This window comes from Streptomyces sp. NBC_01012, from assembly GCF_045162755.1.
Taxonomy (GTDB): Bacteria; Actinomycetota; Actinomycetes; order Streptomycetales; family Streptomycetaceae; genus Streptomyces.
On the sequence record NZ_CP108688.1, the window covers coordinates 2,633,189 to 2,747,092 of the forward strand.

A 113,904-nucleotide genomic window follows, 5' to 3' on the forward strand; every position below is an offset into this window, starting at 1 on the left:
CCCTTTCAGCCAGGTCCTGAGGGCCTCCGGTGATCGTCTCCGCGTCCCCTCCCACTCCTAACCAGGCAGAGCGAGCTCGAACCACACGGTCTTGCCGCTCTTTCCGCGCCGGGTGCCCCAGCTACGCGCGGAACAAGCCACGAGCTGCAGTCCACGCCCGCTCTCGTCCTCGGGTCCGGTCGTACGTTCGGTGGGCGGATCCGGAAGCGGATCGGAGACTTCCACCAGCAGACCCCGTCCGTCGGCGCCCCTGTCGGGCTTCTCACCGTCGGGATGCGGCCACCTCACCCGGACGCCGATGGGTCCGGAGGCATAGCGCAAGGAATTGGTCACCAGCTCGCTGACGAGCAGTACGGCGACGTCACCCACCGCCACGTCGAACGCCCATTGATGCAGTGCGTCACGGACCGCGTGCCTGGCGCTGCGCACGGAGCCCGGCACCGCCGGAAAGCTCCACTCGGCACAATCACCTTCGGTCTCGGTCACGCCGATCACTTCCCGGGGACGGCAGCGGGGGCGCACCCTGCCCGAAGGGCCTGATCAGCACAGACTCGATACAGGGCGCGAATTACCGCAGACAGTACTTCTTCGGGCGTACGTGTGTACAACACTCAGGGGTGCGACGCCCCGTCGTGGCCCGTGGTGCGCGGGCACCAGGACGGGTGCGCGGCTGGTGCGGTCGCACCGGGCGAGGACGGCGACAGCGGACGGTGTACGGCGGGGCGCCGCCATCGCCGCCACCGCCGCCACCGCCGCCGTCCCGCTCGCGTCCTGCCACGGGAGGCCTCCGGACAGGAGAGAAGGAGGCGCCCAGCAGCATCACGGCGGTGAGGGTCGCGGTCAGCCGCCCGTGCCCACGCTCAGTCCAGCTCGCCCGATGCCTTGAGGTCGTCGAAGAGCAGCTGGTCGACCGGCGGGACCAGAGGCCGGTCGGCGTAGGAGAACCAGGCCGTCTCCTCGATCTCGCTGCTGGCGGCCAATGTGCCCCGGTAGTCCCCGGTGTAGCAGCTCATCCGCACGACTGCGACGTCCGGCAGACCCGCGTCCTGGGCCTCGTACGTCCCCACATGCACCACGGTGGCGGGCAGGAGAGCCACCGTCAGCTCCTCCTCGACCTCGCGCAGCAGGGTCTCCAGGTCGCTCTCAGCGCCCTCCCGCTTTCCGCCGGGGATGTAGAAGACGCTCTTGCCCCGGGGCCGCGCGCAGAGGATCTTCCCGCCTTCCACCCGCACCCACGCCACCGTGTCGATCAATGCCGGCATGTCCTGCTCTCACTCGCTCGCTCCGGAGGGGCGCCGCGGCGGCCGCACGGGGCCGCCCGCCCACACGGACGACCCGGACTGCCGACCCGGGACCGAACAACGGCCCAGGACCGAACACGATCTAGGACCGCGCGCTCCGGCTCGTTCGCTCCACCCAGTAGAGCTGCTTGTGCCCATGACGGTCCAGACCGTCCGCGATCTTCTGTGCCTCGGCCTGCGTCGCATAGCGCCCGACGCGATATCTGTTGCCGTTGTCGTCCTGTCTGATGACCAGCCAGGGGAGCACGGCGCCACTGTCCGTCATGACGCCCCTCCCCAGCATTTCGCCCCTCTTCCCACCGGCGTGCACGTCTCTAAGGATCCCCAGGAAACCGCAGTACGCATATGCCCGAGCGTACGCCTGACCTTCACTCAGCGGATGCATGTTTGCACAAAGAGACACGCATCCGGCCATAACAAAGGGGGCGCACTCCCTCGAATGCGCCCCCTTCCGGCCATCGGACGGCCCTGCCAGGACCTCAGCCGGAGTGGCTCCGCACGACCGGCATCGGCATCAGCACCGGTCCGGCCGCGATGAAGGTGGAGAAGACCTCGGCACGCTTGAACTCGATGTAGCGGGGGGGGTCAGCCCGATCCGCTTGTTGATGACCAGGTCGGCGACGACGGCAGCGACGGCGTCAACTCCGCGTCAACGAGGGCGGACAAGGTGTCGCTCCCAGCGGTCACCACAGGCGCCCCGCCTGCCACCACGACCGCCCCGGCGGCTACTTGACCGGCAGATGGTAGGCGATCCGGTAGCGATCGGCAGGGACGACCACATCGGCGGTCTCCACCGCGAGTCCCGAGGCGTAGTACGTACGCCCGATCACCATCACGACATGGCCGGGGACCCCGCCGAGCGCGAGGAGCTCCTCCGCGAGCCCCGGGCGCGCGCCGATCTCCTCCACCACGTTGTCCACGACGAGGTCGATCGCCGCCATGCGCTCGACGACCCCGCAGCCACCCAGCGGACCCTCCTCGGGCAGCATCACCGGCGTACGCCCCGTGACGGCCAGGGGCTCCCAGGACGTGGACAGCATCATCGGCTCGCCGGCCTCCCGGAAGACGTACCGCGTGCGCATCACCCGGTCGTCCGGCTCGACCCCGAGGCGCTCGGCGATCTCGGCGCTCGCGCCCTCCTGCTCGCTGCGTGACTCCCAGGTCCCCTGCGTCCCGTCCGCCGTCTGTTCCTGACGGAACGGACTGGCCCCCGCCTCCGGCCGGTAGCCGGAGCGTGCGATCGGGCGCAGGACCGGTCGCGCCCGCACATAGGTCCCCGAGCCGGACCGGCCCTCGACGAGCCCCTCGGCCATCAGCACCTTGCGTGCCTCCAGCGCGACGGTGTCCGAGACCCCGTACTCCTCACGGATGCGGGCCTGCGACGGCAGCCGCGTATGGGGCGGCAGCGCACCGTTGACGATCTTCTCCCTGAGATCGCTCGCCACGCGCAGATAGGCGGGCTGCTCACCGAAAGCCACAGGCCACTCCCAACAGGTTGACAGACAGCAACAGAGTCGCAACCGTCGGTTGAGTACCGCAAGCACAGGCCAAGGTTTCACTCGAAGTGATGATTCCCCGTCCACCAGCGCATACCTGATGGGGTGCCGCGCGCCGTTACCGGACCGGCGCCACTCCCTTCCCTACCTTCGGGGAGTGAGAACCAAGCGCATCTCTCTTCTCGCGCCGTTGATCGCGGGCGCGTTGACCCTCCCCCTGCCGCCCCTCTCCTACGCCGCCGGGCCCGCGCCGTCCTCCCTGTGCGGCGGGTCGGACGCCCGCTCCGACGCCTCGTGGGCACCGGCCTCCACCACCTTCGGCGAGGCCGCGGGATACGACCCGTACATCGGCAACGGCTACCTGGGGCACCGCGTGCCCGCCGCCGGCGCCGGATACGCCGCCACCGGTGAGAAGACGGGCTGGCCCCTCTACACCCCGCGCTACGACGGCGCGTTCGTCTCCGGGCTCTACGCCCGGGACAAGGACCTCGCCGAAGGCCGCGAGGTGATCGCCGCGCTCCCGTCCTGGACCACCCTCGATGTGCGCGTCGGCTCCGAGACGTACGGCTCCGACACCCCCGCAGGCCGCGTCTCCCACTACCGCCAGACCCTCCACCTGCGCTGCGGCACCGTCGTCACCTCCCTGCGCTGGACCACCGCCGACGGCCGTGCGACCGACCTCACCTACGAGGTGCTGGCCGACCGCTCCGACGCCCACACCGGCGCCGTACGCCTGCGGATGACCCCGCACTGGAGCGGCACCGCGACGGTGACGGGCCGGCTGGACGAGCGCGGGGCACGCCGGGTCACGGTCGCCGACGACGGCACGTTCCGGGCCCTCGGTACGGGCACCGAGGGGGCGATCGTCCAGCGCGGCACCGACGGCGCCCGCACCACCCGGGTCAGGGCGGGCCGCTCGTACACCTTCGAGAAGTACGTGGGCGTCGACACCTCGCTGACCTCCCACGACCCGCTCGCCTCCGCCACGGCCGCCGCCGAACGCGCCGCCGGGCGCGGCTGGTCCGGGGTCGCCGCCGACAACGCGGCGGCCTGGCGCGGGGACTGGGCCGCCGACGTGAGGACGCCGGGCAGCCCGGACCTGCAGGCCTGGCTGCGGGCCACGCAGTACGGGCTGCTCGCCAACACCAGGACCGGATCGTCGGACAGCATCGCCCCGGCCGGGCTGACCAGCGACAACTACGCGGGCATGATCTTCTGGGACGCCGAGACCTGGATGTACCCGGGTCTGCTCGCCACCCGCCCCGAGCTGGCACGCTCCGTCGTCGAGTACCGCTACCGCACCCGCGCCGCCGCTCGCGCGAACGCCGAAAAGCTGGGCTACCAGGGGCTGTTCTACCCCTGGACGAGCGCGAGCGAAGGGCGCCTGGACTCCGAGTGCCAGAGCTGGGACCCGCCGCACTGCCTCACTCAGAACCACCTCCAGGGCGACATCGCGCTCGCCGTCTGGCAGTACTACCTGGCCACCGGTGACCGCACCTGGCTGGCCGACCGGGGCTGGCCGCTGCTCAAGGGCATCGCCGACTTCTGGCAGTCGCGCGCCACGGCCAACGCCGACGGCAGCTACTCGGTGAAGAACGTCGCGGGCCCCGACGAGTACAGCAACGGCGTCGACGACGGCGTCTTCACCAACGCGGTCGCCGCCACCGCCCTGCGCAACGCCACCCGCGCAGCCGCGCTCCTCGGCCACCCCGCACCCGCCGGCTGGACCCGGGTCGCCGACAAGCTGCGGATCCCGTACGACGCCGAGCGCAAGGTGTTCCTCCAGTACGCCGGCTACAACGACTCCACCATCAAGCAGGCCGACACGGTGCTCCTGGTCTACCCGCTGGAGTGGCCGATGGAGGAGGGCGCCGCCGCCGCGACCCTCGATCACTACGCCGCGCTCACCGACCCCGACGGCCCCGCGATGACCGACTCGGTGCATGCGATCGACGCCGCCACGACCGGGGAGCCGGGCTGCGCCACGTACACGTATCTCCAGCGGGCCGTACGCCCGTTCGTCCGCGGCCCGTACCACCTCTTCTCCGAGGCCAAAGGGGAGAAGTCCGGCGCCGAGGACCCGCTCTCGGGCTTCCCTGCCGAGGACTTCCTCACCGGGAAGGGCGGCTTCCTCCAGGTCTTCACGCACGGCCTGACGGGTCTCAGGCTGCGCGAGGACGGCGTACGCCTCGACCCGCTCCTGCCACCGCAACTCCGGGAGGGCGTGGAGCTGACGGGGCTGCGTTACCAGGGGCGTACGTACGACATCGCCGTCGGCCCGCGCACGACCACGGTCCGGCTGACGGACGGCGCGCCCTTCACCGTCCACACCCCGGCCGGCCCGCGCCGCCTCTCCGGCACCCTCACGCTCCCCACCCGCCGCCCCGACCTCACCCCGACGTCCGACGCGGCCCGCTGCCGCCCCGCCACGGCCGACTCCGAGGCCCCCGGGCTGTACGCCGAGGCCGCGGTGGACGGCAGCCCGGCGACGTCCTGGTCACCGGACGGCGCGACGGGCACGCTGACGGTGCCCCTGCGCCACGTCACCCGCATCGCCTCGCTCACCCCCCGCTGGACGGACATCGCACCGGCCTCCCACACCCTGGAGACCTCCCTGGACGGCCGCACCTGGCGCCCGTACGAACCGGGCGCCGTGGCCCGCCGGATCAGGCTGACGGTGCACTCGGCGGACGCGGAGAAGCCGACGGGGGTGAGCGAACTGACCGTCACCGAAGGCGAGTAGGTGAGGGCGATGGGCTAACATCGCGGGCCGGGCGGAGCCGTAGCGCAGAGGTCGTCGCGCGCGGTCTCCAAAACCGCGAGGACGCCGGTTCAAATCCGGCCGGCTCCGCTCGGCAGCCACGCTTCTGAGGTTACGGTCAGCGCGGTGCCGTCCATCGCCCGGACGGTGGTCGCGAAACGGCACGGAAGAAGAGGCACGGAAGAAGAGGCACGGAAGAAGAGGCACGGAAACAGACGCGGGCGGAGCCGTTGCCCGGCCCCACCCGCGTTCCATGCGCACCGTGTCACATCAGCCGCGCGCGGCCATCCGCACGAATGTCGCCCACTGGCCCGCACCGACGCGCAGGACGGGGCTTTCGGCCTGCTTGGAGTCGCGTACGAACACGGACGTGTCCTCAGCCGCCACCTCCACGCACTGCCCGCCGTCCCCGGCACTGTGACTGCTCTTCATCCAGGGCAGCTCCGCTGCCCCGACGGCATTTTCGTTCACAGCTCTCCCAAGAGTTTCTCGATCCGCGCCAACGACTCCTTCGGAGTCAGAGCCTGGGCACGCAGTACGCCGTACGTGGATTCCAGCGCCTGAACCTTCGCGGGCTCAGAGCGCACGACCCCTTGGCTCTGCGCTTCCACGTAGCTCATCCTCCGCCGGTCCTTGGTGAGGAGCAATGTGAACGGCCCCGACAAGCCCGCGTGTTCGTCTCTGCCTGTCGGCATGATCTGGATCTCGACGTGTCGCTGATGACCGACGGTCAACAGCTGTTCGAGCTGGCTGTGCAGGACGGCGGCGCCACCGAGCGGCCGCCGTACGACCGATTCCTCGATGACGAAGCTGAGCAGCGGGGCCGGGCGCCTGGAGAGCATCTTCTGGCGGTCCAGCCTGGCGGCCAGCCGCTGCTCGATGGTTTCCTCGTCGAGCAGGGGGCGCCACATGGCGAAGACAGCTCGGGCGTACTCCTCGCTCTGGAGAAGCCCGTTCACCAGCTGCGCGTCGTACGCGTGGAGTTCGCGAGCCTCGGCTTCGAGCCGCACGAACTCCCGGAAGAACGACGGATACCGCGCCCGCTCCACCTCCCCCTTCATGGCGACCAGCACCCCGTGCCCGCTCAGGACCCGGTCCACCGCGTCCACCATCTCCGGCTTGGGGATGCGGCGCCCCTGCTCGACCGAGGCGATGTGTGCCTCGCCGTATCCGACGCTGGCGCCGAGCTCCGCCTGGGTGAGCCCCGCGGCCTCGCGCAGGAGCTTCACCTGTTGGCCGAAGCAGCGCAGGAACCCGCTCCCCGGGTCAGCCGAGCCTTCGACGGCCCCGGCCACGGCGACGTCCATGCTTCCTCACTCCCTGGGTCAGCACACAGTGACAGCACGCTATGACCGGGCGCGGCTCCGGGAGGCGTTTCGGCCCGGATGTCCGCCCCACGGGTGACGGCGCGCGTCCGTACCACCCCGCCAGAATCCGGCAGAGCCCCGACAGACCGTCTCTGTACGGCCGTTGGTGCTGGTGAGAGCGGCGCTCGGGAGGGATCTTCGATCCATGACGACCTCAGGCCGTACCGCGCCGCACCCCACGGACGCCTTCGAGCTCCGCTTCTCCTCCACCCCACGCGGCGCCCGCCTCGCCCGGCGGCTGGCCTCCCACCGCGTCCACGGGTGGGGGCACCGCTACGGCTCCGAGGTGAACGACGCGGTGAGCCTGGTCGTCGGGGAGCTGGCGGCCAACGCGGTGACGCACGGGCTGGTACCCGGCCGGGACGCACTGCTCCGGCTGAGCCGGGCGCGAGGGGGACGGCTGCGGGTGGAGGTCAGCGACACCCGGGGCGAGCGGTTGCCTGTCGCCTCCACCGGCCTGTCCGCGGACGAGGAGACGGGACGAGGGCTGGTCCTGGTCGCCGCCCTCGCCGAGGAGTGGGGCGTCACCGCACGGGAGGGCGCCCCGGGCAAGACCGTGTGGGCCGTACTGGGCACGGCACGTGTATGACCTCTCACCGATCCGCCCCGAGACACGGCATGATGTCACCGTGTAACGGCATGCACTTCTGAACCCCATGAACTCGGGCTCTTGGCCCGGCAGTTGGAAGGTGGAGCAGCGTTGAACAGGATCCGGAACGTACGCACCAGATCAGCCATGACCGTGGGGGCCCTGCTGGCAGGCCTCATCGGCGGCGCCTTCGCCGTCGCACCGTCCGCGTCCGCCGCGACCGGCCCGTGCACCCGCGCGGCGACCCTCCACAACAAGGTCACCAACCCCACCTCCTACAAGTACGTGCCCTATGCCGCCGCCAACACCAGCGACTGCTGGCTGGACCGCGGGATGAGCAACTCGGCGGTCACCGCCCTGCAGAAGAACCTCAACGCCTGCTACGGATACAAGCTGGCGACGGACGGGGTCTACGGGCAGCTCACCGAGTCGGCGCTCGTCTCCGTGCAGAAGAAGGTGGGCGTCAAGGCGGACGGCGATTACGGCCCCAACACCCGTAAGGCGATGGTGTGGGCGAACTACAGCGTGGAGACCGGGGCACGGATCAACTGCAACTGACGCCCTGACACTCTGCCACCCTGCCGCCCTCGACAAGCCGACGAGGGTGACCGAATTGTCCGCCGTCCGCGCATAGGGTGCGGCAGTACGAGCCGGCCCCTCGGGTGCCCCGGGAGCCTGAACACCTGCGCGGAAGGCGTGACGACATGGCGGGACCGATTCTCATCACCGGTGCGGGCAGCGGCTTCGGCAAGGAAGTGGCGCTGCGGCTCGCCGCGGCCGGGCACGAGGTGATCGCGGGCGTGGAGATCATCGCCCAGGTCAGCTCGGTACGCGCCGCCGCCCGCGAACGAGGTGTCGAGGTACGGGTCGAGAAGCTGGACGTGACCGACCCGGGCGACCGGGAGAGCGCCTGGTCCTGGGACGTGGAGGTCCTCCTCAACAACGCCGGCGTCTCCGAGGGCGGTGCGACCGCCGACATCCCCGAGGACCGGCTGCGCCGCCAGTTCGAGGTGAACGTGCTCGGACCCGTCCTGCTCACCCAGGGGATCGCGCGCCGGATGGCGGCCCGCCGCAGCGGGCGGATCGTGTTCATGTCCTCGGTCGCCGGTCTCACCGTCGACCCGTTCACCGGCGCGTACGCGGCCTCCAAGCACGCGGTGGAGGCGTTCGCCGACGCACTCGACCAGGAACTCGCGGAGTTCGGGATCACGGTGGCGACGATCAACCCGGGGCCCTTCCTCACCGGTTTCAACGACACGATGTTCGAGACGTGGAAGGAATGGCGCGACGATCCCGCCGACCGCCTCCACGACTACTCCGCACTCGCCTTCCCGCACGAGCAGTACGACCCCGAACCGGTCCACCGACGGACCGTCGAGGTCCTCCTGGGCGAGGACCGCCGCTACCGGCACCTCCTCCCGGCCGAGATGGAACCGCAGGCCCGCGAGCAACTCGACGCCCAGTGGGGCAGGCAGCTCAACGACGGCCGCCGCCCCGCCCTCGTACAGAAGGCCTACGACATCAGCCCCGGCACTCCGGTCCGTCCCTGACCTCCGGAAGCACGACGCCGGGCACCCGACAAACTTTGCGCCCTTGTGTACACAAGGGACACCCGGTACATTTGAGCTCATGACTCAGATGCCCATAGAGACCATTCGCGATGTCCGTGCACACCTGGCGGAAGTGGTGGAGCGCGCTGATCGGGACGACACCCCCACCGTCATCACCCGGCGGGGAAAAGAGGTCGCCGCAGTCGTCTCGATCGAGGTGCTCCGCAAGTACCAGGAATGGGAAGAGCGCGAGATCAACCGACTCATCGACGACCGCATGGCGAGCCGGTCGGCCGGTATCCCCATCGAGGACATCATGGGCGAGACACTGGCACGCAGTGAGTGAGTACCGCACCGTCTTCCACCCGGAGGCCCGCTCGGAGCTCCGCAAGGTCCCACGCGACGCGGCGCTCCGCATCCTGACCAAGCTGACGGAACTGGAATGCGACCCGTTCGGCTTCAACACCACTGCGCTGGTGTCCCAGCCGGAGCGGCGTCGGCTGCGAGTCGGGGACTACCGCGTCATCTACACCGTCGACAACGGCGAACTGGTCGTGTGGGTCATCCGTGTCGGGCATCGCTCCACGGTCTACGGCAACTGAGCCAGGCTCCTGCCGCAGGACCCCGGGGGCGTTCTGCACGCAATGGGCCGTCCCGAAGCGGCAACCGCACGAAGTCCCGGAAACTCTGCCCTGACAAGAAGTACATCGGGGCACCACCGTCACATCATATGGTCGTAACCTCTGGGCACCAGGGCGATCGAGGCAAGGGGACGGCGTGCGGGCGAACGGGGCAAAGAGCGGGGCGTCGAGGGACAACAGGAGTGCTGTGCGGCAGGCGCGCCTGCCCGTCTCGGGGACCCGGGCCGCGGGCGCCGTCGCGGCGCGGCGGGGTGACGTGGTGGCTCCGGGGGACATGCTGGCGCTACAGGGACGCGCCGGGAACGCCGCCGTGTCCTCCGCCCTTGGGCATACGGCTGACGCGCGGCCGGCCCGCACCGGCACCCCGGTGCAGCGGGCGGGTGCCGAGGAGCAGGGGACGGCGTCCGCGAACCCGTCGCGCGGTGCTCAGGCCAGGGGCACCGTGTCAGCCGGCGGCCGGACCGGCGGCGAGACGCTCGCGCTCGGTTCCGAGCTGGCCAACCCGGCCGCAACCGCGACCATCGGCGCAGATTTCATCGATCCGTCCGTCAGCACCACGGACTCCTACAACGTGGGCGTCGCGGGCCCCGCGGCCACCGCTCTGGTGGCGGGCGCCGCACTGCCCGGGAACGTCCGGGACGGCATCGCCGCACGTCAGGGACTCAAGCAGGCGCCGCAGGGCAGCGGACAGCGGCACGCCTTCAAGCGCGATCGGCGCGCCGCCGACGCCGACGGCGCACAGAATGCCGGGACCGTGTTGAGCGGCATGGCCAACGCCGCGGGTGGCGCGATGAATCTCGCCGGTCAGGCACCCGCCACCTACAACGCGGTGCTCTCCGGTGGCGGTGGCGTCGGCCTGCCGGTTGCCGCGCTTCAGACCGGGCGCTACATCCGCAAGGCGGTCAAGGCCCGGAAGCGGGTGAAGGAGCTCGAAGCTCTCATGCTCAGGCAGGACCAGCAGCCGGCGGTGGCGCTGCGGGCCGCCAAGGAGGAGGTGGAGGCGCGCCTCGCATCGGTACACGCGCTGGACAAGGCCTTCGAGGCCGCGCACGCCGAGTACAAGGCCCGGGTCGAGGACCAGTCGCGGCCGGCGGACGAGCGGCTGTACCCGGACACCACGATCGATCTGCTGGGCGACCTCGTGCTCACGTACGAGGATCTTGAGAAGCAGCTCCAGGAAGCCGTCAGCGCACACACGGCCGCCGTCCAGGAGGCCGCCCAGCGCGAACTGGTCCAAGAGGCGATCAAGAACGCCCTGAACGAGGTCGCGGCGGCGGTCGCCCGGAGCGAGAGCGACGGGGACGAGCAGATCACCCTGCGGCAGATCCAGCAGTACGCGACCCGGAAGAACAGCCGGGGCGTCAACAAGAAGATGGTGACCGCCCTCTCGGGGGCCCTGGGTGTGTCCGCCGGAGTCGCCACCCTCATCTCCACCATCGCCATCGCGGCCGGTGCCACCGCCGGTGCCGCGATACTCGTGACCACACCGGTGGGCTGGGGACTGGCCGCCGCGGCCGCGACGGTCGCGCTGTCCCTCGCCTCCTACAAGGCGTGGCAGACGATCGCCAAGCGCTGGGAGCAGACCGCGACCGAAGCGCCCGAGGACTCCACCTTCCGGCACCTGGGCAAGACTCTGGCTTTCTGGCGCAGGACCGGTCGCAGTGAGCGTACGCAGTACGCGACGGCGCTGTACCGGTTCGCGCAGAGCACGGACCCGGTCCAGGGTGAGCTGGCCCGCGACACGGTGGGGACCTTGGGACTCGACTGGGACCGCATCGGCGGTGACGAGGCGAGCGCCATCAAGCTCATCGCCGCCAAGCTGGCCTCCTGACCGGGACGGGAGCTGGGGTGAACGGGTGTCTCAGGCGCTGTCCACGCGCATCCGCTCGGTGCCCATGACGCGCAGGACGTCGAGCGCCGACGCCTCACGCGTGCCGGCCGCCGCCGAGTAGACGATCAACGACTGGTCGGTGTCCGGCAGCAGCAGGGTGTCGCAGTCCAGGACGAGTGGTCCGAGGTCGGGGTGGTCGACCGTCTTGTGCATCGACCGCCGCACCACCGAGCCGCCCTCCTCCCACAGCTGCCGGAACCGCTCGCTGCCGGCGAGCAGTTCATCGACCAGCGCGCGCAGATCCGGGTCGTCCGGGTAGCGGGAGAGCGCGGTACGCAGCGACCCGACGGCGTGCCGCGCCGTCGCCTCGTCCTCATCGGGGCCGGGCGCCACGCGGGTGCCGACGGTGCCGAGGAACCGCTGCCAGATGATGTTGCGCCGCCGCTCGGGCCAGCGGCTCAGGTCGCCGAGGAGCGCGTCGGCCATCGAGTTGTGCGCCAGCACATCGCCCCTGGCCGACAGCACGAGGGCCGGCAGGTCGTTCAGCCGCTGGAGCAGCCGCAGCACGCTCGGCCTGACCGACATCTCGACCCGGCCTGCGAGCGGCGGGGCGCTGCCCGCGAGGCGGAAGACCTGGTCGCGCTCGTCGGTCTCCAGCCGAAGCGCCCTGGTCAGTGCCGTGAGCACCTGGACGGACGGCCTCGGCCCCCGGCCCTGCTCCAGGCGGACGACGTAGTCGACGCTCAGCCCGGCCAGCTGGGCCACCTCTTCGCGCCGCAGGCCTGCCACCCGTCGTCGCGGGCCCGCCGGAAGACCGACCTCATCGGGCGCGATGCGTGCCCGCGCGGCCTTGAGGACGCGGGCGAGTTCGAGACGGTCCATGAGCCGATTGTCTCCCCGCCCCGAAGGGGTATCCAGGGACGGCCGCTCCCAGTCTCGGGCCTCTCTGGATAGCTTCCCGATCAGGGCCCATGGTCGGGGCATGAGCGAATCACACAGCCACTCCAGCACCACCACCGTCCTGATCACCGGAGGCAACAAGGGGCTCGGCAAGGAGGCGGCCCGTCGTCTGGGCGCACTGGGCTGGCGGGTCTTCCTCGGGGCACGTGACGAGGCCAGGGGCCGCCGGGCGGGCGAGGAGCTCGCCGCCGAAGGCGCCGACGTCACCTTCGTCCCGCTGGACGTCACCTCCGACGAATCGGTCGCCGCCGCCGTACGCACCGTGGGCGCGAGCACCGACCGGCTGGACGTCCTGATCAACAACGCCGGGATCACCGGCCCGCTCGTCGGCCCGGAGGACACCACGGCGCAGCACCTCGTCCCGGTCCTGGACGTCAATGTCCTCGGCCCGGTCCGCGTGACACACGCGTTCCTGCCGCTGCTGCGCGCAGGACACGACCCACGGGTGGTGATGGTCTCCAGCGGCTCCGGGTCGCTGACCGTCATGACGAACCCCGAGCGGAAGGAGTCGTCCTTCCCTCACCTGATGTACCCGCCGTCCAAGGCCGCCCTCAACATGATCACCACCCAGTACGCCAAGGCCATCCCCGGGATCCGCTTCAACCTCGCCGACCCAGGCTTCACCGCCACCGACCTCAACCGCCACCAGGGCACCCAGACCGTCACGGAAGGCACCGACGCCATCATCGAGCTGGCGACCACCTCACCCGGGCCGACCGGCCGGTACCGCGACCGCGAGGGCTCCGTCCCCTGGTGATGACGGGCCCTGGCGGGACGGGGCAGAGCGGGTCCCGCCACCACTCGGGGCGCCGCGGTGATCGCGGTGGTGGCGGAGGACAGACCGAGCGCGGCGCCGAACTGGAAGGACGTGTACAGCAGACCGCCGGCGACGCCCTGTTCCTCCTCCGCGACGCCCTCGGTGGCGACGATGGTCAACGGGCCGTAGGCGAGCGTGGAATACCTTCGGACAGACGAAGGAGCGCGGCGATTGAGCCAAGGGCTGCCCCCATTACCTAATGGCTGCGCCGGTGCCGCCGTTCACCCGCATACCTTCACGCTGCATACGGTCACAGTCATGGCGCACGGGTCACCGGCCGAGGTCAGGGAGAGGCGGGGCGCCTCTGGAGGATTCCCTCGACGGCCTGGAGGAAGGTTTCGCAGACGAGTTCCGGGTCGAAGAGGCAGCCGGCCGCCATGGCACCGTCCCGCAGCATGACGAAGTGCCGGCCGGCCGCGTCGGCGGGCGAGTGGCCCGCCTGTGCGAGCAGCTCGGTCATGGTGTCCAGGAACCACTGCCGGTGGGCCAGCACGGCCTGGTGGACCGGGTGCTCGGGGTCGGGATACTCGGCCACCGCGTTGAGGAAGGCGCACCCCCGGAACCCGGGCGAGCTGATGCCGTCCGCCAGGGCCCGGCCTACGGCACGGATCTTGTCGGCCGCCGACGCCTCGCTCGTGCGCGCGGCCGCGACCTGCGCCCTGATCCCCTGGTCGGCCTGGTCGAGATAGGCGAGAACGAGCTCCTCCTTGCCGGAGAAGTGCCGGTACAGCGTCGCCCGGGTGACCTGCGCCTCCGCGATGATCCGGTCGACGCCGACGGAGTGGATGCCCTCCGCGTAGAAGACCCGTGTCGCCGTACCGAGCAGCCTGGCTCGCGCCTCGGACGTGCTGCCGCCTCCTGTGCCCCGACTCATGGGTCCAAGACTACCAAACCCATGAGGGAGAACGTTCGGTCTTGACAGACGCACGCCCGACCCTTTGGATAGGGGTAGACCGAACGTTCTCCCTCACGTTTCGTCGACACACACCACCGACCGAAGGGCACCCCATGAACGCCACCGACACCACCTCCGCCACCCGCATCGCCCCCCTCCCCACGGCCGCCCCCGACGCCCTGCGGAAGCTGTACTTCCTGCGCTTCGCGTTCGCCGCCGTATGGGCCGCCCTGCTGTTCGCGACCGCCGACACGCTGGGCCCGCTGAGCACGGCACTGCTGGTGATCTACCCGCTGTTCGACGTGGCCTGCGCCGTCGTCGACGCCAGGTCCGCCCGCGCGAACGGCGGTCCGGTGCGCGGCCTGTACGTGAACATCGCGCTCAGCACCCTCACCGCCATCGGTCTCGCGGTCGCCGCCACCTCCGGCATCCCCGCGGTCCTGCGCGTCTGGGGCGCCTGGGCCGTCACCGCGGGCCTCGTACAGCTCGTCGTCGGGTCGCTCCGGCGCCGGCTCGGCGGCCAGTGGGCGATGATCGCCAGTGGCGCCATCTCCACCCTCGCCGGCTCGTCCTTCGTCGCGCAGGCGGGCGCGGACGACGCCACCCTGAGCAATCTGGCCGGTTACGCCTTCCTCGGCGGCGTCTTCTTCCTCGTGTCCGCCCTCCGCATCAAGCGCACAGCCGGGAACTGAGCGCTCCGCGCCGGTCACCCGGCGCGGAGCGGACGGAGCTCAGGACTTTCGAGAACTCCGCTCAGCACAAGCGCCGTTTCAGCACAAGCCACTTCGGCGCACGCTGTTTCAGCGCAATCCCCTCTTCAGCACGCGCCGTTGAAGAACGTCGCCCCGCCGTAGACCGCGTCGGATCCCAGCTCTTCCTCGATCCGGATCAGCTGGTTGTACTTGGCCGTACGGTCCGACCGCGACAGCGAACCGGTCTTGATCTGGCCGCAGTTGAGAGCGACCGCCAGATCCGCGATGGTCGTGTCCTCGGTCTCGCCCGACCGGTGCGACATCACCACGGCGTATCCGGCGCGGAAAGCCGTGTTCGCGGCGTCCAGCATTTCCGTCAGGGTACCGATCTGATTCACCTTGACGAGAATGGAATTCGCGATGCCCCGCCCGATCCCGTCCTCGAGGAGCCGGACATTGGTGCAGAAGACATCGTCGCCGACCAGCTGACACCGTGCGCCGATGGCGTCGGTGAGGTACTTCCAGCCCTCGAAGTCATCCTGGGCCATTCCGTCCTCGATGGACACGATCGGGAATCGCGACACCAGATCGGCCAGGTAATCGGCGTGTTCGGTCACCGAGCGGACACGGTTCTCGCCCGCGTAGTGGTAGGCGCCGTCGCGGTAGAACTCGGAGGAGGCCGGGTCCAGCAGCAGGGCGACATCCGTGCCCGGCTGGTAACCGGCCTTCTCGATCGCCTCGACGATGAAGGAAAGCGCCTCGTCCGCGGTGGAAAGGTTGGGCGCGAAGCCGCCCTCGTCGCCGACATTGGTGTTGTGCCCGGCATCACGGAGCAGGTCACGCAGGGTGTGGAACACCTCGGACCCGATACGAACGGCCTCGGCCATGGAAGCCGCGCCCACCGGCGCGATCATGAACTCCTGGAAGTCCAGGGCGTTGTCGGCGTGGGCACCGCCGTTGATGATGTTGATCATCGGCGTGGGCAGGACATGCGAGAAGGTGCCGCCCACATAGCGGTACAGCGGCAGCCCGTGGGACGCGGCCGCGGCCTTCGCGACCGCCAGCGACACACCGAGCGTCGCGTTGGCGCCGAGCCGCCCCTTGTTCACCGTACCGTCGAGCTCGATCATTCGACGGTCGACGGCCGACTGCGACTCGGCCGGCAGCCCCTTCACCGCGTCGGCGATCTCACCGTTCACCGCGGCGACCGCGCGGGTGACACCCTTGCCGCGGAAACGGTCCGGGTCGGAGTCCCGGAGTTCGACGGCCTCCCGGGTTCCCGTCGACGCGCCGGACGGTACCGCGGCCCTTCCGAGGGAACCGTCGGCCAGGCGCACATCCACCTCGACCGTGGGGTTCCCACGGCTGTCGACGATTTCACGTGCGAACACTGAGGTAATCTCTGACATTCACTCCACCTTCGCCATGTCCCGCATTCTCATACGGGATCAGTCACCGAACGACATCGCCGCGGTGGCACGCTAGGGGGACTCCACGCTGAGTTCCGCCTGATAAATGCGCACAGAACCTGCGATGGTCACGTCATGCGCTCATCACGAACGGCTGTTGATCCGAAGGGCTTCGGAACCGGCCCGAAGTACGTCCCGAATTACCGGGTGCCCGCAGCCGAAGCGGGAAGTCAAGAGCTCGGCATATCCGAATGCCGGACGCCGACGACCGATATGCAACACCGACCGCCGCACTCAAGACCATGCCCCCAGCCCCCGTTCAGTGGCGACCGGAGTCGCCGCGCAGGCGCCATCTAACCACACGGCACACAGAAGCCATATGGGCGGGGCATTTACGCTCAATTGTTTAGCCGGGCTCTCGATCGAGCCCTTCGGCGCAGTTCTCCTGGGCTTTATGAGCGGTGCCGTACCGATACACGGCCCTTTGGTGAGCCATACCGAAACGACGGTTATCGGCCCCGGGAGACAACGACGGCCGGGCGGGATCAGCGGGGCTTGCGGCCCCGGGACGACAGCGGTGCCCAGGTGTACCGGAGGCGCACACCCTGGTCGTGGAGCCAGTCGGCCTCGCGGAGGCGGAGTTCACGCGCGGACTCCGGGGCGATGGCACTGGGCCAGCGGACGAGCACCTCGGTGACATGGCCGGTCTGCGCCAGCTGTCGCACGCGCCGCCACCCCGTGCGCCGGGCCGGGTCGGGTTCGCCGTACGTATCGGTGACGACCTCGGCGATCGTCAGCCCGCGCTCCCGGGCGAACGCATGGCCTTCCGCCTGTGCGCGCTGCGCGGCTCCCCCGGACACGGCCCTGGCCCGATCGGCGCACACGTACAGCACGACGGAGGCATCGGCGTCCCCGCGCGGAGTCATGGGCATCTCGGGCACCTCAAGCACCGGCCGTCAACTCCGCCCATACGACCTTGCCCTGGCACCGCGTCGAACGCGCGGAGCCCCAGCTGTGGGCGAGTTGGGAGACGAGGAACAGTCCGCGCCCACACTCCTCGTCGAGGCCCGCACGGCGCTCGGACGGAGGGATCGGATCGCTGCCCTCGTCGTGGACCTCGATACGCAGCCGCCGCTCGTCGCCGGTCAGCGTGAGGCCGCACAGGACGTGACCCGTGCCGGTGTGCAGCACGGCGTTCGTCGTCAACTCCGAGACGAGCAGCGCCGCGTCACCGCAGGTGTCGCCGGACAGCTTCCACGCGCGGAGCCGGTCACGCACGGTGTCCCGGGCCGATCTCGCGCTTGTACGCAGGGCGGGCAGCACGAACCAGTGCTCCCGTCGCGGCACGGTCCTGACTAAGGCGGGGGGAGGGGCCGGGGTCGAGTGCGCGGACAGAGTCACGGATGTCGCCTTCCAGCGCCTCCCGGGGCGCGGTGGGGGGATGCGGTGCTGCAACGCGAGCGGTGAGAGGCGCGCGCCGGGGCAACCGGCCGGCAGTGGGAGTCGACGACGGCATCGTCCATCACCCACCCGCTCCCGGGCCGGATCCTGCGCCATAGCTGTGACGTGACCACTCACCCCTCCACTATGCGCGTGATCGGGCACACGCTGCAACCGACTCCCTGATAATTTCAGCAGCTCGGGTATCAGTCTGGCGTATACATCAATTGGCTGTAAGAATGGCGGTATTGACGGTCCTTCAGGAGGGTTGGGCGTGAGCGAGGCCCGTTCGAGCACGAGCGCGCCGACAGTCCTGCGCATGATCCTCGGCCGTCGGCTTCAGGAGATGCGGCAAGACGCCGGTGCCTCGCTGGAGGACGCGGCCAAGGCCCTGCGCGTGACCACTTTGACGATCCGACGGCTGGAGAAGGCCGAGGTCGCTCTGAAGCCTCTCTACGCGGAGAAGCTGCTGGAGACCTTCGGCGCCGAGCGCCAGGAGATCGACGAGTTCGTCGATATGGCCGAGCAGGCCAACAAGCCGGGCTGGTGGCACTCCTACCGCGACGCCGTCCCCAGCTGGTTCACCGCCTATGTCAGCCTCGAAGCGGGCGCCCGAACTCTTCGCACGTACGAACCCCAGTACGTCACGGGCCTCCTCCAGACCCACGACTACGCACACGCGACGCTGCGCGGCGGGCTCCCGAACGGCAGCGACGAGGAGCTGGCGCGCCGTGTCGAACTGCGGCTGCGCCGCCAGAGCCTGCTGGAGCGCGAGGACGCCCCCACGCTGTGGGTGGTCATGGAGGAAGCTGTCCTGCACCGGGTGGTGGGCAGTCCTCAGGTGATGCGGGAGCAGATCGAGCGGCTCCTGGACGTCCTTGAGCTCGCGCACGTCAGTCTCGACATCGTGCCCTTCACCGCGGGTGCGCACATCGGAGCGTGCGCCCCGTTCACATATTTCCGGTTCGAGGAACCCGAACTGCCGGACGTCGTCTACAGCGAACTCCTGTCCGCCTCGGTCTATTTCGACCAGCGCGCGGACGTCGTCTCCCATCTGGAGGCACATACCCGCATGTCGCTGCTGACGTCGTCCGCGGACAGCAAGGCGCTCCTGAACCGCATGCGCAAGGAGTACTCATGACGGTGACCGACGAGGGCGTCTACAACGGCATGCCGGCGCGCAATCTCGGGGAACAGGGCTGGGAGCGTCCCTGGAGCGGCCCGAACGGCGGTCAGTGCGTCGAGACGAAGCAGCTCGCCGACGGCCGGGTGGCCGTACGGCAGTCCACCGACCCGGCCGGGCCGGCGCTGATCTACACGCCGGAGGAGATGGCCGCGTTCGTCCGCGGGGTCAAAGAAGGCCTGGCCGATCACTTGGCCGCCGGGTGAACCGACGGCGGGGAAGGGACGACGGCATCGGTCCCGTCCCTGGCCTGCGGGCCGACACACAGATATGAAGGGAAGCACATGACCACCAGGCAGGCCGGCCAGGATCTCGACACGAGCAAGGCGCACTCGGCTCGGATGTACGACTACTTCCTCGGCGGCAAGGACCACTTCGAGATCGACAAGGACGCGGCCCTGGTCGCGGCCCAGGCCCACCCCGGCATCTACGTGACCGCGCGCGAGAACCGCGCGTTCATGCACCGGGCCACCCGGGCCCTGGCGCAGGAGCACGGCATCCGCCAGTGGCTCGACATCGGCACGGGCATCCCGACCGAGCCGAATCTGCACCAGGTCGCCCAGTCCGTGGCGAGCGACGCGCGCGTGGTGTACGCGGACAACGACCCGCTCGTCCTCAAGTACGCCGAGCGCCTGATGCGCAGCACGACCCAGGGACGCACGGCCTACGTCCAGGCCGATGCCACCGACGCCGACGCGCTGATGAGCGCCGTGGAGGACGCGGGGGTCCTGGACTTCGACCAGCCCATCGCCCTCTCCCTCAACGCGCTCATGCACTTCATCACCGACCCGCACGACCCTTACGCCATCGTCCGCCGGCTGCTCGACCCGCTCCCGGCCGGCAGCGCCCTCGCGATGACGCACTGCACGCCCGACTTCGACCCCGTCACCTGGAACAAGGTCGCGGAGGTCTACACGAAGTCCGGCTCGCCGGTGAAGTTCCGCTCGCACAGCGACGTAAGCCGCTTCTTCGACGGCCTCGACCTGATCGAGCCCCTCTGCTGCTGCCACCGCTGGCGGGCCCCCGAACCGGCCGCAGGCGAGCCGGAGATCACGGACGCCATGATCAGTCTGCTGGCAGGCGTGGCCATCAAGCGCTGACGGTACGGCGGCGGCGTACGGTCCACAGCCACACCGCGCCGAGACGGGCGGCACCGCGACCACAATGTTCGTGGCAGTGACCGAGGACCAGCGCTCCCCGCCGACGCTGCGATGACAGGCCCTCCGACCGTCGGCGGCGCAACGACCTCGGATGCCCTCTGTTCATGCGCCAGGACGGCATCGTGGCCTGGGCGGACGACCGCTCCGACCCCGAAGCGTTCCGCAGGCCGCAACCCGCTGGCTCGACGGCCGGTGGCCGGTGGCCGGTGGCCGGTGGCCGGTGGCCGGTGGCCGGGCCGTGCTCGTCGAGGCAGAAGTGAGAGAGACGACCACCGCGAAGGCCTTCATGCCCGCACTGCCCGCAGGATGTGACGAGTCGTCCCCTGCTGTGTGACCGAGCGATGACAAGAGGCCTGGCCAGCGGTTTCGTGCGTTCTGGTAGAGCACATGAAGAACAACGAAACGAGCGTTCCCGCAGGGCGCCGACAGAAGGCCACGGTTGCCGCGCACATTGCAGTGGTCACTCTTCTCGGTGCGTTCGGACTCACCGCCTGCCAGGGCGCCGAGGCCACCAAGAGTGCGGGTGGCCTGGGCGAGGGGCCACCCGCCGTGTCCGGCTCTACCGCAGAGAACAGCGTGAAGCCCTCCAAGCTGCTGTGGATGGGCGACTCCATCAGCGCGGCCCAGGCTCCGGCGATGGGTGCGGCGATGAAGGCCGACGGCGTGGAGTTCAAGTCGATGGCCGCTGTCGGCGGCGGCGGTGTCATCGGTGAGATCGCCGCTCCCACCTGGGAGAGCCTTCCCAAGGAGCTGAGCTCCTTCAAGCCCGACGTGGTCGCCTACCAGATCACCACGTACGACTGGGGCACCCCCGCCGAGCAGAAGGCCGGCTACAAGAAGCTGGCCAGGACGGTGAACGGCACGGGCGCCGAACTCGTCCTCGTCTCCGCGCCTCCCTTCAAGATCGACGACTTCTACAAGGCGAACGAGGCGGCGATCAGGACCGCCCCGGATTCGGCCCAGGACGTCGCCTCCCGGAACCCGGACAAGATTCACTTCCTCGACGCCTCCGCTCTGTGGGGCACCGACAGCGCCGCGGCGAAGGCCCAGCGGAGCAAGGACGGCATCCACTCCTGCCAGCAGGGGTCGGCCGCGTTCGCCCAGTGGTTCGACGAGGAGCTGGGCAAGCAGTATTCCTACACGCCCGCACCCGCCGACCAGTGGGCCACCGGCCCCTGGACGGGCGACAAGGTCTACGGACCGCTCCACTGCAAGTAACCCTGAGCGGCCTGCCATCCGTGTCCTGGGCACGCCGCGACCCGGGCCCGAGCCGCCTGGGCACGCCGCCTGCCGTCCGCGACCGCCGGGCCCACCCTCCAGAAAGAATCCGGATGTCCACCGTTCCGTCCTCCTCGCGTACGTCCTCGTCCGGCGTCCCCCCGTCCACCAGTCGGCGTGCCCGTACCGCTGTGGCGACAGCGACGGCGCCCGCTACGGCCAAGCGGCACATCGCACCCCTCGACGGCCTGCGAGGCCTCGCCGTCCTCGGCGTCCTGTTCTTCCACGCCGGCCACTTCGGCGGCGGCTTCCTGGGCGTCGACCTGTTCTTCGTGCTGTCCGGGTTCCTGATCACCGGGCTCCTGCTGAAGGAGACGGCCGCCCGGGACGGGCGCATCGATCCCCTCGCCTTCTGGGGGCGGCGGGCCCGACGTCTGCTGCCCGCCCTCGCCGTCACCATCGCCGGGACCCTCGTTCTGGCGTGGGCCTTCGGACCGCCCGCGCTCCTGGGCCACGCCCGCGACGACACCCCCTGGGTACTCGCCAACCTCGCCAACTGGCACTTCATCGCCGACCAGCTCGGCTACTGGGACGCAGCCGATACCCGCGTCTTCAGCCACCTGTGGAGCATCGCGGTCGAGGAGCAGTTCTACCTCCTGTGGCCGGCGGCCCTGTGCCTGGTTGCCCGGGGCCGCCACGCAGGGCGCAACGTCGCGGCGGTGGCCGCCGCCGGTGCCCTCGCCTCCCTGCTGCTCATGATCATCCTGGCCGACCCGGTGGACACCACCCGCGTCTACGAAGGCACCGACACCCGGGCCTTCTCTCTCCTCCTGGGCGCCCTGGCGGCCACGCCGCCCGCCACCCGTCCGGTCGCCCGCCTCGGCACCAAGGCTGCGGGACGGGCCGCCCTGGCCCTGGCGTGCGGGATCGGCGCGTACTGGGTGCTGGCCGACGGACAGAAGTCGCCTTCGCTCTTCCACGGAGGCCTGTTCGCCCACGCCTTGGCCGCCGCTCTGCTCGTCGGCTTCCTGGCCCATGCCCCGGCCACCCCCCTCGGGCGTGTACTGGGGGCCCGTCCGCTGCGCTGGGCGGGCCTGATCTCCTACAGCCTCTACCTGTGGCACTGGCCGGTGTTCCTGTTGCTGAGCGAGGACCGCCTCGGGCTGACGGGCTGGAGTCGTACCGCCACCGTCATCGCGGTGTCCGTGGCAGCCGCGGTGCTCTCCAAGTCTCTGGTGGAAGATCCGATACGGTTCCACGCCCCCTGGGCCAAGGGCATGACCGGAGCCGCGGCTCTCGTCGCAACGCTCGTCGCGCTGGTGGCCCTCTGGGCCGTCATCCCCCAGCCCCGGGCGGGCGCCGGGTCCGTGGACATCACCCGGCTCACCGACGGCTGACCTCCATGGGCCGGCGAGAGCGACCCGCGGACGGTGGTCGGCTGGGAGCGGCGGCCCCGAGCCGGTGAACGGATCGCAGGACGGCCCCAGTCGGCCCAGGGCCGTCATCGTTCCATCGCCGTACGGGAGAAGCCGCGTCGTATGCTTCGTGCACCCTGGTGGCAGGAGCGCCCAAGCGCCAGTCCGTCCCGCCCCGTTCAACCGTGTTCCGCCGGAAGGGCCACCACCATGGCACGAGTCCTGCTCATCGAAGATGATCACGCCGTACAGAAGGGCGTCGCCCTCGCCCTGAAGCGGCGCGGCCACGACACCGAGATCGCGGGCAGCGGCGAGACGGGCCTGCTCGCCCTGGAGCGCTACCGACCCGACCTGGTCCTCCTCGATCTGATGCTGCCGCAGATGAGCGGGCTCGAAGTGTGCCGCCGCATCCGTGAGTCCAAGCAGGTCCCCATCATCATCCTGTCCGCGCGCGGCGACGAACTCGACATGGTCGTCGGCCTGGAAGCGGGCGCGGACGACTACGTGGTGAAGCCCGCCGGCGGAGAGATACTCGAAGCCCGCATGAAGGCGGTACTGCGCCGCGTCGCACCCGCGCAGGACACGGGTGTCGCTCCCCTGGGGGCCGAGGAGTTCGCGGGTCTCGCCGTGGACCGAGCCTCCCTGCTCGTCACCAAGAACGGCAAGGATCTTGCCCTCGCTCCCTCCGAGCTGAAGCTGCTGCTGTTCCTGAGCGCCGCTTCGGGTCAGGTCTACAGCCGCCAGCAGCTCCTGGAACAGGTCTGGGAGCACTCCTTCTACGGGGATGTACGCCTCGTCGACGCCTGCGTGAAGCGACTGCGCTCCAAGATCGAGGACGACCCCCGCCGTCCCGTCTACGTCCAGACGGTTCGAGGCTTCGGGTACCGCTTCGGGCCCCTGTCGTGACGTCCCGCACGTCTCCCGGAGCCGCGGTTTCCCTACCTCGCGGCCTCCGGGCCCCGCGCGGCCTCCGCGCACGTCTGGTGGTGGCCTTCCTGCTGGCCGCCGCTTTCGGCGCGCTGCTGACTGCCGGGCTCACCTTCCGCGAGGCCCGCTCAGCGATCCTGCAACGTACTCAGGACACTGCCGTGGCCGATCTGCGCAGCCAGCTCGACTCCCTCGCCCCCGATCTCGTCCTCCCCCCGACGACGCAGGCCATGCGCGGTCTCACCCTCCAGCTCGACCGGGCCGGCGGCTCTCGTCCCTGGCACGCGTCCGCCGCGTACCGGAAGGGCGAAATGGTCTCGGCCTCCGCGGCGCCGGCGGTGCCGGACGGCCTGCGCCGCGAGGTCGAGAGCAGTGGCAGAGCGACGTACCAGCGCTTCGAGCGTGGCGCCCGGGCCTGGCTGGCGGTCGGCATGCCCGTCGCCTACGCCCCGGATCCGGGCCGTGAAGACGCCTCACAGCAGAGCCCCGGAGGGCTCTCAGGCCTCACCGTGTACGTCTCCTTCTCTCTCGACGACGACCAGGCCGACATCGACGCCCTGGTCACTGCCGCACAGGCCGGCGCCGTCCCCGCCCTCGCCCTCGCCCTGCTCCCCGCCCTGTACGCCGCCGCCCGCGTGCTGCGCCCCGTGCGCCGGCTACAGGAGGGTGCCGAGCGCATCGCCTCGGGAGAGCTGGCCACTCGCCTCGATGTCAAGGGGCGCGACGAACTCGCCTCCCTCACGCGCTCCTTCAACACCATGGCCACGACGCTGGAGAGCGACGACTCCGAACTGCGCCGCATGGAGGCCGGCGCCCGCCGGTTCGCCTCCGACGTCGCCCACGAACTGCGTACCCCCCTCGCAGCGATGACAGCCGTCACCGGGGTCCTCGACGAGGACGCCGACTCGGGGATCCTGCCCGAGGACACCGCCGATGCCGTACGCCTGATCAGCACGGAGACCCGCACCCTGGCCCGCATGGTCGACGACCTCATGGAGGTGTCCCGCTTCGAAGCCAAGGCGGCCCCCCTGCACCTGGAGAACACGGACCTGCGCACCCTCGTCGCCAAGACCCTCCAGGTCCGCGGCTGGGCCGATGACCCCCGCGTGTGCACCGAGCTCGACGGTCCGCTTCCCGTACGGGTCGATCCCCGCCGCATCGATGTCATCCTGGGCAATCTGATCGGCAACGCGCTGCGCCACGGACGGCCCCCGGTCACTCTCGCCGCCCGCGTCCGAGACGGTCACACGGTCGTCACCGTCACCGATCAAGGACCCGGCATTCCCGACGACGTCCTCCCGCACGTCTTCGAGCGCTTCTACAAGGCGGACCGCGCCCGCACCCGCTCGGAGGGCAGCGGCCTCGGCCTCGCCATCGCACACGAGAACGCCTTCCTCCACGGCGCCACCCTCACTGCCGCCAACGCCCCTCACGGGGGCGCCGTCTTCACCCTCACCCTGACCCCGGCCCCGCTGGAACAGCCATGACAGGCTCCTGCCGTCAGACCTCCCCCCGCCCCGCCGTGCGGTCCCACTCGGTCCGTGGCGGCCTGGGCTACTCCGCCGTCGTCGTCCTGCTCACAGCCGCCGCCGTGGGCTGCGGCATCCGCCCGACCGGGCCCGTCGACGCCGGCGCTCCTGCCTCCGGCGTTCCGCGAGCGGGCACCGAAGCCCGCTCCGCACGCCTCTACTTCTCCGGCCCGTACGGCATTCAGTCCGTGCCCCGGCTCACGGGCCGCCCGCTCAGCCCGCAGCACGCGCTGGACCTCCTCCTGAAGGGCCCCGACGCCGCCGAGCGCAAACGCGGGCTCGTCAGCCAGGTCCCTCCCATGGGTGGACAGCTCACCGCGAATGCCACGACCGACGCCGTGGATGTCCTCGTCCCCGTGTCCGTCAGCTCCGGTGACCTCGACGTCACCGCCATCAGCCAGATCGCGTGCACGGCCGCTCACGCAGAGGTACCCGGCGCGGAGGGGCCCGCGCAGATCGACATTCGCATCCATGAGAATCTCGTCCGCTCCGACAGCCCGTGGACCGTTCGCTGCGGCCCGGACAACATCGCGGTGCCCGTCACCGACTGACCGGACGACGCCCCCCAGAAGGCGGGCGCCACGCCCCGGCCACTGCCCGGCCATCACGAGCAACCGATGACCGAGTACGACCCGTCGCCCGTCCAGGAGCCGGTGGCCCACTGTTCGGCCGGAGCGAGAGAGAACCCGTACTGCTCGCCGAGCTGTTTGCCGAACCATTGCGCGAAGGTGGCCGCGGCCTGCTGACAGTTGTGGATGCCGTCCTTGCTCCGCTGCGCCTTCCCGGCACCGGGATCGTCGCCCCAGAGCCGGGACGAGTCGACGAAGCGCACCTGGCCTGGATGCTTGCGGCTGACTTCCCGCGCCGCGTCCGGCGCCGTCCTCAACTCCGCCTTGTGGGGCGTCTGGAACTCGTTGTGCCTGATCGGTGGCGTGGAGACAATGACGAGCCTGCCGCCCACGTCCCCGACCGCCTTCGCCAGCCTCTCGTACGCGGCGCGCTGCTCAGCGGGCGTGCCCCAGTCGAAGGCTGTGATCTGGTACGCGAACACCTGCGGCCTGACGGACTTGAGCTTTCCGGGGAGCATGTTCCAGGTCTTCGCGGCGTCGTTCCCGACCACGTTCCCGCCGGCGGTGGCCGCCAGCGACAGGAAGTCGCCGCCGCTCGCCCTGAGAGCCGCGCCGAGCGCGGGGGCTTGGGCCTCCGCGATGGAGTCACCCATCCACATGACCTCGGGAGCCTTGCCACTGCCACCGCCACCGCTACCGCCACCGCTACCGTGCGGCGAAGCGGCGCGCGCGGGCTCCTCAACGCCGTCGTGAACAACCTGATCACCGGACGCGGCGGCGCCGCCGCAGGCCACGAGGCCGAGTACGCCCACGGAGGCGAGAGCGAGGGCGGAGGCCGTCCGGAGGCCGGGGCCGGGTCTGCGGGAGTACGCACAGGGGTTCATGCCGCCCAGGGAACAGGGAAAACCGACGGCCGCCCCGCCTCGTCACGAAGCGGTCATCAGACGGGAGGGAGACGGCCATACCCAGGGAGCGGTCGCCATCGGCTTCTCCGGTTCGAGGGAATTCCCGGCGGGGATGTGACCGCAGCCCGACGGTGCCCTGTCGCCGTCGAACCGGTCGTCGAGCCAGGAGACAGCTCCGGGTGCCCAGGCAACGGCTGCCGGGAAGTGGCCGAGGAGGTCGTACTGCCGGTACGTGATCGAGTCGTTGCCGGTGGCGCAGTACTGGCGGGCGAAGGCCCGCACGTCGCCGGCGACCATGACTCCGTCACCACCGCCACCCCCGCGGTCCCCGGGTACATCGCCCAGGGCAACGGCGGAGTTCTCGAAGGCACCTCCGCCGCCCCGCCGGGGATCGGAACCGGTCCTCCTGCCTCCTACCATGTCGTGCATGGGGCCCATGATCCGTGCCGCCAGCCTGCGGGGCTTCGTACCGCTGGTCCGGGAGCTGGGCGGTGACGCCGACGCGCTGCTCACCCGTTTCGGCATCCCTCGTGAGCCGCTGGAGTCCGACGAGGGGCTCGTGTCCATCACCGCCCACGACCGGATGCTCGACGCGGCGGCCGAGCAGTTGGCCTGCCCCGACCTCGGACTGAGGCTGGCCGAGCGTCAGGACCTGAGCGTCCTGGGACCGCTGGCGGTGGCGATCGAGTCCTCCTCGACGGTCGCCGAGGCCCTGGACTGCGCGTCGCGGTTCATGTTCGTGCACAGTCCGGCGCTGAGTATCGACGTCGCGCCCGATCCGCGGGGCCGCCGCGGGGTGGTCGCCCTGACGTACCGCAAGGATCTGCGCGAGTCCGTCTACTCGCCGCAGGCCATGGAGCTGGGACTGGGCCTGTTTCACCACGTCTCCTCCCTGCTGCTCGGCGGGCTCACCGGTCTGCGCTCGATCGAACTGCCCCACGCACCCGTGTCGCCCGTGCGGCGCTACGTCGACTTCTTCGGCCGCGACGTGCGGTTCGGAGCAGCCACCGGGGCCCTGTGCGTTGAGCGACACCTCCTCGACGAGCACTTCGTCAGCGCGGACGAGACGATCCGCCGGATCGCCCTCGACCACTTGACCCTGGACTTCCGCGCCCCGGGCAATACCGTCGCCACCAAGGTCAGGCTCGCGCTGGCGGAAACGCTCGGCACGGTCCCGCCCCGCCTGGACAACGTGGCCCGCCTGCTGCGCACCCACCCCCGCACTCTCCAGCGCCGGCTGGCCGAGGAGGGGACCTCGTTCGACGCGCTCCTGTGCGGTGTGCGGCGGGAGGCCGCGCACCGGTGGATCACGTGCACGGAACTGCCCCTCGGCCAGGTCGCCGCACTGACGGGATTCGCGGAGCAGTCCTCGCTGGCCCACGCCGTCCGCCGCTGGTACGGGGTCAGTCCGCGCGAGCTCCGGCGAGCGGGTGGCACCTGATCCGTACGGAGCCCGGCGCGCCGCACCCGGAACTTGTCGTACTGAGACAAGTTCCGCGCGCCGTCGAGGGGCATGCTGACCGGCCTGAGCCCCCGACTCGACGAGGAGTGACGGATCGTGCAGCACAAGCAGGCGCCCGATGGGCTGGCCGGGACCGGAGCCCGCCCGATACCCGAGTTCGACGGTGTTCACGACGTGTGGCCGCGCGGGGACCGGTTGCGCGCGGTCCGCGAGGCCGCGGCAGCATACAAGGTGCGGTTCAAGGCGCAGGGCCAGGTCAGAGCGGTGAAGTCCGTGGACATCGCGGCGGCGCCGTACCCGGTCGCCTACGCCTTCCACGGTGCGGTCTCGGTGCCGACGCTGCCTCTGATCTCCATGATCAACCGGATGATCGTCGTGCAGTACGACGACTTCGACGGCACCCCCCGCACGCTGGTCTTCGAGCCCACCGTCCCCGACGGGTCCGCCGAGGCGCCCTTCTACCGCAACCTGCAGGCGCTGATGAACCGGATCCCCGGCGGCCGGCTGGCCGAGCGGGTGGTGCTGAAGTACTACAACGAACCGGGCGACGTCCTGTCCAAGGTCGGCCTGAGCGCCGACGACATCGACTTCTGCACCTTCGACCACCTCCACGTGCAGGACCCGAGGATGATCCTCGGGTCGTCACAGACCATCGACGGGGAGAACGGTCCGCGCCGGGCCCTGTTCGGCGACGCGCGGATGCTCGTGCACAGCCGCGAACTGGCCACCCTGCAGTCGCTGCACCCGATGCAGTGGGCCTGGTACGTCGACGGCGGCCTGGACGGCGTCGACCCCGACAAGTTCGCGACCTTCGACGGCGACATCGAACTCGGCCCCGGCATCGCCCTGCTCTGGACCCCCGGACACACCGACGGCAACCACTCGCTGGTGGTCAACACCCCGGACGGCGTCTGGGTTTCGTCGGAGAACGGCATCTCCCTGGACAACTGGCAGCCCGAGCTGTCCCGGATCCCCGGCGTGCGCAAGTACCACCGCAACTTCGGCCGGGAGATCGTCCCCAACGCCAACACCCTTGAGGACTCCCTGGACCAGTACGACTCCATGGTCAAGGAGAAGACGCTGGCCGACCCCTGCCGACACGACCCACGCTGGCTGCAGATTCTGCCCTCCACCGAACTCGCGCGGTGGAAACGTTTCTGGCCGGTCGTGCCCACTTACACCCACGGCGGCATCGCCTACGGTCAGATCAGGGCGGGCCTCCGATGAGCCCGCGCACCCGCATCGGCGCCACGGAGAATCCCGCCGGAGCCGTCGTCACCGGTGCGGGGCGCGGCCTCGGCCGACTGATCGCCCGACTCCTGGTCGAGCGCGGCCACACTGTCCTGGTCACCGATGTCGACGAAGCCGCCGCCCACAGGACCGCAGCCGAACTCGGCGAGGGCGCCGTAGCCCGCGTACTGGATGTGCGCGACCACGCCGCTGTCGACGCGGCTCGCGACGACATCCTCGAACGGACCGGCCGCCTGGACGTCTGGGTCAACAACGCCGGCGTCCTGACCACCGGACCCGCCTGGGACCAGTCCCCCGAGACACGCCGGCTGATGCTGGAGGTCAACGCGCTGGGCACCCTCAACGGCACCGTCGCCGCCATCGACGCCATGCGACGCCACGGCGGCGGACACGTCGTGAACATCGTCTCTCTGGCGGGCATCACCCTCGTGCCCGGTGAGGCGGTGTACGCGGCATCGAAGCACGCGGCGATCGGCTTCAGCCTGAGCACCCTCGCCGACCTCCGCCTCGCGGGAATCAAGAACATCGACATCTCCTGCGTCTGTCCGGACGGCATCTGGACCCCGATGCTCCACGACAAACTCGACGACCCTGCCTCCGCGCTGTCCTTCTCCGGAAAGCTGCTACAGCCCGAGGACGTCGCCGCCACGGTGGCCGCCGTCCTCGACGCACCCAGGCCGGTCACCACCATCCCGCGCTGGCGGGGGCTCCAGAGCCGGATCGCCGACGCCCTCCCCCGACTCGCCCTCCGCGCCGTTCCCCTGGCCGTTTCCCAGGGACTCCGTGCGCAGCGAAGGCTCAAGAGGAGCAGTGACCTCCGCAGGGCGGAACGCGGGAGGTGATCCGCCCGCCGGGGCCGGACGCTCGTGTGAACACCCGCGCCCTGGCCGCCGAACAGACGTCCGCGGAGCGGCTGCGGGGCTCAAGCGGGCCCGCGTCCTGATCCCACCTGCGGTGGTGGCGCGAACGAGCGGTGCGCCTGGATCAGCGACGCGGTGAGCCTGCCCAGCAGGACCACATGTTGCTCCCGATGCGCCTCGGGGTCATGGATCCCGCGGTGGGCCAGGTCCGCTGCCACCGACTACAACAAGCGCGCCGAACCGGCTGACATCATCGCCGCGCTCGACGCCCTGCACTGAGACACCGTCCGTCAGGCAGCCGCCCTGGTCTGGCTGAAGGTGCGCCGGTAAGCACCCGGCGTGGTGCCCAGATGCGCCCGGAAGCGGCGGCGCAGGTTGACAGCCGAGGTGAGGCCGACGCGAGTGGCGACGGCCTCGACCGGCAGGTCGCTCTGCTCCAGCAAGGCCCGGGCTGCATCAAGGCGTTGGCCGAGCAGCCACTGCCCGGGGCTGACGCCGAGTTGTTCGGTGAAGCGCCGGGCGAGGGTCCGGCTGGAAAGACCGGCTCGTTCGGCGAGCCGGTCCAGGGTCAGCGGAGAATCGAGGCGGGCCGCGACCCACTCAAGGAGTGGCGCCAGTGACTCGTCCGCCCGCGCAGGGGCGGGCTGTGCGGCGTACTGGAGTTGGCTGCCCTCCCGGTGTGGGGGCAGGACCATGTTCCGGGCGATCTGTGCGGCGTAGGCGGCGCCGTGGTCGCGGCGCACCAGGTGGAGGCACAGGTCGATGCCCGCGCCGGTTCCGGCGCTGGTGGCCACGTCGCCGTGGTCCACGTAGAGGACGTCAGGGTCGACCTCGATGTGGGGGAAGGTGGCGGCGAGCCGGTCCGCGTGGCGCCAGTGGGTGCTGGCGCGGCGGCCGTCGAGCAGTCCTGCCCCGGCGAGGACGAACGCCCCCGTGCAGATGGCGACGATCCTGGCCCCGCGCCGGTGGACGGCCCGCAGCGCCGCGATGACGGTCGGCGGCACCGGCGCACCGGGCGGCTGCCAGCCGGGGACGACCACGGTGTCCGCCTCCTCCAGGGCCGAAAGCCCCGCGTCGACGAGCATCGAGTAACCGATGGTGGTCCGCAGCGGTCCGGCGCGCTCGGCGCAGATCTGGACGGTGTAGCGGGCAGGCACATCCGGCAGGACGGTGCCGAAGACCTCGGCAGCGCAGCCGAGTTCGAAGGGCGACTGCGGCGGATTGAGCAGGGCCACCACCCGGTGAAGACTCATGGCAAGAATGTACCCTCAGATGTCTTTTCAGACTCTCGGCGGGAGAGATCCGCTCCGGCCACAGTGGCCCCATGAGTGAAACCACCGAAACGGCAGTGGTCAGGAGCGCGGTCCAGGTCGACGGCGAAACCGCCAGCTACCTGACCGCCGGGCGGCAGGACGGCCGACCCGTGCTGATGCTGCACGGAACGTACTGGAGCCGGGTCTGGCTCCCGGTGCTGGGCCACCTCGCCGAGGCAGGGCTACGGCCAATCGCGGTCGACCTCCCCGGACTCGGGCGCTCGGGCGGCGAGCTCACCCCGGAAACAGCCACGGTCCCGGCCCTCGCGGACTGGGTGGCGCGCTTCGCGTCCGCGCTGGAGCTCTCCGGGTCGATCGCCGTGGCGGGCCATGACATCGGCGGCGCCGTCGCCCAGCACCTCCTCGCCCACGACCGGCTGGACATCTCCCGATTCGCCTTGGTCAACTCTGTGCTCTACGACTCCTGGCCCGCGCCTCACGTGGGCCGGTTCCGGGGCGGGGACGCCACCGAGGACGTCCTCGCCAACCGCCGGCAGGCCGTGACGAGGGTGCTGGCCCGTGTCGCCACCGAGCCGCTGATCGCGGACTACGTGGACCCATGGACCGATGCGCGGGTTCGCCGCTCCTGGACGGCCCTGGCGGGCGCGGCCGACAACCGCTACACCCTGGACCTCGTCCCCGCGCTGCGGCGGTCCACCACACCCAAATTGCTCATCTGGGGCGAGGACGACCTCCACGAGACGGTGGACTTCGCCGAGCGGTTCAACTCGGAGATCCCGAACACCGCGCTCATCCGTATCTCCGATGCGGATCACATCCCCACCGAGAATGCTCCTGCCCAGATCGGCCGCGCGCTCGCCGACTTCTTCACGGCGTAGCCTTTGGACCGCGCGCGAGCGACGCATCCGCTGGTTCCAGGCGGGAGCCCCGAAGGGGCCACCAGAGTGGGCGAGATGCCATCCCCCATGCGCTCGCTTCCCGGCCGACTGGGAGCCATCTCCTCATCACCGCCACTGAAGCACAAGGCCACAAGGCAGCACTCGGAACCACGCAAGGCGCGCCCGCCCCATCGGCGCCGTAAGGCGTCACCGCACTTCACCGCCACCGCCCACGGCGAAAGCGTCGGATTCCCCGTCCTTCAAGAACAGGACCGCAGCGAACATCCCCACGGACAAGGAACTCGCCGACGCCAAGAAGTCTTCATGGATGCGCATCGCCCGCTTCGACTACACCCCCTCCAGCCGACTGCGTTTCATGCCCCGCGGGGCCTCAGCACCGAAACCGGTGATCCGCCGAATGCTGGTAGCTCCACCGCCACTCGCTGATCAACCGTCGAGGCAGAAGCCGGACCAGGGGAAATCACACCGCCACGAGCCGGACCCGCTCGCCGCACAGCTTGGCCATGTCGTCAATATCGGAAGTCAGCATGACCACGGGGCGGTGCTGTCGCAGCGCGGCCTCGGCAACGGCCGCATCGATCGCGCACTTGTGTCCGTGCAACCCTGCGTTCATCAGCAACTTCGAGGCCGCCCTCGCCTCCTCGTCACCGACCGGGACGACCCGCATCCCGGAAAGCACCCAGTTCAGGCGGGACTTGTTCGTACGGGCGTGGACGGCTTCGATGATGGTGAGCGCGCTGATCACGACCTCCATGCCGCGCGAGCGCGCCTCAGCGATCAGAGCCACCACCTGCTCGTCGTCGGCGAATAGCTTCGAGAGTCCCTCGCTGTCGAGGACCAGCGTCCCCTCGTGACTCAACCTGCGGCGGGCCACCCGGCCTCCTCGGTGAACACCTCGTCGAAGACCTGCCGCGCCCGCTGGCGAGCCGGCTCGGAAACCGGCCCCTTGCGACTCTCGTAGTCCGCCAGGTACTCGTCCAGGACCTGCCCGCGCAGCTCACGCTCGACCGCCTCGGCGACGAACGCGGAGAACTCCCGCTTGCCCACCCGCGCCCGGATCGCCTCCGCGGTCCCCTCCGGCAGCGACAGGCTCACCCGCGTCGCCGGGCCTTCCCCGATGCTGTACGTCGCCTCAGCCATGCCCCCGATTGTGTCAAACGAGTAGGAAAAGCGCCACGTCCGCACTACCTTCACAGCTCGGTCAGCGCCCCGCTCACACAAATCCCAGCACGGGCGCCCTCATCCCATCCCAGCACCATCCCAGCACAGGCGCTCCATCCCAGCACCATGCAGGCCGGGCGCCCCTCATGCACTCCCACGCAGCTTGCATGTCACCACTCGGGCTCGCACCCTTTGAGGGGTGGGACGCTTCGTCGAGAGGGTGGCCGCATGGCGTGACGCACTTGCCTGCAACGGCTCCACGCGCTGGGCAGCAGGTGCCCCTCGATGGACCCGCAAGAAGGGGTCCGCCTGACCCTTGACGCTCAGGATCCACCACTCACGAATATCCCGGTGGCCAAGCACACCACGGGAGGTTCGGCTTCCCGCAGACAGGACGCCGGCGTGTCGCTGCGAGATCAATCGAGCTTCTCGAACGACGGTCTCGGCGCAATGATGGGCGTGCGCTGTTCGTTGATATTGAGCCACATAGGCGCTTCCACCGACATGAGCTTTCGATCGATGGAAATTAGGTTCTGCTGCGCCGCTTCGTTCAGGGAATCAAGAATGTCGACCACCTTCACCTTCCCATACTTCTCAAGTTGCGCCTGAATCCTCTGCGCCTTGGCACTCGGCTTGTAATAATAGGGTGCACGATCGTGCCTACCAACCGTCAGAACCGCTTCGGCAACCGCCTCGTATGCATCGTTAAACAAGCCCATAAAGCCATCCGGGTCTGGTAGCGCGACCAGGTGTAGACTCTGCCACCTCTGATAACCCGCCGGAAGGTCTATCGCCTGGGGGACAATCGCGACTCGGAGCCCGTTACCGTCTTCGAGTTGATGCCAATTACTCTTGATGGTAGCGGCGGCAAACCGCGCCTTCTCAGCACTACTCAAGAACAGATCAGTCTTCCACACCTTTTTGATCCGGTCCCGAAGCTGAGCCTCGGCGGCGACGCCACGAGCAGCGATCGGCACCCAGGATCCAAATGCGAATGGGCGACCTGAGCCGTCAGGCAGCAACACCGCGTCACCACTCGCATTGTTGACAACAGCATCAGTGAACCCGAGATGGCGTGCACGCTCGTGCCCGAACATCAGGGAAGTTGGTCTGTCCAAGTCGGCGAATGACCTAGGACTCACCTTCCTGAGAGCTTCGCTGACCAGATCGACAACGCGTGGCTCACCGCCGACAATCGCCTCGTGAACGGCCCACTCAAACCCATCTCCGCGCGATCCCTTGTCACGGTGCAGGCGAGCGAGCTTAGCGAGCTGCCGAAACGTGACGTCCACCCGATCGCAATTGAGGTCTTCGAGATCCGCTTGCGACAACTCATCGAAGTGGGCCCTCAGAATCGATCGCGACACCGCATAAAGAGCGCGACCGTACTCATCGACTGGTTCAGCCTGACTCAGAAAGGTGACATCAGCCATTCAGCATCTCCCTATTTCTTCGCACCAGAGGTTAGACTGGAAATCGACTACACATCGAAGTGGAACTTCTAACCTGCGGAAATGCAGACCATCGAGGCACTCACTGGCACAGCATGCGGCGTTCCCGGTCAGTCGGCGGTGCCGGGCTCCACGACCCACTCGGCTTGCACCCCGCTCACCGAGGCGATCATGTCGAAGTCGCCGTCGTAGTGGAGGACCGTGGCCCCATGCCGTTCTGCGGTTGCCGCGATGAGGACGTCGGCCAGCGACAACGCCCGGTGAAAGCCAGCGTTCAGCGCCAGCGCCTGGATCGCGAGCGCCTGCTCGAACTCCTCGTCGTTGCAGGGCAAGTAGTCGAAACCACGGAGCAGTGTACGCAGGCGCAGCGCCTCGGGCTTTCCACGCGCCGAGTACAGAACCTCATACTCGGTCGGGGCACACACTGCTAGGAGTCCATCGCGGTCCAGCACATCCAGCCGCGCCCGCACTGCCGGTTTGCCCCGGCGGGCCAGCGCGGACTTGTCGACGAGGTAGCGCCCTTTCACGCCGCCGAAGCCCCGTCTTCGCGCTTAAGCGAGCCGTCCGGGTTCCGCGGCCCCGTCTGCGACCGGATCTCCGCAAACACGTCATCAAACTCGCCATCGTCAATGGCATCGAACAGCTCCCGGCGCAGCCGCAGCCTCACCCCCTCCTCCATGGCCGCCCGCACTGCGGCGGCCTTCGTCCTCGCCCCATACACACGCATCGCCTGCTCGACGATCTCCTCGTCCAGATCGATCACGGTCCTGGCCATCAGTTGTCTCCTTCACAGCTCGGCGCCCCAACAACGATATCAATTGGGAGTAAGAAATGGTATCAAAATGCTGGAGCGCGTCGAGGGTGCATCGATCGGAGCCGGGAGCACGACCTGGACTGGTTGATCAGCTTTCCGATCGGCGAGCAACCCTGGACGAGACCCTGTACGTACTCCCTGACCTGGTACTCGGCGAACGAATCAAGGCCTTGTTGCAGGAGCGGCCACTCTGCAAGACATTGGAAGCTTGCAAGAACGAACCCGGGCACGGCAGGCTGCGCTCCCTGCGACGATCGGCTCGTAGTCTCGGGACGCCCCATCAGAGTGGAACCTGGCACCGGCGGCGCATCCGCGTCCCGGCGCAAACCCAGCACGGTACGGATGACCAGGGGTGACGACAGGTGACGAGAGGTCAGTCATCCCAGCACGGGCGTTCCATCCCAACACCACGCAGGCCAGCCAGCTCTCGTGCGCCTACACAGCTCGGTTGGCGGCACTCGGGCTCGCCTCCCCTGACGGCAGGGACGTTAGGTCCGGGGCCACGTGCCGCATGGAGCGCTGCAAGACTTCCCGGCAGCGCCCCCACGCGCTGGGCAGCAGATGCCTGTAGATATCGACCGTCGTCTTGACCGAACGGTGCCCCAATCAGCGCGAGACCTCGTAGATCGTCACGCCGTTGGCCAGGGCGCTGGAGGCAAAGATGTGGCGCAGGCTACGAGGCGTGTACTTGGCCTTGCCGTCCAGATCGATCAGGCCGGCCAGGAGGCATGCCTTCTTGAACTGGTAGCCGTAGGACGCGATGGACGGCATGACCCCGGCGCCAGGCTGACGCGGGGCGAAGAAGGCCTCAAGTCGAATCCGTCTACCCTTCTGGCCGGTGAAGACCACGCGCACTGGCTTCCACCTGTGGAGATGAGCCTCGATCTCCTGCTCGACGAACAAGGCAGTGGGGATGTCTCGGCACCCCTTCTCCAGCCGATGCTTCAGGGGGACGAAGGGTGTCTGGCAGTCTTCGTGGTGCGCCTTGGCACTGACCTGCCATCGGATCCTGACGAAGCCAGGTCGCCTGCACTCGGTGGAGAAGGCCAGGACCTCGCTTGGTCGCTGCCCAGTGCCGGCCTGAAGGTAGACGGCGAGGCGGAACTGTGGCGTGATGTGTTCAGCGATCAGATCCACCTCTGCTGGTGTCGGCACCAAGGCTTCAACGTAGTCGGCTGACGTCCGGTTGCTGACGTCTCGTGGTGTTGGGCAGGGTCCGATACAGAGCAGGCACGGACGTCCGTGATCATGGAGTTTTCTACGCTCTGTGACCTTGGACTGCCCGTGCCTGCCGACGCATCATCTCTGATCTCCCCTGTCTTCGACCAGCTCAGACCGCATCCGGAAGTGTCCGGGAGCGAGCTTGTGGATCTGCTGGAACGTCTCGCGCAGGTCCCCGGACCTGCGTGATCCGCGGGAGGGGCGTCATCCACTCGTGACGCTCCTTGCCCTGACGGCCTGCGCGGTCCTCGCCGGAGCGAGGTCCCTGCTCGCGGTGGGTGAATGGGTGGCCGACGCGCCGTCGGCCCTGCTCGAACGGCTCGGCACGGTCGTCGACCCGCTGGTACCGAAACGATCCTGGCCCGCGGAATCCACGATCCGGCGCCTGCTGGCCAGAATCGACGCGGACGCCCTGGACCGTACGGTCGGAGCCTGGCTCGCGGACCGGCAGAGCAGTGGGCAAGGGCTGCGAGGGCTTGCGGTCGACGGATAGTCGCTGCGGGGTGCTGCCCGCGCGCAGAGACGGAAGATCCACCTCCTGGCCGCCTGCGACCACGTGAACGCGCTGGTCCTGGCCCAGATGGACGTCGGTGAGAAGACCAATGAGATCACCCGCTTCCGGCCTCTGCTCGACACCCTCGAGGACCGGGCCGGCACGGTCGTCACCAGCGACGCGATGCATACCCAGCACGACCACGCCGTCTACCTGCTCGACCGGCGGGCCCACTACATCGTGATCGTGAAGCGCAACACGAAGAAACTCCGCCAGCAGCTCAAGTCCCTTCCCTGGACACAGATCCCACTGCAGGACAGGACCCGTGCGACCGGTCACGGCCGCCATGAGATCCGCCGGTTGAAGGTCTGCACGGTGAGCAACCTGCTCTTCCCCGGAGCCCGCCAGGCCGTCCAGGTAGTCCGCCGCCGCGTGGACCGCAGGACCGGGAAGACCAGCCTCAAGACCGTCTACGCGGTCACCAGCCTCACCGCCGAGCAGGCCGGCCCGGCTCAACAACTCACCCGACTGATCCGAGGACACTGGACCGTCGAGGCCCTGCACCACGTCAGGGACGTCACCTTCACCGAGGACGCCTCCAGTTGCGGACCGGAAACGCACCCCGAGCAATGGCCACCTGCAGAAACCTCGCGATCGGAGCCCTCCGCCTCGCCGGCATCCGCAACATCGCCGCTGGCCTCCGCCGGACAGCCAGAGACCGCACCCGACCCCTCGCCCTCCTCGGCCTCACATGATCAAAACGGACGACACCGAACTACGCCGAAGCCCTGGTCTTCCGTCCCAGGCGCGGCCCGAGATGGTTACGGATGAGCCCTTCGTAGTTGCGGCGTGTGGACTCACCGACGACCTGTCTCTCCAGCCACTCCTGAGCCCAGACTCGCAACGCCACAAGCCCTCGCCCGGGATCAAAGCGAATGCTGGTCTTCTTGTCGTTCTCGACCCTTGTCGGCGAAAGCGTCCGCACCATCCGCGCCCACCCGACGGCAAAACGACCTCTCCCGCTGACGCCCGCGCCTACCGCCCGGCTCCCCGGTACCTCACCGTCCACCCATACCGATACCGCGGACGATCACAGGGAAAATTCCGGTCCCGGACGTCCTTCTTGCACCTCTGAAAGACGCTCGCCACCTCAAGCCCCCGCGACCCCCTGCCCGACCCGTGCTCGAAAACCGTGCACCGCCACCTCACGGACGGGCGAGGACTTCACCGCCAAGCCCCTCTTTCCGTCGAATGAGGACCCAGCCTCCCCACGGTCCTGCGGGCCGTCGGATTGGCGAGACCCTCCTCGCTGGATGCGCTCACGCCCTCCACGCTTGTCGGCATGCGATCCGTGCACCAGCCCTCGAAGGCCATACCGCGCTATGGTTGATGTATGGCTACCAAGAAGGTGACTATCACTCTCGACGAATCTCTGGTCGAAGCCCTGGCCGGAGCCGCCGAGGAAGAAGGGATCCCGCTCTCTCGCCTCGTCGCCGGAGCAGCCGAACGCGAGCTGCGCCTGCGGGCCGGACGGGCCGTCATTCAGGAGTGGCAGGCCGAGCACGGCGCCTTCACCCCGGAAGAGCTCGCCGCCGCCCGCGCGGATCTGTCCGCCGCCGACGCCGAATACCTCAGCAATCCGGGAGCCTCGGCCGCGTGAACATCCCCTACCTGTACGACGCCGGGGTACTCATCGCCATCGACAACGACGACCGACGCATGTGGGCCCGACACAGCCTGGCCCTCGACGACGGACGGGACATCCACGTCCCCTCCGTCGTCGTCAGCCAGGCATGGCGGGACTCCCGCCGCCAGGTCAGACTCGGCAAGTTCCTCGCCGGCTGCCACGTCCTACCCGTCGGCCTCGAAACCGCCAAAACCGCAGGCATCCTCTGCGGCAAGGCCGGCACCTCCGACATCGTCGACGCCACCGTCGTGACCATGGCAGCCAGCCTCGGCGCCATCATCTGGACCTCAGACCCGGACGTCATCCGCACCCTCATCGACGCCCAGGACATCAAACCCGCCCTGGTCATCCGCACCGTCTAGCAACCATTGAGCTCCTACGACCGGCCTGCGAGGGGATCCGGCAAGGCAAGGGCTCATGCCCGCCAGATCGGCCTTGCGTATCAGCCACTCGACCCGTGGGGGCTCAGAGCGCGCACCTTCGCAGCTGAGGCACCCGAAAACGAATTCGCAGGGGATCGAGATCGCGATTATTCGTTCAACGCCTGGTTGATCTCCACCTGCGCTTCCGAATTCTCGGTCTGAGCCGGGGCCGGAATCGGATCTGCTGGGGGCTTGGACGCGTCCCCCTCCAGCGCATATGCGAGCGCAAGCGCGATCCGCTCGATCCAGTTCAGCGCATCCGTGACATCAGCCTCGCCAATCGGGCGGCGCTGCTTGAGGTCCCCGTCGATCAGATCCGCGTCGTGTGCGATCTGGTTTCGGCGGCGGAGCAGCAGGACGTACTGACCGCGCAGCCGTTTGTCGTCGTATGAAGTCCGGTACTGGCTCCACCGATTGACCCACTTGGCCGCCTCCCGCCACACCTTGACATCGGTGACGAGCGCCATCACCTTCGCGATGGCGTCCGGGTTCTGCAGGGTCTGGTGGGCGATGTCCTGGCGCACCCGCTCCGCGACCACCTCGGCTGTGGTCGTCTCGCCCCGCTGCACCTGCTCCACGCAGTGCAGCGGCAACGGGTAGTCACGGAGCTTGCGAGGCATGTCCGGGTGGTCCTTGGCAGCTTCCTCGGCGACGCGGCGCAGCACCTCTTCCTGTACCCAGTGTTCGAGGGCAGCGATGGACTGCGCCCAGGCGGCTCGGTAGAAATCAGCAGTGTCGATGCCCTTGGGGCTGAGCACCTCCAGCGCCTGCCCAGCTCGCACCATCTTGCGCGCGTACGACAAGTTCGTGACGAACGATTCGAACTGACGGGTCTGGGGGTGCGCGATGGCCATGCATACCTCTGTAAGGCGTAGGGAGAACGGAGAACTCCGGAACGTGGACTCCTCATGTTCTCTGTACTGCGCAGAGGTCGGTCAAGCGGCTTTTCGGAACACGGTCGGTTTGTGGCTCAATCCGATCGGTTCAGCTCGGGATCCGGCGCTTCACTCCCGTTCTGGGCGATCAGCACAGAGGCCAGGCCACTACCGGAGCCAGAGACGGCGTAGGAGGCTTCGCCGCTGGCACTGGCCCAAAGAGGTGGCTGGGTCGGCCCAGAGATGTCTGCCGTGGTGGCTGTCGCGACTGCTCCATCATCGAGCCAGTGCATCGTAGGGACTTCGGCATCGCCACCTCTGATGGAATGCCGACAGTAACCGTGCGACAAAGCCGAGGGCTGCAAGGCACTCGGCACTGCAGCCCTCCAGCGCGGTGACGCCAGCCTTCCAGTCACCGTCAGACGTCTTCGGCCTCCGGTGTATCAACATCCGCGCCCAAGGACTTCGCGATGGCCGTGAACTCGGCCAGGGCGGACTGAAGATCGCGCACGATCTCCTCAGCGATGACCTCCGGCTCCAGATCGCTGTCCGCGTCCTCCAGGGCCGGGTCCTTCATCCACGTGATGTCGAGGTTGACCTTGTCGCGCCCGACCAAGTCCTCGTAGGAGTACCGTTTCCAGCTACCGTTCTCGTCCTCATCCGCGACGCGGGCAGTCAGGGGCTCACCTGCCTTGTAGCGGGCGACGAAGTCATCCAGGTGTGCCCGGGTCAGCGGGCGCTGCTTCATGGTGAAGTGCTGGCCTGTGCGGAAGTCGTAGACCCAGGTGACGGCGGTGTGCGGTTTGCCGTCGGCGCGCGGGGGCCTCTTATCGAAGAACAGGACATTGGCCTTGACACCGCCCGCGTAGAAGATACCGGTGGGCAGGCGCAGGATCGTGTGCAGGTCGAACTCGTCGAGGAGCTTGCGGCGAACCTTCTCACCCGCGCCGCCCTCGAAGAGGACATTGTCCGGCAGGACCACGGCGGCCCGACCGTTGACTGCCGTCAACGACATGATGTGCTGAAGGAAGTTGAGCTGCTTGTTGGTCGTGGTGGCAGTGAAGTCGTCACGGTCATACTGGACGTCCTCCTTCTCCACCTCGCCGTCCTGGCCGATCACGGTGATCGCGGACTTGCGCCCGAAGGGCGGGTTGGCGAGGACGAGGGAGGCGTGTTGTCCGCTCGGCTTCTCAGCGAGCGCGTCGCCGACGTCGATCAGGCTCGGGCCGTCGCTCTTGCCGATGCCGTGCAGGAGCATGTTCATGGCGGCGAGGCGGGCGGTGCCGGTGACCAGCTCGTTGCCCCAGATCTTGGATCCGCTGTCGTACGCCCTGCGGGCGTCGATATCCATGTCCCGGACGTGGTGCCGGGTGACGTAGGCGTGGGCCGCGATCAGGAAGCCGCCGGTACCGCAGGCGGGGTCGGTGATGGTGTCGTCCGGGCCCGGCCGGGTGACGTCCACCATGGCATCGATGAGCGCGCGCGGGGTGAAGTACTGGCCGGCGCCGGTCTTGGTGTCCGAGGCGCCCTTGGCAAGCAGGCCCTCGTAGGCATCGCCCTTGAGGTCGGTGCCGGTGACCGTCCACTCCTCGCGGCCGATCAGCTCGACGACCAGCTTTTCGAGCAGCGCGGGCTTGGTGATCCGGTTCTGAGCGTCGGCGAAGATCGTGCCAATGGTGGTGTGGGGCTTGCGGCCCAAGTGCTCCAGGATGGCGCGGTAGTGCGCTTCGAGCTCGGGACCGCGCCTGCTGACCAGCGACTTCCAGTTGTAGTCAGCGGGCACAAGGTCGCTGAGGTCGCGGCCACCCCACTCGTCGTTCTCGATCTCGTCGACCATCTTCAGGAACAGGAGATACGAGAGCTGCTCGACGTACTCGATGGTGGACATGCCGTTGTCACGGAGGACGTTGCAGTAGTTCCAGAGCTTCGCGACCAGCGTGTTGGTCTGCGCAGCGGCCTTCTTGGACTTCGGAGTCTCGGTGAGAGGGACGCCCTCAGAGGAGGGGCTGCTTACGTCGTCTGGGGTGGAGACGAGGGCGGTCACTTGAAGAGCTCCTGCTGAACGGTGGCGGAGGGGGCGGGGGTTGGAGCGGGAGCCGCGGGAGTGTCGGCGATGGCGCGGGAGGCAGACCGGCTACGCGAAGCGGCCGTCTTACGCGGGGCGGCGGACGCACGCTTGACCTTGCGGGCGGGCTTGGCGGCCTCGCGCTCGGCGGCGATGCGGGCGAGGAGGGTGGCGGCGGGCTCGTCGGCGGGGTCCTGCGGGAGCAGGTTGCCGTTGAATGCCTTACGGAGAAGCGCCGAACGCAACGTCTCAGCCCGACGGCCAGCCTGCTCCATTTCGCGGGCCATGGCTTCAACGCCGGACAGCAACTCGTCGCAGCGCTGCACAAGTTCCTTCTGGGTCTCCAGGGGGGGAACGGAGAACTCCACGGCCTTCAGGCGCTTGGACGACAGGTGGGCGATGTTCGTCGTAATGCGCACTTCACGCATGAACCGTCGGGCGTGGAGATGGCGGCGGAACACCATGAGCGCCCAGTCGGGGAGCACACCAGGACCTGCCTGAAAGCGCAGGAGACTGTTCGTGAAAGCGACGTCCTCTGGTACTCCGCGATACATCGCGGGGCGGCCCACGAGGTGCGGGCTCTGCCCCTCGTTCAGGAGGATGTCACCCTCGTGGAGCTTGTACTTCTCGAAGATTCCCGAAAAGTCCATTTCCATGACACTGGACGTGTCGATCCTGTCCTCGAAGACGTTTGCCACGCGCAGATAAGGGCGCATTTCAGGGCCGTTATGCCAGTCGGGATGCCGAGCTCGACCCAACTCGACGGTTCCGGCTGCCCCGACCGTCGTGACCGTCCAACCCTCGGGTTGCCCTTCGGGAACAAGCGAGGTGAATACAGATTTCCGCAACACCTCGACCCGCTTTTGTGCCACGCGCAGGGTGTGCTCGGCCGCGTCGAGCCGGGAGAGCTGCTCTTCGAGGGCCTCGACGATGCGGTGCTGTTCGGCAAGCGGCGGCAGGTCCAGCTGGACCCGCTTGAGTTTTGCCGTACTCAACGTGTATAGGCCGCTCGATGACTGGGCAACATCCATCAGCTGCGTTTTGATCAGAGGAGAGTTCCAGAGGAGTTCCAGGAACTTGGCATTAACAGCCGCCGTAGGACGAACTCTGATCAGGTGGTTCTGATGCACAGCATCAGAGATGGAACCTTTCCAGGTCGCCGCACGCCCGATCTGATCAGGGCTACCGTTCCCCTCTACGACCAGCAAGTCGCCGACCTTCAGCCGAAATCGATCGATCTCCCCTTTGAACAGTTCAACCTCATGAACCTCGGCAAGATCCAGCGTACCGCGCCCAACATTCGCCACACGCAGGAATGGGAACTTGTTCTCGACCGGCCGCCGCTTCGCCTGCTTCTGGATTCCCCCATTGACATCGCAGACCTGGTCCAGAGTGGTGCTTACCCACCCCTCCGGCAACCCACCCATACCCTTACTCAAGCCAATTCCCGATTCAACTCATCCAATAGTTCCAGCGCCTGGCTCCTGCCGCCGAAGGCATTCGCGAAACCTGGGCCGCCGCCCTTTTCGGAGAACGGCATGTGGCCAAAGTCCTCACGCTCCATGCCCAGGTCGACCACGATCGCGTCCTTGATCCGGCGCAGCCACCACAGCTGGTCATCCGTGAATTCCGCACCCGCCTGGCTCTGGCGCAGCAGCCAGCCTTCGAAACGCTCCTCGACCACCGTACGGTACGGGCGAAGCTGGTCGTCCGCGCCGAGCGTGTAGCGGACGAGGTTCATGAGGTCGCCCAGGCCGGCCGTCTTCGACAACGACTCGGTCGCCTCGCCGACCAGCTCGTAGTGGTCCCAGATGACCTTCGGTGTCCAGGTCCGCTTGGTCGCCTTAATAGAAGCCATCAGCTCCTTCAGGTGGGCCCGCGCCTCTTGCGGCCGGACCCGCGATCCGCTGCCGAGGATCACCTGGAGGGCGATCGCCTCCGCTGCCGCCTCGTCGCGCTTGCGGCTGTCCAGGAGCTGGCGCCATTCCGCCAGCTCCTTCGCCGCCCGCTCCTCCCTCGGGACCTCGTTCACCTTCAGCGTGACCTCGGTCGTCGCGTCGTACGTGAGGTCGTGCTGCTGTTTGATGCCGATGATCAGCTTCCGCAGTTCCGGGTGAGTGGTCAGAGTTTCGACCGAGTCGTGTACCAGCCGCCGTGCACGGTCCGCGCCGCCTTCCCGGTACGCCCGGTCCTGGGTGTCGACGTCCACCGCATTGGTGATCTTCCGGACCATGTCCGTCAGCGGCACTCCACCCGATGCCTGCTCGATCCGCTCCCGTTCCTCCTTGGTGAGCTTGCGGTCGAGCCGGGCCAGCCGGCGCCCGAGCGTCTCGGCCTGCTCGGCCGTCAGCGAGCGGCTGCCCGCCTTGTCCATCAGCTTGGCCAGGCTGAGACTGCCGCCGTCCGGAGGCAGCATCGGACGGGTGTCGACCAGCGGCGAGGCAGTGACGCCCACCGCATCGATCAGGACGAAACGGTCCTTGGCGAGGTCGGCGGCCGGGTCCGGGGTGACCGCCTTCAGGTCGTCGGCGTCGATCGTGCGGGCGCCGCGTCCCTTCATCTGCTCGAAGAGGACGGGGCTGCGAACGGCCCGCAGGAAGATCACACACTCCAGGGCCTTGACGTCCGTACCCGTGGCGATCATGTCGACCGTGACGGCGACTCGCAGCATCGGCGAATTCCGCAGGTCATTGACGAGCTGCTCGGGGTCGTCACCCTTGTCCCGGGAGCGGTAAGTGATCTTCTTGGCAAAAGCGTCTCCGCGTCCGAAGACCTCCTTGACCTGCTTGAGCACTTCGTCCGCGTGGTCGTCGCTCGCCGCGAAGACCAGCGTCTTGGGTAGTTCGGTCCGGTCCGGGAACCAGCGCTGCCAGTTGTTCTTGTACGCGGTGAGAACGGCCCGGATCTCGTCCTCGGCGATCACCGTGCGGCCGATCTGGCCGACCGTGTACGTGAAGTCCTCGTCCAGCTCTTCGTAGCGCTGGGCGCGGGTCTTGCGGTCGCGAATACGGACCGTCGTCCCCTTGTCGATCTTCGCGCCGCCGTCCTCCCGTATCGAGGAGTCCATGGTGACCACGTCGAAGTCGACGTTGACGCCGTCGGCGACGGCCTGTTCGTAGGTGTACTCGGAGACCATGTTGCCGTCGAAGAAACCCTTGGTCTGCCGGGTCGGGGTGGCGGTGAGGCCGACCAGGTGGGCGTCGAAGTAGTCCAGGACGCCGCGCCACAGCCCGTAGATGGAGCGGTGGCACTCGTCGATGACGATCAAGTCGAAGGACTCGATCGGGACGGCCGGGTTGTACTCGACGGTGACAGGGCGATCGGTCATGTAGTTCTCGTCGAGGGTGGAGGAGTCCTCGCGGTCCTCTGCCTCGGTGGTGTCCTCCAGCGGCTCCCCCTTGAGGAGCGCGTACATCCGCTGGATGGTGGAGACGACGACGGAGGACGTCTCCTGGAGACCGGACCGGCCGAGCGAGTCGACGTTGTAGAGGTCGGTGAACTTGCGGTTCTCGTCCGGCGCCTTGTAGCGGTCGAACTCGGCCTTGGCCTGGCGGCCGAGGTTGTTGCGGTCGACGAGGAAGAGGATGCGGCGCGCACGCGCATGCTTGAGCAGTCGGTACGACTCGGTGACCGCGGTGTAGGTCTTACCCGCGCCGGTGGCCATCTGGATCAGTGCGCGCGGCTTGTCCTGGGCGAGTGAACTCTCCAAGCCGACGACCGCCTCTTCCTGCGCGGTGCGCAGGTCGTGCGACTCCAACACCGGCAGCGCGGTGCGCAGTGCGGCCCGGAAGGTGGGGGTGTCCGGGTGCTTGGTGGCGCGCTTCATCCAGGCCGCGAAGGACTCCGGGCGGTGGAAGGCGAAGACCGGGCGGGAGCGGGCGTGCGGGTCGAGGCGGTTGAGGAAGAACGTCTCGGCGCCGGTGGTGGCGTAGCGGAAGGCGAACGGTTCCTGCTCATGCCAGACCGCCATGGAGTGTTCCTTGAGAACGCCGCCCGCATACCGCTCGTTCTGCGCGAGGGCGCCGGCCAGGGCGGTGCCCTCGCGCTTGGCCTCAATGACGCCGACGATCATGCCGTCGACGTAGAGAACGTAGTCGGCCCGGCCGGTGGACAGGGTGAACTCGCGGACCGCGACGCCCTGCGAGGCGAGCGGGTTGAGGTCGCCGTAGTTCTGGACCGTCCAGCCCGCCTGGGTGAGCATCTCGTCGATGCGGACGCGGGCCTGCACCTCGTTGAGCGGCTCGGGCTTCTGAGCGCGCTCGACGATCGCCTCACGGGCATTGGCGGTGACCGGCCGGGGCTTGAGGCGCGCCTGGTCATAACGGTCCTGGTAGGCGCGCCGGAGCCGCTCGATTTCGTCCCGGTGTCGGGCTACCTCCGCCTCGGACTCGGCACGGGCCCGCTCGGCCGCCTCGGACAGCCGCTCGGCCTCCTCCCGGCCACGCCGCTCGGCCTCCAGCCGGTCACCGACCTGGCTGAGGCGGGTTTGAGACTCGGCGAGGGTGCGCTTGTGGTGGCCAAGTGCCTCGCGAAGCTCGGCCAGCTCAGCGGATCCGCCCGGCACCTCGCTCGGCAGCTGGGGCGGTACGAACGCGGCGATCTCTCGTACGTTGTCGATGGCGCGGGAAAAGAACTGGCCGAGTTGGAAGCAGAGTTCGACGGCCTTGAGGGCCTTGCTGGTGTCGAAGAGATGGTTGTGCGCGGCGTCGTTGCGGCCACGGCGGAGGGTGTCGAAGGCATCTCTGGTGCGGCCGGGGAGCAGGCTGGCGCGCTGGAGCCCAGCCAGCCGGTCGATCTGCCGGGTTCCCTCGATGCGCACCCCGGCCCGCTGCACCAGCTCCGCGGCGAGCAACTCGCCGAACTGGCCGGAGGCGACGTACGAGACGTTGGGGTTGGTGAAGACGGACTGCTCGGCCTGCGCGCCGTAGATGGCCAACAAGGGCTGCATCGCATAGAGCCGCCCGAAGTTGGGCGACTTCCGAGCCGCTGCCTTCAGCTGCTCCGGGACTTGCTCACGACGCCGTTCCTGCCCGCTCATCCGCTGCCGCTCCTCGACCAGGCCGCATCCGGCCCTCCCCTGTGACAAGACCTCTCAGCTTATGTCGAACTGAGCCCTCCACACCGGTAAAGGAAGCGATCACGACAAGATCGACAGCGCTCAGGTCACGGGCGGGCGCCCCGGTGTCAGCCGTGGTGTTCGCCGGACCCCATCTACGCAAGAAGCCATCGGGCGACGACGGCCCGAGCGCCGCAGCGCCTGCCGGCAACCGGAGAGCCGGGCGAACCGGCCCTCCCTCGGCAGGTCTCAGACGAGCCCCTTCTCCAGGGCCTCGCGCCTGACCTCGACGAGCGGCAGCTCCAGATCACCGATCCGGGTACGCCAGAAGTTCCATCCCGGACAGGACTTCGTCTGCAGGACGAACTCGCCCGCTGCCGACAAGGACCCGAACGTCTCGCCCGAGCCGACTCGGATGCGGCCGTCGTGAAGGACCTCGGCCCGAAACTCCTCGCCCCGCCGTCGGCCCACAAGCCGTGCCCGCGCGGGCAGCGCGCCCTTGGCAATGAGGTCAGTGACAGCCACGTCGTACCTGGCCCGGGTGCGTGTGCGCGACCGGTCCTGGCTCTGGACCGGCCGCGCCACGCTCCCGAATGTGGCGGACGGATCCCAGATAATTTCGCACAGGCGCTGGTACAGGTCCTGCCGAGCGCGGATCGCCTTCTTGTCGAACTTCGGGAAAGGCCGGAGCAGACGGTCTAGCTTCTGCGCTTTCACGAACTTGTTGAAACTCGAATTCCGTTCCCGGTGGTTGGAGTGCAGTGCTCCGGCAAGGTGGTTCTGCCGCTGGTAATACTCGACCTTTTTCTCATAGGGAAGGTCCTGGTAGCTGGCGTTGTCCGACTTGCGGAGAAGGAGCAGTGCCCCGAGACGATTTCGGTAGGAGTCGAACTCAGCGCGAGTTCCTGTCTCGGGCTGATACCGGTCGAAGTGATTGGCCCAGATGTGCTCGATTTCGAAGGGCCGTCGACTGTCGAGGTAGCTCCTCATCTCGTCACCGCGCTCGCATGCGGTCTCGACGAATCCGGTGAGGCGGGCGAGGAGGTAGCGCACTTGGCGGCTGTTGTTGGAACGCAGGCCGTAGGCCTTCATGCCCGTGAAATCGTAGTCAAGCGCACTGACTTCTCGTGCAAGGATCTCGCGCAGTCTGCTGGCGCTGACGCCGCCGCGAAGGAGACCGACGAGTCTGACGGCCTCACGATCGAGGTGGACTCCGGAGCAGGGAAGGTCGTTGACGAGACGGCGCGCGAAGACGAGGTCCAGGTAACTCGCGACGAGCTTGGCCTTCTCCTTGAACACGACGGAGTCGTCCCGTTGCTCGACGGCGGCGAGGATGGGTGCGGCCTGGATCGACATCCCATTGTATGAGTTGAAGTAAATGCTGCTGAGTTCCGAGTCGTAGCCGCTGACGACTGCGGCCAGTGTGCAGTACCGGGTGGCGCTTTCCGCTAGGTCGACAATAAGCTTTCGGTAATCCGAAGAGCGGCGCAGCCCGATGTTCTGGGCATTTTCCTTGACCCATGCGTGGAAGGGGCCGTTGATCCGTTCGACATCCGGGGAGAGCTCGTCGGTTTCCCCGCTCGCGCCAACGTTCGCGAAGCGACCGATCAGGTAGGTCTTGAGGAAGTCGCTGGGGGCATTCACGTCGATGCCGGCCAGTTCGGACACCATACGGCGCCAGATGACGTCGGCACCTCCGGGATCATTGTCGATTTGGGACAGCAGAAAACTCTTCAGGAGGTCGATGGGACCGAGGCGGACACCTCGATCATTCATCGACTCATAGATCTCCCAGCCCTGTTCCGAGGTGGCGGCCCTGATGCCCACCATGCAGACACCATCAAGGAGCCAGTCGACGAAGTAGGGAAGCGCGTCGCCGCGCAGGTCCTCGGGGAACTCCTCCTGGAAGACCCTGGAGGCGTCCCACAGGCGACGCAGAGCACCCGTGGCGTTCTGAGGGAGGGAGTAGGCGTCGCCGTTGTCCTTGAAGACCTCGTTCAGAAATTGTTGACGTTCCGGGATATCCAGAGTGTGAACCGCCTGTCCGAACCTGCGGGTCTGGATGAGTCCGGCAAGTCGGTCGGCGTCGCCGTCGAGCTCCTGAGCCCGCAGCAGCTCGCGCAGGTAGATCAGCATCAGGTGCAGCGTGGTGATGCGTTGCTGCCCGTCCACAAGATAGGTGACGGGCGCTTCTTCGTGATAAACGTACGGCCCGAGGAAGTATGACTGATATCGAGCGACGTGCTCGCGGTCGTGTTCCAGCTGCCAGTTGCTCACGAACTTCTTGCGCAGGTCCGCGACGAGGCGGCCCACATCGGTACGACTCCAGGTGAAGTCCCTCTGGTATGTATCCAGTTGGTAGCGGCGCCCCGTAAAGACCTCCTCGATGGTCATAGCCCTGCTCTGGATCAAGTTCTCCAGCACGTGCCCTCCCCTGACGGCTGCCCTCACCATGCTGTGCTCATGTCCCAGTAAATACCGCCGCTCCGACATCCGGTGCCCTGACCGCATGACGTCGGGTTTCAAGGGCACGTGCGGCTACCTGCCATGGTTCGGTCGCGGGACTGCCGCGTCAGACGCGGCCTTCGTCCGGCACCGGCCCCTTCTCGGGCTCGCCATCGCCCCCTTCACCACCGTCGCCGTCGCCGTCGCCGTCGCCGTCGCCGTCGCCGGGCAGGGTGATCAGGGTGCGGACCGGGCTGAAGAGCGGCCAGAGCGCCGAGGCCACCAGGCCGACCGAGGCCGTGACCATCACCTCGACCAGGCCGAACCGGGTGCCGAGCCAGCCGCCGAGGAGCGCGCCGACCGGCTGGACGTCCCAGCTGATAAAGCGGGTCGATGCGGTTACCCGGCCGAGTAGGTGGTCCGGTACGAGCGTCTGCTTGACCGTGTCGCTGATGACGAGGTTGACCACCACGGCGAAGGTGTAGACGAAGGTCGAGACGGAGACCAGCACGATGGCGGCCGCCCGGCCGGCGCCCGCCGAGAGCGGAACGAGGACCGCGGCGAGCCCCTGGCCGAGCCTCCGGGTGAGGAGGTGGGGGTGCAGGAGGCCTCAACCAGTCCTGCGCCCCCGCCCGCCATGCTGGTGAGGCCCAGCAGACCGGGGCTGAAGTCGAGGACCTTCAGCAGGAACAGGACGTTCACCGCGAAGAACATGGAGTGGAAGATGTTGAAGTACGCGGCGGCGAGCGCCATCGGCCGCTGGTAGGCGTCGTGGCAGCAGGACACGCAGTCCCCTGACCACCTGCGCCCGGCGGGATTCCCCGGAGCCGGCTCCGGCGCCGTCCTCGTCGGCTGGGTCGGCCGACGGCGGGGCCTTCGGCCGCCGTGCCAGGGTGCACCAGGAACACGACGACGTACAGCACCGCCATGCTGAGCAGGTCGAGCCAGAAGAGCACCGGTATCGCCAGCACCAGCACGCTGCGCGCCAGGTTGGCGACGAGCAGGATGCGCCAGCGCTCGTACCAGTCCGCCCACACCCCGGCCGCCAGCCCCAGGAGCAGTACGGCGGCGGACTCCGCGGCCTCCAGGACGCCCATCTGCCAAGGGGTCGCGGCGAGGGTGGTCACGGCGATGATGCCCATGGCCATGAAGGTGATCTCGGTCCCGGCGAGCGAGATGGTCTCGCCGGTCCAAGGCGCGGGAATCCGGTGCCTTTGAAGGACTGCTTCCCGGTCTTCCGCGGGCTCTGGGCCGGGCCCCCGGCCGGACGTTCGGCCTTCAGGTCATCTGACACGTGCACGTGCTCTCTTCGGTGTGAGCGATGCGCTGTCGCGTGAAGTCCAGTGCCGCTCGACGCCCGGAGGTGGAACACTCCCTGCCCCACAGGTACTGGATCATGTCATGGGCGAGCAGGGCCGCCACGGTGGTGTTGCTCGGGCCGAAGGAGAAGGGCGCCGGTTCCGTCGAGCCGTTCTCGACCTCCCGTTCCACCGCGGTGAGCACCGCCCGCCGGGCCCGTTCGAAGCAGCTCCAGCAGTCTCCCCGGGCGGGGTCTACGAGCGGGCCCCAGAAGCCGCTGCCCACGCCGACGGCCCATGGAGAAGGAAGTTCCAGTCGCGGCTGCCCAGCGCGCCACCGTACCGGGGAGGTCAGTCGGCGAGTCGGCGGCGAGGACCCCGGCGGCCACCAGGTGCTGGGCCACGATCCCGCCCACCCCGCCGAGCCCGAGGATGTCGACCCGGGCAGAGAGGAGCCGGCGCTGCGCGGCAGCCGCACCGGAATGTGCCGTCCGCTGCGAATCACGCGAAGGACTGACCGATCCGTTCGACCTGGAGATTTTTTCAGTGAACGCGTCGCCGTCCTCGGCGCCCGGATCCGGCCCGGCTGGTTCGCCCAGACCCAGTCCGGTCCCGACCTCCACGACCGTACCCTGGTCGAGGTGCTGGGCCGGGGCGACCGCGACCGCGAGGGCCGCGAGCGGGGCGCGGCACTCTCCGCCCTGCGCCGGTACGAACTCCAGCACCACGCCGACCAGAGCTTCGGTTCCCTCTCCGGCGGCCGGCGGGCCCGCTTCCAGATCCCGCTCCTCGCACTCCAGGGCTCCACCCTGCTCCTGCTCGACGAGCCCACGGACAACCTGGACCTGCACAGTGCGGAGGCCCTGGAGATCCCCCTCGAACGCTTCGAGGGCACCGTCCTCGCCGTCACCCACGACCGCTGGTTCGCCCGGGCCTTCGACCGCTACGTGGTCCTGGAAAACGACGGCCGCGTCCGCGAGACGAGCGAACCGTACTGGGGCGGGTGAGCGGAACCGCCCATGGGCACGCAAGAGGGCCGGGGCGAGCTCGTCCCGGCCCCATCAGGCATGTGAACTTCGGCCTGAACTCCACCACATCAGCGACGTGGTGACATGTCACCCTCTACACGTTGAAGCGGAACTCCACCACGTCGCCGTCCTGCATCACATAGTCCTTGCCCTCCATGCGCGCCTTGCCCTTGGCGCGGGCCTCCGCCACCGAGCCGGTTTCGACCAGGTCCTCGAAGGAGACGATCTCCGCCTTGATGAAGCCCTTCTGGAAGTCGGTGTGGATGACACCGGCCGCCTCCGGGGCCGTGGCGCCCTTCTTGATCGTCCAGGCGCGGGCTTCCTTCGGGCCTGCCGTGAGGTAGGTCTGGAGGCCCAGGGTGTCGAAGCCGACGCGGCCGAGGGTGGCCAGGCCGGGCTCTTCCTGGCCCATGGACTGGAGGAGTTCGAGGGCCTCGTCGTCGTCGAGCTCGATCAGCTCGGACTCGATCTTGGCGTTCAGGAAGATGGCCTCGGCCGGGGCGACCAGGGCGCGCTGTGTGTTCTTGAAGTCCTCGTCGACCAGCTCGTCCTCGTCGACGTTGAAGACGTAGAGGAAGGGCTTCGTCGTCAGCAGGTGCAGCTCGTGCAGCAGGCGGCCCGTCTCGGTGCCGGCCGTGATGCCCCGGGAGAAGAGGGTGTCGCCCGCTTCGAGGATCTTCTGGGCCTCCTCGACGGCCGCGAGGACCGCGACCTTCTCCTTCTGGAGGCGGGCCTCCTTCGTCAGGCGCGGGACGGCCTTCTCGACGGACTGGAGGTCGGCCAGGATCAGCTCGGTGTTGATCGTCTCGATGTCGTCCTTGGGCGAGACCTTGCCGTCGACATGGACGACGTTCTCGTCCTTGAAGGCCCGGATGACCTGGCAGATCGCGTCGGACTCGCGGATGTTCGCCAGGAACTTGTTGCCCAGGCCCTCGCCCTCGCTCGCGCCCCGCACGATGCCCGCGATGTCCACGAAGTCGACCGTGGCGGGGAGCAGCTTCTGCGAGCTGAAGATCTCGGCGAGCTTGTCCAGGCGGGGGTCGGGGACGCCAACTACGCCGACGTTCGGCTCGATGGTGGCGAACGGGTAGTTGGCCGCCAGCACGTCGTTCTTGGTCAGGGCGTTGAACAGGGTCGACTTGCCGACATTCGGCAGACCGACGATTCCGATCGTGAGCGACACTTTGGCGACTTCCTGAAGTGAGGAGAGGGGGCTGTGCGGGCGGGCCGGGAGTGGACCGATTCTCCAGTTTACGGGCGGGGGCGGGCGGCCCGTCACGGGTACGGAGCATGCGTACGGAACGCTGTGTGGAGGGGGAGCCGGGCAGGGCCGAACAGTCGTGTTTCACTCCTGCGTGATCGAACGCAACGCCAAGGTCACCCAAAGCGCGTGTCCCACACCCGAAAGAGCGCACCCGGCGACCTAGGTTGTCGGGGTGGAGCAGCACAGGACACGTACCCCGCAGCGGACGCAGCCCCCGCAGGTCAAGCCCACCCCGCCCGGCGGCCTCGGTGAGGTCACGGCTGCGGGTGGCTATCCGGTGGCGGTCGCGGTCGCCCCGGCGCCGACGAAGGCCCCTCGGCCAGGTCCACGGCCGGGCGGCGTCGCGCCCGTGGTTCTGGCGCTGCGCAGATTCCCCAACCCCCGGCTGACCGGGATCGGCGCCGGGCTCTTCGCGGCACTGGCCATGTTCCTGCTGGCCTGCGTGGACCGGTTGCTGTTCGGCGGTTCGGAGGTCGTGTACGGGCTGTTGTTCCTGCCCGTCAGCGCCCTGACCGGCCTCTGGGTACGGCCCGCCGACCTGGTGACCGCCCCGATCATCGTGCCCATCGCCTTCGCGATCGGCGTGGTGCCCGTCGCCGGGGGCACGGGGGGCATCGGCGGGCAGACCATGGCCGTCGTGACCGCGCTCGCCGTCCATGCCGGCTGGCTGTACGGCGGCACGCTCATCGCGGGCCTCATCGCCTCCGTACGCAAGGTCCGGCACATGCGGGAGCGGCAACGGCACCTGCACAGGACCGACCGGGGCGACCGGACGGACCCGCGCGACCGGGCCGAACGGGCCGCCCGCCGCCCCCGCGCGTAGCGGGACCCCTCGCGCTACCTGCCCGCCGCCGCCATGGCCGCGCCGACGATGCCCGCGTTGTTCTGCAGCTGGGCCGGGATCATCTCGGCCCGTACGTGTTCGATGAGCGGCAGGAACTTCTCCGACTTACGGCTCACGCCCCCGCCGATGATGAAGAGCTCGGGCGAGAACAGCATCTCCACGTGGACCAGGTACTTCTGCACCCGGTGCGCCCAGTGCTGCCAGCTCAGGTCCTCGTCCTCCTTGGCCTTCGTGGAGGCTCGCTTCTCCGCATCGTGGCCGTGCAGCTCCAGGTGGCCGAGCTCGGTGTTGGGGACCAGCTGCCCGTCGCTGAAGACCGCGCTGCCGATGCCCGTACCCAGCGTCAGCATGATCACCGTGCCCTTGCGGTCCCGGCCCGCGCCGAAGGTCATCTCGGCGATACCGGCCGCGTCGGCGTCGTTGAGGATCGTGACGGGCTGCCCGATGCGGTCGCTGAGCAGCTCCCTGGCATCCGTGTCGATCCACTTCTTGTCCACGTTCGCCGCGGTCCTGGTGATACCGCCGGTGACGACTCCGGGGAACGTGATGCCGACCGGCCCCTGCCAGTCGAAATGGCCGACGACCTCGGCCACACCGTCGGCCACGCTCTTGGGCGTGGCCGGGTGAGGTGTCAGTACCTTGTGGCGCTCCTGCGCCAGCTCTCCGCGGTCCAGGTCCACGGGCGCACCCTTGATCCCCGAACCGCCGATGTCCACACCGAAGATCTCCATGTCACCCACGGTACGGGCAGGTGGCGAGGATCACTCCCCGGACGGGCGATCCGGTGAGCGACCGGTCACCACCCGGGCGGAATCCGGTGAGCGACCGGCCGCCACCCGGTGACCGGTCACCCGGTGACCGGTCACCCCGTGGCCGGTGTCACTCCGCGGAAAGCGCGGCGGCCTCGGCGCGCAGGTCGCGCCTGAGCTCCTTGGGCAGCGAGAAGGTGATCGACTCGTCCGCGGTCTTCACCGTCTCCACGTCCGCGTAGTCCCGCTCGCCCAGCCACTCCAGCACGCCGTCGACCAGGACGTCTGGCACCGAGGCGCCCGAGGTGAGGCCGACCGTGGTGACGCCCTCCAGCCAGGCCTCGTCGATCTCGTCGGCGGAGTCCACCAGGTGGGCGGCGGGCGCGCCGGCGTCCAGGGCGACCTCGACCATACGGATCGAGTTGGAGGAGTTCTTGGAGCCGACGACGATGACCAGCTCGGCGTCCTCCGCCAGCTTCTTCACCGCGACCTGGCGGTTCTGCGTGGCGTAGCAGATGTCGTCGCTCGGCGGGGAGAGGAGGTTCGGGAACTTCTGCTTGAGCGCGCCGACCGTCTCCATCGTCTCGTCCACGGAGAGCGTGGTCTGGGACAGCCAGACGACCTTCGAGTCATCGCGGACCTCGACGTTCGCCACGTCGTCGGGGCCGTCCACCAGCGTGATGTGCTCGGGCGCCTCACCGCTCGTGCCGATGACTTCCTCGTGGCCCTCGTGGCCGATCAGGAGGATGTCGTAGTCCTCCTTGGCGTAGCGGACGGCTTCCTTGTGGACCTTGGTGACCAGCGGGCAGGTCGCGTCGATCGTGGCGAGCTTGCGCTCGGCGGCCTCCGCGTGGACGGTCGGGGCGACCCCGTGCGCGGAGAACATCACGATGGAGCCCTCGGGCACCTCCGCCGTCACGTCGACGAAGATCGCGCCCTTCTTCTCCAGGGTCTGGACGACGTACTTGTTGTGGACGATCTCGTGCCGCACGTAGACCGGGGCACCGTACTGCTCCAGTGCTTTCTCGACGGCGATCACGGCGCGGTCCACACCCGCGCAGTAGCCACGGGGGGCGGCGAGCAGGACGCGGCGGGTGTTACTGCGGCGCGTAGCGCCCCCACTCGGGGCGGCGGCGGGTGACGGGCTGGGCGTAGCAGTCATGCGTCCCATCGTAAGGCCGTGTCGAACAGGCGCCGGGCCGGTGCGGTCGCGAGACTGATGCCTACGCAAACCAGCGACGGAGGGTTCATGGCGGGCAGCAGCACAGAAGAGGGGAAGCTGCGGCGCACACTCGGGTTCCGGGACCTGGTGGTCTACGGGCTGCTGTTCATCGCACCGATGGCCCCGGTCGGAGTCTTCGGCACGCTGGACGCCAAGTCCGACGGTGCCGTGGCGCTCGTGTATGTCGTGGCAACCGTGGTGATGGCCTTCACCGCGTTCAGTTACGCCCAGATGGTTCATGTGGCGCCGTTCGCCGGATCGGTCTTCGCGTACGCCCGCAAGGGGCTCGGGGAGGGGCCTGGGTTCATCGCCGGCTGGATGGCGATGCTCGACTACCTGCTCATCCCGGCCGTCGCCTATCTCTTCTCCGGGATCGCGATGAACGCGCTGGTCCCCGAGGTGTCGAGGTGGGTGTGGACGGCCATCGCGGTCGTCGTGACGACCCTGCTCAACCTGTGGGGCGTACGGGCCGCGGCCCGGGTGGGCTTCGCGGTGCTCGCGATGGAGATCGTGGTGCTGCTGGTGTTCGTGGTGTCCGCGGTGGTGGTGCTCGCCAGGGACGGGGCGGAGCGCGGCTGGCTGACGCCGCTCACCGGGGACTCCGGGTTCTCGACGACCGCGGTGCTGGGGGCGGTGTCCGTCGCGGTGCTCTCGTATCTGGGCTTCGACGCGATCGCGTCGTTCGCGGAGGAGGTGACGGGGGGCTCGGCGAAGGTGGCACGGGCGGTGCTGTTCTGCCTGGTGCTCGCCGGGGTGCTGTTCGTGGTCCAGTCGTACCTCGCGGCGCTGCTGGAGCCGGTGACTTCGGCGGAGCTGGCGGCGGATCCGGTGAAGCAGGGGTCGGCCTTCTACGACGCGGTGGACTCCTCGGTAGGGACCTGGCTGCACGACCTGGTGGCCGTCAGCAAGGCGATCGGCGCGGCGTTCGCGGCGCTGGCCGGGCAGGCCGCGGCGGGCCGTCTGGTGTTCGCGATGGCCAGGGAGCGGCGGCTGCCGTCGATCCTGTCCCGGGTCGACGCCAAGTCCGGGGTACCGCGCGTGGCCATCGCGGGGGCCGCGGTGCTGTCGCTGGTGGCGGCGGTATGGGCGGCCAGGCGCGACGACGGTCTCGACCATCTGGTGTCGGTGGTGGACGTCGGCGCGCTCACGGCGTTCGTGCTGCTGCACGCGTCGGTGGTGGGGTGGTTCGCCGTACGCCGGATGGAGGGCCCGCCGAGCTGGTGGCGCCATGTGCTGATGCCTGTGGTGGGCGCGGGCGTGCTGATCGCGGTGATCGTGGAGGCGACGGCGAGCGCCCAGCTGGTGGGCGTGTGCTGGCTGGGCGTGGGGCTGGTGGTGCTCGCGGTGCAGTGGGGGCGTCGGGTCAGGTGATCCGGACACCGGGCCGGGGTGGGGCCGGATGGAGCGGGGTAGGGCGGGCCGCGCGACCGGAAGGGGCTGCGGGCCAGCGGGCTCGCAGGTCCACGGGCATACGGGCATACGGGCATACGGGACCGGAACGAAAGGCCCTGATTGTCCTTGGCGGCCGATACGCTCGCCCGTATGGCTCTCACTACGACCCCGGAAGCCCCGCTGCCCGTCGGCGACGTCTCGCGGCTGATCGGCGGGTGGATCGACCGGCTCGGCGCGGTCTGGGTCGAGGGGCAGATCACCCAGCTGTCGCGGCGGCCCGGCGCCGGGGTGGTGTTCCTGACGCTGCGCGACCCGTCGCACGACATCTCGGTGAGCGTGACCTGCTTCCGGCAGGTCTTCGACCGGATCGCCGACGTGGTGACCGAGGGCGCGCGGGTGGTCGTCCTCGCCAAGCCCGAGTGGTACGCCCCGCGCGGGCAGCTGTCCCTGCGGGCCACGGAGATACGGCCGGTGGGCATCGGCGAGCTGCTGGTGCGCCTGGAGCAGCTGAAGAAGTCGCTGGCCGCCGAGGGGCTCTTCGCGCTGGACCGCAAGCGGCCGCTGCCCTTCCTGCCGCAGCTGATCGGCCTGGTCTCGGGGCGGGCGTCGGCCGCGGAGCGCGATGTGCTGGAGAACGCCAGGCGGCGCTGGCCCGCGGTGCGTTTCGAGGTGCGTAACACCGCGGTGCAGGGGGTGCGCGCCGTGAGCCAGGTGGTCGAGGCGGTCCAGGAGCTGGACGGGCTGCCGGAGGTGGACGTGATCGTCGTCGCCCGCGGCGGCGGCAGCGTCGAGGATCTGCTGCCGTTCTCCGACGAGGCGCTGATCCGGGCGGTGGCCGCGTGCCGCACACCGGTGGTCTCCGCCATCGGGCACGAACCGGACTCGCCCCTGCTCGACCTGGTGGCCGATGTGCGGGCCTCGACGCCGACGGACGCGGCGAAGAAGGTCGTGCCGGACGTGGGTGAGGAGCTGGACCGTGTCCAGCAGCTCAGGGACCGGTCGCTGCGGACCGTGCGGGGGCTGATCGACCGCGAGGAGCGCGGGCTGGCGCACGCGCTGGGCAGGTCTTCGATGGAGCGGCCGCAGCGGATGGTGGACGAGCGGGAAGCGGAGGTCGAGGCGCTGGTGGGGCGGAGCCGCAGGGTGCTCGGGCATCTGCTGGACCGCGCCGACTCGGAGCTCTCGCACACCCGGGCCCGGGTCGTGGCGCTGTCGCCCGCCGCGACGCTGGAGCGGGGGTACGCGGTCCTGCAGCGGCCGGACGGTCACGTGGTGCGCTCCCCCGCGGACGCCGGGGCGTCGGGCGAGGAGCTGCGGGCGCGGGTCTCGGAGGGCGAGTTCACGGTACGGGTCGCGGAGTGAGCGGCGGCCCGGTTTGTCGGACCCCGCGCATAGGGTGGTCGGCATGACGGACGACGGGACGACGACGGCTGCCGCGAAGGGCACGCTCGGGTACGAGCAGGCGCGGGACGAGCTGATCGAGGTCGTACGCCGCCTGGAGGCGGGCGGCACGACGCTGGAGGAGTCGCTGGCCCTGTGGGAGCGCGGCGAGGAGCTGGCGAAGGTGTGCCGGCACTGGCTGGAGGGCGCGCGGGCCCGGCTGGACGCGGCGCTGGCGCGCCCCGAAGAGCCCTCCGAGGAGGCCGGCGACACCCCTGAGTAGGGGTCCGCACAGACCACCCCCGGCGGCGACTTCGGGGTGTTTGTGCGGTGGGTCACTCCGGGAGGGATTTAGTTGAAGTTTAATCTATTCCTCGGTTACGGTGATCGTGTCGCTTGACCCGCTCCACCCGGAAGGTATCGCTCCTGATGTCCCTCGTTCTTGACCCCGCCGCCCAGGACCTCCTCTTCCGCGAGGCCCGCACTGCCAACACGTTCACCGACGAGCCGGTGACCGACGAGCAGGTCCAGGCGATCTACGACCTGGTCAAGTACGGCCCCACGGCGTTCAACCAGTCGCCGCTGCGCGTCGTCCTGGTCCGCACGCCGGAGGGCCGCGAGCGCCTCGTGAAGCACATGGCCGAGGGCAACCGGCCCAAGACCTCCACCGCCCCGTTGGTCGCACTCCTCGTCGCGGACAACGAGTTCCACGAGGAGCTCCCGGCGCTCATGCCGCACTTCCCGCAGGCCAAGGACGCGTTCTTCTCCGAGCGCCCGGTCCGCGAGCAGTCCGCCGCCCTGAACGCCGGCCTCCAGGCCGCCTACTTCATCATCGGCGTCCGCGCCGCCGGCCTCGCGGCCGGCCCGATGACCGGCTTCGACGCCGCGGGCATCGAGAAGGAGTTCCTGGACAGCGACCACAAGCTGCTCATGGCCGTCAACATCGGCAAGCCGGGCGAGGACGCCTGGTTCCCGCGTCTGCCGCGCCTGTCCTACGACGAGGTCGTCACGACCGTCTGACCCGCGCCCTCCGGGGATCCCGGAATCGGAAACAGCAGCGAAAGAGCCCCGCGACGCCGAGCGTCGCGGGGCTCTCGCGGTCTCACGCGCGGACGGAACCCACCGTCATCAGGAAGCGGCAGGAGCGCCGGACGCACCAGCAACACCGGCACCAGCACCAGCACCAGGGGCATCCGAGGCGTCATCGTCGGCGGAGGCCGTCTTCAGCGCACCCGCCATCTCCGCCAGCCGGTCCGCGGGCGCCGAGCCCGTGACCACCGTCGTCACACCCTCGGCATGCAGCACCAGAGCGTCGTACTTGGAGCCCTTCCAGACCTCCCAGGCCTGGCCCGAGACCTCGCGGGTGCGCCCGGTGTTCTCGGCGTGCTGGCTGACCTGGGGCACGTACTTCTTCGCCGGAGCAGTCGACTGCTCCACGGCCACGTACTTCTCGTCCGGGTCGAGGAAGCCCAGGTGCCACCCGGAACCGTTACGCCCCTCGTACGAGACGGAGGTCGGCTTCCAGCCCTCCGTCAGCCCGGCAGGGGCAGCCACCGGGTACGGGGCGGCGCGACGGGCCGTCGCGAGCTCGACCCGGTAGTCGACGGCCTTGACCGGGTCGGCCTTGTCGTCGTGCGGGATGAAGATGTAGACGACGCCCGCCACTGCGGTGATCACGAGCATCGACAGGATCATGTCCCGGACGGTCTGCTTGCCTCGCTTGCTTGCCACGGACTCAATGGTGGCATGGGGCATCGGAGGCCCCGCCAGCGGGCACCCGCTCATACGTGCCCCGGTCTGCTCATTTTATCGACCTACCGATAGAGTCACAGCACCCTCTTTCCGGTCGTCGTCGTACAGAAAGGTGCGCTCCGATGTCCGAGCATCATCTGCCGTCCCAGCTCGAGGTCTCGCCCGAAGCCCCCGACCGCAACCTGGCCCTGGAGTTGGTGCGAGTCACCGAGGCCGCCGCCATGGCCGCCGGCCGCTGGGTCGGCCGCGGCGACAAGATCGGCGCCGACGGCGCCGCCGTGAAAGCCATGCGCACGCTCGTCTCCACCGTGTCGATGAACGGCATCGTCGTCATCGGTGAGGGTGAGAAGGACGAAGCCCCCATGCTGTTCAACGGCGAGCGCGTCGGCGACGGCACCGGTGCCGAGGTCGACATCGCCGTCGACCCGATCGACGGCACCACGCTCAACGCCAAGGGCATGCCCAACGCCATCGCCGTACTCGCGGCGGCGGATCACGGCGCGATGTTCGACCCGTCGGCCGTCTTCTACATGGACAAGCTGGTCACCGGCCCCGAGGCCGCCGACTTCGTCGACATCAACGCGCCCGTGTCGGTGAACATCCGGCGGGTGGCGAAGGCCAAGAGCTCGGCCCCGGAGGACGTCACCGTCGTCATCCTGGACCGGCCCCGGCACGACGACGTCGTCCGGGAGATCCGGGAGACCGGGGCCCGGATCAAGTTCATCTCCGACGGCGACGTGGCCGGGTCGATCATGGCGGCCCGCGAGGGCACGGGCGTCGACCTGCTCATGGGCATCGGAGGCACTCCCGAAGGCATCATCTCGGCCTGCGCCATAAAGTGCCTCGGCGGTGTCATCCAGGGCAAGCTCTGGCCCAAGGACGAGGCCGAGCGGCAGCGTGCGCTCGACGCGGGACACGACCTGGACCGGGTCCTCTCCACGGACGACCTCGTCCGCGGCGACAACGTCTTCTTCGTCGCCACCGGGATCACCGACGGCGAACTCCTGCGCGGTGTGCGGTACCGCGGGGAGACGGCGAGCACCGAGTCCCTGGTGATGCGGTCCAAGTCGGGCACGATCCGCAGGATCGACTCGACGCACCGGCTGTCGAAGCTGCGCGCCTACAGCGCGATCGACTTCGACCGCGCCAAGTAGTCCCGGCGCCATACCTGCACAACCACATGACTGCGTAACCGCATGACCGCATGACCGCATGACCGTGGGGGCCGCCCAAGCAGGGCGGCCCCCACCGTCATGCCGCGCGCTCAGGCCTCCAGGGCGAGAGCGGAGTCCAGGGACGACCAGGACCGGCGCAGGAGCGCGGGCAGTTCGCCCGGTACGCAGTCGGGCAGCCACTCGTCCAGCGTGCAGCGCCAGGCGGCCACGAAGAACTCGATGAGGAGCCGCAGTTCGAAGCGGTTCGCCATGTCGAGCCGGTCCGCGATCTCGGCCTGGACCTCGGCGCAGTGCCGCAGCGAGTACCCGTCGAGTGCCGGCGATCCGGCGATCAGCCGGAGGGTGAGCGGGAAGCGCCGGTACCAGTCCTCATCCATCCGCTCCAGCGTGATCAGCATCGCGTCGAGGAAGACATCGGCCAGCGGCCCGGTCCTCTCCATGTCGTCCAGCACGTCCAGATAGACGCCCCAGAGCTCCTTGGCCGCGGTGTGCGCCACATCCTCCTTCGACCGGAAATTACGGAAGAAGGTCCGCCGGGACACCTCCACCTCCTCCAGCAGCGCGTCCAACGGGGTGCTGTCGAATCCGCGTTCACCGAAGAGCGTGACGGCGGTGTCGGCCAACGCGTGACGCGTGCGCAGCTTCTTGCGTTCGCGCAGCGTGGCGGGCTGTTCGGGGCTGCTCACCCGATCGACTCTACCAAGCACGCCGAGAACGCGCATATGCTCTACTGGAGCAAACGCCACACTGTGGCACTTCCATACTTCCATTCGCGCTCCACGAAGGGACCTCCCGTGCGCGCACTCGTCGTCGACCACGCCTCGCCCGGACATCTGTCACTGACGGAGGTCCCCGACCCGCGGCCCGCACCCCACGAGGCGCTCGTGCGGGTCGAGGCGGTCTCGCTGAACTTCGGCGAGGTCCGTACGGCGACCGACCCGGAGTTCCCGGACGGCACCGTGCCCGGCTGGGACGCGGCCGGCGTGGTCGTCCAGGCAGCCGCCGACGGCTCGGGCCCGGCCGAGGGAGAGAGGGTCGTCACCCTCGGCGAGACCGGCTGGGCCGAACTGCGCGCCACACCCACCACCCTGCTCGGCACCGCGCCGAAGGACGCCGACCCCGGGGTCCTGAGCACCGCTCCCGTGGCCGGGCTGAGCGCCCTGCATGTGCTGCGCCGGATGGGGTCGCTGCTCGGCCGGCGCGTGATGATCACCGGCGCTTCCGGCGGGGTGGGACGCTACGCCGTCCAACTGGCCGCCCGCGCGGGCGCGCACTCCGTCGCCATCAGCCGGAACCCCGCACAGGCGGACGGACTGAGGGCCCTCGGCGCCCACGAGGTGCACCCGGATCCGGCCGCCGTGCGGCAGCCGGTGTCAGCCGTCCTGGACAACGTCGGCGGACAGCACCTCGTCGACGCCTTCGCCTCCCTGCTGCCCGGCGGCACCCTGTTCAGCGTGGGCCGCTCCTCCGAGAGCGACGTGGTGCTTCCGCCGGACGCCCTGCTGGGCGCCGAAGGACGGCACGACAGGTCGATCCGTACCTTCTTCCTCCTCGGCGACCCCACGACCGACTTCTCCACGGACCTGACCTGGTTGGCCGGAGAGCTGGCGGCGGGCCGCCTCGATCCGGGCATCAGCTGGCGCGGCCCCTGGACCCGGCACGCCGAGGCCGTACAGCTGCTGCTCGACCGCCGGCTCCACGGCAAAGCCGTCCTCGAAGTCGGATGAAGCCGGATGAAGTCGAGCCAGGTCAGGTGAAGTCGGGGGAACTCGGACCGAGTCAAGCGGAGAAGCAAAGAAGCCAGGAGGACGAGGGCGGCAGCTCAGCCGGCTATGCGCCCCGTCGAGGCCGCGGCCTTGAGCTCCATGTCCCGCCTGCGGCGCCGGGCGAGCACCACGCGGCGCTCGGCGGCGGTGAGGCCACCCCACACCCCGTAGGGCTCGGGCTGCACGAGCGCGTGTTCCCGGCACTCCACCATCACCGGGCACCTCGCGCAGACCTGTTTGGCGGCCTCCTCACGGGACAGCCGGGCAGCAGTCGGCTCCTTCGACGGGGCGAAGAACAGCCCGGCTTCGTCCCGGCGGCACACCGCCTCCGAGTGCCAGGGCCCCGCCTGGTCCTCCCGCGCGGGTGTGCGCTGGGGCGGCACGGCGGCGACCTGCAGGGGCTGATGCGGCATGTGCAGCACGGTCCACTCCTGACGACGGCTTCGGCTTCGTGAGCGAGAGGCGATGCAGCACTCCCTACCCGCTGTACGCACGCCTATGCACTGAGTGGCGTCGCCTTCCGCCCCCTGGACCGCCACCCCGGCGCCCACTGGCCGGAATTCGCCGTGGCCCCGCCCCGCGGGTGTCAGCGGCCGAGGTGTTTGCGCAACTGCTTGTGGAGGTTGGTGATGAGCTTGCCACGCTTGGGTTTCGCCTCGACGTTCCCGAACACGGAGTAGCCGTTCACCACGACCACCGGTGCTTCCGGGTCTGCGGATTCCAGTGTGTCGACCTCGAAATTGCCGAAAATACCTGTCCCGCTGCCCCGCAGCGAGATGTTCTCGGGCACCTTGATCTCGACGCTGCCGAAGATGGACGTCGCGTTGATGACCGTCAGCCGCTGGCCGAACAGCGCCTCGGTCAGGTCGATCTCCACGCTGCCGAAGAGCGCGAACGCGTTCGTACGGCCGCCGACGCGCCAACGGCCCCTGCGCGTCGAGCTGCTGAAGACCGCCACCAGGTTCTCCGCGGGGCCGGCCGCCGGCTCAGGGCCGTAGCTGTAGGGCGAGGCCTCGGGCCGAGGAGCGCCTCCCGCCATCGGCAGATCCTTGATCAGAGGTTCGAGCTCGCCGACGGTCTTGGCCCGGTAGACCAGGTCGACCCGCTCCGCATGCTCGTCCGCGGTCAGCCGACCCTCGGCCATGGCCTCCCGCAGGATGTCCGCGATCCGGTCGCGGTCCGCGTCGGAAGCGCGGATTCCGGCGGGCGCGGGACCGGCCGGAGCGACGGGCTGCTGGGGCTGCTTTTCGAGGTCCACCGCACCAGACTACCCAAACGCGATAGATCGCGACCAGTACCTCACCGGTCTTGCTCGGAATCCACCACACCTGATGCCGCACCTGATCAAGCTCTCGGGGGGTGAGCCTTACCTCACAGGCCCGGCGCGTCGGCGGGGTTCTACCCTGGTGGATGCACTGTCCAAGGGTGGTCAGCCGCTGTCGCCGAGTGAGGAATGGCCGTAATGCCAGAGTTTGCGTACTCCGATCTGCTCCCCCTGGGAGAGGACACCACGCCGTACCGGCTGGTGACCGCCGACGGCGTCTCGACCTTCGAGGCCGACGGCCGTACGTTCCTCAAGGTGGCTCCGGAGGCTCTGCGCACCCTGGCCGCCGAGGCCATGCACGACATCTCGCACTATCTGCGCCCCGCCCACCTGACCCAGCTGCGCCGCATCGTGGACGACCCCGAGGCCTCGTCCAACGACAAGTTCGTCGCGCTCGACCTCCTGAAGAACGCGAACATCGCGGCCGCGGGCGTCCTTCCGATGTGCCAGGACACCGGCACGGCGATCGTCATGGGCAAGCGCGGGCAGAACGTCCTCACCGATGGCGGTGACGAGGAGGCACTGTCGCACGGCATCTTCGACGCCTACACCAAGCTCAATCTGCGCTACTCGCAGATGGCTCCGCTGACCATGTGGGACGAGAAGAACACCGGCTCGAACCTCCCGGCCCAGATCGAGCTGTACGCGACCGACGGCGGCGCGTACAAGTTCCTCTTCATGGCGAAGGGCGGCGGCTCGGCCAACAAGTCCTTCCTCTACCAGGAGACGAAGGCCGTCCTCAACGAGGCCTCCATGATGAAGTTCCTCGAGGAAAAGATCCGTTCGCTGGGTACGGCGGCCTGCCCGCCCTACCACCTGGCGATCGTCGTCGGCGGTACGTCGGCCGAGTTCGCGCTCAAGACCGCGAAGTACGCGTCCGCCCACTACCTGGACGAGCTGCCCGACGAGGGCTCCCCCACCGGCCACGGCTTCCGGGACACGGACCTGGAGCAGAAGGTCTTCGAGCTGACGCAGAAGATCGGCATCGGGGCCCAGTTCGGCGGCAAGTACTTCTGCCACGACGTGCGCGTGGTCCGCCTCCCCCGGCACGGCGCCTCGCTGCCCGTCGCCATCGCCGTGTCCTGCTCGGCCGACCGCCAGGCCACCGCGAAGATCACCGCCGAAGGTGTGTTCCTCGAACAGCTGGAGAAGGACCCGGCGCGCTTCCTCCCCGACACCACCGACGAGCAGCTGGACAGCGAGGGCGACGTCGTACGGGTCGACCTCAACCGGCCCATGGACGAGATCCTCACCGAGCTCACCAAGTACCCGGTCAAGACCCGGCTCTCGCTGACCGGCCCGCTGGTCGTGGCGCGCGACATCGCGCACGCCAAGATCAAGGAGCGGCTGGACGCCGGCGAGGAGATGCCGCAGTACCTGAAGGACCACCCCGTCTACTACGCGGGCCCGGCGAAGACCCCCGAGGGTTACGCCTCCGGTTCCTTCGGCCCGACGACGGCCGGCCGTATGGACAGCTACGTCGAGCAGTTCCAGGCGGCGGGCGGCTCCAAGGTGATGCTCGCCAAGGGCAACCGCTCCAAGCAGGTCACCGACGCCTGTGACGCGCACGGCGGCTTCTACCTCGGCTCGATCGGCGGCCCCGCCGCGCGCCTGGCGCAGGACTGCATCAAGAAGGTCGAGGTCGTCGAGTACGAGGAGCTCGGCATGGAGGCGGTCTGGCGCATCGAGGTCGAGGACTTCCCCGCGTTCATCGTGGTCGACGACAAGGGCAACGACTTCTTCACCGAGCCCGCCCCCGCCCCGACCTTCACCAGCATCCCGGTCCGCGGCCCCGGCCTCGGCTGACCGCGCGCGTCCTGCCCCGGCGGGCCGGGGCAGGACATCTGCCGGAAGTATGCGGGAATAGAGCGGACCCGGACCACGCTCGTTCCAGCAGGAGGTATGAACACCATGGGCGAAGAGGCCGAGGACACGCAGTACCGCGTCGAGTACGACTCGATGGGCGAGGTGAGAGTGCCGGCCCATGCGAAGTGGCGGGCACAGACACAGCGCGCGGTGGAGAACTTCCCCGTCTCCGGGCAGCGCATCGAGCGCGCCCACATCGAGGCGCTGGCGAGGATCAAGGCCGCGGCTGCCAAGGTCAACGCCGAGCTGAAGGTGCTGGACCCCGACATCGCGGACGCGATCCAGGAGGCCGCGGCCGAGGTGGTGGCGGGGCGCTGGGACGAGCACTTCCCCGTAGACGTTTTCCAGACAGGTTCCGGCACTTCGTCCAACATGAACACCAACGAGGTCGTGGCCACGCTCGCCACCGAGCGGCTCGGGCGCGAGGTCCACCCCAACGACCACGTCAACGCGTCCCAGTCGTCGAACGACGTGTTCCCTTCGTCGATCCATATCGCCGCGACCGCGGCGGTCACCGGTGACCTGATCCCGGCACTCGAACACCTGGCCACCGCCCTGGAGCGGAAATCAGCCGAATTCGCGGAGGTCGTGAAGTCGGGCCGTACGCATCTGATGGACGCCACGCCCGTCACCCTGGGCCAGGAGTTCGGCGGCTACGCCGCGCAGATCCGGCACGGCGTCGAGCGGCTGCACGCGTCCCTCCCCCGCCTCGCCGAACTCCCCCTGGGCGGCACCGCGGTGGGCACCGGGATCAACACCCCGCCCGGCTTCTCCGCGGCGGTGATCGCGGAGGTCGCCCGCACGACCGGGCTGCCGCTCACCGAGGCCAGGAACCACTTCGAGGCGCAGGGCGCAAGGGACGGGCTCGTCGAGGCCTCGGGCCAGCTCCGCACCATCGGCGTGTCGCTCACCAAGATCTCCAACGACCTGCGCTGGATGGCCTCGGGGCCCCGCACGGGCCTCGCCGAGATCAGTCTGCCCGACCTGCAGCCCGGGTCCTCGATCATGCCGGGGAAGGTCAATCCGGTCATCCCGGAGGCCGTGCTGATGGTCGCGGCCCAGGTCACGGGCAACGACGCCACCGTCGCCGCCGCGGGAGCCGCCGGAAACTTCGAGCTCAACGTGATGCTTCCGGTCATCGCGAAGAACCTGCTGGAGTCGGTGCGGCTCCTCACCAACGCCTCGCGACTGCTCGCCGACCGGACGGTCGACGGCATCACGGCACATGTGGAGCGGGCCAGGCAGTACGCGGAGTCCTCCCCCTCGGTGGTGACCCCGCTGAACAAGTACATCGGCTACGAGCAGGCCGCGAAGGTCGCCAAGAAGTCCCTGGCCGACGGCACGACGATCCGGGAGACGGTGCTGGCCGGAGGGTACGTCGAGCGCGGCGACCTGACGCTGGAACAGCTCGACGAGGCCCTCGACGTGCTGCGTATGACCCACCCCTGACGCCCCGCCCTCTGACGCCTCGCCCCTGACGCGCCGCCCCTGATGCCCCGCCCGCCCCTCCCGGACATGTGACACCCGGCCGGTGCGGCCTGCAACGCTCGGTCCCCCCGGGCGCCGTCCCTAAGATCTCTTCATGACAGCGACGGAAGCGGGTACGGGAGCAGGCACCGGGGCGGGCGCGGGGGACGGCGTGCACTGGGCGGCTGGTGACCAGGTCCTCTGGCGTTACCGGGACAACCCGAGACCCGGTGACGGCGGGCCCACGGTCCACATCTGCCGGCCGGTCACCGTCGTCCAGGACACCGACGAGCTCCTGGCGGTGTGGATGGCCTCAGGCACCGAGTGCGTGAGACCGGTGCTCGCCGACGGCACGCAGGTGCACGCCGAACCGCTCGCCACCCGCTACACACGCCCGCGCACCACGGTGCGCTCCCGGTGGTTCGGCTCGGGTGTCCTCAAGCTCGCCCGACCGGGTGATCCCTGGTCGGTCTGGCTGTTCTGGGACCGCGGCTGGCTCTTCCGCAACTGGTACGTCAACTTGGAGGAGCCCCTGTCACGCTGGGCGGGCGGGGTCGATTCGCAGGACCACTTCCTCGACATCTCGGTGCGCCCCGACCACAGCTGGGAGTGGCTCGACGAGGACGAGTTCGCCCAGGCGCAGCGCGTCGGGGCGATGGACGCGACCACCGCCCTGCGGGTGCGCGAGGCGGGTCTCGCGGCCGTCGAGGTGATCGAGCGCTGGGGTTCGCCGTTCAGCGACGGCTGGGAGCACTGGCGGCCGGACCCCCGCTGGCAGGTCCCGCCGCTGCCCGATGACTGGGACCGCACCCCTGCCCCCACCCGGCCGTGAGACCCTTGATGCACCCCAGGGGGGCAAACGTAGGATCGCCCTCCACGACCCGCTCCACCGGACCGGTAGGCCACAACCGGGCCGAAGGGCCGGGGGCCTGACCACCAGTCACCGCACGCACCGCATGAGTCACACGGCCCACAGAGCCGGACGGTTCATGCGCACGAACCACTACGAGGGGGTGGAGACATGTTCGCTGTCCGCTGCCCAGCCGCGGGAAGACCCGATACCGGTCATCCTGTCCGCCGTACGGTTTCGGCCCGGTTTCCCGGGGCATCCGGTGACAGCCGTTGTTCTCACCGCTCTTGCCGGGGCACAGTGGCGCCCCACGAGGTGATTGCCTCATACAACCGGCCCGGACGGACGGAATCCCACGCGTGACGGAGCACCCCACCTCCCACGAAGGCCGGCAGCCCCTCGCCGCCCGGCAGCAGGAACGCGCCCGGCCCCGGCAGGAGGAGACGCCGCCGGGCGCCGCTGCCACCGCCGCGATCCCCGGTCCCTCTCCGGCTCCGCACCAGGCGAAGGGCCCGGGGCCGAAAGCCGTACCCAAGCCCACGCCCGGTACGGACGCGCCCGCACCCGTCGTCGACACACAGACGGTCACCCGTCGCGAGGGCGACCGCCTGCGGTTCGTCGGCGCCGCGACCCGCCGGATCGCGCGGGGCATAGACCTGGACGAGATCGTGCTGGGCCTGTGCCGGGCGAGCGTGCCCACGTTCTCCGACGCCATACTCGTCTACCTCCGCGACCCGCTTCCCGTGGGCGACGAGCGGCCCGTCAACCCCTTCGTGCTGCGGCTGCGGCGTACCGACAGGCTGCGGCTGACCGACGAGGAGAGCGAGACCGGTCCCGAGGGCGAGCGGCTGCGGCTGCCCATCACCGACGCGCAGGCCGGACTGCTGCCCGCCGCCGATCTGTGCGAGATCCGGGCGGGCGGCGCGCTCGCCGAGGTGCTGCGCGGGGTGCGGCCCGTCTTCGGGGACTCCGCAGCGGCGCGTGTCGCCCTGCCCGAGCTGCTGGGTACCGGCCGGACCGTGCCGACCGGGCACCGCGCGATCCTGGCTCCGCTGCGCGGGCGCCGCCGGGTGATCGGCGCCGCCGTGTTCCTGCGCGGCACGGACCGCCCCTCGTTCGAGGCGGACGATCTCCTGGTCGCGGCCCAGCTGGCCACGCACACCGCCCTGGGCATCGACAAGGCCGTGCTGTACGGCCGCGAGGCGTACATCGCCGACGAGCTCCAGCGCACCATGCTGCCCGACTCGCTGCCCCAGCCCACGGGGGTACGCCTGGCCTCGCGCTATCTGCCGGCCGCCGAGACGGCCCGGGTCGGCGGCGACTGGTACGACGCGATCCCGCTGCCCGGCAGCAGGGTCGCGCTGGTCGTCGGTGACGTCATGGGGCACTCCATGACGTCCGCCGCGATCATGGGCCAGCTGCGCACCACCGCGCAGACCCTGGCCGGGCTCGATCTGCCGCCGCAGGAGGTCCTGCACCATCTGGACGATCAGGCGCAGCGGCTCGGCAGCGACCGCATGGCGACCTGCCTGTACGCGGTGTACGACCCTGTCGCGCACCGCATCACCATCGCCAACGCCGGCCATCCGCCGCCCGTGCTGCTCCATCTGGGCGGCCGTGCCGAGGTGCTCCGGGTGCCGCCGGGCGCGCCGATCGGGGTCGGCGGGGTCGATTTCGAGGCCGTCGAGCTGGACGCCCCGGCGGGGGCGACGCTCCTGCTGTACACGGACGGCCTGGTGGAGTCCCGGATGCGGGACGTCTGGACGGGCATCGAGATCCTGCGGGAGCGGCTGGCGGCGACCGCCCAGCTGACCGGGCCCGACCACTCGCCGCCGCTGGAAGCCCTCTGCGACGACGTACTGGACATGCTCGGCCCCGGCGACCGGGACGACGACATCGCTCTGCTGGCCGCACGGTTCGACGGGATCGCCCCGAGCGATGTCGCGTACTGGTTCCTCGAGCCGGAGGACGCGGCTCCCGGCCGGGCCCGCAGGCTGGCCCGCAGAGCATTGAGCCGGTGGGGTCTGGAGGACCTGTCGGACGAGATGGAGCTGCTGGTCAGCGAGGTGGTGACCAATGCCGTGCGCTATGCGGAGCGGCCGGTGACGCTGCGGCTGCTGCGTACGGACATCCTGCGCTGCGAGGTCGGCGACGACTCCCCGCAGCTGCCCAGGCAGCGGCGTGCCCGGGAGACGGACGAGGGCGGACGCGGACTGTTCCTGGTGAACCGGCTGGCCCGGCGGTGGGGGGCGACCCGCCTCTCCACGGGCAAAGTGGTCTGGTTCGAGATGTCCACGCCCTGACCCGGGGACACCGATAACCCACCGAAACCACCACATGTTGCCGACCTCCCGTCGGCGGAGTTGACTTCAGTCGTGAACGAAGCGACCTGACCGATACCCCACCCCGACGGGAGGACGCTCGTGACCGAGGAAGCCCAGAAGGTTCCGTACACCACGAACAATGCCGGAATCCCGGTGGAGAGCGACGAACACTCGCTCACCGTCGGATCGGACGGCCCCATCCTGCTCCAGGACCACTACCTCATCGAGAAGATGGCCCAGTTCAACCGTGAACGGGTCCCCGAACGCGTGGTCCACGCCAAGGGCAGCGGTGCTTACGGCACCTTCGAAGTGACGAACGACGTCAGCCAGTTCACCAAGGCGGACCTCTTCCAGCCGGGCAAGCGCACCGAGATGCTCGCCCGCTTCTCCACGGTCGCCGGTGAGCAGGGTTCGCCCGACACCTGGCGCGACCCCCGCGGATTCGCACTGAAGTTCTACACGGAGTACGGGAACTACGACCTGGTCGGCAACAACACGCCGGTCTTCTTCGTGCGCGACCCGATGAAGTTCCAGGACTTCATCCGCTCCCAGAAGCGCCGCCCCGACAACGGGGTGCGCGACCACGACATGCAGTGGGACTTCTGGACCCTCTCCCCGGAGTCGGCCCACCAGGTCACCTGGCTGATGGGCGACCGTGGCATCCCGAAGACCTACCGCAACATGAACGGCTACAGCTCGCACACCTACATGTGGGTGAACGCGGGCGGTGAGCGGTTCTGGGTGAAGTACCACTTCAAGACCGACCAGGGCATCGACTTCTACACCCAGGACGACGCCGACGCCATGGCCGGCATCGACGGTGACGTCCACCGCCGCGACCTGTTCGAGTCGATCAAGCGCGGCGACCACCCGAGCTGGACCCTGAAGGTCCAGATCATGCCGTTCGACGACGCGCCTGACTACCGGTTCAACCCGTTCGACCTGACCAAGGTGTGGCCGCAGGGGGACTACCCGCTGATCGAGGTCGGCCGGATGACGCTGAACAAGAACCCCGAGGACTTCTTCGTCCACATCGAGCAGGCGTCGTTCGAACCGTCGAACATGGTGCCCGGCATCGGCCCCTCGCCCGACAAGATGCTGCTCGGCCGGCTCTTCTCCTACCCGGACACCCACCGGTACAGGATCGGCCCGAACTATCTGCAGCTGCCGCCGAACCGGCCGCGTTCGCCCGTCCACTCGTACGCGAAGGACGGACCCATGCGGTACGAGCCGGCGCGCACCGGTGCGGTCTACGCGCCGAACTCGTACGGCGGGCCCGCGGCGGACACCGAGCGCTTCGGCGACCCGGCCGGCTGGGCCTCGGCGGGCGAGATGGTCCACGAGGCGTACAAGCTGCGCAGCGCGGACGACGACTGGGGCCAGCCCGGCACGCTGGTGCGTGAGGTGATGGACGACGCGGCGCGCGAGCGGCTCGTCTCCAACATCTCCGGGCACCTGCTGGACGGCGTGAGCAGGCCGGTCCTGGAACGCGCGGTGCAGTACTGGCGCAATGTGGACCAGGGCATCGGTGACCGCGTCGCGGCGAAGGTGGACGGCGGCTGACACCGGACAGCAAGGGATGAGGGGCGGGTGCCGGCCGGCACCCGCCCCTCATCCGTCGTCACGCCGTCCGTCGTCACGCCGTCCGTCGCTACGCCGCCCGTCGCTACTGCCCCAGCAGGCCTTCGGCGCCCGGCCGCTCGCCGGGCGGGAAGTCACCGTCCTCGGGGTCCTTCGTGGTGCTCGGGCTCTCGGTCGGCGCCGTCGGGCTCCCGCTCGGCGTCTCGACGGGCGGCGACTCCTCGCCGGGCGACTCGCTGGGCGACCCGGAGGGTTCGTCGGGCTCGTCCGACGGGGTCTCCGACGGCTCGTCGGTCTCGGACGGGGTGTTCGAAGGCGTCTCGGTCACCTGCGTCTCCCCGCGCTCGACGCCCTCCAGGTCGAAGGTCGCGTCCGAACCGCCGCCGAGGGCGCCCAGGGTGTAGTCCGCCCAGATGTTCGCGGGGAAACCGCCACCGTTGGCCCGGCCGGAGTTGGCCGTGCCGGTGAGGCTGACCTGGCCGCCGCCCTCCTTGGTCGACTCCCCGTACAGGGCGACGACGGTCGTGAGCTCCGGGGTGTAGCCGGCGAACCACGCCGCCTTGTTGTTCTCCGACGTACCCGTCTTGCCCGCGGCATCGTAGGCGGAGGTGTTGGCCGCGCTGCCCGAGCCGACGTCGACGACCTCGGTCAGCGCCTTCGTCACGGTGTCGGCGGAGGTCCGGCTGACCACCTGGGCGCCCGTGCCGTCCACCGGCTCCATGGAGCGGTCGCGGTGTTCGGCGGACTTCACGATGGTCGGTGTGACCTTCTTGCCGTGGTTGTCGAGCGTCGCGTACACCCCGGCCATGTCCCAGGTCGACGCGTTCATGGTGCCGAGGGTGATCGCGGGCCGCTCGGGGAAGTTCTTGTCCGGTACGCCCAGGTCGAGGGCGGTCTTCTTCACGGCGCTCGGGGTGACGTCGACGACCATCTGCGCGAAGACGGAGTTGATCGACTTGTCCATCGCCGTCTGGACGGTCGGGCTGGCGTAGCTGACGTCGTCCTCGTTCTCCGGGGCGAACGGGGTGTCGCTGCCGACGACCGGGCGCTTGCTGGTGCCGTCGTAGACCGTGTTCAGACCGATCAGGTCGCCGTTCTGGGTGGTCGACTCGTTCTCCAGCGCCGAGGCGAGCACCAGCGGCTTGAAGGTGGAGGCCGGCTGGTAGTCCTGGCGGGTGGCGTTGTTGTACCAGTGCTCGGTGGCCCCGACGCCGCCGTACAGCGCGACGACCTTTCCGGTCTTCGGGTCGACGGACGTGGCACCGGCCTGGACGGTCGCGTCGACCTTGTTGCCCTTGCGGTCGAGCTGGTTCTCCAGCCGGTCGTCGACCGACTTCTCCAGCTGCTTCTGCCGCTTCTTGTCGATGTTCAGGGTGATCGTCCAGCCGCCGGCGTCCAGCTCCTCCTCGGTGATGCCCTGCCGCTTCATCTCGTCGTTCGCCGCCTCGACGAGATAGCCGGTCTGGCCCTCCATGCCGGGAGCTGCCTTGGGCGCCCCGGGGGCGGGGAAGGTCAGCTTGTCCCGCTCGGCCTTGCCGAGCCAGCCCTCCTCGACCATGTTGTCCAGCGTGTAGGCCCAGCGCGCCTTGACGAGCTTCTTGCCGGTGGGCGTGGCGCTGGCCCAGTCGTACTGGCTGGGGGCCTGGAGTACGGAGGCGAGATAAGCGCCCTGAGCGGTGGAGAGGTCCTTGGCGTCGATGCCGTAGTACGCCTGGGCCGCCGCCTGGATACCGCTCGCACCGCGTCCGTAGTAGACCGTGTTGAGGTATCCGGCGAGGATCTCGTCCTTACTCGTGCGCTGGTCGACCTTGAGCGAGATCACCAGCTCCTTGAGCTTGCGGCTGACCGTCTGGTCCTGCGTGAGGTAGTAGTTCTTCACGTACTGCTGGGTGATCGTGGAGCCGCCCTGCTTGCCCTTGCCGGTGAGCGTGTTCAGCAGTCCGCGGGTGGTGCCCTTGAGGTCGATGCCCTTGTCCCGGTAGAAGGACTTGTTCTCGGCGGCGACGAAGGCGTGCTGGACCTTCTTGGGTATGACCTCGAGGTCCACCTTCTCGCGGTTGACCTCGGAGTTGCTGCGGGCCAGGAGTGTGCCGTCGCTGTACTTGTAGACGTTGCTCTGCTTCTCGGCCTGGGCGTTGGCCTCCGGCACGTCGACGTACACGTAGAGGGCCACGAAGGCGCCCATCACGAGCAGGCAGAGACCGAAGAACGTACCCAGCATCTTCCGCCAGGTGAAGAGCCGGCGTATGCCGCCCTTCTCGGCGGCCCGGCGTGCTCCCCGCCCCTGGGCTCGCCGTTCATCCGCTCGACCCATCGCTGTGGTGCTCCTGTTCTTCTGCTCGTACCACTCCGGTCAGACCTGCCAGCTAACACCGAGAGCCTGGACAAAAGGCAAGCGATCCGGTCTTTTCCGGACGTGACAATCAGCACCCGCTTCACAAGGAACCGACTCGCGAGGGGTGCACAAGGTTGCGAGAGGCGTTAATGTGTAATCACATTGCTAGCACGGCGACAAGCCGTGGGAAACGGGGGACCCATGTCCGCACCGCACGACCTTCCCGGCAGCACCGGCCCCGGCGCCGAACTGACCCCGGACGCACCCGAGATGCCGACGCCCCAGGTCAGGGAGACGACCGCCCACTCCATCCCCGGCGGCCTCGGCCTGCTGCTGACGGTCATCGGGGTGTTCGTCGGGGTGGCGCTGTGCATCATCGGCGGCGTACTCGGCTCCGACGGCAACAACGGCGCCGGTGTCCCGCTCTTCATCCTCGGCCTGCTCCTGGCCATCGCGTCCTTCTTCTGCATGAGCGGTGTGAAGATGGTCGCTCCCGGCGAGGCCCGGGTCATCCAGCTCTTCGGCCGTTACGTCGGCACGATCCGCTCCGACGGCCTGCGCTGGATCAACCCGCTCACCTCCAGCCGCAAGATCTCCACCCGGGTCCGCAACCACGAGACGGCCGTGCTGAAGGTCAACGACGCCTACGGCAACCCCATCGAGCTCGCGGCGATCGTCGTCTGGAAGGTCGAGGACACCGCGCAGGCGCTCTTCGAGGTCGACGACTTCCTGGAGTTCGTCGCCACCCAGACCGAGGCGGCCGTCCGGCACATCGCGATCGAGTACCCGTACGACGCCCACGACGAGGGCGGGCTCTCGCTGCGGGGCAACGCCGAGGAGATCACCGAGAAGCTCGCGGTCGAGCTCACCGCACGCGTACAGGCGGCGGGCGTCCGCATCATCGAGTCCCGCTTCAGCCACCTCGCGTACGCCCCCGAGATCGCCTCGGCGATGCTCCAGCGGCAGCAGGCGGGGGCGGTCGTCGCCGCGCGCCAGCAGATCGTCGAGGGCGCGGTGGGCATGGTCGAGATGGCGCTGACCCGGATCGCGGAGCAGGACATCGTCGAGCTCGACTCCGAGCGCAAGGCGGCGATGGTCGGCAATCTGATGGTGGTCCTGTGCGGTGACCGGGCGGCACAGCCGGTCCTGAACACGGGCTCCCTGTACCAGTGACCGACGACGCGGCCCCTCCTCCCGAGCCGCCCGCCCGGCCCGTCCGGCAGAGCGCGGCCCGCAAGCAGATGCTGCTGCGGCTCGACCCGGCGGTGCACGATGCGCTGGCCCGCTGGGCGGCGGATGAGCTGCGGAGCGCGAACGCACAGATCGAGTTCCTGCTGCGGCGCGCGCTTGCGGAGGCGGGCCGCCTCCCGCGCGGTACGAGCCCGATCGCCCGCCGCGGGCGGCCCCCGAAGACCCCGCCGCCGTCCGATCGACCGTGATTTCCGCCCCCTGCGGCCAACCGCCGCAGGGGGCGCACACCTGCGGCGACCGGCAGACCCGGGCACCCAGGCCGGCAGATCAGGCCCCGCCGGCGATCGAGGCGCCGGGGTCCGGGGGCGGAGCCCCTGGCGGCGAGGCCGCCACCGCACACCCAGAGCCTCGTATACACAGCAGGTATACACACCGTGTACAGTGCGGGCCATGTCAATCGGTCACACTCTCCTAGGGCTCCTGGAGTCCGGCCCCCGTCACGGCTACGACCTCAAGCGTGCCTTCGACGAGAAGTTCGGGCACGATCGCCCCCTGCACTACGGCCAGGTCTACGCGACCATGTCCCGTCTCCTGAAGAACGGGCTCGTCGAGGTCGACGGCGTCGAGACGGACGGCGGCCCCGAGCGCAAGCGCTACGCCATCACCGACGCCGGCATCACCGACGTCAGCAGCTGGCTCGCGAAGCCGGAGAAGCCGGAGCCGTACCTCCAGTCGACCCTCTACACGAAGGTCGTCCTGGCCCTGCTCACCGGACGCGACGCGGGCGACCTCCTGGACACCCAACGCTCGGAGCACCTGCGCCTGATGCGCATCCTCACCGACCGCAAGCGCCAGGGCGATCTCGCCGACCAGCTGATCTGCGACCACGCCCTGTTCCACCTGGAAGCCGATCTGCGCTGGCTGGAACTGACCTCCGCGCGTCTCGGCCGGCTCGCCGAGGTGGTCGCCCCGTGACCGCCACCACCGCTCCCGCCCCGGCCGGCTCCCTGCTCGCCGCCCACGACCTCCACATGACCTACGGCTCCACCCCCGCGCTCGACGGAGCCTCCTTCTCCGTCCACGCCGGTGAGGTCGTCGCCGTCATGGGACCGTCCGGATCCGGCAAGTCGACCCTGCTGCACTGCCTCGCCGGAATCGTCACCCCCGACTCCGGCACCATCACCTACGGCGGCCGCGAACTCTCCGCGATGCCCGACTCCGAGCGCAGCGCCCTGCGCCGCAGCGACTTCGGCTTCGTCTTCCAGTTCGGCCAGCTCGTCCCCGAGCTGAGCTGCGTGGAGAACGTCGCCCTGCCGCTGCGCCTCAACGGCGTCAAGCGCAAGGAGGCGGAAGGCACCGCCCGGGAGTGGATGCAGCGCCTCGAGGTCGAGGACGTCGCCGGCCAGCGCCCCGGTGAGGTCTCCGGCGGCCAGGGCCAGCGTGTCGCCGTGGCCCGCGCCCTGGTCGCCTCCCCCAAGGTGATCTTCGCCGACGAACCGACGGGGGCACTGGACTCGCTCAACGGCGAGCGGGTCATGGAGCTGCTCACCGAGTCCGCCCGGACAGCCGGTACGGCCGTGGTGCTCGTGACGCACGAGGCACGCGTGGCCGCGTACTCGGACCGCGACATCGTCGTACGCGACGGCCGGTGCCGGGACCTGGAGTACGTCGCATGACCTGGCTGCGAGACCTCGGCCTCGGCATACGCTTCGCGGTCGCCGGCGGACGTGAGGGCTGGGCACGGACCACCCTCACCGCCGTCGGCGTGGGGCTCGGCGTGGCGCTGCTGCTGGTCGCCTCGTCCGTCCCCCATCTGCTCGACGAGCGCGACCACCGCAGCCAGGCCCGTGAGGAGGCCCCGGCCTCGCTGGACACGACCGTGCCGAAGTCGGACACCACGGTCCTGCGGATCAGCACGGGGACCGAGTACCGCGGCCGCGAGGTCGGGGGCTACCAGATGCGCGCGGAGGGCGCCCACCCGGCTCTCCCGCCCGGGGTGTCCCACTTCCCCGACGCACAGGAGATGGTGGTCTCCCCCGCGCTGCGGGACCTGCTGGCATCGTCCGAGGGCGAACTCCTCAAGGAACGGCTTCCGTACCGGATCAGTGGGACGATCGCCGACGAGGGCCTGCTCTCCCCGAACGAGCTGTACTTCTACCTCGGCAGCGACTCGCTGACCATGGCGAACGGCGGACACCGGCTGGCCGGCTACGGGAGCGAGCCCAGGGACGAGCCGATGCAGCCCGTCCTCGTCGTCCTGGTCATCCTGATCTGCGTCGTCCTGCTGGCACCCGTCGCGATCTTCATCGCGACCGCCGTACGGTTCGGCGGTGACCGCCGCGACCGCCGTCTCGCCGCCCTCCGGCTGGTCGGCACCGACATCCGCTCGACCCGCCGGATCGCCGCGGGCGAAGCGCTGTTCGGTTCACTCCTCGGGCTGCTGGCCGGGGTGGCGATCTTCCTCCTGGGCCGCCAATTCGTCAGTCACGTCCAGCTGTGGGACCGCAGCGTCTTCCCGTCCGACCTGGTGCCCGCCACCTGGCTCGTGGTGCTGGTCGCCGTGGCGGTGCCCCTGTCCGCCGTGGTCGTCACCCTCGTCGCCATGCGCTCGGTCGCCATCGAGCCGCTGGGCGTCGTACGCCACTCCGGCGCGCGCAAGCGCCGTCTCTGGTGGCGTCTGCTGATGCCGGCCGCCGGGTTCGCGATCCTCGGACTGACCGGCCGGGTGGACGACTTCACCCCCGTCAACCCGTACCCCATCGCGGCGGGCGCCGTGCTGATCCTGCTCGGGCTCGCGCTGCTGCTCCCCTGGCTGGTGGACGCGTGCGTGAACCGGCTGAGCGGCGGCCCGCTGTCCTGGCAGCTGGCCATCCGCCGCCTCCAGCTGAACAGCGGGGCCGCGTCGCGGGCGGTCAGCGGCATCACCGTGGCCGTCGCCGGGGCGGTCGCCCTCCAGATGCTGTTCGCCGCCGTCGGCGACGAGTTCACGCACAGGACAGGACAGGACCCGACGCGCGCCCAGTTCTACGCCACATCGGACAAGGTCGACGGGAACGCCGCCGCCCGGACGATCGAGGCGTTCCGTTCCACCGAGGGGGTGGAAGCCGTCATCGGGACCGTCGAGGCCTACGTGATCAAGCCGGGGAAGTACGACGCGGACGACATGACGCCCACCACCTCACTCACCATCGGCGACTGCGCGACGCTGAAGGAAATCGCCAGGATCGACTCCTGCGAGGAGGGCGACACGTTCGTCGTCCACTCCGGCGACAAGGAGATGAACGACTGGGTCGACGCGGCGGCGCGCAAGGGCAAGGAGATCGAGCTCAACTCCGAGGTCGAGTACACACCCGGCGCCAAGTCGGTGCGCTGGACCCTGCCGGCGGACGCCAGGACCGTCATGGAGACCGAGGACCCGCACGGTGACGACCACACCGGGATCCTGGCGACCGTCGGCGCCCTCGACCCCCGCGTCGTCCCCCACGCCCAGACGATCGCCCAGATCAAGGTCGACGAGAGCGTGCAGGACTCCGCCGAGCTCGTACGGAACACGGCCGCCGGGATCGACCCGGCCATGCGGGTCTCCACCCTGACCTCGCAGACACGCGACCGCCAGTACGCCAGCGTGCAGACCGGCCTGCGGCTCGGCGCCGCGGTGACACTGATGCTCATCGCCGCGTCCATGCTGGTCTCCCAGCTGGAGCAGCTCCGCGAGCGCAAGCGGCTGCTGTCGGTGCTCGTCGCCTTCGGCACCAAGCGCGTCACCCTCGGCTGGTCGGTGCTCTGGCAGACCGCGGTGCCGGTGATCGTCGGCCTCGTGGTCGCGACAGCGGGCGGCGTCGGGCTCGGCGTCGTCATGACGTGGATGCTGGACAAGACGGTGACCAGGTGGTGGCTGTTCCTGCCGATGGCCGGGGCGGGCGGCGCGCTGATCGTGGCCGTGACCGCGCTGTCCCTGCCCCTGCTGTGGCGCCTGATGCGCCCGGACGGGCTGCGTACGGAATGACGCCCGCGAGGGGTGAGTGCGGCCGGGGCCACGCTCACCCCTCGCCGAGCACCCGCACCGGCAGCGTCCTCATCTCTTCCCGCAGCGCGGCGGCGAGTTCCTCGAACTCGTCCTGCCGCGCCGAGCCCGTCCGCACGGCGAGCGCCACCCGCCGCGAGGGCGCCGGGTCCTGGAAACAGCCGGTGCCCAGCGCCTCGTTGCGCCCGGTCTCCACCCGCACCGCCGTACGCGGCAGCAGCGTCACCCCGAGCCCGCCGGCGACGAGCTGGACCAGCGTGGAGAGCCCGGCCGCGGTCGTGGTCACCGGCGTCCCCAGGACGCGTCCCGCCTCGCGGCAGACGTCGAGCGCCTGATCGCGCAGGCAGTGCCCCTCGTCGAGCAGCAGCAACGGCAGGTCGCGCAGCGTCCCGCGCGGCAGCCCCGTGCGCCCTGCGAGAGGGTGCTTCTTCTCCATGACGAGCACGAAGTCCTCGTCGAACAGCGGCAGTTCCGTGACCCCCGGCACGCCGAGCGGCACGGCGAGCAGCAGCAGGTCGAGCCGCCCGGACCCGAGCCCCTCCAGCAGCGAGGACGTCTGCTCCTCGTGGACCTGGAGGTCCAGGTCCGGGTAGCGCTCATGGAACAACCTGAGCGCGGCCGGCAGCAGATACGGCGCGACCGTCGGGATGACGCCGAGCCTGAGCACCCCGGTGAACGGCGCACGCACCGCCTCGGCCTCCCGCATCAGCTCACCCAGCGCCTCCAGCACCGCCCTGCTCCGCACCGCGAGACGCTCCCCCGCGGGCGAGAGCAGCACCTTGCGCGTCGTACGCTCGATGAGCTGGACACCCAGTGCCGTCTCCAGCGCGGACACCGCTCCGGAGAGTGCCGGCTGACTCATCCCGATCGCCGCCGCCGCATCCCGGAAATGCAGATGCTCCGCCACGGCCGCGAAGGCGCGCAGCTGCGCGAGGCTGGGCTGTTTGACCCTCATAGCCTGATTTACATACGCCACTGATAGGCACCTCCGATCATCCGGACCGAGTGTAGCTATTTCCGTGATCAATGCACTCTGTGCCAAGGTGAGCGGTGTCCAACCCCCAGGAACGCCCCCAAAAAGGGATTTTCTACGCTTCAAGGAGAGCGCGTGCTCACTGTCGGTGACAAGTTCCCCGAGTTCGACCTGACCGCTTGTGTGTCGCTGGAGAGCGGCAACGAGTTCGAGCAGATCAACCACAAGACCTACGAGGGCCAGTGGAAGATCGTCTTCGCATGGCCGAAGGACTTCACCTTCGTGTGCCCCACCGAGATCGCCGCCTTCGGCAAGCTGAACGAGGAGTTCGCCGACCGTGACGCGCAGATCCTCGGATTCTCCGGTGACTCCGAGTTCGTCCACCACGCCTGGCGCAAGGACCACCCGGACCTGACCGACCTGCCCTTCCCGATGCTGGCCGACTCGAAGCACGAGCTCATGCGTGACCTGGGCATCGAGGGCGAGGACGGCTTCGCGCAGCGCGCCGTGTTCATCGTCGACCAGAACAACGAGATCCAGTTCACGATGGTGACCGCCGGTTCCGTGGGCCGTAACCCCAAGGAGGTCCTGCGGGTCCTCGACGCCCTGCAGACCGACGAGCTCTGCCCGTGCAACTGGACCAAGGGCGAGAACACCCTCGACCCGGTCGCCCTCCTCTCGGGCGAGTGAGCTGATCCGACATGGCACTCGATGAACTCAAGTCCGCCCTGCCGGACTTCGCCAAGGACCTGAAGCTGAACCTCGGCTCGGTCATCGGCAACAGCGAGCTCCCCCAGCAGCAGCTGTGGGGCACCGTCCTGGCCTGCGCGATCGCCTCGCGCTCGCCGAAGGTGCTGCGCGAGCTGGAGCCGGAGGCCAGGGCCGCGCTCTCCGCCGATGCGTACACCGCGGCGAAGTCGGCGGCCGCCATCATGGCGATGAACAACGTCTTCTACCGCACCCGGCACCTGCTGTCGGACCCCGAGTACGGAAACCTCCGTGCGGGTCTGCGGATGAACGTCATCGGCAAGCCCGGCGTGGAGAAGATCGACTTCGAGCTGTGGTCGCTCGCCGTCTCCGCGATCAACGGCTGTGGCCAGTGCCTGGACTCCCACGAGCAGGTGCTGCGCAAGGCCGGCGTGGACCGTGAGACCACTCAGGAGGCCGTGAAGATCGCTTCGGTGATCCAGGCGGTCGGCGTGACCCTCGATTCCGAGGCCGTCCTCGCCGAGTAGCACCCATGAACGAGAAGGGCCCCGGGGACGACCGACCGTCCCCGGGGCCCTTCTTATGTCACTTTCCCGGTTCGTCCTCCGGGTGCGGCGGTACGTCCCTGTCGGCCGGGCCCTCGGCGGGCCGGTCCGACGGCGGCGGGGTCGGGGGCAGGGCCGAGAGCGCCGTGGCACCGTGCGGACCGGGGCCGGTGAGCGCCGCGGTGTCCCGTCCGTACGAACGCAGATAGCCGACCACCGTGTTGGTCACCGCGACCAGCGGCACGGCGACGACCGCACCACCGATACCCGCGACCATGCCGCCGGCGGCGACCGACAGCACCACGGCCAGCGGATGGACGCGTACGGCGCGGCCCAGGATGAAGGGCTGCAGGATGTGCCCCTCGATCTGCTGCACGGCGAGCACCACGATCAGCACCATCAGCGCGGTGAACACGCCCTGGGTGACGAGCGCGACGACCACGGCCAGTGCCCCGGAGACCACGGCGCCGACCAGGGGGATGAAGGCGAACAGGAAGATGAAGACGGCGAGCGGGACCGCCATCGGCACATCGAGGAAGTAGATCCCGAGGCCGATGAAGATCGCGTCGATCAGGGCCACGATCACCGTGCCCCGCACATAGGCGGTCAGCGTCCGCCAGGCACGCGGGCCCGCACCCGCGACGCCGGGACGGGCCTGGGAGGGCACCAGCTTGAGCACCCACTGCCAGATGCGCTTCCCGTCGTAGAGCAGGAAGAGCGTCGAGAACATCGCCAGCAGCATCCCGGTGAGGACCTCCACCATCACGGTGACGCCCTGGAGTCCGGCGGAGGTGATCTCCTCGGTGTTGGTGCCGATCGTGTCGCTGAGGTTCTTCGCGACATCGTTGATCTGCTGCTCGGTGACATGGAAGGGGCTGTCCAGGAGCCAGCGCTTCAACTCGTCGATGCCGTCGCGCACCTTGTCGGAGAGCGTGTCCAGGTTGTCCATCACCTGCCACACGACGAACCAGCCGACCAGGCCCATGATGACGAAGCCGAGCACCGCCGTGACGGCGGTGGCCAGCCCGCGCGGCAGGCCGAACCGTTTCAGCGCAGCGACGGTCGGCTGGAGCAGCGCGGTCACCAGCAGAGCGGCGACGAACGCGAGGACGACCAGCTGGACGGCGCTGATGATCCGCATGAGCACCCAGAGGGTGCCGGCCAGGACCAGCAGCCGCCAGCCCGCCTCGGCCGCCACACGCATCCCCCAGGGGATGGTGACCACCGGATCGGGTCTGGCGCCCACGGAAGGGGCGTAGTCGGGCGGGCGAGGTACCTGTTCGGCGGCGACGGTGGAGAGCGTCGACGAGGACACGCTCTTGGCCGCGTCGGCCTCGGCACGACGCTCGTCCTCGGCGCGGCGTTCTTCCAGGCGCGCCCCGATATCTGTGAGTTCGGCGCCCAGCCGGCCGAGCCACCCCGGAAGTTTCGACATGGATCTTTCCCTTCCCCCATTCGCTCCGCGCACGCCCCGGAGTCGTCGGGGTCGACCGTACACACGGGAAGCCCCGCACCGTAGGACGGTGTGGGGCTTCCCGGAGTTGAGCGTGAACCTCGGTAGGTTCTAGTACCAGTTGTTGGCCTGCCAGAAGGACCAGGCACCGCACGGGCTGCCGTAGCGGCCGTCCATGTAGCTGAGGCCCCACTTGATCTGTGTGGCCGGGTTGGTCTGCCAGTCGGCGCCCGCGGACGACATCTTGGAGCCCGGCAGCGCCTGCACCAGACCGTACGCGCCCGAGGAGGCGTTGGACGCCTGGTAGTTCCAGCTCGACTCGTGGTTCACGATGTTGCTGAAGCACTGGAACTGGTCGGCGGGGATCATCTGGCGGGCCATCGCCTGCACTTCGGCCACGCTGTAGGAGCCCTGCGCCGCGAACGAGGTGGCGTCCCGGACGGAGTCGCGGCTCGCGCGCTCCTCCGCGTCCTTGGCATCCCGCTCGGCCTGGAGCTTGTCCTCGGCCGCCTGCTTCTTCGACTTGGCGTCCTTGGCGGCCTGGATGCGGGCCGTCTCCTCGGCGGACTTCTTGGCCGCCGCATCGGCCGCGGAGGCCTGTGCGTCTGCCTGCTGCGTCAGCGAAGCGGTCTGAACCTGGGCCTGCTGGCCCGCGGGGATGTCTGCGAGCAGCGTGGTGTCGGCTGCGGCCGCCTCGAAGTTGTTGTCGTCCGCAGCGGGAGTGCTGCCCGACGCAACGCCTACGACGGCGCCTACGGTGGTTACGGCGGTGGCGGATGCCACGGCGAACCCCCGGACCGAGATCCGGCTCACACGGTGTCCTTCCAGCATCGCCCGCTTAGGTGACCTCGCGGGCGCAATCGTGCCCCTGACACTGGCCTCCCTACTGCTTGGGTCACGGGAGGCACGGGCCCGGTGGGCACCCCCTTGCGGGAGCGCCGCGTGGTTCTCGCGGGCGGCATACGGGCGGCGATTGTTGAGTTGTGTGGTGCGTGGCGCCTCTGGAGGTGCCCAAGTGCCGTATGCGGGGCCTGACGGAAGCAAGACTCTGCCGGACGGACACGGCACGTTGCAATTCTGTGTTGCGTGTTAAAGGTCACACCCCGTTTGGCGCACGTGTTTTTCGGAAATGACGGCGCAGCACAATGCCGCCCGGCTAAGCTCCTTGGCTCGCCGGGCGGCATCTATGGGGTGTTACCGGTCAGATGTGGCCTTCCTCCAGCATTTCGGTCACCAGCGCGGCGATGTGCGAACGCTCGGAACGGGTGAGCGTCACATGCGCGAAGAGCGGATGGCCCTTCAGTTTCTCGACCACGGCGACGACTCCGTCGTACCGGCCGACCCTGAGGTTGTCCCGCTGTGCGACGTCATGGGTGAGCACCACCCGCGAATTCGCCCCGATACGGGACAGCACGGTCAGCAGGACGTTCCGCTCGAGTGACTGCGCCTCGTCCACGATCACGAACGCGTCGTGCAGCGAGCGGCCCCTGATGTGGGTGAGCGGCAGGACCTCCAGCATCCCGCGCCCCAGCACCTCTTCGATGATCTCGCGCCCGGCGACCGCCGACAGGGTGTCGAAGACGGCCTGCGCCCAGGGGCTCATCTTCTCGGCCTCGCTGCCGGGAAGATAGCCGAGCTCCTGCCCGCCGACCGCGTACAGCGGCCGGAAGACCATCACCTTCTTGTGCTGCCGGCGCTCCAGGACGGCCTCCAGGCCCGCGCAGAGCGCCAGCGCCGACTTGCCCGTGCCGGCCCGGCCGCCCATGGACACGATGCCGACGTCCTGGTCGAGGAGCAGATCGAGCGCGATGCGCTGCTCGGCGCTGCGGCCGTGGATCCCGAAGGCCTCCCGGTCGCCCCGCACGAGGCGCACATTGCCCTCGGCCGTGACCCTGCCGAGCGCCTTGCCGCGCTCGGACTGGAGGACGAGACCGGTGTGCACGGGGTAGTCGGCGGCTTCGGGGACGTAGAGGGTCTCCTCGCCGAAGAGCAGATCGATCTGTTCGGCGGCGAGGGTGAGCTCCGCCATCCCGGTCCAGCCGGAGTCGGTGATGGCGAGCTCGGCGCGGTACTCCTCTGCGAGGAGGCCGACCGATGACGCCTTGATCCGGAGCGGCAGGTCCTTGGAGACGACGGTGACGTCGTACCCCTCGGCCTGCAGATTGCGTGCGACCGCGAGAATCCGTGAGTCGTTGTCCCCCAACCGGTAGCCGGCGGGCAGGACGCCGGGGTCGGAATGGTTGAGTTCGACACGGAGCGTCCCGCCCAGATCCCCGAGCGGGATCGGGGCGTCCAGCCGGCCGTACCGGACGCGGAAGTCGTCCAGCAGGCGCAGGGCCTGCCGGGCGAAGTATCCGAGCTCGGGATGGTGCCTTTTGGCCTCCAGCTCCGTGACCACGACGATCGGCAGCACCACTTCGTGCTCGTCGAACCGGGCCATGGCGTTGGGGTCGGCCAGCAGGACGCTGGTGTCGAGAACATAGGTGCGCCTGTCGGGCATGCGGCGCTTGATGCTGGTCACCACGGAAGGACGTACCCCCTCGGACGAGGTCGGGGAGTGCGACGGAGGTCGCGGAACTTCCCGAAGGAAGAGGACGGACCGGGTTCGGGCCCCGTGCGCGGGCCGAACACCGGCCCTCCGCGTCGGCCGCACGGTGTGCGGTCCTTCGTGTGCAAAGGGCCTCCCGGGCGAGCGGGCAAGGTGCCGCTCACTTGGCTGCGAGGTCCGCCTGGATACTGACCGGACATCGCCTGAGAGCTGTATTCCCTCGAACAACCGAAGCCATGCCCCTGCCTGCGACAAGGGTCCCCGTCCGCCCGCGCGTCAGGCCCCGCGGCGACCGCTCGTCAGGCCCCGTAGCGCCGGTGACGCGCCGCGTAGTCACGCAGGGCGCGCAGGAAGTCGACCTTGCGGAAGGCCGGCCAGAAGACCTCGCAGAAGTAGTACTCCGAATGGGCGCTCTGCCAGAGCATGAAGCCCGAAAGGCGCTGCTCCCCGCTCGTACGGATCACGAGGTCGGGGTCGGGCTGTCCGCGCGTGTAGAGGTGCTCGGAGATCAGGTCGGTGGAGACGACCTCGGCGAGCTCCTCGAAGGTCGTGCCACGGGAGGAGTGCTCGAGCAGGAGGGAGCGGACCGCGTCCGCGATCTCCTGGCGCCCGCCGTAGCCGACGGCGACATTGACGATTATCCCGTCGATGCCCGCCGTGGCCTCCTCGGCCTCCTTGAGCACGGTCTGGGTCCTGGACGGCAGCAGATCGAGCGTGCCGACGTGGTGGACGCGCCACCGGCCGTCGGAGGCCAGCTGGCGCACGGTGTTCTCGATGATCCCGAGCAGCGGGATGAGCTCCACCTCGGGCCGGTCGAAATTGTCCGTCGACAGGAGCCAGAGGGTGACGACCTCGACATCCGTCTCGCTGCACCAGCCGAGCAGCTCGGAGATCTTGTCCGCCCCGGCCTGGTGCCCTTCCACGGCCGAGCCGCCGGACGCCTTCGCCCATCGCCGGTTGCCGTCGAGGATGACTCCGATGTGCTTGGGCACCTGGTCGTGATCCAGGCGGCCTCCCACCCGGCGTGCGTAGAGCCCGTACACCAGGTCGCGCAAGTTCACTGAGTTCACCCTCTCGGTTCCGTACGGGCCCCGGTCCCGTCCTCCCCCTCGCGGGGGTCCGGGGCCGTCCCCCGGGGGGATCACCGTGCGGTCCGCAGGGCGCTCTCTCGCGCCGCGGACCGGCATGTCCCGAAGCCGCCACATTACTGCCGCGGCGTCACGGGGGCCCAACCCGGTCTGTCACAACTCCGTGATAAGGAGTAAAAGTGATTGATTCCCTCTCCTACCTCGCCGACGACTCGCGCTACGACTCCATGGAGTACCGCCGCACCGGCCGCAGCGGGCTCCTGCTGCCGGCCATCTCGCTCGGCCTCTGGCACAACTTCGGCGACGACCGTGACCTGGCCTCCCAGCGGGCCATCCTGCGCCGCGCCTTCGACCTCGGGGTGACCCACTTCGACCTGGCCAACAACTACGGCCCGCCGCCCGGCTCCGCCGAGCTGAATTTCGGCAAGCTCTTCCGCCAGGACTTCGCCCCGTACCGGGACGAGATCCTCGTCTCCACCAAGGCCGGCTACCGGATGCACCCGGGGCCCTACGGTGAGTGGGGGTCCCGTAAGTACCTGCTGTCCTCGCTCGACGCCTCGCTGCGGCGGACGGGCCTCGACCACGTCGACATCTTCTACTCCCACCGCTTCGACCCCCACACGCCCCTCGAGGAGACGATGGGCGCGCTCGCCTCCGCCGTGAGCCGCGGCAAGGCGCTGTACGCGGGTGTGTCCTCCTACAACGCGGCGCAGACCGCGGAGGCGGCGCGGATCCTCAAGGAGATGGGGGTGCCCGCCCTCATCCACCAGCCGTCCTATTCGATGGTCAACCGCTGGGTGGAGTCCGACGGGCTGCTCGACACCCTGGAGACGGCCGGCATGGGCTGCATCTCCTTCGCGCCGCTCGCCCAGGGGCTGCTCACCGGCAAGTATCTGAAGGGCATCCCCGAGGGCTCGCGCGCCAGCCAGGGCAAGTCCCTGGATCCGGATCTGCTCTCCGACGAGATGGTGCGCCGGCTGCGCGGGCTGAACGACATCGCGCGGGGCCGGGGGCAGTCCCTCGCGCAGCTGGCGCTCAACTGGGTGCTGCGGGACGAGCGGATGACCTCGGCCCTGATCGGTGCGTCGAGCGTGAAGCAGCTGGAGGAGAACGTGGCGGCACTCGCCGCTCCGGCGCTGACCGCCGACGAGCTGAAGGAGATCGACACCTTCGCCGTGGACACCGCGAGCACCAACATCTGGGCCAACCGCGGCTGACGCACGGTCACCCGGAGGTCTCCCGGACGCCTCCCGGCCCCGGGCACAAAAAACGGGCCGGTCCGTGGGGGGGGGTTACGGACCGGCCCGAGGGGGGGGGTTTCCACCATAACCCTTCGTAAGTGATGCTGCGTGCCACGCCACGAAATAATCACTCTCCGAATTCGGCGGACTGCGCTGCGGGCACACTTCCAGAGGCTCACCGGGGGCTCGCGGCCCGCCAGGGCCCCGCCAAGGCCCCACCCGCGCAGGCTCAGCCGGATACGAAGCGGATCGCCAGCGTGTCGCCGCCGGTGATCACGAAGTCGCCGTTCTCGCACCGGATCACCGCCTCGCGCACCTCTCCGTGCTCCTCGCGCCGCTCCTGCGTGCCGACGACCGTCCACACCCCGCCGTACGGAGGAGGAGGCAGCCGGCTCAGGTGCTCGAACTGCCACTGACCGGCGGGCACACACCAGTCGGGAAGGGCGGGCCAGGCTCCGGAGGTGATGCCCAGCGTGCGCCCGGACGCACAGGTCAGCAGCACCGACTCCCCGCCCTCCAGGACGAATTCGATGGCTTCCGGCTCTCCGGCTCGGCCCTCGGGCCGGTAGAACAGGCCGTGGACGGCGATGATCCGCGCGCCGGTGAGCCAGTCGGCCTTCCCGTGGCGCGGCCGGCCGGCCGGCGGGCTGATCTCTTCGCCCGGCATTTCCCTTCCCACCGACATGACCCGCTCCTTCGTTGTGCACTCAACCACCAGGGTCGCACCACTCATGGGTAGGACGGAGGGGCAGCCGGGCCCGTTGCATCGGCGGTCTGTGAAGCCGACCTCAGCGTAGGGCCTCCGGTGAGTGTCCAGGTCCCGGCTTCCGCGCCTCGATCAGGAAGCGGGCGCTGTGCGCGACAAAAGGACCCGTCTCCTCGATCTGCCGGTGGAGTTCCCGCAGTCGGGGGAGGTGGGCGCCGACGGTGAACCCGGGCACCATCCAGATGACCTTCCGCAGGAAGTAGACGACGGCTCCGATGTCATGGAACTCGACGCGCAGCCGTTCGGCGCGCAGATCCATGACATCGAGCCCGGCGGCCTCCGCGGCCTCCCGCGCGCGCCCCGGGTCCCGGGCGCCGCGCTCATCGGCGGACCGCGGCCCGAGGAAGTACTCGACGAGCTCGAACACGCTCTCCCTGCCGACCTGCTGGGAGAAGTACGTGCCTCCCGGGGCCAGCACCCGGGCGATCTCCTCCCACCATGTCGTCACCGGATGCCGGCTGACGACCAGGTCGAAGGCCCCGTCGGCGAACGGCAGCGGCGGCTCGTCGGAGTCGACGACGACGGCGATGCCCCGCGGGCGCAGCAGCTCGGCCGCGCGGGCGACGTTCGGCGACCAGGACTCGGTCGCCACGGTGAGCGGCGCCGGCACGGGCGCCGAGGCGAGTACCTCCCCTCCCCCGGTCTGGATGTCGAGCGCCGCCCCCGCGCGCGCCAGCCGGCCCGCCATGGCGCGTGCGTACCCCCAGGAGGGCCGCTGTTCGGTGGCGCGCCCGTCGAGCCAGGAGAAGTCCCAGCCCTCCACGGAAACGGCGTCGGCCTCAGCGACGAGGGTGTCGAAGCGCTCGTCGGAGGCCGAGTGGACGAAGGGTGCGGACGATCCGGTCATACGGGAAAGGGTGTCAGCCCCTCACGGGCGGGCGCGACCGGATATCTCAGGCGGCGAGGCCGCCGAACAGCAGGCCCCCCAGCGCACCGGCGATCATGAACGGCCCGAACGGGATGCCCGTCTTGCGCCCCGCGCGCCCCATGAGCATCAGCCCGACCCCGTACAGCGCGCCGAGGAGGAACCCGACGAAGCAGCCGACACAGAGCACCGCCCAGCCGTACCAGCCGAGCGCCACGCCCAGCGCGAGGGCCAGCTTCACATCGCCGAAGCCCATGCCGTTGGGGTTGATCAGGAAGAGCACGAGGTAGAAGACCCCCAGCGCCACCCCGCCCAGCAGCGCGGAGATCCAGGACCCGCCCGGCTCGGGCAACAGCGCGGCGCCGCCCAGGAGTACGGCGACGGCGGCGGCCAGGGGCAGCGTCAGCGTGTCGGGGAGCCGGTGGACGCGCCGGTCGATCGCGGCGAGGAGCACGGCGACGGGGGCCAGCAGCAGCCAGACGACGGCCTCGGGGCGCGTCCCGGTGGTGGCGGCGAGGGCCACGCAGGCGAGCACGGTGGCCACCGGGGCGAGGACGGCGGGGGCGTAGCGGCCCCGCGGCACAGGCGCCGGGTCCTGCCCGGCGGCGCCGGCCGGGAGCGAGGGGACGGCCACGGCGCACGCCGCGCACCTGGCCGGGCCGAGCCACCCCCGGGCCGGCCCCGTGAGCGCGTGCCCGGCCGGGCAGGTGTCCCTCCAGGCCTCGTCGGGCTCCACGGAGAAGCGGTACGCGGCGCGCGGCAGCAGCAGTCCGGCGGCGGCGCCCCAGAGCGCGGCGACCGCAATCAGTGTGGCGTCCACAACAGGACCCTAATACCGGCCGCGCGACGGGGTCTTGGGCCCGGGGGCCCAGAGCGGACCGTTCGGGCCCCGCGCGCAGGGTGCGGCGGCTACGGTCGGCTCCCATGGGGAAATGGCGTAACGGCAGCGGAACACTGACGGTCGGATCGGACTCCGGGGCGCGGGAGGTGCCGCTGCGGATCGCCGCGTCCTACCGGGCGCGGACGCGTGGGCTGCTCGGGGCCGACGGCGTGGACGGCGCACTGCTGATCACTCCGTGCGGGAGTGTGCACACCTTCCGGATGCGGTTCACCATCGATGTGGCGTACCTGGACCGGAAGTTCGAGGTGCTGGCGGTCCGCACGATGAGGCCGGGGCGGCTCGGTCTGCCCAGGCTCCGCGCCCGCCATGTGGTGGAGTCGGAGGCCGGGGCCATGGAGCGGTGGGGCCTGCGGCCCGGGACGCGGGTGCGGGTCTCCGTACCGGCTACGGAAGGTTCGCCGCCTGCGCGGTGACGAGCTTCGCGGGGATCTCCGGCACGGTCTCGTCGACGAAGTTCGCCGCGTAGAAGGTGACGACCGTCGATCCGGTGCGTACGAGGTGGAAGACGAGCGGGACCCTCTCCCCCTCCAGGCTGCCCGTCACCTGGTAGGCGAACGACTCCTGGCCCACATCGGCCGCCGGCAGCTTCTTGACCCCGGTGTAGGTGGAAGGCCCCTCGTCGCTCGTCGTACGGAACCCGCCGGCACAGGCCCGCACGGCCTCGCGGACCGAGCGCAGCAGCTCCTCGGCGCCGCCCTTCGGGTGCGAGGTGAGGATCTCGGTGACGACGGTCGGATCGTCGTCACCCTCGTCCGTCGTGTCCATCGCCGTACGGAAGACGGTGGCGGCCGGGGCAGGTTCGGGCGAACCGTTGATGATCGCGGCGATCGGCCGGCAGGCCTCGTCCCCGGCCTTCTCCGTGCCTCGGTCGTCGGTGCCTTCCAGAGGCGCGATCTCGTAACCCGGCACCTCGTCCGTGACGAGGGCTACGTTGGTGAGCTCGGCCTCGCTGAGGGTCTTGCCGTCGCTGCTGGGCTCGGAAGCGGCATCGGGCGTGGAATCGGTCGTCGAGTCGGGCGTGGCATCGGGCGTGCCGTCGGCGGCCGGTGTCGAGGAGGCGGAGGCCTTGCCTCCGGCCGCCTTGCCGTCGCCGCCCCCGCTGTCGTCCGCTCCGCAGCCGGCTGCCGCCAGGCAGAGGACGAGCGTGCTCGCCGCCACGACAGTCGTACGTACCCTCATCGCTCACCGCTCCTGACCGCCGCACACCGGATCAGCACGGTAACAACCGGGGCGTTCCCGGCGCGTGGGCCCCTGGGCCCAACTCAGGGCGGCCCCGGCCCCAGCAGCGTCCACGCACCGTAGGCGGCGGAGCCGACGGCCAGCGCGGCGACGACCGTGCCCGTGCGCACCGTCGTACGCAGCCCGGCCAGCGCGACGGCCGGGGGCAGCAGCAGGGGGAAGGCGGGCATCATCAGGCGCGGCCGGGAGCCGAAGTAGCCGGAGCCGACGAGCGAGACGACGACGACCGCGACGCCGTAGACCAGCACGGGCAGCGGCTGCCTCTGCCGTACACACAGGAACACCAGCCATCCCAGCAGCCCCAGAGCGGCGCAGAGCCCGAGCGCGGCGGGCAGCGGAAGACCGGCGATGAACACGGCCAGCGCCCTGCCGCCGTCGATGCTGTTGCCCCACTGCGCCTGGACGTCGAAGTAGGCGAGGGGGCTGCCCTGCCGTACGGCGACGAACACCACGTAGGCCAGCCATCCCAGCGGTGCCAGGCAGACCCCGAGCAGCATGCGCGCGTTCCGGCGCAGCAGGCCACGCCGGTCGCCCGCCCGCCACTGGCGTACGAGGAGGACGGCGGCCGTGAGCGCGAGCGCGGCGATGAGCGCGGCGGCCGACGGCCTGGTCAGCCCGGCGAGCACGCACAGCGCGCCGGCGGCGATCCAGCGGTCCTTGAGCACGGCGTACAGCGACCAGGCTGCGAGCGCGGTGAACAGCGTCTCGGTGTACGCCATCGACTGCACGAACGCCGTCGGGTACGCCCCCCACAGCGCGGCCAGCAACACCCCGGCCCGTGGCCCGTACAGCCGCGCTCCGACGGCGAAGATCCCCCAGGCCGCGAGGAGCCCCGCCAGCCAGGCGACGGCGATCCCGGCGCCCTGCACGGTGAACGGGGTGACCGTGGCCAGGCCCCGCTCCAGGGCGGGCAGGAGCGGGAAGAAGGCCAGGTCGGAGTGGACACCGCCGTCCGGGAGCGTGACGCTCCACCCGTAGCCGTTCTCGGCGATCCGCTGGTACCAGACGGAGTCCCAGCGCCCGCCCAGCAGATGCGGGGCGTCCTTCCCCGCGACCGACGCCGACACCCAGAAGACGAGGAGCCCGACGGCCCTGACCGCCGCGTAGGCACCCAGGGCGGGCACGGCGGCGGTGAGCAGGGCCCTGATGCGGGGGGTGGTGCTGGGGGTGGTGGGGGTGTCGGGCGTCGCCGGGTGGGGACGCGTCTGCTGATCGGGCATGGGGCCGATTATGAGCCCGTGGCCCCGCAGGTCACCAAGCCGGGCTGGGCGGCGGCGCTCCGCCGGCCCGTAGTACCTCCACGCGCGGGAGTTCCCGGGTGCCGAGCCCCCGGCCGACCAGCGGGGCGACGGTGCGGATGAGCTTGAGCTGGGCCGAGCGCAGGACACGCAGGGTGTGGTCGTCGGGCCAGCCGGTCGTGGTGGACCACTGGTACCCCGAGCCGACCACTTCGCTGACGAAGGCCAGCTCGGTCGCCATCAGGGCGCGCGCCCAGTCCATGGCCGCCAGCTCCCCGTGCTGGGCCAGGTCGCCGCAGATCGTCATGGAACGGCGGCTCAGGTCCTGGGCGCCGTCGAATCCCATGGCCACGGCGAACTCCTCCGTACAGCGGGCCGGACCGCACCACTCCATCAGCCCTTGCTGGAGGAGCCGGGACTCCTCATCGGTCAGCCCCAGTTGTTCAGCCGTCGGCACGCGCCGTCACCCTCCGTTTGCGGCCCGGCCCGGCGCCGTGGGGGTGCGCCGGGACGGGCGTCGATCACTTTCAGCGCAGACGCTAGAGGTACGGCGGCAGCCCGTCTTGGGCCCAGGGACCCAACCAGGGCCTTTCGTTCACATCAGACCGGTCAGCTGTCCCAGGGCTGCTTCACCGGGCGGCGGTGCCACCACCAGCCCCGTCCGGCGACCGCCGAACCCGACCGGGTGAGGCTCCCGAGCAGCGCACCCGCGTCCTCCTCGGTGCCGCGCCGGAACAGCTCGTCGAGCTCCGCCACGGCCCTGACGAGCAGCTCGCGTTCGGCTCCGGCGATCTCGGCCAGCGCGCTCAGGCGTTCCCGGGTGCGCAGATCCTCGATGTACAGCCCGAAGGGATAGCGTCCGTCCGGCGGCCACCCGGTGTCGATCCGGCGCACCAGCCGCTCCCAGAGCAACAGCGCCTCGCGGGCGCGGTTCACCGTGCCCGCGGGCGGGGCGTCGCCGTGCGGATCGGTCGCGGCGGCGAAGGCGTCGGCCACCGGGGTTTCCACCCGCTCCTGATCGAGGATCTCGGCGATCACCCCGACCCGGGCCGCGGGGAGCTGCTTCATGGGTGCCTCGACCTGGTCCACCACGAGGACCGGAGGGCCGTCGTCGTCCGCTGCCGCGTACGGGTCCCCGTACGCGGCTCCTGGGGCGTCCCCGGGGGCGTCCCCTGAGACGTCCTCTGGAGGGGCGCCGTCCACTGCCCCGTCCGCGCTGCCTTCCAGCACCCTCGCCCGTGCGACCGTGCCGTCGGGGCCCGCCGCCCAGTACGCCGAGGGCGGCTGTTCCCGCGCGGAGTACAGGACCGTCGTACCGAGCCGCACCGCGAGCTTCAGCGCCGCATCGGCCTCGGTCGGCGGCGTGCGTACCGCGTCCGACACGGAGATGTCCCAGGAGGCGGCCAGGTCTCCGGCCACGGCACGGTGCGTGCAGAGCACCGGAGCATCCCAGTCGCGCTCGTCCGTCTGCCCGGTGTCCTCGTCGGCGACGTCCACGTACCGGTTCTCCACCCCCAGCAGGCTGGCCAGAGCCGCGGCCATGGCGGGCGGCGCGGGTCGGCGCACGGTCAGAAAGTCGTAGAACGCCGTCACGAATATGTCCCGTCGTAAACCTTCTTGGCCTTCTCGACCACCTCTGGATGGTCGGCAAAGCGGGGGTTCCTTGTCAAAGCGGGCGAATCGGTCTTGCCGCCCGCCTTGGCGATCTCCTTGAGCGCCGCGTACTCGTTCCTGTCGAGTTCCACGAGGCCCTTGCCCGAGATCGGGAAGGTTCGGCCGTTCGCCTCGACCCCGTACTTGCGCCCGTTGATCTCATAGGCGCTGCCGTTGTCGACGAGCTTCGCCTTGCCTTCCGCGATGCCCTTGATGTCGCTCTGGATGTCGGCCTCGTTGCCCTTGAGGATGACGGTGTTCTTCTCCTTCACCATGCCGTTCTTCGCGCCGGTGACGGTGTGCCGCGGATGCGGGGGCTTGAGCTTCTTGCCCGCGGCGGGGCCGCTGACGCTCGGATCGGTCTCGAACTCGCAGTCGTTGTTGTGCACCAGCGCGCCGGCCGCACCCACGCCCACGTAGTAGCTGTGGATGCCCTCGACGGTCAGGTCGTGCGTGGTCCGCCGCTCCGTGTGGCGGGACACCCCCGTCACCAGGAGCGAGCTGCCGCCGGGCAGCCGCAGCCGTTCCCCGGTCACGATGTCGCCGGCGTCCACCCAGCCCGGCGCGGATTGCCCGCCCCTTTCGCCTCCCGTGAGCCAGAAGGGGTGGGTGTCGGTGGCGGTGATCCGGCCCGCCGAGGTGATCAGCTGGGTGAACTGCTTGTCGTCGTACGTCGTGAAGGTCTCGGTCACGCGCCGCACCTCGGTGACACCACGCACCGGATCGGTCGCGAGCACTTCGTCCCCGGCCCGTAGGGACTCGATGGGACGCCGCTCCCCATCGGCGACCAGCACCGGCGTTCCGGACGGGAAGCTGTGGCCGACGGGGCAGGAGGTGGGCTTGCCTTCGGGTTCGTCGCTCTTCCCGTCCTCCTTCCCGTCCCCCTTGCCCTCCTCCTTGGACGGCTTCTTCTTCTCGGCGTCGAGCTTCTTGCGCGCGCCGGCGAGCTCCTTCTCCGCTTCCTTGACCTTCTTGCGGTTCTTGACCAGGCCCTTCAGCCCGTCGTACAGGTCACCGCCGTGCTTCTTGAGCGCCTTGATGAGCTTGACGGCCTTCTTCCACTTCCACGGCGCCCCGTACTTCGCCGCGAGCTTCCCGACCGCACCCCCGATCAGGCTCAGCAGCACATTGATCAGCGTCTCCGTGCAGGCGCCCATGTCGCCCTCGGTGATGCAGTCCAGGGCGTCGGTGATCCCCAGCTCATCGGCCAGGATCTCGGCGAGTTCCTTCGCCGCCTTCAGCGCCTTGTCCGAGCTGGTCTTCTCCGCCTTCTGCGCGTCCTGAAGCTCCTTCAGCGCGGCGTCGTAGTCGATCTGCGACGCGGACTTGGGGGTCCCGTCGTCGGACAGCGGCAGGCCGTCCCCCGGGGCCCCCTGTGCCCCGGGGTTCCGGCCGCCGCAGTCGTCGCCGCCGGTGACCCGGCAGACCTGCGCACTGATCTTCTCGGACAGTTCCGCGCCGATCCCCGTGGCGACCAGCGCACCGACGATCGCCGCGACGACCATGACCAGACCGATGTACTCGATCGCGCCCTGACCGCGCTGTCCTCCACGCGAGCGTCGCAGCCCCAGCAGACGCACCCCGGTCCGCGGCATCCCATACCGCGGCCGGCGGCGCACCCGCCGACGCGCAACCCCCCGACCAGTCATACCGGCGACGCTAACTACCGGGCGTTGACGCGGTCTTGGGCCCGCAGGCCCAAAGCCTCGCTCTTCGTACCCAAAAAGGCCCTGTGGGTACCCAGGTGCCAGAGGAGGCCGGACCTCGGCCGATCGCGGCACCGAGTGCGACACCGAGGGGCAGCGCCGAGGAGTTCGGGCCACCGAGCAGAACCGGCGGGCGGCAAGGCTGGAAATCTTCCAACGGCTCCCCGTGACAGGCGAGGAGACGACTCCGTACTGAACGGAGCCCGCCGCATGCCCGCACATGCCTGACAGCCGCCCGTTTTGGGCCCGCCTTTAGGACCAAGGGCCCAGGCAGGACGCCTGACGCGCCCGTACATTCACCCACTGGAGCCAACACAGCAGATGTCGGCAGGAGGGTGAGACCGTGCACGGTGACGGGGGATGGGAAGACGGGGGCACGAGCCGTACACCACCGGGCAGCGGGAGACCGGGCGGCGGCTGGTTCTTCCCACTGAGCCGCAGCTGGGCGGTCGGCGCCCTCGTCTACGTCCTCACCGCGCTCCTGATGGCCCGTGCGCTCGTCGAGACCCTTGCCACCGACGAACGGCTCGAAACGTTCGGCTGGCGGCTGGCGCTGCTGCACCTGCCCAACGTCGCCGTGACCGTCCTGACGGTCCTGGCGGCCGCCCGCACCCTGCCCGCCCGCCAGCGCGCCTCCCGCTTCCTGTATCTCCTCGGCTCACTCGCCGTCCCCGTCGCCGGACTGGCGTACGGCTACGCCGTGGCGCGGGACGTGGTGGACAGCGAGGGCGTCCTGATGCCCGCGGTCACCGTGGTCACGGGCGCCGCCGTGGGGCTGGCCCTTGACCGCCTGGCGGAGGACGGCGACGACACAGCCGCCGGGTATCCCGCGACGTACGCCCAGTCGCAGTCCCTGTCCCACTCTCAATACCGCTCCCGTTCCCGTTCTCGCGACCGGTCCTACGACTGGCGCGACGGTGGGGCCACGGCGACCGAGTACCTGGGCGTCATCGTCCTGGTGGCCGCACTGATCGGCGCGCTCTCGCTGGCTGGGCTCGGCGGCCGGATCGGGAACGGCATCCGCTGCGCCATCGCCTCGCTCACCGGCGAGAGCGGCGGCTGCACGAAGGGCGGGGACGGCACGGCGGAGCCGAAGACCGACGCCGACTACGAACCCAAGCTCTGCCAGCTCTCCAGCGTCTCCGACACGGCGGGCGGAAAGGTCAAGATCGGCTGGTTCGAATGGGGCGAGGAGTACGGCTTCCAGCAGAAGGTCACCCAGGCCGACACCGATGTGAACGAGGACGGGAAGATCGACGAGAACGACAAGCTCGTCCACATGACGTTCACCGACGCGGCCTCCGCAGGCGTCAACGCCAGCACACCGGGCGTCAAGCTCGGCAGCCTGGGCAAGGCGGACGTCGACATCGGCGGCGGCATCAAGATCACCAACGGTGACACCTGGGTGTTCAAGAGCGAGGCGGAAGCCCAGAAGATGCGGGACGACATCGAGGAGATGAAGATGTGGGAAACCTCGATGAAGCACAGCGGCGGCTACGGCGGCGGCTGGTACTCCGGCATGAAGTGGGCCGAGAAGAAAGAGGACATCGAGAAGAAGATCGGCGACAAGAAGATCTCCTACTCGACCCTGGGCATCAACGCGTACGCGGACGGCGGCCTCTCCATCAAGGCGGGCGACGAAGACGCACTCGGAGCCAAGCTGGGCGGCAAGGCGAAACTCTCGCCCGAGGTGACGATCACCAAGGACGACATCAGCGGCAACGAGTCGTACACCTACACCGCCAAGCTCGACCTGGAGGGCAAGGTGAGCGGCAACGCGGGCCCGCTGGGCGGCACGGCCGGCGCCAAGGACAGCCGTACGGGGGCCGTCACCGTCACCCGTGACCAGAAGACCGGCAAGCTCGTCCGCATCGACATGACGCAGACCGTGGAGCAGACCTCCACCTCCGACAAGGCCGAGATCGGCGCCGACAACGGCCAGAAGGGCTCGGACAAGCGGGGCGGCAAGGGCAGCGTCACCGACACCTCAGGGGAGACGGGCATCGAGGTACGGACGAACTCGGTCGTCTTCGGCGAGGACACCGACGAGGCCACCGAGGCGAAACGCTCCCTCGCCGAGGAGTGGCTCGACGGCTCCGGCAACAACACCGCCCCCTTCGAGTACATGTTCGGCGACCATTCTCCGGAGGAGAAGCCCAGCGGGAGCGACCCCTTCGAGCAACTGATGTACGAGGACGGCCTGTCCAGCACGATGCGGTACCACGGCGATTCGGACGCCCAGGAGTTCGGCTTCGAGGTCTCGCTCGGCATGAGCCTCGGCTTCTCGATCTCCGGCGAACACAAGGAACAGACGCTGACGGACGCACAGTTCCTCGGGGCCCCGCAGGACGGCAAGCGCGTGTACCTCCCGTACAGCTACTGCGCACAGTGACGGACGACCGGAACAACGGAAGGGCGGAACAGGCGATGACATCGGCGAGGTCGACAGGCTCGGCGAAGTCGACGAGATCGACAGGGTCGATGACGTCGACGAGGTCCAGGGCGTCAGGCGCGGTCGCCGCCGCGGTCACCGCCGCCCTCACCCTGACGCTGCTCAGCGGCTGCGGCGATACGGACGCCGCGGCGGTCCCGGACGGCTGGGGCACGCTCGACACGCGGAGCGTGTCCGTCGGCTACCCGAAGGACGAGGGGTACGCCCCCCAGCCGGCCTCTGCGCGCGGCAAGGGCAACGCCGCGGTCGCGCTCAAGGTGGAGAAGGGGACGCGCACCGGCATGGTCTCGGTGCAGCTGGACTTCGCCACGGGTGTCAGCGATGCCGGTGAGGCGGCCGCCGCCGCGGGAGCGGGGATCGGCCTCGGAGCGACCCGCGGGGACACCAGGGACGTTCGCCTCGCGGGCGAGGAGAGCGCCCGTGAAGCACGCAGGATCGACTACGAGTTCACCTCGACGGGCGAGGACTCGACCCCGGCGAAGGGCACCCGGATGACGGGGGTCGTGGTCGCCGGCGTCGACTCCGAGGACGTGCCCTTCGCGATCCGCATCAACGCGCTGAAGGGCGCGCTGAGCTCGGCGGACCTGGATGACTTCGTCAGTTCGATCACCGTGAAATAGCGGAGCTCGGACTGGAGTCCGGAGCGGAGCCCTGAGTGGACTTCGACTTCACAGATACTGCTGGATCCAGAGCCCGGCCAGGCTTGTGGTGAGCAGCCCCGCTCCGTAGCACAACCCGCGCACGAAGTGGCCGGCCGCCGCCCGCCGCTGGGAGTGAGCCCACTGCCGAAGAGGACGCCGCCCATCCCGGATCTCCCGCATCATCGGCTCGTGAAGTCGCGTAGGCAATCGGCCAGTCGGCGGTCGGGGCGGCTCAGTATGGGGTTGCTGCCGTCCCCCGCCAGCCGGTCCACCTCCATCTCCAGCAGCCCGGTTGGCGGCGTACTGGCGTCCGAGCCGTTCTTCCGTACATACGTGGCGACCGTCTCCAGGCACCCCAGCAGCACGTCATCGATGCTCTCGGTGCCGGAGCGGGCGTCGGTGACCTCGTACCGCCAGTGCGCGGCCTCGCGGCTCTCCCCGAGGGACAGGTGATGAAGGTGCAAGCAGTACGCGGACACCCGGTGCCCCGCCCCGGCCGAGAGCTGCCACCAGAACTGGGCGCTGTGAGGGTGCCCCGTCAGATGGAGCAGGCACGCGAAGACGGCGGCCCCCTCGACGTCGAACGTCGTCTCCGGCAGCGGCACGGCGAGTCTGTCGATGTGCCCGGCCGCGCCCGGCGCGTTGATCATCCACCGGCAGACCGTGGTCAGCCGGTGCCCTGCCTGCGCGGCCCTGGCAGTATCGGTCGCCGGCGCGGACCGGCCCGCGTCGGATGCCAGCCGGCGCAGTGCGGCACCCACGTCGAATTCCGTGGGGTCCGTGACGGTGACGCGTGCCCGTTCCAGGGCGTCGTCGATCGTGGTGCTGGTCGCTGCGGTCACTGTCCTCCCTCATCTCCCTGCTTGACCCGGGTGGTGCGTACGGGCAGTCCCATTCTTCTGCTCAGGCGTTCCTTCGCCCTGCGGCAGTGGTAGTTCACGGTGCGGTCGTCCAGGCTCATGAAGCGGGCGATCCGGCTGGTCGGATAGCCCAGGAGGTAGCGAAGGACGATCACCGTGTACTGCCGGACGGGCAGTTCGGAGATCGCCTCGTACAGTCCGATACGGCTTTCGGCGAGTTCCAACTCGCCTCGCAGTGCCCGGAGATGCTGTTCGATCGGCCCGTTGATGATGTACGCCGGATCCCTGCCCTCCCGAGCCAGCCGCCGTGTGACATGACGGTGCAGCACCGCGAGGGTCCGCCGCTCCAGCTCGTCCTCCTGGAGCAACCCGTCCCATACCGCGTGGATCTCCAGGAAGACCTCATGGACGACGCTCTCGGCGGCGGACCTGCTGCCGCAGTGGAGCTCCGCGTACGCATGGAAGAACTGCTGATGACTGAGGACGAACGCCTCGAAGTCCAGCGGCAGCACCAAGGGCTCGTCCACGTCGCGCCTCCTGCCACCCAAGGGACGTGCGCTCCCACGGACGTCGGCGTAAGCCCCGCCCCGGACCTCGTAACGGATCTCGCCCCGGAGGCCGCCCCGTTGGTAGTCCCGGAGGCCGCCCCGTTGGTGGTCCCGAAGGCCCTCCCGCCGGTGGTCCCGAAGGTGGTCATCGCGCATGGGGACCTCCGGCACGCGGCGCTCTGGTGGGCAGCACAGCACTCTTCACGGGATTCCTCTTGGTTGCGGGGGCACCAACTGCCGGCGTCTGCGGCTTGGTCGGCTTCTTGGTCCCACTCAAGCGAATCCGGGCCCATAGGACTCATCCCCGGTCAGAAAAAATTACCGGACGTGCTCATTCGACAACCAAGCGCAAGATCCACACTGGTCATCAACCCCCTCGCAGCATGCCTGAGCAGGCGTAACCCGTAAGCCCCCGGCCCACACGACCCCCACCCCGCACACCAGTTGTGGCGCAGCCCACACCCCACATCCGCCGCCCGCACTCCCGCAAAACCGAAGTTATCCACAGGCCCGTGCAGCAATCCAGCTCCCGGCGCATCCTCTCCCCATGACGAAAGAACTCCAGCACTTCGCCCGTCGAGGCATCCTGCTCACCCGGGAAACCATCGCGGCCGGCATGCCGCCACGGCGCCTGCACCGGTCGCTCAACGCACAGGGCTGGCAGCACCTCGTGCGCGGGGCCTGGGCGGCACCGGACATGGAGCTGACGCCTTGGCTGAAGGCCCGCGCCGTACAGATACTGCATCCGACGCTCGTACTCAGCCACCGTGGAGCAGCCTCACTCCACCAGATCGAACTGCTCCGGGAGGCCGTGGAGTTCACCGACCAGGACTCCCCCACCACCCGACCCCACGGCTTCATCGTGCACCGATTCCCCCTCACCCCGTCCGACACCTGTACCCGCCGTGGATTCCGGACCACCACCCCACTACGCACCCTCCATGACCTACTCCTCTCCGGCCCGAGGAATGAAGCGCTGGTCGCCGTGGACTCAGCGCTGAGCACCCGCACGGTGAACGGAACCCGCCGCTCACGCCTACTCACCCACGACACCTTGGCCACATGCCTGGCCACACGCCTGGCGACACCACCCCACCCCCCATCAACACCCCACCCACAGGCCCGGGGCAGCGGGGCCGGCGAGGGCGACGGCTACGGCTACGGCAGCAGCGACGGGCGGCGACAGCGGCGGTGTCGGTGTGGGCGCGAACGTCGGTGCCGGTATCGACGGCCGCCACCGCCACACTCCACGGGCCGAGAAGTGGCTCGCACTTGCCGACCCGCAGAGCGCCTCGCCCGCAGAGACAGTGGCCCGCCTCCGGATGCACGACGCCGGCCTCCACCCGGTCAGCCAGGCAGAGCTGCTGACACCGGCCGGCCGCCGGATCCGGGCCGACTTCCTCTTCGTACGGGAGGGCGTGGCGGTGGAGATCGAGGGCTTCGCCTACCACGGCACCCGCGAGGCGCACCGCCGCGACCTGGACCGGTTCAACGCGCTGAGCGCGTGCCCCGGCGTACGGCTGATCCTCCGCTTCCCCGCCGCGACGGTGTTCCGCACCCCCGACCGCATGCTCACCGAGATCCGCGCCGCCCTGGCGACCGCGGCACGGGTGCCAGGGCGCGCCCGACGGGGGATTAGAGACGCGCAAATCACCACAATCAGGTCACCCACCCGTCTTCAACGCCCCACTGCACCCCTCGCTCCCGACCCGTACACCACCGACATACTGTTCACGATCCCCTGAATGCAGCTCCGGTCATCGCGGGCATGGCCATCAAGGAAGGCCGCGACGCCTGGCAGGGCAAAGGCTGCCGCGCACCAGCGGCAACGACGACAGTGACGAATGCCGGGCAGCGCGGGAGAACCGTGCAGGTCCATCTCCGCCGGGCGGCTTGACCTTCGAGTCGGGTAGAAGGTTTAACGTTGAAGGCATGAGGACGACCATGCGGATCTCCCAGCTGGCAGAACGCACCGGTGTTCCGGCCACCACCCTGCGCTTCTACGAAGGCGCAGGCCTGCTGACGGCCGACCGGACCCCGGCCGGCTACCGGTCCTACGACGAAGGTGCCGTGGACCGGCTGGCCTTCATCGGCGCTGCCAAGCACCTCGGCCTGCCGCTGGACGAGATCGCCGAGCTGCTCACCGTCTGGGAGAGCGGCGCTTGCCACGAGGTGAGGGCCGAGCTGCGCCCCCGCGTCGCGGCGCGCCTGGACGAGGCCGAACAGCGCGTCGAGGAACTGACCGCGTTCGCCGCCTCCCTGCACGCCGCATTGGAACACCTCGACGCACTGCCCGCCCGCGCAGGCCGTTGCGACCCGGAGTGCGGCTTCCTCACGGCGCAACCGGCGGCGGTGGCCGCCCCTGTCGATGTGCGGCTCAGCACCAGCCGCAAGGCAGCAGCGGAGGAGCAGGAGGAGGAGCTCTGGCGGGCCGCCGCCCCTGTCGTCTGCTCGCTGGGCGGCGAGCAGACGACGAGGGCGGCCGGCACCGACGCCGTCGACGAGCGGGCCGAGCAGTGGCACCGAGCCCTCGACGGAGGCGACCGAACCGCCATCGCCGACGGCATACGCCTGACCTTGCCCGCCGACCGGGCCGGCGAGGTCGCGGAGCTCGCGGCCTCCGAGCAACAGTGCTGCCCCTTCTTCGACTTCCGCCTCCACCTCGTGGGCCCCCGCCTCCTCCTTGAGGTCCGGGCGCCCGCCGAAAGCGCGGAACTGCTCGCCGACCTGTTCGGCACAGCCGCCTGACTCCCCCACGCCACAACGCCCCCTGCCGGAAAGACTGCTGCTGTGCTCGTCGCCCGTTCCTTCGCCCTGTTCGTCGTCGCCGCCCTGTTCGAGATCGGAGGGGCCTGGCTGGTCTGGCAGGGCCTCCGCGAGCACAAGGGGTGGGTCTGGGTCGGCGCCGGCGTGATCGCCCTGGGCCTCTACGGCGTCGTCGCCACCTTCCAGAGTGACGACAACTTCGGACGCATCCTGGCCGCGTACGGCGGCATCTTCGTCGCCGGGTCGATCGCCTGGGGCATGGTCGCCGACGGCTACCGGCCCGACCGCTTCGACATCATCGGTGCGTTGATCTGCCTCGCCGGCATGGCCGTGATCATGTACGTCCCCCGCAGCAACTGACCCCCGTCGGCAGCCCGTCCGCCGCGCATCATGGTCACCGTCAATGGCGTCGAGCTTGCCTCGGAGCCCGGTGGCGCATCGGAGACTGGCCGTATTGGCTCTCACCTCCACGAGCCCGTCCGGCACGATAATGACCGTGTGCCTAACCTCCCCGACGCCAGACACGGTCGCGGTCGCGGTCGCGGCGCCGAGAACAAGGCGGAGGCGGACTGTGCCAACACCTCACCTACTCGATGAGTTACTGCGTCAGCTGAAGCTTCGTAGCAGCCAGAACGCCGATTCTGATGTGCAGAGGCTGGTCGACTGGTTGGGGCGTCAGCTCAGCGCGGAGATCGCACTGGTCGACCGCGCAAGCAAGGTGGAGGCGTCCACCTCCCGGCTCTCGCCGGGCGTCCTTGCCGACATCCAATCGGTACTGACACAGCTTTCAAGCGGGCAACTGGCCGCTGCAGCAACGCAGGTCGGCACGCTTCATGTGCGTTGCGAAGCGCTGGGTCGGCACGCGCCGCGTCCGGTGCTGGTGGTGGTGAGCAGCCCGTTACCGCTGACGCGGGAGTCGCTGGCACTCGCCTCCCATGTCGGAGCCCTGGTCGAGGTGTCACGACGAGCCCGGCAGGCCGACAGCCTCGCGCTCCGTTACCAGCAGGCGGCAGCGCGTCTGCGCCTGGCGGTCTTCATGGCCCTCATGACCGGAGAGCTGACGCTGGCCCGCCGCATGACAGCCGGTGCCGTTCCACCGTTGCTGGACGCCGAACGTCTGCGCATCCACCTGCTGCGCTGCCCTCCCTCGGACCGGGGGAGGCTCATCGACGCCTACCAGGATGCGTCCGGGTATCACGGTCGCGGCTTGATGGTGCGTTGCCCCGTCTACGACGACCACCTCATCTGCCTGCTGCCCAGGGAGCACGACGGCGGCAGCGCGAACGGCGGCCTGGCCGGCCCCCTACGGGCGCTGGTACGTGACAACCAGCACTACGCCTTGGGCATCAGCGCCCCCGTACCCTTGCAAAACACTGCGCGGGCCTACGATCAAGCACGCCATGCCCTGGCCGCCGCCCGCCACACGCCCGGGCGGGTTGCCGAATACCATGGCCAGCCACCGCTGGCCGTGCTGCTTCCTGATCAACAGGCCGCCGCCTGGGCTCGTGCCTTCCTGGAGCCGATCAGGTCGGCTCCCCGACTCACCCTCGACATCACGAGCCTCTTCCTGCACTTCCCCCGCTCCGGAGTGGCGCAGCTGCTCGGCGTCAGTCGCAATACCGTCACCGCGCATCTGAGACGTGTCCAGGACGCCCTCGACCTCGACCTGCGGGACCCCCACTGCCGCGCCGAGCTCGCTCTGGCCCTGGCAATCACCGACCTCCCGCTGTCCGACAGCAAGGCCGGCAACGCCGTGGCCAAGCGCAAGCCCACGCCGGCGCCGGCAGCGACGCCTTCGGTGGACAACCTGCTGTCCACCGAGGCGGCCATCACCTGGGCTCGCGCCTTCCTCCAGCCCCTGCTGCTCAGCGCGGACCGCACCGTGCACCAGACCCTGCGCGCCTGGATCGAGGCCGGCACCGATGCCCAGCGAACAGCCCGGAACCTCGACATCAGTCGCACTACCGTTCGCGCTCACCTGCGCACCGCCGAACAGCTCCTGAAACGCAGTCTCCTGCCACCGAGCCCCGGCACCCACGAGCTGGTCCACGCGTTGCACATCGTCGACCGTGCACCGTGAACAGTTGCCACCCCGCGGCTGCGCACCGTGTACGTTGCCGGCCGTCCACGGTGCTTTCCAACGTCTGCCTGAGACCCGGCCCGGGAGTCCCGCTGCGGGACTCCCGGGAGAGGGACGGCAACCAGCAACGCACGGCACACCAACGGGAGAAATCATGCGCAAGCGCATCGCGACAGTGCTCGGCGCCGCCGCAGCGGCTTTGATGCTCACCACGACCACGGCATCAGCGGACACGGTCATCACCGATGACGGCAATTTCATCCTCTGGCAGAGGACCTGCAACACGTCGTACTCCGGCACGGTCAGCAAGACCAAGGCGATCACCGCGAAGGGCAACAACGGGTCGTGCGCGGGCTACGCCTGGCTCCGCGTCCTCGGAGACAGCTGGGGCAGCTGGCAGCACGGCGCGACCAGCAAGACCCTCACCAGCCCGAGAAGTAGCCCGGATCTGGCCCGATCGGGCGGGGGTTTACGGACGGCGATAACGGACATACGAGACGTCTGTGCGTCCCTAACCCCCTACCGCCTCGCGTTGCACGCCCGGCGCGGCGTCGGTCTCGGTGGCACCCGGGGCGCTTGAGGGGTTGCGCGTCCGCACGGATGGGGCCGCCGCGCGCACGTCAGCCGAGCCTTCCTGCGCGGGAAGCCTGTTGGCCTCACTGCGGGAGGAGGACCCAGGACTTCACCCCCTGCTGGGGTGGCCGGGCCTCGCTGACGCCCCACTCGCCGCCCCAGTCGTCGACGACGGCGGCCAGCAGCCACAGGGCGGTACGGCGCCGGGCCTCGCAGAGGGCGCGGGTGTCCGGGTCGGCGTGGCGGGGGTGCTGGTCCCAGACGACGATGCGGAGGGCGTTGTCGCGGTGGCGGAGCGAGAAGTAGAGCTCGCGCCCTGGGGTCAGCGCCGCGTTGACGGCGATGAGTTCGGTGACGGCATGCGTGACCGGCCAGGCGTGGGAGCGGAGCCCGTACGCGGGCAGCGCGGCGGTGGCCGCGTGCCGCCCGACCGCCGCGCTGCGGGGGTCGCCGGGCAGTGTGAGGCTGAGGATGAGCCCCCGGTGCGGGTGGGGGCTCAGGGAGCCCAGAGGGCTGAAGGGGCTCAAGGGTGGGCGTTGTGACCTCGCGGGGCAGAGGGCGGCCGGTGCCGGTTGCCGCACTGGAGGCGAGTCCAAGTGGGGCTGAGGGTGGGCGTGCGGGTGTGGGTGCATGGGTGACTGACTCCCTTGAGCGCGTGGCCGGTTGGCGGTCACCGCTGCTGCGGCCGAGCTGTGGCCTGTCTCCCTGGCGCGGGCCTGTCCCTCCCAGGGCAGGAGGTACGGACAGGACCGCGCGATGCGCTTCAGCCTGGCGGCGCAGCGTGATGTGTGTGCGGTGCGTGCTCAAAGTAACCACGCCTCGGCACACGTGTCTCTGCTTCAGAGGCAATTGCCTCCGAACGGGTGGACTCGGTCTCCGCCTCAGCGGCAGACTGTGCCTACCGTTGGCGGAGGAAGAGGGCCATGCCGAGCAGTTCCACACCCACCGAGCGGCAACGGCGCCTCGGCGCCGAGCTGCGAAAGATGCGCACCGCCGCAGCGGCCACAACCGCCTACGCGGCGGGCCTGTTGGGCGTCGACAGGACGAAGATCTCCAACATGGAGGCCGGTGTCCGACCGGTGGCGCCTGAGCGCGTCCGCACGCTCGCCTGCAACTACGCATGCTCCGATGCCCGTTACGTCGATGCACTGGTGGCCATGGCCGAGCGCCGCGAGCCGGGCTGGTGGGAGCAGTACCGAGGCACTCTGCCATCGGGCCTGCTCGACATCGCCGAACTCGAATGGAATGCCGTGCGCATTCGGACGGCCCAAACCGTCCACCTTCCGGGCCTGCTGCACACCGATGCGTACGCACGCGCGGTGTTCAGCGCTGTACTGCCCGCGCTCTCGCGGCTGGAGGTTGAGTTGCGCGTGGTCCACCGCCTGGACAGGCAGCAAGTGCTCACCCGCGCGGACCCGGTCGACTACGTGGGCTTCATCCATGAGGCCGCGCTCCGGATGCAGTTCGGCGGCCGGGAGGTCACTCGGGACCAGCTCGGGTATCTGTGCGAGGTGTCGGAGCGCGACAACATCGACCTGCGGGTCATCCCGGTGGAGGGAGGCGCCTTCCCGGGGGCGGGGCACGCGCTTCTTTTCGCACACGGCGTCGTGCCGCAACTGGACACGGCCCAGTTGGACTCCGCGCACGGTCCGGAATTCATGCACGCTGAAGCGCAGTTGACCAAGTACCGAGCCCACCTGGACTGGATGGAGGGAGCGGCACTGGGCACCGCCGAGTCACGGGACTTCATCCGCACCGTCGCACGTCAACTCTGAGGAGCCTCACCATGGTCGAGATCAACTGGGAAGATCCCTACTGCGGCGAGGGAAACAATTGTTTCCGGCTCGGGACGGACAGCGAAGGCAACGCGTTCATCGCCGTCCTCGGCCAGGAGGATCGTTACCTCACCGACAGCCGCGAGTCCCTTCAGCAGATGATCCGCGACATCAAGGCCGGCAAGGCCGATCACCTGCTGTAGGCCGCATCCGTACCCGCGTCCCCGCCGTCCGCCGGGCGCCTGCGACGGCTCGCGAGCTGCCAGGCGCCCAGGCCGAGGACCAGCACCGTGCCGGCGCCGATCCCGGCGAAGCCGATCGTCCGCATCGTGGGGTCCGCTCCGCCGCCCCCGGGGCCCGCGCCGTCGAGGCCGAAGCCTGCGGCTGCGGCATCGCCGTCGTACGGCGGGCCCGGTTGCGCCTCGCCCTGGAGGCTGACGTTCAGGGTCATGGGGACGCTGCCGGAGACCTTGGGGTCGAGGGTCACCTGGACGTAGTACCAGCCCTGGAACCGCATCGCTGATTCCGCCTCCGCGCCGCTCGCGAACCGGTTCGCGTAGGCGGCAGGGGCCGTGCCGAGATCGGTGCCGGCGGGGGCGCCCCGGTAGCCCGTGCTCTTGTCGGCGACGAGGCCGCGAGCCGTGTTGTACAGGGCGAGCCGCAGCCCGTTGACGGCGAAGACCGAGCTGTCCGAGGTGGTGTTGGCCAGCTGGGCCCGGAGGAACAGCTGCTGCCCCCAGGCGACCGGCACACGGTAGAACCGGCTGTCGCCCGGTTCGAGGTCGTCCCTCCAGGTGCCGTCACCGATGGCTGCGGCGTCATTGAACCCCGTGCCGCCGCTCACCTTCTGCGGGGTGCCGCTGCTCGGGGTCGGCGCCTTCGAGCTCCAGCCGGTCGGCGCTTCGGGTTCGTCGGCGCCGGGCTTGAGTCCGGGCTCTGCCATGTAGGTCAGCTCGATCGGCCACTTGGCCGCGCCGGCTGTCTGCGAGCCCGCCCAGGAGACGGTGTAGAGATAGTCACCGGCGTCCTGGCACTGGCTGCTGTCGCCGCCGATGCGCCGTGACGCGTAGCCCGCGAGCGGGCGGGTGGTGTCGCCCCCGAAGTAGACGGACGGGTTGGAACTGCACGGCGTGCCCTTGGCCGAGGTCAGGGAGACCTGGATGCCGTCGAGGATGCCGCTCTTGGTGCCGGGGGGTGGGGCGACCACGGTGGAGATGAACGCGTTGGAGGTGTCGTCCAGCCGGACCCGGTAGTACTTCTTCTGACCGGGCCCGATGGTGTCCGAGTAGATCTTCGCCCGCTCCAGCTCGGGTCCGTCCGCGCTCGACTCCGTGCCGGTGACGGGTTCCGCTCCGTCGGCCGGCTTGTACGAGGCTGCGTCCGCCGGGGCGTCGTCCAGGCGCGGGGACGCCGTCGCGGTGCCCGACAGGGAGAACAGGAGCAGAGGCAGGGGCAGCAGCAGGGCGCAGAGCGCTGCCGTACCGGCGGCGATACCGCCTCCGGACCTCGACATCATCGCGCTCCTACCCTCCGACACTGGTGCCCCTGCTCGCGCGGGGCTCGGCACCGAGACCGGTCGGCCCACGGTACCGGGCCACCATGCACGAAGCCCCACTCGAAAGGGGGAAGTTGGCCCGATCATGGCCCGATCATGCTCGTTCCCCACCCCGGGGCCTGCGTGCGGCTCTACGCTCGTGCGGTGTTCAGATATTCTCAGCCAGGCCTGAGCGCCTTCACCGGGGGGAGATCGTGGACGTCCCGACGTTAGTTCTGTTGGGGGCCGCGGGTGGTCTGCTGCGTGGGGCGCTGGACCTCTACACCCGGTTCGTGTCGTGGCAGGCCGATCGGCGGGTCCATCGGCGGTTGACCGTCGAGGGGACGGCCGGCGATGTTCCCCCGCGGTTCCGCGCGTACTTCGATCCCGCCGTCGACATCGTCGCGGCTGTTCTCCACAGCGCCATGGGTGCCGGGGCGGCCGTGCTGTTCGGCACCACGGGCCAGATCGACGGCGAGTACGCCACGCTCGTCGTCGGCATGTCGGCGCCCATGCTGCTCACCCAACTCAGCCGCATCCAGACGGTGAACGAGTCGCTGACGGGTGTCCGGGAGCCGGTCGGGGTGTCCGTTGCGGCGGAAGACACAACAGCGGTCGCAGGGGAGTCTTCGACTTCCACGCGCGGTGTCGGGGACCTGGGCGGTGCGGACCGTCCCGGCACCACAGGCGCTCCCGGTGTCATAACGGCCGACGCGCGGCCCGGTGGCGCGACGGCCGACGCCCGGCCCGATGCCGGGACGGCCGACACACAGCCCGGTGCAGCGACGACCCACGCGCGTCCCGGTGCTCGGCCCGACGCGGCGCCCAGGGCTCCGGCATCGCCCGCACCGCAGCCCACGCCCCCCGTGGCACCCCGCGAACCGGATCTGCCGCCCTCCATCCCCGCCCCGCTTCCGCTCTCCGGACCGCCCACGCAGTCCTCCGCGTCGTCCTCCGCGTCGTCCCCTGCGCCGTCTTCCAGGCCGCCTGCAACGACCGCGAACGTCCGCAGGCAGGATCCCGCACTCGGCGAGGCCGGGGCGGTGCGGGCACAGCTCCCGGATCCGACGGGGCCGGGCGATACTCCCGTTCCCACGGAACCGGCCGACGGTGCGGGGCCCGGCTTCGACGGCCTCGGCACGCCACGGTGGCGGCAGGGCCCGACGATCGGGGAGGAGGGGCTGTGAACAGCCATCCGTTCCTGTTGAACGAGGACCGTCCCGAGTACGAGCGGCTCATCGACCGGGCGTTGCGTATCGTCCTCGACCGCCCGGAGCCGGCCGCCGGGGGCCGACGGCTCGGCCTGGAGCAGCTGCGCGCCATGGCGCTCGGCGCCGCCCCTGACATCACGGCGGCGGCAGCGGACGAGTACCAGCACTATGTCGCGGTCCGCGACGAAGTCCGTGAGTCGGCGTCCCGGGATGAATCCTCGGACGCGGCGTGGTCGGCTGCGGTTCCGCAGTCAACCGACCGGGGCGCGCGGTCGGATCTGGGCCGGCGGTTCGGTGTGGCCGTCCTGGGTGCCGGGCATCCTGGCGCCGACCGGAACGCAGATGTCGTCGCTCCGTCGCGGTGGGCCACGATGTCCTACGGACGCCGTCTGCTGGCAGCGCTGCTGGGTCTGCGCGTACGCCCGGAGGTGCCGTCGGCCCAGGCGGCGGGAGCTGCGGCGGCGGGAGCGGGTTCGAGGTCAGCAGGTACGTCCGCGCGGTCCAAGCCCAAGCCCCGCCATGGACCTCGGGCCATGAGCGAACCGCTGGTCCTGGGGGCGCTCGATCTGCCCGAAGCCAGTCCGTTCAGCGCTTTCCCCGTCCTCGCCCCCCTGCTCGCAGGAGCGGCTGCCGTCTTCTTCCTCCTCATCGGGTTCATCCTCGAAGTGTTCGCCTCCGCCTCGGAGTTCAGCCGGAGCTTGTTCACCGCTGGGTGGGTGTTCGGGGCCCTCACTGTGGTCCTGCTCGTCATCTGGCGGGCCACGCTCGCTTATCGGCGCCGGCACCCCCCTGTCCGGGGGGCCCTCCAGGTGCTCGCGGTCAAGAGCGACAAGCCCTCTTACGCCAGGGAGACCACCCGCCGAAGCGGACTGGGCGAGGAACACGTGAACTGGGCTGCGCAAGCCTGGAGCCAGGCCCTGCTGGAGCGCGGCATCCTTCCCTTCTTACGGGATGCCCTCACCGATCCCGGCACGCGCGCCTCGTACTGGGACGCGTCCACCCCGCCCGTCCGCCGCGTTCCGAGGCTCGGCTACGGACGGCCGAACTTCTCCGGCCCGGGAGATGACCCCAGCGACGGCCCGGCCCCCCGCCCGCGCTACAGCAGCCCCGACTTCGCGAGCCCCGACTTCACGAGCCCCGACTTCGGAAGCCCGGATCACCACCCGGAGTGAAGGGCAGTGACCGTGGCAGCAGCAGCGGTGGCGGAGAGTGCGTCCCGGTGTTCCGTGGTCGGCCACGCGCGGTCGTCCACCGTCAGGAACGGCTCGCCCAGCACGGTCGCCGGAGTCTTGCCGGTGAACGCCATGACGTCCCGGTGCAGATGGGGCTGGTCGTAGTAGCCGCTGTCGGCCGCGACCTGGGCCGCGTGCTCTCCCGCGGTCATACGGTGCACGGCGTGGTCGAAGCGGACCAGCTTCGCGGCGCCTTTCGGTGGGATGCCGAGGTGCGAGTGGAACCGGGACCACAGACGCTTACGGCTCCAGCCGAGCTCGGCCGCCAAGTCGTCGACCCGGACGAGCCCCCTGCCGTCGACGATCTGATTCCAGGCCCAGGCAAGCTCCGGGTCCACCGCCGGTGTGCGGGCGGCCTCACGCCGGCGGGCGAGCAACGCAGCCA

At 69.5% G+C, this 113,904-nt stretch carries 110 protein-coding genes, 1 tRNA gene and 2 pseudogenes (1 of these 113 running past the window's edge); 59 read left to right on the forward strand and 54 right to left on the reverse strand.

All coding sequences use genetic code 11. The features are described from left to right. Positions 1-57: 57 nt before the first annotated feature. The 4 genes from OG623_RS11480 to OG623_RS11495 form a co-directional block, all read right to left on the reverse strand. Complete coding sequence (locus OG623_RS11480) at positions 58-495, reverse strand: ATP-binding protein (RefSeq protein ID WP_406146153.1); 438 nt, start codon at positions 493-495, stop codon at positions 58-60. 365 nt (positions 496-860) lie between these two features. Beyond that, positions 861-1,262: an NUDIX domain-containing protein gene (locus tag OG623_RS11485; RefSeq protein ID WP_406146154.1), complete on the reverse strand. Its 402-nt coding sequence runs from the start codon at positions 1,260-1,262 to the stop codon at positions 861-863. Between the two features lie 121 nt (positions 1,263-1,383). Continuing rightward, a complete protein-coding gene (locus tag OG623_RS11490) occupies positions 1,384-1,566 on the reverse strand; it encodes an SPOR domain-containing protein (protein ID WP_406146155.1) in 183 nt (60 codons plus the stop codon). Between the two features lie 460 nt (positions 1,567-2,026). After that, positions 2,027-2,779, reverse strand: coding sequence for a GntR family transcriptional regulator (locus OG623_RS11495; protein WP_406146156.1), 753 nt, complete (start codon positions 2,777-2,779; stop codon positions 2,027-2,029). Between the two features lie 175 nt (positions 2,780-2,954). Here OG623_RS11495 and OG623_RS11500 point away from each other — a divergent pair, with 175 nt between their 5' ends. Next, positions 2,955-5,540, forward strand: coding sequence for a glycosyl hydrolase family 65 protein (locus OG623_RS11500; RefSeq protein WP_406146157.1), 2,586 nt, complete (start codon positions 2,955-2,957; stop codon positions 5,538-5,540). Between the two features lie 33 nt (positions 5,541-5,573). Beyond that, positions 5,574-5,648: transfer RNA gene (locus tag OG623_RS11505), tRNA-Trp, on the forward strand. Between the two features lie 180 nt (positions 5,649-5,828). On the opposite strand, the gene OG623_RS11510 is transcribed toward OG623_RS11505, so the two are convergent. Beyond that, positions 5,829-5,990, reverse strand: a complete 162-nt coding sequence (locus OG623_RS11510) for a DUF397 domain-containing protein (protein WP_406146158.1) — start codon at positions 5,988-5,990, stop codon at positions 5,829-5,831. A 35-nt stretch (positions 5,991-6,025) separates the two neighbouring features. Further along, complete coding sequence (locus OG623_RS11515; RefSeq protein ID WP_406146159.1) at positions 6,026-6,865, reverse strand: Scr1 family TA system antitoxin-like transcriptional regulator; 840 nt, start codon at positions 6,863-6,865, stop codon at positions 6,026-6,028. A 205-nt stretch (positions 6,866-7,070) separates the two neighbouring features. On the opposite strand from OG623_RS11515, the gene OG623_RS11520 reads away from it, so the two are divergent. From OG623_RS11520 to OG623_RS11545, 6 genes are all read left to right on the forward strand, one after another. Beyond that, on the forward strand, positions 7,071-7,514 hold the full coding sequence (locus tag OG623_RS11520; RefSeq protein WP_406146160.1) for an ATP-binding protein: 444 nt from the start codon (positions 7,071-7,073) through the stop codon (positions 7,512-7,514). A 111-nt stretch (positions 7,515-7,625) separates the two neighbouring features. Further along, positions 7,626-8,072 (forward strand): peptidoglycan-binding protein, encoded by a 447-nt coding sequence (locus tag OG623_RS11525; RefSeq protein ID WP_406146161.1) that lies wholly within the window; start codon positions 7,626-7,628, stop codon positions 8,070-8,072. Positions 8,073-8,218: 146 nt separating this feature from the next. After that, the gene (locus OG623_RS11530) at positions 8,219-9,064 is read left to right on the forward strand and encodes an SDR family oxidoreductase (RefSeq protein WP_406146162.1); all 846 of its coding nucleotides are present in this window, start codon (positions 8,219-8,221) and stop codon (positions 9,062-9,064) included. Between the two features lie 79 nt (positions 9,065-9,143). Continuing rightward, positions 9,144-9,410 carry a type II toxin-antitoxin system Phd/YefM family antitoxin gene (locus tag OG623_RS11535; protein ID WP_406146163.1) on the forward strand — a complete coding sequence of 89 codons (267 nt, stop codon included), beginning with the start codon at positions 9,144-9,146 and terminating at the stop codon, positions 9,408-9,410. Beyond that, a complete protein-coding gene (locus tag OG623_RS11540) occupies positions 9,403-9,666 on the forward strand; it encodes a type II toxin-antitoxin system RelE/ParE family toxin (RefSeq protein ID WP_406146164.1) in 264 nt (87 codons plus the stop codon). The genes OG623_RS11535 and OG623_RS11540 overlap by 8 nt, the downstream gene beginning before the upstream one ends. Before the next feature lie 226 nt (positions 9,667-9,892). After that, complete coding sequence (locus OG623_RS11545; protein ID WP_406146165.1) at positions 9,893-11,536, forward strand: hypothetical protein; 1,644 nt, start codon at positions 9,893-9,895, stop codon at positions 11,534-11,536. A gap of 30 nt (positions 11,537-11,566) precedes the next feature. On the opposite strand, the gene OG623_RS11550 is transcribed toward OG623_RS11545, so the two are convergent. Continuing rightward, positions 11,567-12,418 (reverse strand): helix-turn-helix transcriptional regulator, encoded by an 852-nt coding sequence (locus OG623_RS11550; RefSeq protein ID WP_406146166.1) that lies wholly within the window; start codon positions 12,416-12,418, stop codon positions 11,567-11,569. A gap of 100 nt (positions 12,419-12,518) precedes the next feature. Here OG623_RS11550 and OG623_RS11555 point away from each other — a divergent pair, with 100 nt between their 5' ends. Beyond that, positions 12,519-13,253, forward strand: coding sequence for an SDR family NAD(P)-dependent oxidoreductase (locus tag OG623_RS11555; RefSeq protein ID WP_406146167.1), 735 nt, complete (start codon positions 12,519-12,521; stop codon positions 13,251-13,253). A 26-nt stretch (positions 13,254-13,279) separates the two neighbouring features. Here the strand turns inward: OG623_RS11555 and OG623_RS11560 are convergent. Both OG623_RS11560 and OG623_RS11565 read right to left on the reverse strand, forming a co-directional pair. Further along, positions 13,280-13,450: pseudogene (locus OG623_RS11560) on the reverse strand (MFS transporter); the annotation flags it as partial. 146 nt (positions 13,451-13,596) lie between these two features. Beyond that, positions 13,597-14,187 carry a TetR/AcrR family transcriptional regulator gene (locus OG623_RS11565; RefSeq protein WP_406146168.1) on the reverse strand — a complete coding sequence of 197 codons (591 nt, stop codon included), beginning with the start codon at positions 14,185-14,187 and terminating at the stop codon, positions 13,597-13,599. Between the two features lie 134 nt (positions 14,188-14,321). Between OG623_RS11565 and OG623_RS11570 the strand changes: the two genes are divergently transcribed. Then, on the forward strand, positions 14,322-14,900 hold the full coding sequence (locus tag OG623_RS11570) for a hypothetical protein (protein WP_406146169.1): 579 nt from the start codon (positions 14,322-14,324) through the stop codon (positions 14,898-14,900). A gap of 125 nt (positions 14,901-15,025) precedes the next feature. Here the strand turns inward: OG623_RS11570 and eno are convergent, their stop codons facing one another. The 3 genes from eno to OG623_RS11585 form a co-directional block, all read right to left on the reverse strand. Beyond that, positions 15,026-16,309 (reverse strand): phosphopyruvate hydratase, encoded by a 1,284-nt coding sequence (eno, locus tag OG623_RS11575; protein ID WP_406146170.1) that lies wholly within the window; start codon positions 16,307-16,309, stop codon positions 15,026-15,028. Positions 16,310-16,854: 545 nt separating this feature from the next. After that, on the reverse strand, positions 16,855-17,241 hold the full coding sequence (locus tag OG623_RS11580; protein WP_406146171.1) for a hypothetical protein: 387 nt from the start codon (positions 17,239-17,241) through the stop codon (positions 16,855-16,857). 10 nt (positions 17,242-17,251) lie between these two features. Continuing rightward, positions 17,252-17,656 (reverse strand): ATP-binding protein, encoded by a 405-nt coding sequence (locus OG623_RS11585; protein ID WP_406146172.1) that lies wholly within the window; start codon positions 17,654-17,656, stop codon positions 17,252-17,254. 367 nt (positions 17,657-18,023) lie between these two features. On the opposite strand from OG623_RS11585, the gene OG623_RS11590 reads away from it, so the two are divergent. From OG623_RS11590 to OG623_RS11625, 8 genes are all read left to right on the forward strand, one after another. Next, complete coding sequence (locus OG623_RS11590) at positions 18,024-18,890, forward strand: helix-turn-helix transcriptional regulator (RefSeq protein ID WP_406146173.1); 867 nt, start codon at positions 18,024-18,026, stop codon at positions 18,888-18,890. Beyond that, positions 18,887-19,138 carry a DUF397 domain-containing protein gene (locus OG623_RS11595; protein WP_406146174.1) on the forward strand — a complete coding sequence of 84 codons (252 nt, stop codon included), beginning with the start codon at positions 18,887-18,889 and terminating at the stop codon, positions 19,136-19,138. The genes OG623_RS11590 and OG623_RS11595 overlap by 4 nt, the downstream gene beginning before the upstream one ends. A 78-nt stretch (positions 19,139-19,216) precedes the next feature. After that, positions 19,217-20,032, forward strand: coding sequence for an SAM-dependent methyltransferase (locus tag OG623_RS11600; protein ID WP_406146175.1), 816 nt, complete (start codon positions 19,217-19,219; stop codon positions 20,030-20,032). A gap of 447 nt (positions 20,033-20,479) precedes the next feature. After that, positions 20,480-21,310 (forward strand): SGNH/GDSL hydrolase family protein, encoded by an 831-nt coding sequence (locus tag OG623_RS11605; RefSeq protein WP_406146176.1) that lies wholly within the window; start codon positions 20,480-20,482, stop codon positions 21,308-21,310. Positions 21,311-21,423: 113 nt separating this feature from the next. Further along, the gene (locus OG623_RS11610; RefSeq protein WP_406146177.1) at positions 21,424-22,707 is read left to right on the forward strand and encodes an acyltransferase family protein; all 1,284 of its coding nucleotides are present in this window, start codon (positions 21,424-21,426) and stop codon (positions 22,705-22,707) included. Between the two features lie 228 nt (positions 22,708-22,935). Next, positions 22,936-23,631: a response regulator gene (locus OG623_RS11615; RefSeq protein ID WP_406146178.1), complete on the forward strand. Its 696-nt coding sequence runs from the start codon at positions 22,936-22,938 to the stop codon at positions 23,629-23,631. A gap of 77 nt (positions 23,632-23,708) precedes the next feature. Further along, positions 23,709-25,139 carry a sensor histidine kinase gene (locus OG623_RS11620; protein WP_406146179.1) on the forward strand — a complete coding sequence of 477 codons (1,431 nt, stop codon included), beginning with the start codon at positions 23,709-23,711 and terminating at the stop codon, positions 25,137-25,139. Continuing rightward, positions 25,136-25,732, forward strand: coding sequence for a hypothetical protein (locus tag OG623_RS11625; RefSeq protein WP_406146180.1), 597 nt, complete (start codon positions 25,136-25,138; stop codon positions 25,730-25,732). The genes OG623_RS11620 and OG623_RS11625 overlap by 4 nt, the downstream gene beginning before the upstream one ends. 53 nt (positions 25,733-25,785) lie before the next feature. On the opposite strand, the gene OG623_RS11630 is transcribed toward OG623_RS11625, so the two are convergent. Both OG623_RS11630 and OG623_RS11635 read right to left on the reverse strand, forming a co-directional pair. Then, positions 25,786-26,403 (reverse strand): SGNH/GDSL hydrolase family protein, encoded by a 618-nt coding sequence (locus OG623_RS11630; protein ID WP_406146181.1) that lies wholly within the window; start codon positions 26,401-26,403, stop codon positions 25,786-25,788. A 273-nt stretch (positions 26,404-26,676) separates the two neighbouring features. Further along, positions 26,677-27,084 (reverse strand): lipase family protein, encoded by a 408-nt coding sequence (locus tag OG623_RS11635; RefSeq protein WP_406146182.1) that lies wholly within the window; start codon positions 27,082-27,084, stop codon positions 26,677-26,679. On the opposite strand from OG623_RS11635, the gene OG623_RS11640 reads away from it, so the two are divergent. The 3 genes from OG623_RS11640 to OG623_RS11650 all read left to right on the forward strand — a co-directional run bounded on the left by OG623_RS11640 (position 27,083) and on the right by OG623_RS11650 (position 30,210). After that, on the forward strand, positions 27,083-28,096 hold the full coding sequence (locus OG623_RS11640; protein ID WP_406146183.1) for an AraC family transcriptional regulator: 1,014 nt from the start codon (positions 27,083-27,085) through the stop codon (positions 28,094-28,096). The genes OG623_RS11635 and OG623_RS11640 overlap by 2 nt on opposite strands. A 117-nt stretch (positions 28,097-28,213) precedes the next feature. Further along, a complete protein-coding gene (locus tag OG623_RS11645; RefSeq protein ID WP_406146184.1) occupies positions 28,214-29,344 on the forward strand; it encodes a hypothetical protein in 1,131 nt (376 codons plus the stop codon). After that, a complete protein-coding gene (locus tag OG623_RS11650; RefSeq protein ID WP_406146185.1) occupies positions 29,341-30,210 on the forward strand; it encodes an SDR family oxidoreductase in 870 nt (289 codons plus the stop codon). Before OG623_RS11645 ends, OG623_RS11650 begins: the two co-directional genes overlap by 4 nt. Before the next feature lie 308 nt (positions 30,211-30,518). Here OG623_RS11650 and OG623_RS11655 read toward each other — a convergent pair whose 3' ends face one another. Then, positions 30,519-31,481: a GlxA family transcriptional regulator gene (locus tag OG623_RS11655; protein WP_406146186.1), complete on the reverse strand. Its 963-nt coding sequence runs from the start codon at positions 31,479-31,481 to the stop codon at positions 30,519-30,521. A 71-nt stretch (positions 31,482-31,552) separates the two neighbouring features. Here OG623_RS11655 and OG623_RS11660 point away from each other — a divergent pair, with 71 nt between their 5' ends. Then, a complete protein-coding gene (locus tag OG623_RS11660) occupies positions 31,553-32,380 on the forward strand; it encodes an alpha/beta fold hydrolase (RefSeq protein ID WP_406146187.1) in 828 nt (275 codons plus the stop codon). A gap of 481 nt (positions 32,381-32,861) precedes the next feature. Here the strand turns inward: OG623_RS11660 and OG623_RS11665 are convergent, their stop codons facing one another. The 6 genes from OG623_RS11665 to OG623_RS11690 form a co-directional block, all read right to left on the reverse strand. After that, positions 32,862-33,275 carry a DNA-binding protein gene (locus OG623_RS11665; RefSeq protein ID WP_406146188.1) on the reverse strand — a complete coding sequence of 138 codons (414 nt, stop codon included), beginning with the start codon at positions 33,273-33,275 and terminating at the stop codon, positions 32,862-32,864. Continuing rightward, the gene (locus OG623_RS11670; RefSeq protein ID WP_406146189.1) at positions 33,257-33,541 is read right to left on the reverse strand and encodes a hypothetical protein; all 285 of its coding nucleotides are present in this window, start codon (positions 33,539-33,541) and stop codon (positions 33,257-33,259) included. Before OG623_RS11670 ends, OG623_RS11665 begins: the two co-directional genes overlap by 19 nt. A gap of 437 nt (positions 33,542-33,978) precedes the next feature. Beyond that, positions 33,979-34,995 (reverse strand): hypothetical protein, encoded by a 1,017-nt coding sequence (locus OG623_RS11675; protein WP_404045687.1) that lies wholly within the window; start codon positions 34,993-34,995, stop codon positions 33,979-33,981. A gap of 128 nt (positions 34,996-35,123) precedes the next feature. Further along, the gene (locus OG623_RS11680; RefSeq protein WP_406146190.1) at positions 35,124-35,540 is read right to left on the reverse strand and encodes a PIN domain nuclease; all 417 of its coding nucleotides are present in this window, start codon (positions 35,538-35,540) and stop codon (positions 35,124-35,126) included. Then, the gene (locus tag OG623_RS11685) at positions 35,537-35,788 is read right to left on the reverse strand and encodes a type II toxin-antitoxin system VapB family antitoxin (RefSeq protein ID WP_148020499.1); all 252 of its coding nucleotides are present in this window, start codon (positions 35,786-35,788) and stop codon (positions 35,537-35,539) included. The genes OG623_RS11680 and OG623_RS11685 overlap by 4 nt, the downstream gene beginning before the upstream one ends. A 645-nt stretch (positions 35,789-36,433) precedes the next feature. Then, positions 36,434-36,964 carry a site-specific integrase gene (locus tag OG623_RS11690; RefSeq protein ID WP_406146191.1) on the reverse strand — a complete coding sequence of 177 codons (531 nt, stop codon included), beginning with the start codon at positions 36,962-36,964 and terminating at the stop codon, positions 36,434-36,436. A 298-nt stretch (positions 36,965-37,262) separates the two neighbouring features. Between OG623_RS11690 and OG623_RS11695 the strand changes: the two genes are divergently transcribed. The 4 genes and pseudogenes from OG623_RS11695 to OG623_RS11710 all read left to right on the forward strand — a co-directional run bounded on the left by OG623_RS11695 (position 37,263) and on the right by OG623_RS11710 (position 39,590). Then, on the forward strand, positions 37,263-37,541 hold the full coding sequence (locus OG623_RS11695) for a transposase family protein (RefSeq protein WP_406146192.1): 279 nt from the start codon (positions 37,263-37,265) through the stop codon (positions 37,539-37,541). A 63-nt stretch (positions 37,542-37,604) separates the two neighbouring features. Beyond that, positions 37,605-38,111 (forward strand): annotated as a pseudogene (locus OG623_RS11700) (ISAs1 family transposase); the annotation flags it as partial. Positions 38,112-38,934: 823 nt separating this feature from the next. After that, entirely contained in the window at positions 38,935-39,201 is a 267-nt protein-coding gene (locus OG623_RS11705) for a hypothetical protein (protein ID WP_406146193.1), read from the forward strand. Further along, positions 39,198-39,590 carry a PIN domain-containing protein gene (locus tag OG623_RS11710; RefSeq protein WP_406146194.1) on the forward strand — a complete coding sequence of 131 codons (393 nt, stop codon included), beginning with the start codon at positions 39,198-39,200 and terminating at the stop codon, positions 39,588-39,590. The genes OG623_RS11705 and OG623_RS11710 overlap by 4 nt, the downstream gene beginning before the upstream one ends. 167 nt (positions 39,591-39,757) lie before the next feature. Here the strand turns inward: OG623_RS11710 and OG623_RS11715 are convergent, their stop codons facing one another. The 7 genes from OG623_RS11715 to OG623_RS11745 form a co-directional block, all read right to left on the reverse strand. Further along, positions 39,758-40,504, reverse strand: a complete 747-nt coding sequence (locus tag OG623_RS11715) for a hypothetical protein (protein ID WP_406146195.1) — start codon at positions 40,502-40,504, stop codon at positions 39,758-39,760. A gap of 439 nt (positions 40,505-40,943) precedes the next feature. Continuing rightward, the gene (locus OG623_RS11720; protein WP_406146196.1) at positions 40,944-42,569 is read right to left on the reverse strand and encodes an N-6 DNA methylase; all 1,626 of its coding nucleotides are present in this window, start codon (positions 42,567-42,569) and stop codon (positions 40,944-40,946) included. Continuing rightward, a complete protein-coding gene (locus OG623_RS11725; protein WP_406146197.1) occupies positions 42,566-44,017 on the reverse strand; it encodes a restriction endonuclease subunit S in 1,452 nt (483 codons plus the stop codon). The genes OG623_RS11720 and OG623_RS11725 overlap by 4 nt, the downstream gene beginning before the upstream one ends. Before the next feature lie 8 nt (positions 44,018-44,025). Then, positions 44,026-47,628, reverse strand: a complete 3,603-nt coding sequence (locus OG623_RS11730; RefSeq protein ID WP_406146198.1) for a DEAD/DEAH box helicase family protein — start codon at positions 47,626-47,628, stop codon at positions 44,026-44,028. Between the two features lie 267 nt (positions 47,629-47,895). Beyond that, a complete protein-coding gene (locus tag OG623_RS11735) occupies positions 47,896-50,070 on the reverse strand; it encodes a DUF262 domain-containing protein (protein ID WP_406146199.1) in 2,175 nt (724 codons plus the stop codon). 148 nt (positions 50,071-50,218) lie between these two features. Then, the gene (locus OG623_RS11740; RefSeq protein ID WP_406146200.1) at positions 50,219-50,602 is read right to left on the reverse strand and encodes a hypothetical protein; all 384 of its coding nucleotides are present in this window, start codon (positions 50,600-50,602) and stop codon (positions 50,219-50,221) included. Between the two features lie 187 nt (positions 50,603-50,789). Further along, a complete protein-coding gene (locus OG623_RS11745; protein WP_406146201.1) occupies positions 50,790-51,233 on the reverse strand; it encodes a hypothetical protein in 444 nt (147 codons plus the stop codon). Positions 51,234-51,487: 254 nt separating this feature from the next. Between OG623_RS11745 and OG623_RS11750 the strand changes: the two genes are divergently transcribed. After that, entirely contained in the window at positions 51,488-52,396 is a 909-nt protein-coding gene (locus OG623_RS11750) for an ATP-binding cassette domain-containing protein (RefSeq protein ID WP_406146202.1), read from the forward strand. Positions 52,397-52,511: 115 nt separating this feature from the next. Here OG623_RS11750 and ychF read toward each other — a convergent pair whose 3' ends face one another. Continuing rightward, positions 52,512-53,600, reverse strand: a complete 1,089-nt coding sequence (gene ychF / locus OG623_RS11755) for a redox-regulated ATPase YchF (protein ID WP_406146203.1) — start codon at positions 53,598-53,600, stop codon at positions 52,512-52,514. Positions 53,601-53,853: 253 nt separating this feature from the next. On the opposite strand from ychF, the gene OG623_RS11760 reads away from it, so the two are divergent. Beyond that, positions 53,854-54,504, forward strand: a complete 651-nt coding sequence (locus OG623_RS11760) for a DUF6542 domain-containing protein (RefSeq protein WP_406146204.1) — start codon at positions 53,854-53,856, stop codon at positions 54,502-54,504. A 14-nt stretch (positions 54,505-54,518) separates the two neighbouring features. Here the strand turns inward: OG623_RS11760 and ppgK are convergent, their stop codons facing one another. Both ppgK and OG623_RS11770 read right to left on the reverse strand, forming a co-directional pair. Beyond that, on the reverse strand, positions 54,519-55,256 hold the full coding sequence (gene ppgK / locus OG623_RS11765) for a polyphosphate--glucose phosphotransferase (RefSeq protein WP_406146205.1): 738 nt from the start codon (positions 55,254-55,256) through the stop codon (positions 54,519-54,521). Between the two features lie 148 nt (positions 55,257-55,404). Then, on the reverse strand, positions 55,405-56,445 hold the full coding sequence (locus tag OG623_RS11770; RefSeq protein ID WP_406146206.1) for a 4-hydroxy-3-methylbut-2-enyl diphosphate reductase: 1,041 nt from the start codon (positions 56,443-56,445) through the stop codon (positions 55,405-55,407). Between the two features lie 78 nt (positions 56,446-56,523). On the opposite strand from OG623_RS11770, the gene OG623_RS11775 reads away from it, so the two are divergent. From OG623_RS11775 to OG623_RS11790, 4 genes are all read left to right on the forward strand, one after another. Next, positions 56,524-57,867, forward strand: coding sequence for an APC family permease (locus OG623_RS11775; RefSeq protein WP_406146207.1), 1,344 nt, complete (start codon positions 56,524-56,526; stop codon positions 57,865-57,867). Positions 57,868-58,038: 171 nt separating this feature from the next. After that, positions 58,039-59,250, forward strand: a complete 1,212-nt coding sequence (xseA, locus tag OG623_RS11780; RefSeq protein WP_406146208.1) for an exodeoxyribonuclease VII large subunit — start codon at positions 58,039-58,041, stop codon at positions 59,248-59,250. A 43-nt stretch (positions 59,251-59,293) separates the two neighbouring features. Continuing rightward, complete coding sequence (locus OG623_RS11785) at positions 59,294-59,551, forward strand: exodeoxyribonuclease VII small subunit (protein ID WP_406146209.1); 258 nt, start codon at positions 59,294-59,296, stop codon at positions 59,549-59,551. 146 nt (positions 59,552-59,697) lie between these two features. Next, positions 59,698-60,288, forward strand: coding sequence for a malonic semialdehyde reductase (locus OG623_RS11790; protein ID WP_406146210.1), 591 nt, complete (start codon positions 59,698-59,700; stop codon positions 60,286-60,288). A gap of 108 nt (positions 60,289-60,396) precedes the next feature. On the opposite strand, the gene OG623_RS11795 is transcribed toward OG623_RS11790, so the two are convergent. Continuing rightward, entirely contained in the window at positions 60,397-61,023 is a 627-nt protein-coding gene (locus OG623_RS11795) for a DUF4245 domain-containing protein (RefSeq protein ID WP_406146211.1), read from the reverse strand. Between the two features lie 119 nt (positions 61,024-61,142). On the opposite strand from OG623_RS11795, the gene glpX reads away from it, so the two are divergent. Further along, positions 61,143-62,174: a class II fructose-bisphosphatase gene (glpX, locus tag OG623_RS11800; RefSeq protein ID WP_406146212.1), complete on the forward strand. Its 1,032-nt coding sequence runs from the start codon at positions 61,143-61,145 to the stop codon at positions 62,172-62,174. Positions 62,175-62,284: 110 nt separating this feature from the next. Here glpX and OG623_RS11805 read toward each other — a convergent pair whose 3' ends face one another. After that, entirely contained in the window at positions 62,285-62,881 is a 597-nt protein-coding gene (locus tag OG623_RS11805; protein WP_406146213.1) for a TetR family transcriptional regulator, read from the reverse strand. A gap of 108 nt (positions 62,882-62,989) precedes the next feature. Here OG623_RS11805 and OG623_RS11810 point away from each other — a divergent pair, with 108 nt between their 5' ends. Next, complete coding sequence (locus tag OG623_RS11810; RefSeq protein ID WP_406146214.1) at positions 62,990-63,922, forward strand: zinc-binding dehydrogenase; 933 nt, start codon at positions 62,990-62,992, stop codon at positions 63,920-63,922. Between the two features lie 95 nt (positions 63,923-64,017). Here the strand turns inward: OG623_RS11810 and OG623_RS11815 are convergent, their stop codons facing one another. Beyond that, positions 64,018-64,383, reverse strand: coding sequence for a WhiB family transcriptional regulator (locus tag OG623_RS11815; RefSeq protein WP_406146215.1), 366 nt, complete (start codon positions 64,381-64,383; stop codon positions 64,018-64,020). Between the two features lie 164 nt (positions 64,384-64,547). Then, positions 64,548-65,219: a DUF1707 domain-containing protein gene (locus OG623_RS11820; RefSeq protein WP_406146216.1), complete on the reverse strand. Its 672-nt coding sequence runs from the start codon at positions 65,217-65,219 to the stop codon at positions 64,548-64,550. Positions 65,220-65,423: 204 nt separating this feature from the next. Here OG623_RS11820 and OG623_RS11825 point away from each other — a divergent pair, with 204 nt between their 5' ends. The 5 genes from OG623_RS11825 (at position 65,424) to OG623_RS11845 (ending at position 73,355) form a co-directional block, all read left to right on the forward strand. Then, positions 65,424-67,091, forward strand: coding sequence for a fumarate hydratase (locus tag OG623_RS11825; RefSeq protein WP_406146217.1), 1,668 nt, complete (start codon positions 65,424-65,426; stop codon positions 67,089-67,091). 105 nt (positions 67,092-67,196) lie between these two features. Then, positions 67,197-68,600, forward strand: a complete 1,404-nt coding sequence (locus OG623_RS11830) for a class II fumarate hydratase (RefSeq protein ID WP_406151787.1) — start codon at positions 67,197-67,199, stop codon at positions 68,598-68,600. A 133-nt stretch (positions 68,601-68,733) separates the two neighbouring features. Continuing rightward, a complete protein-coding gene (locus tag OG623_RS11835; protein WP_406146218.1) occupies positions 68,734-69,450 on the forward strand; it encodes a DUF402 domain-containing protein in 717 nt (238 codons plus the stop codon). A 377-nt stretch (positions 69,451-69,827) separates the two neighbouring features. Continuing rightward, a complete protein-coding gene (locus OG623_RS11840) occupies positions 69,828-71,771 on the forward strand; it encodes a SpoIIE family protein phosphatase (RefSeq protein ID WP_406146219.1) in 1,944 nt (647 codons plus the stop codon). Positions 71,772-71,891: 120 nt separating this feature from the next. After that, on the forward strand, positions 71,892-73,355 hold the full coding sequence (locus tag OG623_RS11845) for a catalase (RefSeq protein WP_406146220.1): 1,464 nt from the start codon (positions 71,892-71,894) through the stop codon (positions 73,353-73,355). A gap of 103 nt (positions 73,356-73,458) precedes the next feature. Here the strand turns inward: OG623_RS11845 and OG623_RS11850 are convergent, their stop codons facing one another. Continuing rightward, on the reverse strand, positions 73,459-75,687 hold the full coding sequence (locus OG623_RS11850; protein ID WP_406146221.1) for a transglycosylase domain-containing protein: 2,229 nt from the start codon (positions 75,685-75,687) through the stop codon (positions 73,459-73,461). Positions 75,688-75,909: 222 nt separating this feature from the next. Between OG623_RS11850 and OG623_RS11855 the strand changes: the two genes are divergently transcribed. The 5 genes from OG623_RS11855 to OG623_RS11875 all read left to right on the forward strand — a co-directional run bounded on the left by OG623_RS11855 (position 75,910) and on the right by OG623_RS11875 (position 80,905). Continuing rightward, on the forward strand, positions 75,910-76,881 hold the full coding sequence (locus OG623_RS11855; RefSeq protein WP_406146222.1) for an SPFH domain-containing protein: 972 nt from the start codon (positions 75,910-75,912) through the stop codon (positions 76,879-76,881). Further along, complete coding sequence (locus tag OG623_RS11860; RefSeq protein ID WP_406146223.1) at positions 76,878-77,147, forward strand: hypothetical protein; 270 nt, start codon at positions 76,878-76,880, stop codon at positions 77,145-77,147. The genes OG623_RS11855 and OG623_RS11860 overlap by 4 nt, the downstream gene beginning before the upstream one ends. Positions 77,148-77,349: 202 nt before the next feature. After that, entirely contained in the window at positions 77,350-77,874 is a 525-nt protein-coding gene (locus OG623_RS11865) for a PadR family transcriptional regulator (protein ID WP_406146224.1), read from the forward strand. Between the two features lie 56 nt (positions 77,875-77,930). Next, on the forward strand, positions 77,931-78,575 hold the full coding sequence (locus OG623_RS11870; RefSeq protein WP_406151788.1) for an ABC transporter ATP-binding protein: 645 nt from the start codon (positions 77,931-77,933) through the stop codon (positions 78,573-78,575). Then, positions 78,572-80,905 (forward strand): ABC transporter permease, encoded by a 2,334-nt coding sequence (locus OG623_RS11875; RefSeq protein ID WP_406146225.1) that lies wholly within the window; start codon positions 78,572-78,574, stop codon positions 80,903-80,905. The genes OG623_RS11870 and OG623_RS11875 overlap by 4 nt, the downstream gene beginning before the upstream one ends. Positions 80,906-80,939: 34 nt before the next feature. Here OG623_RS11875 and OG623_RS11880 read toward each other — a convergent pair whose 3' ends face one another. Continuing rightward, entirely contained in the window at positions 80,940-81,878 is a 939-nt protein-coding gene (locus OG623_RS11880) for a LysR substrate-binding domain-containing protein (RefSeq protein ID WP_406146226.1), read from the reverse strand. A gap of 153 nt (positions 81,879-82,031) precedes the next feature. Between OG623_RS11880 and OG623_RS11885 the strand changes: the two genes are divergently transcribed. Together OG623_RS11885 and OG623_RS11890 are read left to right on the forward strand one after the other, a co-directional pair. After that, entirely contained in the window at positions 82,032-82,586 is a 555-nt protein-coding gene (locus OG623_RS11885; protein ID WP_362894065.1) for a peroxiredoxin, read from the forward strand. Between the two features lie 11 nt (positions 82,587-82,597). Beyond that, positions 82,598-83,131, forward strand: a complete 534-nt coding sequence (locus OG623_RS11890; RefSeq protein ID WP_406146227.1) for an alkyl hydroperoxide reductase — start codon at positions 82,598-82,600, stop codon at positions 83,129-83,131. A gap of 58 nt (positions 83,132-83,189) precedes the next feature. Here the strand turns inward: OG623_RS11890 and OG623_RS11895 are convergent, their stop codons facing one another. The 4 genes from OG623_RS11895 to OG623_RS11910 form a co-directional block, all read right to left on the reverse strand. Beyond that, positions 83,190-84,584 (reverse strand): AI-2E family transporter, encoded by a 1,395-nt coding sequence (locus OG623_RS11895; protein WP_406146228.1) that lies wholly within the window; start codon positions 84,582-84,584, stop codon positions 83,190-83,192. A gap of 129 nt (positions 84,585-84,713) precedes the next feature. Continuing rightward, entirely contained in the window at positions 84,714-85,415 is a 702-nt protein-coding gene (locus tag OG623_RS11900; RefSeq protein ID WP_406146229.1) for a lytic transglycosylase domain-containing protein, read from the reverse strand. A 388-nt stretch (positions 85,416-85,803) separates the two neighbouring features. Further along, positions 85,804-87,126, reverse strand: a complete 1,323-nt coding sequence (locus OG623_RS11905; RefSeq protein WP_406146230.1) for a PhoH family protein — start codon at positions 87,124-87,126, stop codon at positions 85,804-85,806. 323 nt (positions 87,127-87,449) lie between these two features. After that, positions 87,450-88,211 (reverse strand): isoprenyl transferase, encoded by a 762-nt coding sequence (locus OG623_RS11910; RefSeq protein ID WP_406146231.1) that lies wholly within the window; start codon positions 88,209-88,211, stop codon positions 87,450-87,452. 206 nt (positions 88,212-88,417) lie between these two features. Here OG623_RS11910 and mgrA point away from each other — a divergent pair, with 206 nt between their 5' ends. After that, on the forward strand, positions 88,418-89,455 hold the full coding sequence (gene mgrA, locus OG623_RS11915; RefSeq protein ID WP_406146232.1) for an L-glyceraldehyde 3-phosphate reductase: 1,038 nt from the start codon (positions 88,418-88,420) through the stop codon (positions 89,453-89,455). A gap of 253 nt (positions 89,456-89,708) precedes the next feature. On the opposite strand, the gene OG623_RS11920 is transcribed toward mgrA, so the two are convergent. From OG623_RS11920 to OG623_RS11930, 3 genes are all read right to left on the reverse strand, one after another. Next, positions 89,709-90,164, reverse strand: a complete 456-nt coding sequence (locus OG623_RS11920; RefSeq protein ID WP_406146233.1) for a hypothetical protein — start codon at positions 90,162-90,164, stop codon at positions 89,709-89,711. Positions 90,165-90,267: 103 nt separating this feature from the next. After that, positions 90,268-91,092 (reverse strand): class I SAM-dependent methyltransferase, encoded by an 825-nt coding sequence (locus OG623_RS11925; protein ID WP_406146234.1) that lies wholly within the window; start codon positions 91,090-91,092, stop codon positions 90,268-90,270. Between the two features lie 46 nt (positions 91,093-91,138). Next, a complete protein-coding gene (locus OG623_RS11930) occupies positions 91,139-91,930 on the reverse strand; it encodes a prepilin peptidase (RefSeq protein WP_406146235.1) in 792 nt (263 codons plus the stop codon). 104 nt (positions 91,931-92,034) lie between these two features. On the opposite strand from OG623_RS11930, the gene OG623_RS11935 reads away from it, so the two are divergent. Then, positions 92,035-92,424, forward strand: a complete 390-nt coding sequence (locus OG623_RS11935; protein WP_406146236.1) for a DUF192 domain-containing protein — start codon at positions 92,035-92,037, stop codon at positions 92,422-92,424. Here OG623_RS11935 and OG623_RS11940 read toward each other — a convergent pair. The 5 genes from OG623_RS11940 to OG623_RS11960 all read right to left on the reverse strand — a co-directional run bounded on the left by OG623_RS11940 (position 92,396) and on the right by OG623_RS11960 (position 97,736). Further along, positions 92,396-93,190 carry a hypothetical protein gene (locus OG623_RS11940; protein ID WP_406146237.1) on the reverse strand — a complete coding sequence of 265 codons (795 nt, stop codon included), beginning with the start codon at positions 93,188-93,190 and terminating at the stop codon, positions 92,396-92,398. The two genes, OG623_RS11935 and OG623_RS11940, sit on opposite strands and share 29 nt — an antisense overlap. Positions 93,191-93,273: 83 nt before the next feature. Beyond that, on the reverse strand, positions 93,274-94,470 hold the full coding sequence (locus OG623_RS11945) for a hypothetical protein (protein ID WP_406146238.1): 1,197 nt from the start codon (positions 94,468-94,470) through the stop codon (positions 93,274-93,276). Between the two features lie 31 nt (positions 94,471-94,501). Further along, positions 94,502-94,945, reverse strand: coding sequence for a hypothetical protein (locus OG623_RS11950; RefSeq protein WP_406146239.1), 444 nt, complete (start codon positions 94,943-94,945; stop codon positions 94,502-94,504). Positions 94,946-95,097: 152 nt separating this feature from the next. Next, complete coding sequence (locus tag OG623_RS11955; RefSeq protein WP_406146240.1) at positions 95,098-96,081, reverse strand: hypothetical protein; 984 nt, start codon at positions 96,079-96,081, stop codon at positions 95,098-95,100. Next, positions 96,078-97,736, reverse strand: a complete 1,659-nt coding sequence (locus OG623_RS11960; protein ID WP_406146241.1) for a Hint domain-containing protein — start codon at positions 97,734-97,736, stop codon at positions 96,078-96,080. The genes OG623_RS11955 and OG623_RS11960 overlap by 4 nt, the downstream gene beginning before the upstream one ends. A 454-nt stretch (positions 97,737-98,190) precedes the next feature. Here OG623_RS11960 and OG623_RS11965 point away from each other — a divergent pair, with 454 nt between their 5' ends. Both OG623_RS11965 and OG623_RS11970 read left to right on the forward strand, forming a co-directional pair. Beyond that, on the forward strand, positions 98,191-100,239 hold the full coding sequence (locus OG623_RS11965) for a hypothetical protein (protein ID WP_406146242.1): 2,049 nt from the start codon (positions 98,191-98,193) through the stop codon (positions 100,237-100,239). An 89-nt stretch (positions 100,240-100,328) separates the two neighbouring features. Then, the gene (locus OG623_RS11970; protein WP_406146243.1) at positions 100,329-100,919 is read left to right on the forward strand and encodes a hypothetical protein; all 591 of its coding nucleotides are present in this window, start codon (positions 100,329-100,331) and stop codon (positions 100,917-100,919) included. A 200-nt stretch (positions 100,920-101,119) separates the two neighbouring features. On the opposite strand, the gene OG623_RS11975 is transcribed toward OG623_RS11970, so the two are convergent. Further along, complete coding sequence (locus OG623_RS11975; protein WP_406146244.1) at positions 101,120-101,782, reverse strand: hypothetical protein; 663 nt, start codon at positions 101,780-101,782, stop codon at positions 101,120-101,122. Next, on the reverse strand, positions 101,779-102,327 hold the full coding sequence (locus tag OG623_RS11980) for a sigma-70 family RNA polymerase sigma factor (RefSeq protein WP_406146245.1): 549 nt from the start codon (positions 102,325-102,327) through the stop codon (positions 101,779-101,781). The genes OG623_RS11975 and OG623_RS11980 overlap by 4 nt, the downstream gene beginning before the upstream one ends. 1,220 nt (positions 102,328-103,547) lie before the next feature. On the opposite strand from OG623_RS11980, the gene OG623_RS11985 reads away from it, so the two are divergent. From OG623_RS11985 to OG623_RS12005, 5 genes are all read left to right on the forward strand, one after another. After that, positions 103,548-104,093, forward strand: coding sequence for an endonuclease domain-containing protein (locus OG623_RS11985; protein WP_406146246.1), 546 nt, complete (start codon positions 103,548-103,550; stop codon positions 104,091-104,093). Positions 104,094-104,280: 187 nt separating this feature from the next. After that, positions 104,281-105,096 carry a MerR family transcriptional regulator gene (locus tag OG623_RS11990; protein ID WP_406146247.1) on the forward strand — a complete coding sequence of 272 codons (816 nt, stop codon included), beginning with the start codon at positions 104,281-104,283 and terminating at the stop codon, positions 105,094-105,096. A gap of 42 nt (positions 105,097-105,138) precedes the next feature. After that, complete coding sequence (locus OG623_RS11995; RefSeq protein ID WP_406146248.1) at positions 105,139-105,474, forward strand: YnfA family protein; 336 nt, start codon at positions 105,139-105,141, stop codon at positions 105,472-105,474. 286 nt (positions 105,475-105,760) lie between these two features. Further along, a complete protein-coding gene (locus OG623_RS12000; RefSeq protein ID WP_406146249.1) occupies positions 105,761-107,194 on the forward strand; it encodes a helix-turn-helix domain-containing protein in 1,434 nt (477 codons plus the stop codon). Between the two features lie 154 nt (positions 107,195-107,348). After that, positions 107,349-107,774, forward strand: coding sequence for a hypothetical protein (locus OG623_RS12005; protein ID WP_406146250.1), 426 nt, complete (start codon positions 107,349-107,351; stop codon positions 107,772-107,774). 76 nt (positions 107,775-107,850) lie between these two features. Here OG623_RS12005 and OG623_RS12010 read toward each other — a convergent pair whose 3' ends face one another. Beyond that, positions 107,851-108,294, reverse strand: a complete 444-nt coding sequence (locus OG623_RS12010) for an ATP-binding protein (protein WP_406146251.1) — start codon at positions 108,292-108,294, stop codon at positions 107,851-107,853. 396 nt (positions 108,295-108,690) lie between these two features. Here OG623_RS12010 and OG623_RS12015 point away from each other — a divergent pair, with 396 nt between their 5' ends. Together OG623_RS12015 and OG623_RS12020 are read left to right on the forward strand one after the other, a co-directional pair. Further along, entirely contained in the window at positions 108,691-109,542 is an 852-nt protein-coding gene (locus OG623_RS12015) for a DUF5753 domain-containing protein (protein ID WP_406146252.1), read from the forward strand. 11 nt (positions 109,543-109,553) lie between these two features. Further along, a complete protein-coding gene (locus OG623_RS12020) occupies positions 109,554-109,745 on the forward strand; it encodes a hypothetical protein (protein WP_406146253.1) in 192 nt (63 codons plus the stop codon). Here OG623_RS12020 and OG623_RS12025 read toward each other — a convergent pair. After that, positions 109,733-111,055 (reverse strand): hypothetical protein, encoded by a 1,323-nt coding sequence (locus tag OG623_RS12025; protein ID WP_406146254.1) that lies wholly within the window; start codon positions 111,053-111,055, stop codon positions 109,733-109,735. The two genes, OG623_RS12020 and OG623_RS12025, sit on opposite strands and share 13 nt — an antisense overlap. A gap of 236 nt (positions 111,056-111,291) precedes the next feature. Here OG623_RS12025 and OG623_RS12030 point away from each other — a divergent pair, with 236 nt between their 5' ends. Together OG623_RS12030 and OG623_RS12035 are read left to right on the forward strand one after the other, a co-directional pair. Then, positions 111,292-112,263: a hypothetical protein gene (locus OG623_RS12030; RefSeq protein ID WP_406146255.1), complete on the forward strand. Its 972-nt coding sequence runs from the start codon at positions 111,292-111,294 to the stop codon at positions 112,261-112,263. Beyond that, a complete protein-coding gene (locus tag OG623_RS12035; protein WP_406146256.1) occupies positions 112,260-113,459 on the forward strand; it encodes a hypothetical protein in 1,200 nt (399 codons plus the stop codon). The genes OG623_RS12030 and OG623_RS12035 overlap by 4 nt, the downstream gene beginning before the upstream one ends. Here the strand turns inward: OG623_RS12035 and OG623_RS12040 are convergent. Then, positions 113,444-113,904, reverse strand: partial view of a helix-turn-helix domain-containing protein gene (locus OG623_RS12040; RefSeq protein ID WP_406146257.1) — the end only. Its footprint extends 466 nt past the window's final position; 461 of the gene's 927 nt are visible here — the last part of the coding sequence; its start codon lies off the right edge, out of view; it ends in the stop codon at positions 113,444-113,446. The two genes, OG623_RS12035 and OG623_RS12040, sit on opposite strands and share 16 nt — an antisense overlap.

What these genes read in the sequence shown, in the direction of transcription:
- OG623_RS11485 (WP_406146154.1), bottom strand. Translation starts at nt 1,262, where the DNA reads ATGCCGGCATTGATCGACACGGTGGCGTGGGTGCGGGTGGAAGGCGGG.
- OG623_RS11490 (WP_406146155.1), bottom strand. Translation starts at nt 1,566, where the DNA reads ATGACGGACAGTGGCGCCGTGCTCCCCTGGCTGGTCATCAGACAGGAC.
- OG623_RS11510 (WP_406146158.1), bottom strand. Translation starts at nt 5,990, where the DNA reads ATGAAGAGCAGTCACAGTGCCGGGGACGGCGGGCAGTGCGTGGAGGTG.
- OG623_RS11515 (WP_406146159.1), bottom strand. Translation starts at nt 6,865, where the DNA reads ATGGACGTCGCCGTGGCCGGGGCCGTCGAAGGCTCGGCTGACCCGGGG.
- OG623_RS11520 (WP_406146160.1), top strand. Translation starts at nt 7,071, where the DNA reads ATGACGACCTCAGGCCGTACCGCGCCGCACCCCACGGACGCCTTCGAG.
- OG623_RS11530 (WP_406146162.1), top strand. Translation starts at nt 8,219, where the DNA reads ATGGCGGGACCGATTCTCATCACCGGTGCGGGCAGCGGCTTCGGCAAG.
- OG623_RS11535 (WP_406146163.1), top strand. Translation starts at nt 9,144, where the DNA reads ATGACTCAGATGCCCATAGAGACCATTCGCGATGTCCGTGCACACCTG.
- OG623_RS11550 (WP_406146166.1), bottom strand. Translation starts at nt 12,418, where the DNA reads ATGGACCGTCTCGAACTCGCCCGCGTCCTCAAGGCCGCGCGGGCACGC.
- OG623_RS11555 (WP_406146167.1), top strand. Translation starts at nt 12,519, where the DNA reads ATGAGCGAATCACACAGCCACTCCAGCACCACCACCGTCCTGATCACC.
- OG623_RS11565 (WP_406146168.1), bottom strand. Translation starts at nt 14,187, where the DNA reads ATGAGTCGGGGCACAGGAGGCGGCAGCACGTCCGAGGCGCGAGCCAGG.
- OG623_RS11570 (WP_406146169.1), top strand. Translation starts at nt 14,322, where the DNA reads ATGAACGCCACCGACACCACCTCCGCCACCCGCATCGCCCCCCTCCCC.
- eno (WP_406146170.1), bottom strand. Translation starts at nt 16,309, where the DNA reads ATGTCAGAGATTACCTCAGTGTTCGCACGTGAAATCGTCGACAGCCGT.
- OG623_RS11580 (WP_406146171.1), bottom strand. Translation starts at nt 17,241, where the DNA reads ATGCCCATGACTCCGCGCGGGGACGCCGATGCCTCCGTCGTGCTGTAC.
- OG623_RS11595 (WP_406146174.1), top strand. Translation starts at nt 18,887, where the DNA reads ATGACGGTGACCGACGAGGGCGTCTACAACGGCATGCCGGCGCGCAAT.
- OG623_RS11600 (WP_406146175.1), top strand. Translation starts at nt 19,217, where the DNA reads ATGACCACCAGGCAGGCCGGCCAGGATCTCGACACGAGCAAGGCGCAC.
- OG623_RS11605 (WP_406146176.1), top strand. Translation starts at nt 20,480, where the DNA reads ATGAAGAACAACGAAACGAGCGTTCCCGCAGGGCGCCGACAGAAGGCC.
- OG623_RS11610 (WP_406146177.1), top strand. Translation starts at nt 21,424, where the DNA reads ATGTCCACCGTTCCGTCCTCCTCGCGTACGTCCTCGTCCGGCGTCCCC.
- OG623_RS11615 (WP_406146178.1), top strand. Translation starts at nt 22,936, where the DNA reads ATGGCACGAGTCCTGCTCATCGAAGATGATCACGCCGTACAGAAGGGC.
- OG623_RS11625 (WP_406146180.1), top strand. Translation starts at nt 25,136, where the DNA reads ATGACAGGCTCCTGCCGTCAGACCTCCCCCCGCCCCGCCGTGCGGTCC.
- OG623_RS11630 (WP_406146181.1), bottom strand. Translation starts at nt 26,403, where the DNA reads ATGGGTGACTCCATCGCGGAGGCCCAAGCCCCCGCGCTCGGCGCGGCT.
- OG623_RS11640 (WP_406146183.1), top strand. Translation starts at nt 27,083, where the DNA reads ATGGGGCCCATGATCCGTGCCGCCAGCCTGCGGGGCTTCGTACCGCTG.
- OG623_RS11635 (WP_406146182.1), bottom strand. Translation starts at nt 27,084, where the DNA reads ATGCACGACATGGTAGGAGGCAGGAGGACCGGTTCCGATCCCCGGCGG.
- OG623_RS11650 (WP_406146185.1), top strand. Translation starts at nt 29,341, where the DNA reads ATGAGCCCGCGCACCCGCATCGGCGCCACGGAGAATCCCGCCGGAGCC.
- OG623_RS11655 (WP_406146186.1), bottom strand. Translation starts at nt 31,481, where the DNA reads ATGAGTCTTCACCGGGTGGTGGCCCTGCTCAATCCGCCGCAGTCGCCC.
- OG623_RS11660 (WP_406146187.1), top strand. Translation starts at nt 31,553, where the DNA reads ATGAGTGAAACCACCGAAACGGCAGTGGTCAGGAGCGCGGTCCAGGTC.
- OG623_RS11670 (WP_406146189.1), bottom strand. Translation starts at nt 33,541, where the DNA reads ATGGCTGAGGCGACGTACAGCATCGGGGAAGGCCCGGCGACGCGGGTG.
- OG623_RS11675 (WP_404045687.1), bottom strand. Translation starts at nt 34,995, where the DNA reads ATGGCTGATGTCACCTTTCTGAGTCAGGCTGAACCAGTCGATGAGTAC.
- OG623_RS11685 (WP_148020499.1), bottom strand. Translation starts at nt 35,788, where the DNA reads ATGGCCAGGACCGTGATCGATCTGGACGAGGAGATCGTCGAGCAGGCG.
- OG623_RS11705 (WP_406146193.1), top strand. Translation starts at nt 38,935, where the DNA reads ATGGCTACCAAGAAGGTGACTATCACTCTCGACGAATCTCTGGTCGAA.
- OG623_RS11715 (WP_406146195.1), bottom strand. Translation starts at nt 40,504, where the DNA reads ATGGCCATCGCGCACCCCCAGACCCGTCAGTTCGAATCGTTCGTCACG.
- OG623_RS11725 (WP_406146197.1), bottom strand. Translation starts at nt 44,017, where the DNA reads ATGGGTGGGTTGCCGGAGGGGTGGGTAAGCACCACTCTGGACCAGGTC.
- OG623_RS11730 (WP_406146198.1), bottom strand. Translation starts at nt 47,628, where the DNA reads ATGAGCGGGCAGGAACGGCGTCGTGAGCAAGTCCCGGAGCAGCTGAAG.
- OG623_RS11745 (WP_406146201.1), bottom strand. Translation starts at nt 51,233, where the DNA reads ATGGGCATCATCGCCGTGACCACCCTCGCCGCGACCCCTTGGCAGATG.
- OG623_RS11750 (WP_406146202.1), top strand. Translation starts at nt 51,488, where the DNA reads ATGTCATGGGCGAGCAGGGCCGCCACGGTGGTGTTGCTCGGGCCGAAG.
- ppgK (WP_406146205.1), bottom strand. Translation starts at nt 55,256, where the DNA reads ATGGAGATCTTCGGTGTGGACATCGGCGGTTCGGGGATCAAGGGTGCG.
- OG623_RS11770 (WP_406146206.1), bottom strand. Translation starts at nt 56,445, where the DNA reads ATGGGACGCATGACTGCTACGCCCAGCCCGTCACCCGCCGCCGCCCCG.
- OG623_RS11775 (WP_406146207.1), top strand. Translation starts at nt 56,524, where the DNA reads ATGGCGGGCAGCAGCACAGAAGAGGGGAAGCTGCGGCGCACACTCGGG.
- xseA (WP_406146208.1), top strand. Translation starts at nt 58,039, where the DNA reads ATGGCTCTCACTACGACCCCGGAAGCCCCGCTGCCCGTCGGCGACGTC.
- OG623_RS11785 (WP_406146209.1), top strand. Translation starts at nt 59,294, where the DNA reads ATGACGGACGACGGGACGACGACGGCTGCCGCGAAGGGCACGCTCGGG.
- OG623_RS11790 (WP_406146210.1), top strand. Translation starts at nt 59,698, where the DNA reads ATGTCCCTCGTTCTTGACCCCGCCGCCCAGGACCTCCTCTTCCGCGAG.
- OG623_RS11795 (WP_406146211.1), bottom strand. Translation starts at nt 61,023, where the DNA reads ATGCCCCATGCCACCATTGAGTCCGTGGCAAGCAAGCGAGGCAAGCAG.
- glpX (WP_406146212.1), top strand. Translation starts at nt 61,143, where the DNA reads ATGTCCGAGCATCATCTGCCGTCCCAGCTCGAGGTCTCGCCCGAAGCC.
- OG623_RS11825 (WP_406146217.1), top strand. Translation starts at nt 65,424, where the DNA reads ATGCCAGAGTTTGCGTACTCCGATCTGCTCCCCCTGGGAGAGGACACC.
- OG623_RS11830 (WP_406151787.1), top strand. Translation starts at nt 67,197, where the DNA reads ATGGGCGAAGAGGCCGAGGACACGCAGTACCGCGTCGAGTACGACTCG.
- OG623_RS11835 (WP_406146218.1), top strand. Translation starts at nt 68,734, where the DNA reads ATGACAGCGACGGAAGCGGGTACGGGAGCAGGCACCGGGGCGGGCGCG.
- OG623_RS11850 (WP_406146221.1), bottom strand. Translation starts at nt 75,687, where the DNA reads ATGGGTCGAGCGGATGAACGGCGAGCCCAGGGGCGGGGAGCACGCCGG.
- OG623_RS11855 (WP_406146222.1), top strand. Translation starts at nt 75,910, where the DNA reads ATGTCCGCACCGCACGACCTTCCCGGCAGCACCGGCCCCGGCGCCGAA.
- OG623_RS11865 (WP_406146224.1), top strand. Translation starts at nt 77,350, where the DNA reads ATGTCAATCGGTCACACTCTCCTAGGGCTCCTGGAGTCCGGCCCCCGT.
- OG623_RS11870 (WP_406151788.1), top strand. Translation starts at nt 77,931, where the DNA reads ATGACCTACGGCTCCACCCCCGCGCTCGACGGAGCCTCCTTCTCCGTC.
- OG623_RS11875 (WP_406146225.1), top strand. Translation starts at nt 78,572, where the DNA reads ATGACCTGGCTGCGAGACCTCGGCCTCGGCATACGCTTCGCGGTCGCC.
- OG623_RS11880 (WP_406146226.1), bottom strand. Translation starts at nt 81,878, where the DNA reads ATGAGGGTCAAACAGCCCAGCCTCGCGCAGCTGCGCGCCTTCGCGGCC.
- OG623_RS11890 (WP_406146227.1), top strand. Translation starts at nt 82,598, where the DNA reads ATGGCACTCGATGAACTCAAGTCCGCCCTGCCGGACTTCGCCAAGGAC.
- OG623_RS11895 (WP_406146228.1), bottom strand. Translation starts at nt 84,584, where the DNA reads ATGTCGAAACTTCCGGGGTGGCTCGGCCGGCTGGGCGCCGAACTCACA.
- OG623_RS11920 (WP_406146233.1), bottom strand. Translation starts at nt 90,164, where the DNA reads ATGTCGGTGGGAAGGGAAATGCCGGGCGAAGAGATCAGCCCGCCGGCC.
- OG623_RS11925 (WP_406146234.1), bottom strand. Translation starts at nt 91,092, where the DNA reads ATGACCGGATCGTCCGCACCCTTCGTCCACTCGGCCTCCGACGAGCGC.
- OG623_RS11935 (WP_406146236.1), top strand. Translation starts at nt 92,035, where the DNA reads ATGGGGAAATGGCGTAACGGCAGCGGAACACTGACGGTCGGATCGGAC.
- OG623_RS11940 (WP_406146237.1), bottom strand. Translation starts at nt 93,190, where the DNA reads ATGAGGGTACGTACGACTGTCGTGGCGGCGAGCACGCTCGTCCTCTGC.
- OG623_RS11945 (WP_406146238.1), bottom strand. Translation starts at nt 94,470, where the DNA reads ATGCCCGATCAGCAGACGCGTCCCCACCCGGCGACGCCCGACACCCCC.
- OG623_RS11960 (WP_406146241.1), bottom strand. Translation starts at nt 97,736, where the DNA reads ATGCCGCGGACCGGGGTGCGTCTGCTGGGGCTGCGACGCTCGCGTGGA.
- OG623_RS11970 (WP_406146243.1), top strand. Translation starts at nt 100,329, where the DNA reads ATGACGTCGACGAGGTCCAGGGCGTCAGGCGCGGTCGCCGCCGCGGTC.
- OG623_RS11990 (WP_406146247.1), top strand. Translation starts at nt 104,281, where the DNA reads ATGAGGACGACCATGCGGATCTCCCAGCTGGCAGAACGCACCGGTGTT.
- OG623_RS12005 (WP_406146250.1), top strand. Translation starts at nt 107,349, where the DNA reads ATGCGCAAGCGCATCGCGACAGTGCTCGGCGCCGCCGCAGCGGCTTTG.
- OG623_RS12015 (WP_406146252.1), top strand. Translation starts at nt 108,691, where the DNA reads ATGCCGAGCAGTTCCACACCCACCGAGCGGCAACGGCGCCTCGGCGCC.
- OG623_RS12020 (WP_406146253.1), top strand. Translation starts at nt 109,554, where the DNA reads ATGGTCGAGATCAACTGGGAAGATCCCTACTGCGGCGAGGGAAACAAT.
- OG623_RS12025 (WP_406146254.1), bottom strand. Translation starts at nt 111,055, where the DNA reads ATGTCGAGGTCCGGAGGCGGTATCGCCGCCGGTACGGCAGCGCTCTGC.